Consider the following 115343-nt stretch of genomic DNA (forward strand, 5'->3'; position numbering starts at 1 on the left):
ATGACCTCAATTACAAGTTTTATTGAGAAGAAACTAAAACTTAAAGTTAATAGAGAGAAGTCAGCGGTAGACCGCCCTTGGAAACGGAAGTTTCTTGGTTTCAGTTTTACAAACCATAAGAAACCCAAGGTCAGAATAGCGAATGAAAGTATCAAAAGACTAAAGTCTAGGATAAGACAGATCACATCTCGTTCAAAACCTAGTCCTATGGAAGTTAGAATTGAAAAACTAAACCAATATCTAACAGGGTGGTGCGGATACTTCGCTTTAGCTGATACACCAAGTAAGTTCAAAGAATTTGAAGAGTGGATAAGAAGAAGACTTCGTATGGTTGAATGGAAACAATGGAAAACACCTAAAACAAGAGTTAGAAAACTAAAAGGTTTAGGTGTTCCTGATAACAAGGTATACGAATGGGGAAACTCAAGAAAGAAATATTGGAGAATCGCCTGTAGTCCAATTCTACACAAAACCCTTGATAACTCCTATTGGAGTTCCCGTGGGCTTAAAAGTTTATATCAAAGATATGAATTTCTACGTCAAACTTAATTGAACCGCCGTATACCGAACGGTACGTACGGTGGTGTGAGAGGTCGGGGGTTAGTCACCCCCTCCTACTCGATTCAGCTTTCCTATGTAAAAATATTGATTTTATATACCCAGTACATCTCTTATGATATAACTTCAGATAATCGAAGAAGTAGATTTTTCCATTAACCTCTTGTTCAAAAGCGAGATCAAAGGCTGATGGAAAAATCCATTCTCCTATTGCATGTAACTGATGTTTTAGCGTATCAAAGCTGAAAAATAAATAATCAAAATAATCTAGATATACCTTTGTATTTCGAAAGCTTGTGTTTCTAATTGCCTCGTATTGCCACCATATACCTTTGTTAGCTTGAATGGGAAGGGGGCATATTGTTTGAAATAAAGGGAAGGTTCTATAGACAATGGCTAATGTTCGTACCATCCTTTTTAATGTCTTATGCCTAACTGCATCTTTCATTAATTTGTCATAGTCTATCTGATCACCAAAAAACGATATACACTGGAGGATATCTAGGAAATGCTTCATTGAATCTAAATTATGTCTCCATGCATGAAGACAGATCATATAAAACGTGTGATGCTCTGATAGCTGCTTAATAAAAGTATATGGTTTTAACGGTACAGCTTCAGCCCAAAATTCTGTAATGTCAAATCGACTTGTCTTTTGCTTCAATATATCCCAATGAATTTCTACAGTAAGGGGAATGGGTGAGCCCGGAATTTCCTTGCTTAGACTGCAATGAAAGTGGCCAGGAGCGCATTCCTCCTCCATCGTGAACCCCAGCTTTTTTATACAATCAATAACAATATTAAGATGGTCTGGCATTATCAAAAGATCAATATCAGAAGTTGATCTCGCAGCAAAATGACCAAAAACCTTTTCCGCAAACAAAATCCCCTTAAGAGGGATCGTTGGAATTTTTAATTCATCTAAAGACGTTAGAATCTTTTCCATTTGATTTTTTATAAATAAATTTTGGATAAGTCCTTGATTGTACATATTCTTTAAACGATTTTGGAAGAATGGGGGAGTCCGGTCTAGTCGATTTTGTTGTTTAAGAAAAAAATAGACTTGAGGAGCAATAGAAAAGTATTCAATGTCCTCAATTAATAGACGGTAAACTTCAGAGTCAATTTGCAATTCTGAGTTACGATCATAGAGAGATTGCAGAAAGTTTATTAGCATCATTTCTTCCCCTTTTAGCTAGATATGACAGACAGCTGACTTTCATGATTGTTATCTATTAAAAACTGAGTTTTCGTAAGTTGACGATAAAGACCTTCTTGCCCCATAAGCTCATGATGGGTGCCTTGTTGAACAATTTCTCCTTGATCCATCACGACGATTAAATCCGCATGCTGGATTGTTGATAACCGATGGGCGATAACTAAGGTTGTTTTATTTTTCATTAATCGATCCAAAGCTTCTTTCACCTGAAATTCTGATTCACTATCCAAAGCAGAAGTGGCTTCGTCAAGCAACAGGATCGGTGCATTCTTTAATATTGCCCTGGCAATAGCCAGCCGTTGTTTTTGTCCTCCAGAAAGTCTCACTCCGCGTTCACCAATTTCTGTTTCATATTGATTGGGAAGAGACATGATGAAATCATGGATATTAGCATGAATGGCAGCATTAATCATTTCGATTTCGGTTATGACAGGCCGTGCGATTAGGAGATTGTCTTTAATTGTCCCGCCAAAAAGAAAGGTTTCTTGTGCTACATAGGCAAATGTACTCCTTAAAATTGATGGGGGAAGGTCATGAATTGAGACATCATCCATCATAATTTGACCTGATTGGGGCTTATAAAAGCCCTGTAATAGGTTAAATAAAGTTGTTTTTCCAGCGCCGCTAGTCCCGACAAATGCGACTACTTTACCTGTAGGAATCTCTAAATTTAGATTATGAAATAGGATTGTTTCCGGCTCATGGGTAAAATGAACATCTTGAAATTTCAACGAGATAGGAATCTTGTGGATTTGTTCATAAGATGGTAACTCCAAAGAATCTAGTTTTTCATCTAAAACTGAAGAAATTCTTTCAACCGCTGAAGCAGAGCTTTGAAAGCTTCCCCATAAGCCGGCAATGCCTGTTAAAGGACTTATCAAACGTTGAATAAGGGTGACAAATGTTAGCAAAGAGCCAACAGAGATTGTTCCTTTTGAAACAAAAAATGCCCCAAGACAGAGACTAACAATATAGGAAATGGATGAGATGAAGCCCCCTGCTACATAAAAAGCGCCACGAAGCTTGGCATTTTTCATCTCTAATTCGAAGAAATCCTCGTTCTTTTGTTTAAAGAGATTAACAAATAATTTTTCAAGCAGAAATGAACGGATAACAGAGATTCCTTGGAACATTTCCGTCAAGTGGCTATTGATATCACCAATCTGGTTATAAATCGTTCTGCTATTGTTCCGGATTAAAATCCCAAAAATCCCACCAATAACAATGGCAATCGGTATAATAAGTAGACTAAGAACGGATAATTGCCAATGAATTTGCAGCATATAGAAAAAAACAGCCATTGATACTAATGGCAGCTGGATAAGATAAATTAAATTGCTTCCGATCACACCATTAATACAATTAATATCATTTGTAAAATGTGTTAATAGCTCTCCTGAACGGATTTTAGCTAATTGCTGGGATGGTAACAGCATGATCTGTTTTAAGACATCTTCTTTTAAGTCCTTCTTTATTTTGCTTGTGACATAGGACTCTAAATAAATATTATAATAACTAACAATTAAACTAATACAAATTAAAAGGATAGCTATTGGGATTAGTGATTGCAGCGTTTTAAATTGACTTTGGACAGCGGCGTCTGTGATCGCACCATAAAACCAAGCAAAGCCTAACGTAAGGAAAATTTCAATCAGTAATATAAGGAGAAGGCCTAAATAAGACTTCCAGCTTTTTAATAGATAGGGTCCGAGTAATTTAAACGTCTTTTGTATACCTGTAAAGTTAAATTCTTTCATCAGTATTATTAGTTTATCTTTAATCATAACGGAACACCTGACCGTGTACGATTTGTAGCTTTTATAGATAGATGAGAACTTAATACTTTAGACATAAATGGAAAAGAAATGATCAAGTTACTCCATAAAATCGCTGTATAGTCATCGATGTGAATTTTCTTATTTAATCGATTGATGGTTACTAGTTTTCCAATGATTTGCTCCTGCTTTACTGGTTCATCTGAGCAAAGGTTTGTATCCCCTTTAAGAACATAATGCGATTGATTATTTATTTGTTTTATTCTTAAAAAGCGATGGGCAATAAGTTGGCCTGATGCAGAATGATAAAGCAGGACATCGCCTTTTTTGACTGTATTTTCATTAAATGCTTCAAAACGGCATATGTTTCCCTTTTGAATAAATGGATACATACTCATTCCGGAGGAAGGAAGATCCATCCAACCATATTTTCGTATCGTATTAATTAGTAGATCGACAGTGTCTTTACTAAACTGCATGCTGCACCAATCCATATTCAATAAGTTCTGATAAAAAAGCCTCTATATCTTTTGGTAATGATTCATTCTGGATATCGTAAACATTTTTCAGAGATTGGCATAGAGATTGAAGCGTTTGTGGCTGGTCTAGCAAAGTCCAACATAAACCGCCAAGATTGTTTAGCTTTGTTACCGTAAAATTGTCAGTGTTCATAATGATCCAATCGTCATCAAGTTGAACTGTTTCATAATCACTTATTTTTATATACTGTTTCATTACGAGATCATCTCCCAAAAGGTGTTGTTTTTTTGAAAGTGGAGGTCATAGACTGGAACCTGATTCACTAACAATTTAAGTAAATTTAATATTCTTATAGTATCTTGCGGATCATCAGTCCAATAGAAAACTTTATCTATTATGGTTATGAGTCCGGATGATTTTGATAATCTTATCCGGTTATTATGTAATGACTGATGAAGAAGCTGGATGCTTTCTAAGATATGGGGCTGTGAATGACCATTTCCTTTAAGCTCACTTCTAAATGGTGAGTCATAGACCATTATTTCATTAGATGTAATTTTTATGATTGTTGCTTCATCTGATAAAAGTTCTCTAGGAAAAGACAATTTTGCAGCTGTCGATTTTCCAGCTCCTGACTGGCCTGAAAAAATATGGGCCGATCCCTTATCAAGTACACATGAAGAATGAAGTAAAATTCCCCAATTATGATGAACAATAAATGAACTGTAAAGATTCATTAATGCGTGTTTTAATGCGAGTTCGTTATGCACGAAAATAGTTGCTGATTTGTAATTTAGGTCCACTTTTATATTGTAATCGGCCCTTTTAAAGGAAATGTGATTTTCTGTATTTATTATAGATACTTGATAATTAACGAATGGAACTCCGTACCCATCTTCAATATGTAGGAATAAATCCGGAATTAGATTATTATCTTCTTCTATATAAAAATTGCGATCAAACATTGATATGACATTAATAGAATCACTTGTAACTAGAATAAGGTGTTCCCCAATCCTAATCCTTTTTTTATGCATCCTTTATTTGCTCCTTATTTTATAAAGAGGCCAATGACTATTGACCTCTAAGTGTTGATTATTATTTCCCTTTACCGTTCCCGTTACCAGGAGTTCCTGCACCACCTGGGGTAGGATTGGGATTATTTGGAGGCCAATTGATCCCATCATTTCCTGTACCAGGATGATCTAAGTTACCTTTCCCTGGATTCCAGCTCTGAGCAGTCTCAAACCGGATCGCCTGATGTTCTAAAACCACAGGCCGATTTTCATTAATTTTTCCTGTCATTTTATCACCTCCTCTGATATTTTCTTTATAAAGAACGATCGGGGTAAAAAAAGCGATTGTTAATTCTCTATTCGTTCGATCCTTTGTTCTCTATAACATTATAAAGTGTAATAAATCGAATGAAAAGGGGAATTTTTCGACATAACGAACAAAAAACAAGAATCTATAGGTTAGATGAAATGCTCGATAGAATTGTATTCAATAAAACGAACAGTCCCAAACAAAAAGAGCACATCGGCGACTTAGATCACCTACCGTGCTCATCCTTATTTATCATTATCATTTTGTAGCTTCCATTTGGTGAATTCCAAAAACTCGCGAAATTGTTCCTTGGAGACACCTGATTGCATGGCGTCCTGAACGAGTTTTTTCCATTCGTAGTCAAGTTCCTGTGGGTCTGTTTCACTTTGTTCATCGAGGAGGGTGTTAACGGACACGCCTAGAACGGATGAAACCTTTTCTAAAAACTGAACAGAAGGATTTGACTGGAGATTGCGTTCAATCGAACTTAAATAAGATTTTGCAACTCCTGCTCTTTCAGCTAGTTCGGATAAAGATAAATTTTTTTGAGTTCGGTATTTTTTAATTCGTGGACCAATCACGTCAAGTCACCTTCCTTTGTTAGCACTAGTATAACATATAAAGAAGGTATTGTTTTATATGAAGAACATTTTAGCAAAAAATTTACATAGTCTTACCTAACCTCACTTAGGGCAGGATTGCCTTTTTTAGCTAAAAAGGCTTTTATCTCTTCTACACTAATGCCGACTTCAAGTGCTTCTAAAATCAGCTCCACCCATTCACGGTCAAGATGGCCATCTTTGGTTATTTGATCAACAATTTCAATTTTCAACTTTTTACCCTCCTAAAATACTAGCCTGTATTTCAGGCAGCCCAGCCATCATAGTGGTAACGTTAGATCTGTGACTTTGCGTCCCTATTTTTCAACAGGTTTGCCTTTTACTGATATTGCCATTTTTTCATTCTAAAGTCCTTTTTATATATCTGACTTTCTAACTATACCTTATTATAAAAAGGTAGTTTCAGGAAGTGTGCTGAACGGTGTCGATTGAATAAAAATATTTAAAAGGGGAGTATTTTCTTATAAATGCAATAAAATGAGGGTAAAAATACCTATTTTTAACGGTGTTTTGTAAATTTCTTTATCTTACTTTTAAGGAGAATTTAAGAAAAACTAAATTTTTTGTTAAATATTTCTGAAAATTTTGTCGAATGATTTAAAGAAAAATGAAAAATGCTCCCTCGAAATGGTCAAGCCATTTTGTTTGAGAGAGCTGCACGAATGAATATTTAGTTGAAAATAGCTTGTTGGGTTAAATAAAAAACACCGCCATTTTGAATCGAAATCGAAATTTTTGGTTCATAGAGATCACGTAAAGCTTCCTTTTCTATATGATAACAGTCTGGTTTTTCGTCTAACTCTTCGTAAAAGTGGTCTAAAAGCTTAAGATCTTCGTCCCATCTTTGTCTAGCTGAATCTGCCCAATTATGGTCCTGCTCGCTTATGCTTTGTTCAATAAATTGCTGAATTCTCCTTAATCCGCTCTGTGGTCTGATTAAAGGTGTCATATTAAAGCAGAGGTCCGGAATTTTTGGTGTTAGCTGAAGCTTTTCTAGTTTATCTTGAAAGTTTTCTACTAATGTACCGCTAATTAGATGCAAGCCAATGGAATAGATCTGATCTTTTTTCATATCACATTGGCAGGAAACCATGATATTTACCCCAAGCCATGGATGTAAAGGTGTGTTTCCGTATGTCGTATTGACTTTTTCGAATAAACGGATATAACTTCCTAATTTCGTGGTGGATTGAAAGATTTGATGAAGGCGAGGTGCGCCAAAATGCATGACCTCACCCTTTAGATCTGCAGGTGCTTTTTGTTGATCTGTAATCAATGTTAACTTCATAGGGTTTGGAATCCCATTTGTTTTTTCAAGGTAATGCCAATAAAAGGGGCGATTCATTAATTCCTTGTCCATGTCGATTGTTAATTGTACGGTTAAATGACCTGGTTCGTTTTCGATGATCTCACAGGAATTGGCTGTAAAAAAGCTTTCTAGAAAGCTGTGGATTTTTTCCTGTTGCATAACATTACCACCTTTCAACCATAACGGTTATTGATTTCCGCAAGCAGCATTTCTTTGCTCTTGGGAGGCACTAGCATAATCAAGGATTGAGGTTAAGTTTTCCATTTTAATCTTCATCTCGCCATCACTTTTTGAATTGAGCATAATATCCTGGATATGCTCTTCGAAATTTTTAATTTCTAATTTTGTCAAAATTTCATCCAAATCACCAATTACTTTTTCAAATAAATTTATTTTTTCATAGAGCAGCTTTAGGATATGTTCTTCCACTGTGTTTCTTGTAGCCATATTGTAAATATGAACATCCTGCTCTTGTCCTAAGCGGTGAATCCGGCCAATTCTTTGCTCTAGCCTCATCGGGTTCCATGGCAGATCATAGTTAATGATATTGTGACAGAATTGCAGATTGATCCCTTCACCGCCTGCTTCTGTCGCAATGAGCACCTGTACCCGGTTTTTAAAGAGCTCTTTCATCCAATCTTTTTTTCCGCGTTTGAAGCCGCCGCGAAAAGGAACAGAGGTAATGCCATTTTGCTGTAAGAACCATTGCAGGTAAAATTGTGTAGCCCGATATTCCGTAAAGATGATCACTTTGTCATTTAGCTCTTTGATCAATTCAACGACCTTTTGGGCTTTTGTATTTTGTGTGACACCGTCAATCGCTCTCATCATGTCTTTAATAACTTCATTGGGTAAAACGGCTTTCTCTTCCTCTGGACGGTCGAGCATTTTCTTTAACGTCATATATACGGCTTCACGGCTGCTGCATGCTTCACGTTGAAGGGTCATGATAGAAAATGCATTTGCAGCATATTTTGATGAAGCTTTTAATGCAGTGATCGTGTCATAAAGATGTTGTTCTGTTTCGGAAAATTCAATCGGTACTGTTTCTACATGTCGTTTTGGCCACTCGATACCAGTGTCGCCGCGGCGATTTCGTATCATGACCTTATTAATCAGCTCGCGCAAATGCTCATGATCTTCTAATGAACGTTCCTTTGCAGAAAATGCTTCTGAAAAATACGATTCATTTCCTAAGTGGCCGGGCTTTAAGAGAGAAACAAGGTTGAAAATTTCTTCAACTCTGTTTTGTACAGGTGTTGCTGTTAGTAAAAGGCAATATTTTTTCTTAAGGTTTTGAACAAATTCATAGTTTTTGGTTTTATTATTTTTTAGCTTATGAGCTTCATCAATTATCACTAAATCATAGTTTTGCTCATAAACGATTTCCCGATGCGGGCTTCGTTTGGCTGTATCGATGGAAGATACAACAACATCATAAGCTTCCCAAACATAGCTTTTCTTTTGTTCAACCGCAGGGATGTAAAATTTTTCATTTAACTCACGTGCCCATTGAGAGACGAGTGAAGCGGGAACCAAAATTAACACCTTTTTGACTAAGCCGCGAATCATATATTCTTTTAGAATTAGTCCTGCCTCAATTGTCTTTCCTAAACCAACCTCATCAGCTAAAATAGCTTTTCCATTCATTTTTTCTACAACTCTTTGAGCTACCTCTAATTGATGGGGAAGCGGCGTAAAATGCGGAAGATGCATAGGCGCTTGTAAACCTTCAAATGTTGGTACGGCTGTATGCTGTTGAACTTCATAGCTAAGCTTAAAGAGCTCCCAGTTTGACCAAGCCCCATCATTTTCTAGTCTTTCAAAAAAACCTTCCTCCCAAGAGGAATCAAAGTATGTCTTTACATTCATAAGAATGACAGTCCTTTCTTAATCAATGCTGCTAGGGAATGTTCACTATTTCGTTAGAAAAAAAGGCTTTAAAGCTAATAATTTAAATGAATCATTAAAAACACGAACATTATTAAATGAAAAAACTTTAATGTTAAGGAAAAAATAGATTGCCGAAACCCTGCCCTCATGGTAGGATGTAAGTGAAGAAAGAAAGTTCTTAATTGTTTCATTCTTCTTAACTAGAAATGTTTGAATGTCATCGTCATTTATTGAAGTAGTATAACCATTTTAAAAACGAAATATGTGCGGATGAGAATAAGGGGAGAGACTATAGCTAAGGTATATAGCGCCGAAGGAGCAAACATCTGTGAATCTCTCAGGCAAAAAGACTCTTATTTGACGCGGCTCTGGAGAGTGTTTGCGTAAAAAGCAAACGACCAAAGGGGAAAGCCTTATGTGGCAGGTGTAAGTAGCGCTTTGCCGCTTTATACATAAGGTAAACTTTCAGGTAAAAGGACAGAGACTTCTACTATAAGATAGTGGGAGTTCTATGTCCTTTTTTTGATGCTTTTCATTTAGCCCAGCTTAAACTCCAAGTGAATCTATGAAGATAAGCAAGAGATCACGAGAACCACGTAGGATTCTTGACTAAGTCAGGCGAGACTTCAGGACGCGGCGGTTTAAGAGTGATAAGTCTCACTTTAAGTTTACCAAAAATAGAAGGGAGTCTATCCAACATGACAGAGTTAAAAAGAACACCATTATATAACGTATATAAAAACTACGGTGCTAAAACAATTGATTTTGGCGGCTGGGATTTGCCGGTTCAGTTTTCTTCTATTAAAGAAGAGCATGAAGCAGTTCGTACAAAAGCAGGTCTTTTTGATGTATCACATATGGGAGAAGTTGAGGTTCGGGGTAAAGACAGCCTGGCTTTTTTACAAAAGCTTGTGACTAACGATGTCGCTTTAATAAAGGATGGCGGCGCTCAATATACAGCTATGTGTTATGAAAATGGTGGAACTGTTGACGATTTGCTTATTTATCGAAAAGCAGAGGATGACTTCCTGCTTGTTATTAATGCGTCAAACATTGAGAAAGATGTTGAATGGCTAACATCTCACTTATTTGGGGACGTAACAATTAATAACATATCAGATGAAGTGGCTCTCTTAGCCCTTCAGGGTCCAGTTGCAGAAAAAGTGCTGCAATCACTTACCGATACGGATTTAGCGGCAATTAAGTTCTTTAAGTTTAAAAATGAAGTTAACATTGCTGGAGCCAAGGCGCTTGTTTCAAGAACAGGTTATACAGGTGAAGACGGCTTTGAAATATATTGTTCTGCAGATGATGCCGTTGGTCTTTGGGAACGTATTTTAGAAGCAGGGAAGGAAGACGGCGTAATCCCTTGCGGATTAGGTGCTCGTGACACACTTCGTTTTGAAGCAAATCTGCCGCTTTATGGTCAGGAGCTAGCTAAGGATATTACCCCGATCGAGGCAGGCATTGGATTTGCAGTAAAACCGAATAAAGATGTTGATTTTATTGGGAAAGCTGTTTTAAAGGAACAAAAAGAGAACGGCCCGGCACGAAAATTAGTCGGTATTGAATTGATAGACAAAGGCATTCCACGCCATGGATATGAAGTATTTGCTGATAATGAAGAAATTGGAGTTGTTACGACTGGTACTCAATCACCAACTTTAAAGAAAAACATTGGCGTGGCCTTATTAAAAGCAGAATTTACAGAGTTAGGAACAGAGGTAGAGGTTCAAATTCGTAAAAAAAGATTAAAAGCTGTTGTTGTAGCTACACCTTTTTACAAACGTGCAAAGAAATAATCGCAAAAGAAAAAAACATCCAACAATGAGAGGGGTTCACAAGCAATGAATCATCGCTATTTACCAATGACCGAGCAGGATAAGCAGGAAATGCTGCAAGCCATCGGTGTACAATCTGTTGATGAGCTGTTTCAAGATATTCCAGAAAGTGTTCGCTTTAAAGGGGAGTACAATATTAAAAAAGCGAAATCGGAAACAGAGCTTTTAAAAGAGCTTTCCCAATTAGCAGCTAAAAACAAAGATTTACGAAGTCATGCGTCATTTTTAGGTGCAGGGGTATATGATCATTACATGCCGGTCATCGTTGATCATGTTATTTCTCGTTCAGAATTCTATACTGCCTACACACCATATCAGCCAGAGATTTCTCAAGGTGAACTGCAAGCCATCTTTGAATTTCAAACAATGATTTGTGAATTAACCGGTATGGATGTTGCGAACTCTTCGATGTATGATGGCGGAACGTCACTAGCTGAAGCGGCAATGCTTGCTGCTGGACAAACAAAAAAGAAAAAGATACTTGTTTCAAAGGCAGTGCATCCTGAATCACGTGACGTTATTAAAACCTATGCGAAGGGTCAATACATTGAGGTTGTTGAAGTGCCTGTAAAAGATGGTGTAACCGATTTGGATGCACTAAAGCAAGAAATGTCAGATGATGTTGCAGCCGTTTTGGTTCAGTATCCAAATTTCTTTGGCCATATTGAACCTTTAAAAGAAATTGAACCGATCGCACACACTGGAAAAAGCATGTTTATCGTTTCATCTAATCCATTAGCTTTAGGCGCATTAACACCTCCTGGAACATTTGGTGCAGATATTGTTGCAGGAGATGCGCAGCCATTTGGCATTCCAACTGCTTTTGGCGGTCCGCACTGCGGATATTTTGCGGTTACAAACAAGCTTGTCAGAAAGGTTCCTGGGCGTCTAGTTGGCCAAACAACTGACGAAAATGGTAAACGAGGCTTTGTTTTGACGCTCCAAGCACGTGAACAGCATATTCGTCGTGATAAAGCGACCTCCAATATTTGTTCCAACCAAGCATTAAATGCTCTTGCAGCCTCAGTTGCGATGACTGCACTTGGCAAGCAGGGAGTAAAAGAGATGGCTATTCAAAATATTCAAAAGGCCAATTATGCGAAAAATGCATGTGTAAAAGCAGGATTGGATGTACCTTTTACACAGCCTATTTTTAATGAATTTGTTGTAAAGCTTACAAAACCAGTTCGTGAAGTAAATAAACAGTTATTAGAAAAAGGAATCATCTGCGGCTTTGATTTGGGTACAATCTATCCTGAGCTTGAAAACCATATGCTCATCGCTGTAACAGAGCTGCGCACAAAAGAAGAAATTGACACTCTTGTAGAGGAATTGGGGGATGGCAATGAATAATCAAGATCAAGCATTAATTTTTGAACTGAGCAAAAAAGGCCGTGTAGGGTATAGTCTGCCTGAGCTTGAAGTTGAAGAATTGTCATTAGATGAACTAATTCCTTCTGACTATCTACGCAGTGAAGAGGCAGAGCTGCCTGAAGTATCTGAGCTGGATATCATGAGACATTATACGGCACTTTCTAAACGCAATCATGGCGTTGATTCTGGTTTTTATCCATTAGGATCTTGTACAATGAAGTACAATCCAAAAATCAATGAAAATGTTGCTCGTATAGCTGGTCTGGCACATATTCATCCATTACAAGATGAGTCTACGGTTCAAGGGGCTATGGAGCTTTTATTTGACCTGCAGGAGCATTTGAAAGAAATCACTGGTATGGATGAAGTAACGCTGCAGCCAGCAGCAGGGGCTCATGGTGAATGGACTGGACTTATGATGATTCGTGCCTATCATGAAGCCAACAATGATTTGAAACGTACAAAAGTGATTGTTCCAGACTCGGCACATGGTACGAATCCAGCATCAGCAACTGTAGCAGGATTTGAAACTGTGACGGTTAAATCAGATGAAAATGGATTAGTGGATTTAGAGGATTTAAGACGTGTTGTTGACGAGCATACAGCAGCATTAATGCTAACTAACCCTAACACGCTGGGATTATTTGAAGCACATATTTTAGAAATGGCGAAAATTGTCCACGATGCGGGCGGAAAGCTTTATTATGATGGGGCTAATCTAAATGCTGTATTGAGTAAAGCACGTCCAGGAGATATGGGCTTTGATGTGGTTCACCTTAACCTGCATAAAACATTTACAGGACCGCATGGCGGCGGCGGCCCAGGTTCAGGTCCGGTCGGAGTAAAAGCAGATCTTATTCCATTTTTACCAAAGCCTGTCCTTGTTAAAACAGAAGAAGGCTATCATTTTGATTATAATCGTCCGCAATCGATTGGCCGCGTGAAGCCATTCTACGGGAATTTTGGAATCAATGTTCGCGCTTATACGTATATTCGCACAATGGGACCAGATGGGTTAAAGGCTGTAACAGAATTCGCTGTGTTAAATGCAAATTATATGATGCGCCGTCTTGCGCCATTTTATGATTTACCATTTAACCAGCATTGCAAGCATGAATTCGTATTATCAGGAAAGCGTCAAAAGAAGCTTGGCGTACGTACACTTGATATTGCAAAACGTTTGCTGGATTTTGGCTATCATCCGCCAACAATCTATTTCCCATTGAATGTAGAAGAGTGTATCATGATTGAACCAACTGAAACAGAATCGAAAGAAACACTTGATTCCTTTATTGATGCGATGATTCAGATCGCGAAGGAAGCGGAAGAAACACCTGAAATTGTTCAAGAAGCACCTCATACAACTGTTGTTAAACGTCTGGATGAAACAACAGCTGCCAGAAAGCCGATTTTAAAATATCAACGCTAAGTCGAAAAAACTGATTTGCTGTAGGAATGCTCTTACTAGCAAATCGGTTTTTTTGTGCTTCCTTGCCGAAAAGCAGGAGATTCACAAAGGTTGTGACTAGTTTTTAGAACCTTTGTCGACATGGAGGAAAAGGATACAGCCCTTGAAGAATTAATAGGTTAGCAAAAAATAAAAAGAGGGTTGGTGGATAGATTGGCAACTAAATATGTAACGATTTCAAAAGCTGCTTCCTTAATCGGGGAAAAGGCATACTTATTGAAAAACTGGGAAGAAGAATTTCCAGAGTTTTTGTCATTTAAACGAGATGACAAAAACACAAGGCTGCTTACGGCTGATAACATTGAAATGCTAAGGAAAATTAAATCGTTTAAAGAAAGCAATTTGGATACCCAAACAATTAAACAATTATTGCAAAACCAAAATGGTTCACCTGTTCAAACAACAGCTCAATTAGAAGAGCAGGATGTTTCTGATCTAAAGGAGTCGCTTACGAAAATTACATCCTTTATCGAATCGTCTGAATTGCAGGAAATATTTAAGCTTGATGAGCGTTTAAAGCAGTTGGAACAAAATGTTGTGCAGTCGGTAAACAACCAAATTGCAAAAACGGCTAAACTGCAGACTGAGATTGCTCGTATTGAGTTTTCAGATGTACAGGAAATGATTAGCTCATTGTCAGATGTATCTGAATCAGAGCGGGAATTATATAAAGAAGAAATTCGCCGTGAACGAGAGTTAGTTCAAAAGCAAACGGATGAACGTGAAGAGCGCTTCTTAGCCTTTCTCAAGCAGCATCAGGATAGGCAAGAAAGAATTAAACATGAGCAAAGATCTGGCTTGGCCGTTATTAAACAAATTATGGGCTTTGCAAAATAAAGAAAAAAGCAGACACAGTTACAGTCTTATCGAATTGATAAAGAACTGTGAACTGAGTCTGCTTTTTTTTATCCATTTTTTTTCTTTATTTTCCCTGTCCAGCCTTTAAATCCGCCTTTTAAACAGTTTATATCACTGTAGCCTTTGCGTTTAAGCATTTGTGCTGCACGGCCGCTTCTTACAGTGTTTTGGCAGTATAGATAGACTGGCTGATCCTGACGGATTTCTTTGTAACGTTGACGCAATTGGGATAACGGAATGTTTCTGGCGCCTAAAATATGACCGCCTTCAAATTCATTTGGCTCACGGACATCAATTAGTTGTGCTTTGCGATAGCCTGCTCGGAAATCTTCTTCTGTTAGATGTTTCATAATTTTCCGTTGATAGAAAAAAGTAAAAGCAGAGTAACCGATTAGTGCTGCTGCTAAAATAATGAGTAACCATGTTGTTGTCAAAATGCTCGACCCCTTTTATGTATGTTTTTCTAATTGTAAGCTCTTTAGAACTCTAAAGTAAACCTCTCTTATTATATAAAAGCTCGTCTTAATTGTCATTAGCTAACATGCAATATTATTTCCTTCTTTCGAAAGTTTTGCTAGACTTAAGTAGTAAAATTTTTAAAAAAGAAGGGTTACATTATGACGAAGGAAGTTTGGCGATATATTGATTCGGGTAATTGTTCACCAGCATTTAATATGGCTTTGGATGAAGCTTTATTAGATTGGCATAGTACAGGAAAAATACCGCCTACCATTCGATTTTATGGCTGGAATCCAGCTACACTTTCGATCGGTTATTTTCAAAAGGTAGAAAAAGAGATAAATTTAGATGCTGTTAAAAAATATGGATTAGGTTTTGTTAGAAGGCCGACAGGCGGACGCGGGGTTCTGCATGACAAGGAACTTACCTATAGCGTCATTGTTTCTGAGGAGCATCCAGATATGCCTAAAACGGTAACAGAAGCGTATCGCGTCATTTCAGAAGGGATTTTAGAAGGATTTAAAAATCTGGGCCTTGATGCGTATTTTGCTATCCCGCGTACGGAAGAGGAAAGGCAAGGGCTGAAGTCACCTCGTTCTGCTGTGTGCTTTGATGCGCCTTCCTGGTATGAGCTTGTTGTTGAAGGACGGAAAGTAGCAGGGAGCGCTCAAACTCGGCAAAAGGGTGTCATCCTTCAGCATGGCTCGATCTTGCTTGATTTAGATGAGGATTTATTATTTGACTTATTTACCTATCCAAATGACAGAGTAAGGGAAAGGATGCAACGTGCCTTTAAGAACAAAGCTGTTGCCACAAATACCCTGCGCGATGAGCCAGTAACATTAGAAGAAGCGAAGAAAGCTTTTAAAGAAGGCTTTGAAAAAGGTTTAAATATTGAATTAAAGCCATATACTCTTACTCCTGAAGAACTTGAAGTTGTTGAAACTTTGGCAAAAGAGAAATATGAGAGTGATGAGTGGAACTTTAAAAGATAAATCAGAAATCGAGTAAAGACGTGATCGCAGAGGTTGCGTCTTTTTTCTTTAGAAGAATAGCTAGTAAAACAAATGCAAATTTTATAAAAATCAATTATAATAGAATCTTGTTGTCAATTGAGCAAAGGTAAACCCTGTTGAATTAAAAATGTATTTTTTTCGACATAAATTATGATAAACCCTTATAAATCAATTTTTTTTGACAAGTTTCACCTTGCAAGTGACAAAATCCTTCAAAAACCATCCTTTTTGGAAGGATATCTTATAAAAACGTACTTTTTCTTTGCTTTTTAATGAGTTTTCGATTTGACAAATTGATAAGAAGTTGACCAAAAAACTATATATAGTATTGTTTGTAATTTTTGAGACACTATATATTGAATAATGTGGTCAGATATGGTAAGTTTAATCAGAACATAATAGAGAGATAGATAGAGGAGTTGTTACAATGACTGTTGGTACTGAGCAAAAGATGACCATAAATGTGGAAAAGCTTAACAAGGATATCGCAGCATTTCCGCAGGTTCATCCAATTACAGAGGATATGAAGTTAACTCATAAGGGTGTATCAAGACTTGTTATGCTTGACCGTTATACGTTTAAGGATACGGAGAAGATTACCCTTTCTGAAGGTGACTTTGTTGTTCTCACGATTAAAGAGGATCCTAAATTCCCGGCACGAGGACTTGGATTCATCAAAGAAATTGATTGGCAAGCAAAAACGGCAAGCGTACTTGTTGATGAGGAATACCGTCATTCTTTAGACAAACCTGAGGAAGTAGAAACAGGTATTGTAAAACGCTCGTTAGACGTCATTGAGAAACCGCTTGAAATCTTTTACGAACAAATTGCGAAACGAAATGCAACGGGATTAGCATCGGTAGAAGCAACGGAAGAAAAACGTAAGGAATGGTTCGAAAAGTTTTATCAAGAGCTTGTGAATTTAAACTTTATTCCTGCAGGTCGTGTCCTTTATGGAGCAGGCGCAGGAACGGATGTAACATACTTTAACTGCTATGTCATGCCATTTGTTAAAGATTCACGTGAAGGCATTTCTGAACACCGAAAGCAGGTAATGGAAATCATGAGCCGCGGCGGCGGTGTTGGTACGAACGGCTCCACTTTACGTCCTCGCAATACTCTTGCACGCGGTGTAAATGGTAAATCATCAGGATCTGTATCATGGCTGGATGATATTGCGAAATTAACGCACCTGGTTGAACAAGGCGGATCACGCAGAGGTGCTCAAATGATCATGCTTGCCGACTGGCATCCTGATATCATTGAATTCATCATCTCAAAAATGCAGAATCCGCGAATTCTAAGATACTTAATTGAAAATACAAATGATGAAGCGATCAAAAAATACGCACAAGATAAATTAAAGTTCACGCCGCTTACTCAACAAGAAATTGATATGTATCAAGGGATTATTAATTACAAGAATATCCCTGGAACAGGCGGTTTTAGTGAAAAAATAATTAAAGATGCAGAAATCAAACTTCGCACAGGCGGTAATTACAGCGTTCATAATTCTGAATTCCTTACTGGTGCAAATATTTCTGTAACGTTAACAAAAGATTTTATGGATGCAGTTGAAAAAGATGCTGACTATGAACTGCGTTTCCCAGATGTGGAAAGCTACAATGAAGAAAACATGAAGGCGTACAACGAGAATTGGCATAAAGTTGGTGATGTACGCGAGTGGGAGAAACTTGGTTACAAGGTTCGCACATATCGTAAAATTAAAGCAAAAGAGCTCTGGAACTTGATTAATATTTGTGCAACCTATTCAGCAGAGCCGGGCATTTTCTTTATCGATAACGCAAACGACATGACAAATGCGAAAGCATACGGCCAGCAGGTTGTTGCGACAAATCCATGTGGTGAACAACCCCTTGCTCCTTACAGTGTCTGTAACTTAGCTGCGGTTAACCTAGCTGAAATGGCGAATAAAGAAACAAAAACGGTCGACTTTGATAAATTAAGAAAAACCGTAGAAGTCGGTGTGAGAATGCAGGATAACGTCATCGATGCTACTCCATACTTCTTACCGGAAAACAAACATCAAGCACTAGGTGAGCGCCGTGTTGGTCTTGGTGTAATGGGCTTGCATGATCTTCTTATTTACTGTGAGACTGAATATGGTTCAGAAGAGGGAAATCTCTTAATTGACAAAGTATTTGAAACGATTGCGACAACAGCTTATCGTGCTTCCATCGAATTAGCGAAAGAAAAAGGCAGCTTTCCTTTCTTGGTTGGCGAAACTGAAGCAGAGACACACCGTCTTCGTGAAGCATTTACCCAAACGGGCTTCATGAGTAAAATGCCTGCTGATCTTTTAGACGCTGTGAAAGAGTTCGGTATCCGTAATTCACACCTATTAACTGTCGCACCTACTGGATCAACAGGTACGATGGTTGGAGTATCGACAGGTCTTGAGCCTTACTTCTCATTTTCTTACTTCCGCAGCGGAAGACTGGGAAAATTCATTGAAGTAAAAGCTGATATTGTACAAGAGTATTTAGATCAACATCCAGAAGCAGATCCTAACAATCTGCCATCATGGTTTGTTTCCGCAATGGAATTGGCTCCTGAAGCACATGCAGATGTACAGTGTGTCATCCAGCGCTGGATTGATAGCTCAATTAGTAAGACGGTTAATGCTCCTAAAGGCTATACAGTAGAGCAGGTAGAAAAGGTATACGAGCGTTTATATAAAGGCGGTGCCAAGGGTGGTACTGTTTATGTAGACGGCAGCCGTGACACGCAAGTATTAACACTTAAAGCGGAAGAGAATACTTTTGATGAGACTGAGGATGTAGCAACAAAAGAAAAAGGTAAAGTGGTTCTTGTTGATACCATTAACGATCTCCGCTCAACAGATGTCACAATAGGGAATGAAGTAGGAAATACTTGTCCTGTATGTCGTGAAGGTACGGTAGAGGATCTTGGCGGATGTAATACATGTACGAGCTGTGGTGCACAGCTTAAATGCGGATTGTAAAAATAGTGTAGCTGAAAGGATCTGGCTAATGTCAGATCCTTTTTCATGTCTAGCTTTCGGATAAAAAGAAAAAATAGTGATAACAGAAGCGAAATTTCCATATTTCTTGTAAAGAGGAATATTCTCATGTAAAATTGATATGATTTCGTTTAAAAAAGATCGGCAATTTGGAGGGGAACGAATGCCAACACCTAGCATGGAAGATTATATTGAACAAATATATATACTAATAGAAGATAAAGGATATGCCCGTGTTTCTGACATAGCAGAAGCATTAGCTGTACATCCCTCCTCTGTCACAAAGATGGTTCAAAAGCTTGATAAAGATGAATACTTAATTTATGAAAAATACCGTGGACTTGTCTTAACGAATAAAGGGAAGAAAATTGGAAAACGACTTGTCTATCGCCACGAACTGTTAGAACAGTTTTTAAAAATAATCGGTGTCGATGACGATAAGATTTATAATGATGTGGAAGGTATTGAACATCATTTAAGCTGGAATGCCATCGATCGGATTGGTGATCTTGTCCAATACTTTGAAGAAAATGAGCAGCGAATCGATACGTTAAGAAGCATTCAAAAAAATAATGAAGAACAATAATACATAAAAGCCCTATGAAGCAGGAGTGATCATGATCATCCTGCCTCATAGGGCTTTTTATGTAAGGAAAAATCTAAATATCTCCACTGCTAGCTAAAAAGTCATCGGTGAAAAAAGTGTTCGTAATTTTTTAGGTGGAAATAACTGTATATGAACTAAAACTATCCTACTATACAAAGTGTTATTTTAATAAAATTTTGAAGTTGGAATATTAACAGGGAATTTTGTTTAGATATAACAAAAAGAATTAACAGAGTTTCGATGTAACGCTTTAAAAGTAAGCTGCTTTAAAGGGATAAATAGAAATGAAAACTGTCGAAAAGTTATTTGGCGTGTCCGACAAATTTTAGCAAGAGGCAAAATGGTTTTGTGTCATAATTGTCCATACTTGCATTTGTTATATTTTAATAGTTTTAAATTTTCGAAAAATAGAGATGGCAGGTGATGAAATGACTGAAAAAAGGATTCTTCATATTAGGGACTTAAAGGTATCTTTTCATTCAGGCCAAAGTGCCATTACTGCAGTAGACGGTATTAGCTTTGATTTAATGGAAGGAGAGATTTTGGGGATCGTTGGAGAATCAGGCAGCGGCAAAAGCGTGACTTCCTTAGCAACAATGGGCTTGATTCCAAGGCCACCCGGACAAATTGATCATGGCTTAATTGAATTTGAAAACAAGGACCTGACAAAGCTTCATGAACATGAACTGCGGAAAATCAGAGGAAATCAAATTGCCATGATCTTTCAAGAGCCAATGACATCTTTAAACCCGTTATTTACAATCGGAGATCAATTAGGTGAAGCACTTCAAATACATACAAGGCTTTCAAAAAAAGAACGAAAAGAAAAAACGATCGAGTTGCTGAATCTAGTCGGGATCCCAAGGGCCAGTGAGGTGATAAAGGAATATCCTCACCAGCTTTCTGGAGGGATGAGACAACGGGTCATGATTGCGATTGCAATGGCGTGCAACCCTCGTGTGCTGATTGCGGACGAGCCGACAACTGCGCTTGATGTTACCATTCAAGCCCAGATTCTTTCACTCATGAAGAATTTAAACAGTGATATGAATACATCGATCATTCTTATTACACATGATTTAGGTGTCGTAGCTGAAATATGTGATCGGGTTATTGTGATGTACGCAGGGGAAATCGTTGAACAGGGTGATGTTAGGACAATCTTAAAAGAACCGCAGCATCCTTATACAATCGGATTATTAAAGTCAGTGCCAGACCTAAGAGGCAATCAGGGCCGATTATATAGTATCCCAGGAAATATTCCTCGTCCTGGAAGTACGCGGAAAGGATGTCAGTTCGTCGAAAGATGTGAGACTTCAAAGAGTATTTGCTTTGAAGAGTCTCCACAATTATATAGGCAGAATCTTCCGGATCATAGGGTTCGCTGCTTCTTGCATAAAAGGGAAGAGGAGGCCGAAAAAGATGTCAGAGTTACTTCTTGAAGTTAAAGGCCTGAAAAAATATTATCCAATTACAGGCGGGGCATTAGGAAAGAAAAAAGGGGAAGTAAGAGCTGTGGATGATGTTTCTTTTTCTTTAAACAAGGGCGAGACATTAGGAATTGTTGGTGAAAGTGGCTGCGGTAAGTCCACTACAGCCAGATTGCTCATGAGATTAATCGAGGCTAGTGATGGACGGATTTTCTTTGAAGATAAAGAAATGACTAAAATGTCAAAAACAGAATTACGTAAAACCCGCAGGAATATCCAAATGGTTTTTCAAGATCCATATGCCTCATTAAATCCAAGGCATTCGATTGAAAAAATTTTGGAGGAACCGCTTATTGTTCACGGGATTGGATCGAAAGCCGAAAGGAAAAAGCGGCTGCAAGAAATGCTCGAAATTGTCGGGTTAAGCAGTTACCACGCAAAGAGGTATCCACATCAATTTAGCGGCGGCCAGCGTCAACGGATTGGGATTGCGAGAGCCTTAATGACAAAGCCTAAGTTAATAATAGCGGATGAACCAGTATCTGCGCTAGATGTTTCCATTCAAGCACAAATTTTAAATTTACTGCAAGATTTACAGAAAGAATTCCAACTAACTTATCTTTTTATTGCCCATGACCTCGGGGTGGTCAGACATATTAGTGATCGAATAGGGGTGATGTATTTAGGGAGATTAATAGAATTAGCGAAAAGTAACGAGCTTTATGAACATCCAATGCATCCTTATACCAAAACACTCCTATCAGCTGTTCCAATTCCCGATCCTGATTATAAAAGAGAAACGATCACCATTTCCGGTGAACTTCCCAGTCCTTCAAACCCGCCGTCCGGATGTGCGTTTCATACTAGATGTCCAGCTTGTATGGAGCGTTGTAAAACAGTTAGACCCGAATATCGAAGCGTGAATGGTCATTATGTTGCATGTCATTTAGTTAATTAATGGCTTACATCTTGATGATAAAAATAAAAACGGGGGTAAGTAAATGAGCAGAATGAAGGTAAAGCTGTTTTTAGGTTTGGTTTTAGTTCTATGTTTAGTTGTGGCAGGTTGCAATAGCTCAAATCAAGAGGCTGGTACTGAAGGAAACCCATCACCTGATGGAAAGAAGAAGGACACACTTGTATTTGGCCGTGGCGGAGATTCTACATCTTTGGATCCAATCACCACTACAGAAGGTGAGACGTTTAAGGTTACGGAAAATATTTTTGAAACATTGGTTTCGTACGGGGAGCAGGATACAACCTTGCATCCAGGTCTTGCAGAATCATGGACAGTATCTGAAGATGCGCTTACCTACACATTCAAGCTGCGTCAAAATGTTAAATTCCATGATGGGACAGACTTTAATGCTGAGGCTGTCATCTTTAATTTTAATCGATGGATGAATGGGAATGAGGACCAGTTTCCTTATTACAGCATGTTTGGCGGCTATAAAGGAGAGGAGGGCCATGTGATAAAAGAATTGAAAGCAATCGATGACAATACGGTTCAGTTTATGCTAAATCGACCACAGGCACCTTTCTTAAAAAATTTAGCGATGTCTCCTTTTGGAATGGCGAGCCCGGCAGCTGTTGAAAAATATGGAGAAGATTTCAGAAAAAATCCAGTTGGTACAGGTCCGTTTAAATTTGTAGAGTGGAAGCAAAATGATCGAATCGTGCTTGAAAAGAATGAGAACTATTGGTTAAAAGGCTATCCAAAATTAAATCAGGTCATTTTCCGTGTGATTCCAGAAAATACGGCGCGGCTAAACGCATTGGTCAATGGCGAAATCGATTTAATGGACGGTGTGAATAATTCAGATGAGGAAACCATAACAGGAAATGAAAAACTTCAGTTAATCGAACGACCTTCAATGAATGTTGGGTATGTAGGTTTTACTACGAACCGCCCGCCATTTGATAACAAGCTTGTCCGTCAAGCATTAAGTCATGCGATTGATAAACAAGCAATTATTGATGCATTTTATGGCGGTAAGGCAGAACCGGCTAAAAATCCGATGCCACCATCAATAGAAGGCTATAATGATGGAATTGAAGATTATGAATACGACTTGGAAAAGGCAAAACAATTGTTAGCAGAGGCTGGGTACCCTGATGGATTTGAAATGGATTTGTGGGCGATGCCTGTTGCACGTCCTTATATGCCTGAAGGAATGAAGGTTGCAGAAGTGATCCAAGCATCTTTTGCTGAAATTGGTGTCAAAGCAAACATCCAATCTGTTGATTGGGCGACTTATTTGGATAAAGCGGTTAAGGGTGAATTTGATGCCTACATGCTTGGCTGGACTGGTGATAATGGAGATCCAGATAACTTCTTATACACGCTATTAGATAAGGATAGTATTGGAAGCAACAACTATTCTTACTATAGTAATGATAAGCTGCATGAAGTTCTGATTAAGGCACAAACGGAAACAAACCAAGAAACACGCAATGAGTTATATAAACAGGCACAAGAAATCATCCATGAGGATGCACCATGGGCTCCTTTAGTTCACTCTACACCATTATTAGCAGGTTCTAGTGATCTTGCAAACTATTTGCCGCATCCAACAGGCTCTGAATCTTTAACAAAGGTAGAATTTAAATAGGTACGGGAGGGGGAGAGGACCTCTCCCTTTTACTGACAGGATCGTTTAGCCTAATGAAAAGGGGTGAACCAAGTTGTTTGTTTATACAGTTCGGCGTGTACTTTCTTTATTTCCTGTTTTATTTGGTATGACACTCATTGTCTTTGCCATTATACATGCGATACCAGGTGACCCGGCGCAAGTGATTCTCGGACAAAAAGCAACCAAGGAGGCTATTGCCACTTTAACAAGGGAGTTAGGTCTGGATCGGCCATGGTATATCCAATATGTTGATTATCTAAAAGGGCTCATTTCTGGTGATTTAGGAACCTCTTTACGTACGAGAGGACCTATTAATGAAGAAATCTGGCCATATTTGGCCGCAACTATTGAATTAACCGTGGTTGCGATGATCATTGCTGTTTTTGTAGGAGTGAATGCTGGAATCATAAGCGCCTGGTTTTCACATTCATGGTTTGATTACCTTGCCATGATTTTTGCTTTGATAGGGGTCTCAATGCCAATATTTTGGCTGGGTTTGATGGAGCAATGGGCGTTTTCGATTGAATTAGGATGGCTGCCTTCAACTGGAAGAGAAGATGTTAGAAATCCGGTAACAGCGATCACGAATCTTTATTTAATCGATACCTTGGTTCAAGGCAGAATGGATCAATTTGGACAGGTGATTCAGCATCTTATCCTGCCAAGTATTGCATTAGCAACCATTCCGATGGCCATTATTGCTAGAATGACCCGTTCGACAATGCTAGAGGTGATGAAATCCGATTATATTCGTACGGCTAGAGCAAAAGGTGTAAGCATGTTTTGGGTCGTTTATAAGCATTCTTTAAAAAATGCCATCATTCCAGTCCTAACTGTAATCGGACTTCAGACAGGTCTATTATTAGGAGGTGCGATTTTAACCGAAACCATTTTTGGTTGGCCGGGAATCGGCAGGTATCTTTATGATGCTATTGGATACCGAGATTATCCTGTGATTCAATCAGGCATTTTATTGATAGCTGCCATCTTTGTCGTTATAAACCTCATCATTGATTTGTTATATGCATTTATTGATCCGCGGATTAACTACCATTCATAACAAAGGTGGGATAAACAAGTGGCAGAGCTTGCGAAGAAACCGTCAATCACAACCTCCGAAGTTAAAATAGAGGGATCATCTCCTTGGAAAGAGGCAGGGAAAGCTTTTTGCCGAAACAAATTAGCGTTAATTGGATTGGGGATTGTTCTCTTTTTTATCATTTTAGCCCTGCTTGCACCAGTCATTGCCCCTTATGGATTTAAAGATCAAGAGTTATCTAAAAGGCTGCTAGCCCCTTCTAGTGAACATTGGTTTGGAACGGATGATTTCGGCAGAGATATTTTTTCAAGAATTGTCTATGGTGCGAGAATCTCTTTATGGGTCGGCTTTTTTTCAGTTTTAGGCTCGGCTGTTGTTGGGACAATCTTAGGGATTGTTGCTGGTTACTATGGTAAGTGGGCAGATACGATCATTTCAAGGTGCTTTGATATTTTGCTTGCCTTTCCAAGTATTTTGTTAGCGATTGCTGTTGTTGCCATTCTTGGACCATCATTGCAAAATGCGTTAATTGCGATTGCGATTATTAATATCCCCAATTTTGGCAGACTTGTCAGGTCAAAGGTATTAAGTGTCAAACAAGAAGAATATATAATGGCTGCCAGAGCAATTGGAATGAAGGACAAGCGGATTTTGTTCCTGCACATCCTTCCCAATTGTATGACCCCCATTATTGTTCAAGCGTCACTGGCGATTGCTACAGCAATTATTGAAGCGGCAGCACTGGGTTTCCTCGGCTTAGGGGCTCAAGCACCTGCCCCTGAATGGGGAAAAATGCTGGCTGATTCAAAGCAGTATTTAGTCCAGGCACCATGGACACTGTTCTTTCCTGGGGTTGCCATCATGCTTACTGTATTGGGGTTTAATTTAATGGGTGACGGCTTGCGTGATGTATTAGATCCTAAAATGAAGCAATGAGACAATAATTGATTTGGAACAAGCCTTGGGATTTGCAGCACATCTTTTGGGCTTGTTGTTCTTTTTTGTAAGAAAAAATAATTATGGTTTAGACAGTGGATAAAAACTTTGGCTTCCAGTTCCGAACCTCAGAAGGCCGTTCTTTTGACTGCTAGCGCCTAGCCGCCTGTTTGTCTAGATAATTTAAATTTGAAGGCAAAGGTCGACAGCTATTCTAAATCGTCTTATTTGCCTGAGGCTGAATCAGGCACTTGCGCCATATTTATACAAAATGGCAGTAATTCACTCAATTGGTCTATTTTCACTTTTAGTTTCTTACACTATAAAGTAGGAGGCTAAAGGGAGGGAAGGACATGTATATTGATGGTGTTTTATCAGGTGGCGGGATTAAAGGCTTTGCCCTTATTGGTGCATATCAAGCGCTTGAAGAAAATGGCTATAAATTTAAGCGCTTAGCAGGGACGAGTGCTGGCTCTATTATCGCTGCCTTTATTATTGCAGGCTATACTGCTGAGGAAATAGCAGAGATGATGGAAGAAGTTGACCTGACAATGTTTCTTGATGAACGAAAATCCTTTTTGCCGTTTGCTTTCATGAAATGGATATCTTTGTATTGGAATCTAGGATTATATAAAGGAGCTAAACTAGAAGAATGGATTATATCAAAGTTAAAAAAGAAAGGAATTACGACATTTGCTGATATTCCAAGCGGGTCGCTGCGAATTGTTGCCTCTGATTTAACAAATGGCAGACTGATCGTGCTGCCTGATGATCTTCATAAATATGGAATAAATCCTGAATCATTTTCTGTAGGAAGGGCAGTGAGGATGAGCTGCAGCTTGCCTTATTTTTTTGAACCTGTAAGACTTGCAAGTTCAACAGGGAGTAATATCATTGTCGATGGGGGAGTGCTCAGCAATTTTCCAATTTGGCTATTTTACCAATCGAAAAAGTCGGTTAAAGCAAGGCCGGTCCTAGGGATAAAATTAAGCTCAAATGAGAAGGAACGGCCTAAAAAAATCATCCGTAATGCGTTCGACATGTTCGGTGCATTATTTGAAACAATGAAAGATGCCCACGACAGTCGGCATATTTCAAGTAAACATGAGAAAAATATTATTTTTTTACCAGTCGATCATCTTGTTTCAACGGAATGGAACTTAAATGAAGAAAAAAAACTAGCTCTCATTGAGCTAGGTAGAAGTCGAACAATCGAATTTCTTAAGACCTGGACCTATTAGAAAAATGCACGGTTTTTCTTTTTGCCTTTTTTCCCTTCAATCACCGTTAAATGTGATGGTTGTCTTTTCTTTTTAATGGCAGAGGTTTTTGCTGATTTTTTAGCATGGGCTATGTTTCTGACATTTGAACCACGGGTACTGCGGTCGTCGAAACGTCTTTTTGAACGCTTTGCTGCTCTGGCATAGGAGGAATACTCCTTCCCTAATTTCCGTTTCATCACCATACGATAGATGAGATAAATAATTCCAGCAATAGCAGCATAGATCGCAATTTGTTTTAATAGCCACAACGGATCAGATAGTAAAGTTGATATAAATCCAATTGCACCTAATAAAATAATTGCCAAAACGATTCCATTCACCACACGACGATTCATATAACCACCTCCGATAAAAGATACCAATCAAAATGAATAAAACCAATTTCATGCTATACCTCACAGGGTAAATGAAGGAAATTGTTTTATATTTAAGAAGTGCAAACGGAACAACAAAAAACGAAATGTCTATATTTCTATTTATTCATTTTAAATTCGTGTCGTTCCGTCTTTTTTCCTTCAAAAAAGATGAAGATTAAACGATTTGTTCTGCTAATGCTGTTTCTGTTTCTTTTTCTTTACGTAAAAGCTCATTAAAACTTGCAATCGCGACTTCAACCTGGTCATCTGTTGGCTCTTTCGTAGTTAACAACTGGAGCCAAAGTCCTGGATATCCTAAATATCTTAGGACCGGTACATCACGAAGCTTATTTGTAATCTGCAATACCTCAAACGAAATCCCTAGTACGACTGGAATAAGTGCTAATCGGTTAACGATTCGAAGCCACAACGGATCTGTTGGTACAAGAGTATAAACAAAAATACCTACGATCACAGTAAACAAGATGAAACTGCTGCCACATCGGTAATGGAGCCTTGACTGACTTTGGACGTTTTCCACTGTAATTGGCAAGTTGTTTTCATATGCATTGATAACTTTATGTTCAGCCCCATGATATTGAAATACTCGTTTAATCAATGGGGTAAAGGATATAGCATATATATATGCTAAAAGCAGCACTAGTTTGAATGCACCTTCCACTAGAATTTGCCCGAAATCTGATGGCACTAGAGGACGCATAAAATGTGCAAGGAAGACAGGTAGAAGGGTAAAAATTACTTTTCCGAAGAAAAATGAGATAACCCCTACAGCGGCAATACCTAGCCACATCGCCAGCTTGGATTCGTTTTGTTTCTTTTCTTCTGCCATTTTTTCATCATCTTTAGGGTCAACTTCAAAACGCTCTGTTGAGAAATTTAAATGCTTAGAGCCGTTGGCACTAGCCTCAATAATCGCAACTATTCCCCGTAAGAAAGGAATTTTTTTTAGCTTTGATAAAACGGGTTGATTCTTTCTTTTTAGATGAAAGAAATCAATGGATTGATCCGTTCTGCGGATTGCAGTTACATAATGATGTTTACCGCCGAACATAACACCCTCAATAACAGCTTGCCCGCCATATGCAGGTTTTTTTTGATTTGACATGAGACACCAACCTATCTATTCTGTTTATCCATAATCTGTCTCAAAGGAGTTAACACCTTTGGTTATAAGACAGACTTTGTTTAGTTATTATCTATATAATACAGAATTTAGAAGGAAACCTCTAGCGTGATATTCGCCAATAATCTCATTATGTCTTCATTTGTGTTCTTTTTTTTGACTGTACTATGGACAATCACTTTGATATCCAGTTCCAGCATCTATCCTCTCTTAGGTCCAGCCAATTTGGGATAGAAGGAAACGTTCGCAGATTGTCTTATTAGCCCTAAGATGTTCAATGGGCTTTCGCTTTTCTTTCTGGAAATAATTCCTTTATTTACATTATACCCATGCATTCATTTACTAGACATGTAATTTTCATTTAAGTAAAAAATGGGGTAAAAACATGACTTTTAAAAAAATGGACATAGTAGTAAATGGAGGTGCAGGTAAATGGCAGATGATAAAAAAAAGACAGATGATGTAATGAAAGAAGACGATCCTCGCTTAGAGCAAAACAAAAGGGAAAAGCCTGTATCACAAATGGGGAAAGTGATTTCAACAGGTTTTATAGGCGGGGTATTTTGGAGTTTCCTGGCATACGTAGCTTCTATTTTGAACTACACCGAAATAAAACCAAGTCTTATCCTCCAGCCAATTGCTTTAGGAGATTGGAAAAATGGAACACTTGGCGAATTTATTAGCATTGTCTTAATTGGAGTCATATCGATTGGGGTTGCTTTGGTTTATTTTGCTGTATTAAAGCGTTTTACTTCAATGTGGATTGGAATTGCATATGGAGCAGCTTTATGGGGACTTGTTTTCTTTATCCTCAACCCGATGTTCCCGGATCTTAAGATGATTTTTGAATTACCAAGAGGGACAATTGTGACAACAGTTTGCATTTATATTTTATATGGTCTTTTTGTCGGCTATTCGATTTCATTCGATTATAATGAGTTAAATACAAATAATGAGAATTAGATCATAGTGTGAAAGAGATGAGTTGTGATAGAATGTTCATTAGCTGAACATTCTTTTTTTCGTATAAAGGATTGAATGAATAATGAAAGATTATTTCCTTATGGAAAGAGGTGCAAAACTGTTATGAATATTTTAGTGATAAATGGTCCAAATCTGAATAGACTTGGATTGCGTGAGCCTGCAATTTATGGGTCTGAAACATTAACAGATTTAGAAAAGAAATTATTAGCATTTGGTGAAAAAGAACAAATAGAAGTAACTTGTTTTCAATCAAATCATGAAGGTGATATCATCGATGCCATTCATGAAGCAGAAGGTCAATTCGATGGGATTATTTTGAACCCTGGCGCATTTACACATTATAGTTATGCAATCCGCGATGCGATTGCAGGAGTTACACTCCCGGTTATTGAAGTACATATATCAAATGTTCATGCTAGAGAAGAATTTCGTCACACATCAGTAACCGCTCCAGTTACAATAGGCCAAATCATCGGTCTGGGTTTTAAAGGGTATGAACTGGGAATGCTGGCATTAAAGGAGAGAGTAGGAGGAGGTAACCAATGATTAAATTAGAAAAAATCCGCAATCGATTCAAAGAATTATCAATTGATGGACTATTAATTACAAGTAAATTTAATCGCAGATACATGACAGGATTTACTGGTACTGCGGGTGTTGCCGTCATTTCTTTAGATAAAGCTGTATTTATAACTGATTTCCGTTATACTGAGCAAGCGGCAAAGGAAGTAGAGGGCTTCGAAATTGTCAAGCATACCGGACCTATCATAGAAGAGGTTGCAGCTGTTGTTAAACAATTAGGGATTAAGAGACTTGGTTTTGAGCAGGATCATTTAACCTATCAAGCTTATACATCCTATAAAAATGCAATAACAGATACAGAATTTGTACCAGTGTCAGATGCAGTTGAAAAGTTACGCTTGATTAAGTCTTCCTCAGAGATTAAGATATTAAAGGAAGCAGCCGAGATTGCTGACGCTGCATATAAGCATATCTTAACATTTGTCAAACCTGGTTTAAAAGAAATTGAAGTCGCAAATGAACTTGAATTTTTTATGAGAAAAAATGGTGCTGAATCCTCATCCTTTGATATGATTGTTGCTTCAGGCTATCGTTCTGCTTTACCGCATGGTGTAGCAAGTAACAAAGAAATTGAAAAAGGTGATTTTGTTACGCTAGATTTTGGTGCATACTACAAAGGATACTGTTCAGATATCACGAGAACTTTCGCTGTCGGTCAGCCAAGTGATGAGCTGAAGAATATCTATGCAATTGTCCTTGAAGCACAAATGCGGGGCATGAATGGAATAAAACCAGGTATGTCAGGAAAAGAAGCAGATGCTCTTACCCGGGACTATATTACCCAACAAGGATATGGGGAGTATTTCGGACATTCGACTGGCCACGGGTTAGGTATGGAAGTCCATGAAGGGCCTGCTTTATCCTTTAGATCTGATGCAATTCTTGAACCAGGCATGGTGGTAACTGTTGAACCTGGAATTTATATCGCTGGTCTTGGCGGCGTAAGAATTGAAGATGATACAGTCATCACAGAAAGCGGGAATGAGTCGCTTACTCATTCACCAAAAGATCTTATTATTTTGTAATAGGGAATATTTACATATAACAATTGAGACTATCTTAAATAATTTTAAGGCAGAATCTTTACAATCCCTTATTTAAGCTATTAGGAGGACTTTTTTCATGATTTCAGTTAACGATTTTCGTACAGGATTAACGATTGAGGTGGATAACGGCATTTGGCGCGTCATGGATTTCCAGCATGTTAAGCCAGGTAAAGGTGCTGCATTTGTTCGTTCAAAACTACGTAATTTACGCACAGGAGCTGTTCAAGAGAAAACATTCCGTGCAGGTGAAAAAGTAGCAAGAGCTCAAATTGAAACACGTAGAATGCAATATCTTTATGCAAATGCCGATCAACATGCCTTCATGGATACAGAAACATATGACCAAATTGAATTATCTTCAGCTCAAATTGAATATGAATTAAAATTCTTAAAAGAAAACATGGAAGTGCAAATCATGATGTTTGGTACAGAGACATTAGGTGTTGAATTGCCAAACACAGTCGAGCTGGAGGTTGTAGAAACTGAGCCTGGCATTAAAGGTGATACGGCATCGGGCGGCTCTAAGCCAGCTAAGTTGGAAACTGGTTTAACTGTTCAAGTCCCATTCTTTATCAATGAAGGGGATCGTTTAATTATTAATACAGCTGAAGCTTCTTACGTTTCACGTGCATAATCAATCGATTTAAAGAAGAGGTGTCCACTTTTTGGATGCCTCTTTTTCCTTGCTTTTTAAAAGATGTATTAAACAGAACCTGTTTCTATAGCCTTTATTAAAATTCTTGCTGCTTTTTTTACGCTGCTTCGATCATCCTCTTTATATTCTTCTGCTATTCCTCGTATTTCAAGGATGCAATCTGGAGCATGTTTACATACGTTTAATAATCCAGTTAAAATACGGGCCCGATGCTTTCCCTCCCATAGGGTCAGCGATTCTTTTAATATTGGATAAGCGGCAAGTGCCTGAGGTCTGCCGATATCAGCATAGTTACAAATGGTTTGAATGGAGTAATCTCTGACAATTGTACTTTTATCCGTTCGTATAAGTTTATGTATGAAAGGTAAATATGCTGAGATTTGCTCTGGTACATGTTTTGTTAGTAAGGAGATAGCATGAATTGCCTCCCAACGGATACGTGTTGTTTGTGAGGAAAGCAATGGGAGCAACTGTTCGAAATATGGTGCGACATATTCAGGTTTTTCTTCAGCAACTTTTGTGAATACTTCAGTACAGTCACCGATAAGCGCTTTGTTATCAGTGTTTAATCCCTCGTTAATTTCCTTGAGGAGAGAAGGGTGCTGAAGGCATTCTTTTGCTGCTGTTCGATTTCCTTCTTCCGTTTTTTCTCCAACTTGTGATGATAACTTTGATAAGATCGACAATGCTTTCACTCCCTGTATAATGACAATTTTACTTTTATTATAAACCTTCCTTGTCTAAATCTCCTTCCTCTAGCATATGGTGTACAAACTATATTTTAGGAGGACCACATGAAACGATTCTTTTCTCATTTTGATTCAACTGTTTTGACAATGGCTGGTTTACGCTTTATGTCCGCGTCAATTGAGTTAACCGCAGCCATCTTAATGTTAGTATTTAATGATGTAAAAAAGGCAGTCACAATCAATTCATTATTAGCCATAGTAGGTCCGGTTATATTTATTGTCACGATGACGATCGGTATCTTTCATATTGCCGACCAATTGTCATATGCAAAATTGATTTTTATTGGCTTGGGTGTATTTTTTATTTTATTCGGTATTTATAAATAGCGGAAAAATCATCAGGACAATTAAGTCATGAATGTGGTCAAGCATGCATACATTGAAAGTAACGAATAGCCTTATAGGAGGAAGCGGTGTGAAAGAAATTATTGAGATGCTTCCGGATTCAATTAGTCATCAGATAAAGAAACTGCATCCAGCTAGTATTGCTCGAATTGAGGAAATTCGTATCCGCGTGATGAAAAGAGTGGAGGTTGTTATTATGGGCAAACCTGTTTTTCTATCATCCATCACGACGTATGAAGACTCTGTCAATCTTTTAAACGAGCTTAGCCACTATTCAATTTATACATTGGAAGAAGAGTTAAAAAAGGGATATATAACGGTTTGCGGAGGGCATCGTGTCGGCCTTTCTGGACGTGTGATTACAGAAGGTGGACGAGTTAAAGCGATTCGGGATGTCACATCATTTAATATCCGGATTGCAAAGGAAAAGCTTGGAGTTGCTGAAGGGTACATCCCTTATTTATATGATGGGAAATGGTTGAATACGCTAATTATCGGACCTCCGCAAACAGGGAAAACGACCTTGCTTAGGGATTTTGCAAGAATCATAAGCAGTGGTTTTCATCAGATCGAATCAAACAAGGTAGGAATTGTTGATGAACGATCGGAAATCGCAGGGTGTGTAAATGGAGTTCCCCAGCATCAGCTAGGTGAACGGGTTGATGTCCTGGATGCGTGCCCAAAAGCTGAAGGTATGATGATGATGATTCGATCAATGAGTCCTGATGTATTGATTGTAGATGAGATTGGAACAAGGCAAGATGCTGAGGCAGTTATGGAAGCCGTTCATGCAGGTGTCCAATTATTCGTGACAGTTCATGGATACTGTGCCCGCGACCTGATGAATCGCCCAACTCTTAGATTACTATTTGAGGCGCAAGTGTTTGATCGATACTTAGAGTTGTCTAGAAAAAACGGTCCCGGAACCGTTCAGCACATTCTTAATCAGCATGGCGAGCAGTTAAATGCAGAAAGAAGTGTGACCAAATGATTAAGTGGATGGGAGCAATCCTCATTATTCTTGCAACAACATGGGCAGGCTTCGAAATGGCAAAGCATTTTAGTGAGAGAACGAGACAGTTAAGACAGTTAAAGGTAGCCCTTCTATCATTGGAAGCAGAGATTATGTATGGCCATACATCGTTAATCATTGCGGCACAGAATATCTCAAAGCAGTTGCCAAAACCATTATCAATGTTTTTTGAGGATTTTTCCAAAAAGCTTGTTAAAGGCCATACGAGTGTAAAAGAGGCCTGGGAGGAAAGTCTTCAAAGCATATGGAGGATGACCGCATTAAAACAGGGTGAATTTGAAGTATTAAAACAATTTGGCGAAACACTTGGTCAGCATGACCGAATCTCACAGCAGAAACATATCAAGTTAGCGCTTTCGCATTTGCAGAGAGAAGAAGCTGATGCAATTGATCGGCAAAATCGCTATGAACGTATGATGAAAAGCTTAGGTGTTTTAGCAGGCTTGCTCGTTGTTATTTTATTGATGTAGAAGTGGAAGGGAGTCGTCGAAGGTGGGCGTAGATATTAACACGATCTTTCAAATTGCCGGGATAGGAATCGTCGTAGCATTCCTTCACACCATTTTAGATCAAATGGGGAAAAAAGAATATGCACAATGGGTGACACTAATAGGCTTTATTTATATCTTGTTCATGGTTGCATCGATTGTAGATGATTTATTTAAAAAGATAAAATCGGTCTTTCTTTTCCAAGGGTAAGGAGGGGGCAGCTATCGAAATCATTCAAATCGTCGGATTAGGGCTAATCGCCACCTTTTTAGCCCTAATCGTAAAAGAGCAAAAGCCCTCCTTCGCCTTTATGCTTGTTGTTTTTGTTGGCTGTGTGATTTTTTTATTTTTAATTGATCAAGTGTATGAAATTATTCGAATGGTTGAACGAATTGCCATAAATGCAAATGTAAATCTCATTTATGTTGAAACCATCTTAAAAATTATCGGCATTGCTTATATTGCTGAATTTGGTGCTCAAATTACAAAAGATGCTGGACAAGGTGCGATTGCCTCAAAGATTGAGCTTGGTGGAAAAATCCTTATCCTGACAATGGCCATTCCGATTTTAACTGTCATTATCGAAACAGTCCTTGGAATGATCCCAGGTTCATCATAATGGTTTAGGATTAGTTGGAGGTGGATACATGAAAACGGCGCTTTCCCTTATTTTTATTTCTCTTATTCTAATCATCCCAATAAATGTACAAGCCTCTGAGACTCTCCAACAAACTGAACAGACGGAACAAACTGAACAGGCTGAACTGCCGAATGCCAGTATGCTGGTTGAGGAACAGGCAGAAAAGCTTGATGTAGAGGAAATAAGAACCTATTGGGATGAAGTGATGACAGAATATGGCGGCTTTTTACCTGAAAGCCAAAAAGGAAGCCTGCTGCAATTTTTAAGCGGAGAAAAAGAACTGTCCTTTCAGGAATGGATGAAAGCCTTTCTGAAATTTTTATTTCACGAGCTAATCGCAAATGGAAAATTATTAGGTACATTGATTCTCTTAACGGTATTCAGCATGCTGCTGCAACTGCTGCAGAATGCATTTAATCAAAGCACGGTTAGCAAGGTTGCATATGCGCTTGTTTATATGGTCCTGATCATTATTGCTCTGAATAGCTTCCATGTTGCGATTCAATATACAAATGATGCCATTGAGTCCATGTCGAATTTTATTCTAGCATTGATTCCGCTTTTGTTGGCTTTAATGGCTTCTTCAGGCGGACTAGCCTCTGCGGCTTTTTTTCATCCGGTTATTATCTTTTTAATGAATACGAGCGGGCTGCTGATCCAGAATATTGTGCTGCCGCTACTATTTCTTTCAGCGTTATTAAATATTGTTAGTACATTAACAGACCAATACAAGGTTACACAGCTGGCAGGTCTGCTAAGAAATATCAGCATTGGACTGATTGCATCGTTTTTAACTATTTTTCTTGGCGTTATTTCGGTTCAAGGGGCCTCTGCGGCCGTTACAGACGGCATAACGATTCGAACAGCAAAATTCATTACGGGAAATTTCATCCCTGTGCTTGGCAGGATGTTTACTGATGCAACAGATACGGTTATAAGTGCATCTATTCTATTGAAGAATACGGTCGGGGTGATAGGGGTTGCAATCCTGTTATTTATCGCGGCATTCCCAGCGATTAAAGTATTATCACTTGCGTTTATATATAAACTAGCAGCTTCAATTCTCCAGCCCCTTGGCGGCGGTCCAGTTATCACCTGCTTAGACATCATTAGTAAAAGTGTCATCTATATCTTTGCAGCTTTGGCTATTGTCTCACTCATGTTTTTTTTAAGCTTAACCGTCATCATCGCTGCAGGAAATTTAACGATTATGATGAGGTGAGGGGGAATTCGCTATGGAATTTTTAACAGATTGGATTACCAATATCATTGTCTTTATTCTATTAGCCGTAGTCATTGATTTATTATTGCCGAATTCTTCTATGCAAAAATATGCAAAAATGGTGATTAGCTTATTATTGATTATCGTGATCATTAATCCAATCTTCACCTTATTTTCAGCAGATATGACAGAAATCCTCTCAGAATTTCAATCAGCAGGATCCTCAAACGAAAATGAAGTAAAAAATTCAATAGAATTTCAGAAAAAAGAAATACAAGCTTCACAACGTGCATATATTTTAGAACAAATGGCTGTCCAAATGAAAACGATGGCAAAAGAGGAGCTGGTGAAAAACTATGATGTAACGATTGATAAAATCCTTCTTTCCGAATCCGCACAAGCAGATACCATAGATTCGCATAAGGATTTGCAGCATATTAAGGTCATCTTGCAAACGAATGTACCAACGGAGGAAGCAAGCCAAGATGCAGTAGAGGCGGTAGAAGAAGTTGAACCCGTTTCAATTGACCTATCAAAGGACGTTGAAACAGCTACAGAAACAGAGCTCAATTCTGATGACATTACAGCATTTCTAGCAAAAATATGGGAAGTACAAGAAGAAAAAATCTCACTCGAATTGGAAGGGGGGGAGGAGTCATTAAATGAGCAGTAAAGATAGCCTCATCCAAAAGCTAAAGTCCTTACTTGGCCAGTCGAATTCTAAGAAACCATCAAAATATCAATATTTTGTCCTTGTTTTTGTGCTGGGGATTGCGTTTATGCTTATTAGCAATCTATTTACTGGCAATGACCAAGAAAATAATGCACTTCCGGTTGCTTCTACTACGACGGAAGAAAGTACTGAAGTGTTTAAACAAACAAAGGGTGAAAATACTCGCACTATATCTGATTATGAAGCTGAATATGAAAATCAATTAAAAGAGGTATTAGAAACCATTTCTGGTGTAGGCAATGTATCGGTTGTCGTAAATGTCGATTCAACAGGTCAAAAGGTGGTTGAAAAAGACAGTGTGAGTCAATCACAAGTCACTGAAGAAACCGATCCAGAAGGTGGTAAAAGAGTCGTAGAAGATAGTTCTTCAGATAATAAGGTTGTCATTATTCAAGATGGTGAAAAAGAGACTCCGATCATCGTAGAAATGAAAAAACCCGAGATTCGCGGTGTTTTAATTGTCGCCCAGGGTGCTGACAACATTCATATAAAGCAAACCATTATTGAGTCGGTTACACGTGTTTTAGATGTACCTAGCCATCGCGTAGCCGTTGCTTCGAAAAAAATAAAGGAGGATGAATAGATGATGTTGAAAAAACAAACGGTATGGTTGCTGACTATGTTGAGTTTAGTGGTGGTGTTATCTGTTTATTATGTTACTTCTCCTGAAGGGGATACTAGTAATATCGTCATGACTGAAAACGAAAAAGAGGTAACTGAAAATACTGCAGCTGAAGAAGAAATAGCCAAAGAGCAGCCTGTAGAGGAAAAGCAACCAGCAGAAGAAAAGCAACCAGCTGAAGAAAAACAGCCTGCAGAAGAAAAACAGCCAGCTGAAGAAAAACAACCAGCAGATGAAGGTAAGGAAAAAGGTACATCTGAAGGAGAATCTGAAGAAGGGGAAGTACAAACAGAAGAACTTGAAGACGGTACAGTCATTTCCAGCGTATCTGATGATGAATTATTCGCAGCATTACGAATGGAGTTAGATGACAAGCGCAGCAAATTAATAGAAGATTTAGAAGCAATCGTTGCAAGCAGTGAAGCAACTCCTGAAGAAAAAAGCAATGCTAAAGATGAAATGGAAGCATTAGCTGAAGCTGCAAAAAAAGAAGCAACACTTGAAACGCTAATTAAATCTCAGGGCTATGACGATGCTTTAGTACGGGCAGAAGGTGATGATGTGAAAATCACAGTAAAAGCAAAAGAACATGATAAATCTTCTGCAAACAAAATTTTAATGCTGGTTAGAGATGAAATGGAAAATACGGATGAAGTGATTGTAACGTTTGAACAATAAATAAGACTTCCGTCATTGGAGGATTTACAAAGAGAAAAGAAAATCTGTTGATAATAGGATAGCCTATAGGGCAGACATATCAAATATGTCTGCCCTATAGGTTTTTTTACGATCAGAATTTATATCTTAAATAATGATAGAATAAGAAATACAAAAGTTTCGTCTCTGTAACTTGGTGATAAGGCAAGCTTTACTATAAAGTGAATAAAGGGTAAAATGAATTCTTTGTTTTCAATAGTTAGCTCCAAGCGCTATCGGAGAAGAAAAGGACGTGTTAGTCCCAGTTAATGCAACAGGATGTCACGTTTTTAACTGTTCTAGCGACCAGGCAAATCGAATTAAAGCAAAAAGGAATCTTCTATTGCTATTTGCCTTTTGCTTGTCGCCAAATGCTTAACGCCTTACGCATTTCATATGATTATCACTAGAAACCTGAGGAAATGGTACAATTGTTGTTGAATTTCTCCCGTAAAGTATCGTAAGATGTTAGTATGGGACTAAGTTTTAGTACTAGCCTATAAATTAGGAGATCATGTTTTTTGTACATGATTATAGAATTAAAGGGGTGCATTAGCATGCTAAAAATACAAGAAATTAGAGAAATCATAAAATTAATTGACGACTCTTCTATTAATGAATTTTCATTTGAACATGATGGTTCAAAAATAAAAATGAAGAAACAATCACAAGAGGTGGAAACTGTTGTACGCAATGTTGTTGCTTCACCTGCTGTTGAAACTGTACAAGCTCCGCCTGTACAAACTCAAGCTGCTGCAGTGGAGGCACCAAAGCAAGAACAGGCAGAAGCACCAAAAGCAGATACAGCAAATTTACATAAGATTACCTCTCCAATGGTAGGAACGTTTTATTCTGCTTCTTCACCTGAAGCTGGCGATTATGTTGAAGCAGGTTCAAAAGTGAATAAGGATACAGTTGTTTGTATCGTTGAGGCTATGAAGCTCTTCAATGAAATTGAAGCAGAAGTAAAGGGTGAGATCGTTGAAATACTCGTTCAAAATGGACAGCTTGTCGAGTATGGTCAGCCTTTATTCCTTGTAAAGCCTGAGTAAGGAGTTATGATGATGATAAAGAAGGTACTTATTGCTAATCGAGGAGAAATTGCTGTTCGGATCATCCGAGCATGTAAAGAATTAGAAATCGAAACAGTTGCTGTCTTTTCTGAAGCTGATCGTGATGCATTGCATGTACAGCTTGCTGATGAAGCATACTGCATTGGCCCAACTGCCTCAAAGGATAGTTATTTAAATTTTACAAATATCATAAGTGTTGCAAAGTTGACAGGCAGTGATGCCATTCATCCAGGCTACGGCTTTCTAGCAGAAAATGCTGATTTCGCAGAGTTGTGCAAAGAATGCAATATTATTTTTATCGGTCCAAGTGCAGAAGCCATTTCAAAAATGGGAACGAAAGATGTGGCAAGAGAAACAATGCGTGAAGCAGGTGTTCCAATTGTTCCAGGTTCAAGAGGAATCATCGAAAACATAGATGAAGCAAAAATGCTGGCAAATGATATGGGATATCCTGTTATAATAAAAGCAACGGCAGGCGGCGGAGGAAAAGGGATTCGCGTTGCCCAAGATGAGCAGGCGCTTGTGAAAGGGATCGAAATTACCCAGCAGGAAGCAGCTACTGCATTTGGCAATCCCGGTGTTTACATCGAGAAATACATCGAGGATTTCCGCCATGTAGAAATTCAAGTTTTAGCAGATTCACATGGCAATGTAATTCATCTGGGTGAACGTGACTGCTCGATCCAACGCAGACTGCAAAAGCTGCTTGAAGAAACACCATCACCAGCCCTCGATGAAACCATTCGTTCACAAATGGGAGAGGCTGCTGTTAAGGCTGCAGCTGCTGTTGCCTACACTGGCGCAGGAACAGTTGAATTTATTTTTGATCACATTAACAAGAAGTTTTATTTTATGGAAATGAACACACGTATTCAGGTAGAACATCCTGTAACGGAAATGGTAACCGGAATTGACTTAATTAAAGAACAAATTAAGGTTGCTTCAGGTGAAAAACTATCTGTCGCACAAGAGGACGTTACCTTTAATGGCTGGGCGATTGAATGTCGTATCAATGCAGAAAATCCGGAAAAGAACTTTATGCCTTCTCCAGGGAAAATTGAGATGTACTTGCCCCCTGGTGGTCTAGGTGTTAGAGTAGATTCAGCGGTATATCCAGGATACTCCATTCCGCCGTTTTATGATTCGATGATCGCAAAGCTAATTACATATGGAGCGACCAGAGATGAGGCAATAGCTAGAATGAAGCGTGCTTTAAGTGAGTTCGTCATTGAAGGGATTTCGACAACCATTCCATTCCATCTTCGGCTTCTTGAACATGAAAAATTTGTTTCAGGTGATTTTAACACCAAGTTTTTAGAAATGTATAAGGTCATGGATTCGTAAAATCATTTGGAGGTGCTGACACTTGAAAGAAACTAATAACGTTTTAGAAATGAATCAGGAGTATAACGGCTTAGGCAAGGTAGAGATTGCTCCGGAGGTTATTGAAGTAATCGCCGGTATAGCAGCATCAGAAATAGAAGGTGTAGCTTCAATGAGAGGAAACTTTGCTGCAGGAGTTGTGGAGCGATTAGGAAAGAAAAACCACGGCAAGGGTGTAAAGGTTGAGCTTGCTGAAGAAGGCATCATTATTGACGTATACTGTGTGATGATTTTCGGTGTATCCATTCCAACCGTTGCTCAGAAAATTCAAGACAACATCCGCCAGGCTTTACTTAACATGACAGCATTAGAGGTTAATGAAGTAAACATCCATGTTGTTGGCGTTCAATTTGAAGCAAAAACACAGGAAATAGAGGTAGAACAAGAGATGTAAAAAGTAAAACCAGAGGGAATGCCCCTTTGGTTTTCTTTTGTTTTTAATAAGCGATTCATCAGTTGGGGCCTTATCCCCAGCTTATGGATACCGAGATTTATCGATTATTACGGGCAGTTATATCATAACTTGGATCATGTAGGTAAAATTTTTTATTGCCTTTTAAGTTGTGAGTGAAATGACAGTAAAGAGTAGGATAAAATATCGCACTATTTATAGAATGTATAGAGCATGGTTATATTGTAAATAGAAGAAAAAATAAATAACGAATATTTTTTAAGATTAAACACTTTTCATTCGGAAATTACATAAAAACCTTCATTTTCGGCATGAATCTGATTGTTATATGTGGTATGATCACATTATGACATTTCGACATTTCTAATTAATAAAAGGAGCAAGAAGAATGAAACGAAGAACAGCAAGAGAAAAGGCACTACAGGCGCTATTTCAAGTGAATGTTAGCAAGATAGATCCAAACGAAGCCATTGAGCATGTATTGGAAGATGCAGATCAAGACCAATTTATGAATAAGCTGGTTTTCGGAACAATTGAGCATCAAAAGGAACTCGATGAGCTAATTGCTCCACACCTTGTGAACTGGACAATTGATCGCTTAGCAAATATTGATAAAACCATTCTTCGTATGGCTGCTTATGAGCTGAAGTATGAGGAGGATATACCGGCTAATGTAACCTTAGATGAAGCTGTAGAATTAGCTAAAGCGTTTGGTGATGATCATTCAAGTAAATTCGTCAACGGTGTTCTTTCTAAAATTAAACAAAATCTTTAAAGGTTTAAGGCAGAATGAGGAGGAAATAGAAATGGCAGCAACTATTATTGATGGAAAACAATTATCACAAACAAAAAGAAGTGAGCTTGCAAAAGAGGTAGAGCAAATTAAAGCGAAAGGATTATTGCCTAAACTTGTTGTTATTTTAGTTGGTGACAATCCTGCTTCACTCTCCTATATTAGAGGAAAACAAAAGGCTGCTGAAGAGATTGGTGTAGGCTTTAAATTGGAGCACTTCCCTGAATCATTAACTGAAAAAGAATTACTTGATGTAATTGACCATTATAATACTAATAATGAATATCATGGGATACTAGTCCAATTGCCGCTTCCTTCACATATTAATGAAACAGCTGTTGTTGAAAAAATTTCGCCTGAAAAGGATGTAGATGGTTTTCATCCAATCAATATTGGCCGCATGATGACAGGTCAAGAAACATTTTTACCTTGTACACCAGCAGGAATTGTTGAGATGATTAAATCAGTTGGAATTGAAATTACAGGCAAGAATGTTGTTGTTGTTGGAAGAAGTAATATTGTTGGGAAACCTGTTGGACAGCTCCTTCTGAATGAACATGCAACGGTTACTTACTGCCATTCAAAAACGAAAAACTTATCATCTTATACAAAAGAAGCAGATATTTTAGTGGCAGCTGTTGGCCGAGCTAATTTCATTAAAGGATCAGACATTAAACCAGGTGCAGTTGTTATTGATGTAGGTGTAAACAGACTGGAAACCGGCAAATTATGCGGTGATGTTGTTTTTGACGAAGCAAAAGAGGTGGCAAGCTACCTTACGCCGGTTCCTGGCGGAGTTGGTCCAATGACGATTACAATGCTTGCGCACAATACAGTCCAATCTGCAAAACAATTTCTTGAAAAAAAATAAGATTATATAGAGGACGGAGGTTCGTATTTTTGCTCCGTCCTCATCCCTGCACTAGAGGTTTTTGTGCAGGTTAAGGGGAGTGTCCTATGAGTGAAATAAAATATGTAACGGTTACAGCCTTAACTAAGTATATTAAACGAAAATTTGATGTAGATCCTCATTTAGCAGACATATGGATAAAGGGTGAGATCTCCAACTTCAATTTACATAGCCGGGGACATATGTATTTTACACTAAAAGATGAAAAGGCGAGAATTCAAGCGGTCATGTTTGCCGGTTCAAATAAAACGCTTAAATTTAAGCCTGAAAACGGAATGAAGGTGCTGCTTCGCGGAGAAATCTCAGTTTATGAGCAAAGTGGCGGGTACCAGGTCTATGTGAAGGAAATGCAGCCGGATGGCATTGGCAGCCTTTATTTAGCCTATGAAGAATTAAAAAGGACATTACAGCTGGAAGGTCTATTCGATCAAGTTCATAAGAAGCCGATCCCAAAATACCCGAACCATATTGGGGTTATTACCTCACCTACTGGTGCTGCAATCCGTGATATTTTAACGACGATCAACCGTCGTTATCCCCTAGCTAAGGTCATCCTTATCCCAGCTCTTGTACAAGGCGTTCAAGCAGGTGCTTCTGTAGCAAAAGCAATACAAGTTGCTAACCGACTGGGTAAACTTGACGTATTAATTGTTGGTCGCGGTGGAGGATCTATCGAAGAGTTATGGGCGTTTAACGAAGAAATCGTAGCTCGGGAAATATTTGCTTCACAAGTACCAATTATCTCTGCGGTCGGACATGAAACAGATTATACGATTGCCGATTTTGTTGCAGATTTACGTGCTCCTACGCCGACGGGTGCTGCCGAACTAGCTGTACCTCATTTTTCCGAGTTATTGGATCGGATAACAGATCGTCAAAATCGATTGAAGAGATCCATGCGAGAAAAAATAACCTCAAAAAAAGACCGGTTAAACCATTTACAAACTTCTTATGCCTTCAGGTATCCAAAACAGCTCTATTTACAAAAGGAGCAGCAGCTGGATATGCTGGTGGAACGTCTTCAAAAGGAAGGGAAAAGGGCTGTCAATCATAAGATAGATGCCTATGCTTATTTGAAAAACAGGCTTGCAAATGTACATCCAAAAGAGCAGATTAAGCGTTCAAAAGAAGCTTATGAATCATACATCAAGAAGCTTAATCGTGAAATGAATTCGATATTATCTGTAAAACATTCGCAATTTAATGAGGCAATTGCTAAACTGAATGCACTAAGTCCGTTAAAGGTAATGGACAGGGGCTACAGCCTTGTATATCATGAAAATAAGCTGATCAAAAGCATTGAACACATTGAACAAGGTCAGATCATAAAAGTACAATTAAAAGATGGACAATTGGATTGTCAAGTACAGGGAATAGAGGAGCGATCCATAAATGAGTAAAGATGAACAAAAAAAAGACGAAATGTCTTTTGAAGCTGCAATGCAAAGATTAGAAGAAATTGTTGGAAAACTTGAAGAGGGAGATGTCCCTCTGGAAATGGCAATCGATTATTTTCAAAAAGGAATGGAGCTTTCAAAGCTTTGCCATGATAAACTTCAGCACGTTGAAAAGCAAATGGACTTTATTTTACGTGAAGATGGGGAATTAAAGCCATTTGAGCTGCAGGAGGAAGAAAAAGCGTGACCATACAGCTTAATGAATTTTTAGTCTCACGTAAACAGCTAATTGAAAAGGCATTGCCTTCTTATATTGAAAAACTTCAGGCACCTGGATCGTTAAAGGAGGCAATGCTATATTCGTTAGAAGCAGGCGGGAAACGGCTACGTCCAATTTTGGTTTTAGCCTTGCTTCATACATACAGACAATCAGAGGAATTAGGGATCACTACGGCTTGTGCTGTTGAAATGATTCATACCTATTCACTTATTCATGATGATCTTCCTTGTATGGATGATGATGACTTAAGACGTGGAAAGCCAACAAACCATAAGGTTTTTGGGGAAGCAATGGCGGTATTAGCCGGAGACGGATTGTTGACCCAAAGCTTTTCGTTAATTTTAAATGACACGAGGCTGCCAGCTGCCAAAAAGCTTCGGATTGTCTCAGAACTTGTCAATGCAGCCGGTGCAGAGGGGATGGTTGGCGGACAAGTTTCAGATATGGAGGGGGAAGCTAAACAGCTGACTCTTGCTGAGCTTCAGTCCATTCATGAAAACAAGACCGCTAAGCTTTTGGGCTTTAGCATTATTTCAGGTGCGATTTTAGCTGGTGCTCCTGAAGAGGATATCAATAATCTGCGAAAATTTGCTTATCATCTTGGTATTGCTTTTCAAATTCGTGACGATATTTTAGATATTGAAGGAAATCAAATGATTCTAGGTAAACCAGTTGGTTCTGATACATTAAATGAAAAGACTACCTATCCTTCTATTTTAACCATGCAAGGGGCAAAGGAAAAACTTAATGATCATATCGACTTTGCAAAAGAGGTTCTCAACAACTTATCCGTTCGATCTGAATTGCTTTATCAAATGTGTGACTTAATGGCAAAAAGGGATCATTAATTAAGTATCGATTTTAAAACCGTTCCCACTTGGAAGCGGTTTTTATACTATTTGCTTTGTGAAAACAGGCAGCTAATAACTTTAATCATTGTAATTACCGTTATTTTATGGTAAGTTTTTGCTTGCACATAGTTATTCGATGTATAGATAAATAAATCTAATGTCAGACATTTTTAATTATAAGAACTTTACGTTAAAATATAAAGAAGCGAATATAATGTTAAAAAGTAAACAGGCATATAGAATCAAACTGAATCCGAAAGTGAGTGATCCATTTGGATCTTCTATCCATTAAAGACCCGCGCTTTTTAAAAAAGCTTTCGATTAATGAACTTGAAAAGCTCAGTGCGGAAATCAGGCAATTTTTAATTGAAAAGCTATCAGAAACAGGAGGACATATCGGGCCGAATTTAGGTGTGGTTGAACTTACCATCGCCCTCCATAAAGTTTTTGACAGTCCAAAGGATAAATTTATTTGGGATGTTGGCCATCAATCCTATGTTCATAAAATATTGACAGGAAGAGCGAATGAATTTGATACCCTTCGTCAATATAAAGGCTTATGCGGCTTCCCGAAACGGAATGAAAGTGAACATGATGTTTGGGAAACCGGTCATAGTTCAACATCATTATCGGCTGCAATGGGAATGGTGATTGCAAGAGATTTAAAGAAAACGAAAGAGCATATTGTTCCGATCATAGGTGATGGGGCCCTTACCGGCGGGATGGCTCTTGAGGCTTTAAATCATATTGGCCATGAGAAAAAAGATATAATCGTCGTTCTTAATGATAATGAAATGTCGATTGCTCCAAACGTTGGTGCACTTCATAATGTCCTTGGACGCCTAAGAACAGCAGGCAAGTATCATTGGGTAAAGGATGAACTCGAATATTTATTGAAGAAGATACCTGCAGTAGGCGGTAAGCTTGCTTCAACAGCTGAACGAGTAAAAGACAGCCTCAAATACTTGCTTGTATCAGGTGTATTTTTTGAAGAATTAGGATTTACTTATTTAGGACCGATAGATGGACATAATTATGAGGATTTATTTGAAAATCTTCAATACGCTAAAAAGACATCAGGACCGGTTCTTCTTCATGTCATTACGAAAAAAGGAAAAGGCTATCAACCTGCTGAAACAGATACGATTGGTACTTGGCATGGGACAGGACCTTATAAAATTGAAACAGGTGACTTCGTCAAGCCAAAAGTTGTCGGTCCGGCGTGGAGCAAGCTTGTAAGTGAAACTGTTCGTAAGTTAGCTCGTGAGGATAAGCGGATAGTCGCCATTACTCCGGCTATGCCAGTTGGTTCAAAGCTAGAAGCATTTGCTGAAGAGTTTCCAGATCGGATGTTTGATGTGGGAATTGCTGAGCAGCATGCGGCAACGATGGCAGCAGGATTGGCAACTCAAAATATGAAGCCGTTTTTGGCCATTTATTCAACCTTTTTACAACGTGCGTATGACCAAGTTGTTCATGATATTTGCCGCCAAAATTTAAATGTCTTCATCGGTATTGATCGTGCAGGTCTTGTAGGGGCCGATGGAGAAACACATCAAGGTGTGTTTGATATAGCCTTTTTAAGACATTTGCCAAATATGGTGCTTATGATGGCAAAGGATGAAAATGAAGGCCAGCACTTAGTTAATACGGCTTTAAAATACAATGATGGACCAATTGCTCTTCGCTATGCTCGCGGTAACGGCATTGGTGTAAAAATGGATGAAGAGCTGAAGGAAATTCCAATTGGAACTTGGGAGGTTCTTAGAGAAGGAAGCGATGCGGTGATCCTTACCTTTGGCACAACGATTGAGATGGCAATGGAAGCAGCAGAGATTTTGGCTAAACAAGGAAAATCGATACGTGTTGTTAACGCACGATTTATTAAGCCTTTAGATGAGCAAATGCTTCATGAAATCTTTACGGAGCAAATTCCTGTGCTAACGATCGAGGAAGCTGTTTTGCAAGGAGGATTTGGCAGCTCTGTTTTAGAATTTGCCCAAGAACAAAATTATCATCAATCACTGATTTCAAGAATTGGTATTCCTGATCGCTTTATTGAGCATGGCAGTGTGACAAAACTTCTTGAAGAAATCGGCATGACGACTGAAAATGTTGTAGCACAATTAAGAGCGATAATGCCTGAAAAAGAGAAAAGGGTATTAAGATCATGAGTACAAAAAAAGAACGAGTAGATATTCTTCTTGTTGAAAACGGCTTATTTGAGACAAGAGAAAAAGCGAAGCGTGCAATCATGGCAGGCCTCGTTTATGGTAATGAAGAACGCTTAGACAAGCCTGGTGAAAAAGTCTCCCGTGATATTGTTATAACAATAAAAGGGAATACACTTCCCTATGTTAGTCGCGGAGGGCTAAAGCTTGAGAAAGCACTTAAAGAATTTGATCTGGATGTTAAGAATAAAATTATGATTGATATTGGCTCCTCAACGGGCGGCTTTACCGATTGCGCCCTGCAAAATGGGGCAAAGCTATCATACGCTTTGGATGTCGGCTACAATCAATTAGCATGGAAGCTTAGACAGGATGAGCGGGTTGTCGTAATGGAAAGAACAAATTTCCGGTATTCGACACCTGCTGATTTTCACGAGGGGCTGCCGGAATTCGCTTCGATTGATGTATCCTTTATCTCTCTAAAGCTGATTTTACCCGTGCTAAAAACCATTTTGGTGGAACATAGTGATATTGTGGCTTTAGTGAAACCTCAATTTGAGGCTGGAAGAGAGTTAGTAGGCAAAAAAGGGATCGTACGTGATCCTAAAGTTCATGAACTCGTTTTGGAGGAAATGATTGGGTTCTCATTAAAAGAGGGGTTTGATGTAATCAACTTGTCTTATTCACCAATAACCGGCGGAGATGGAAATATTGAATTTTTATTGCATCTTCGCTTTGAGGGTATAAAAGAACAAGGAGAGAACCAATTGGACAAATCTGCTCAGGCTATTGTCGAAGCAGCTCATTTAACATTAAAAGAAAATAAACAAAAAGATAAGCAGGAAGAATAGCATTCGCTATCATCCTGTTTTTTTCATGAATCATCATGCTTTATCTTTCTTTAGAATCCGAATGTTCTGGATATTCATGCAATAAATGAATGTTCGATTTTCTTTTCGAAACTTCAAATAATCCCCCTTTACTCAGCTTTTTATGCAGTTTTTCAGGACTTAATCTTTTTAAATCTGTACATTTTAAGGTTTTTAATATAAGATGAAAGGTATAAACATGCATAAATAAAAAGAGATGCATCATTGCAAAAGGGGTGCTTTTATGAATAAAGGGCAAAGACATATTAAAATTCGAGAAATTATTTCAAATAATGATATTGAAACTCAAGATGAATTAGTTGATTTATTAAAAGGATTGGGCTTTAATGTAACTCAGGCAACGGTGTCACGTGATATTAAAGAATTACATTTAGTAAAGGTCCCTATGCTTGATGGACGATATAAATACAGCTTGCCAGCGGATCAGCGTTTTAACCCATTACAAAAACTAAAACGTGCGCTTATGGATGCCTTTGTTAAAATAGACTCTGCCGGCCATATGCTAGTAATGAAAACTCTGCCAGGAAATGCAAATGCCATTGGTGCTCTAATCGATAATCTTGATTGGGATGAGGTACTAGGCACCATTTGCGGGGATGATACAATCTTAATCATCTGCAGAACCGCAAAGGATACCGAAACGATATCAGAACGTTTCTTGGATATGCTGTAAATGTAAAAAATTTTCATCTATTTATAAGGCTAGATTTAATAGCAATGGTATTCAAATATGATGAAGAATGATGAAAACATTTATCTAAAAGAGGTGTGATTCTGTTTGTTAGCGGAATTATCAATAAAAAATTTTGCCATTATTGAGTCATTAACGATTTCCTTTGAAAAAGGATTAACGGTTTTAACGGGAGAAACAGGAGCAGGAAAATCGATTATTATTGATGCCATCCATTTAATTGCCGGTGCTAGAGGATCCTCGGAATTTGTTCGATTTGGAGAAAAACGAGCTGAGCTAGAGGGGTTATTTCTCATTGATGATGAACAACATCCTGTGTATACAAAATGTGAAGATATCGGAATCGATATCAGTGATGGAATGATTGTTCTACGCAGAGATGTTGCTGCTTCAGGCAAAAGTATTTGCCGGATAAATGGGAAACTTGTTACAATCGCCATTCTTAGAGAAATCGGCCAGTGTTTAGTTGATATTCATGGGCAGCATGATAATCAGGAGTTAATGAATGAAGAGAATCATTTAACACTGCTTGATCAATATGGCGGTAATAAAGTGAGACAGGCAATTGATGCTTATTTTCAAATATATAAAAGCTTTGATAACTTACAGAAAAAAATAAAGCAGCTTTCCGAAAATGAGCAGGAAATGGCTCATCGTCTTGACTTGCTTCAGTTTCAATTAGATGAAATTGAAAAAGCAGAATTACAGCCAAATGAGGATGAGGTTCTTCAGGAAGAAAAAAATCAAATTTCCAATTTTGAAAAGATCTATGAGGCCTTGCAAAACAGCTACAATTCACTTCATGGTGAGCATAAGGGATTAGACTGGGTTGGACATGCAATGAGCAATTTAGAAGATGTCTCCTCAATAAATGCTACCTTAAAAGAGTTATCAGAAACCATTTCAAATGCGTATTATTTGCTTGAAGACCTGTCTTATCAAGTTCGTAATGAATTGGAATCGTTGGAGTTTGACCCGGAGCGTTTAAATTTTGTTGAGAGTCGTTTAAATGAAATTACCCATTTAAAACGTAAATATGGGCAAACTGTTGAAGAGATTTTAACATACTCTGCCAAAATTGAAGAGGAAATCGATCAGATTCAAAACCGTGACAGTCATCTGCATAAACTTAAAAAAGAGCTTGATTCAATTCTTAAGGATTTAGCGGTTGAAGCAAAAAATCTTACAAGTATACGAAGAAACTTTGCAGATGTGCTAACAGATGAAATTCATCGTGAATTAAAAGAACTTTATATGGAAAAAACAACTTTTGAAGTACACTTTGCCGAAAAAATGACATCATTAAATGAAGTAAAATATACTCCAACTGGTGTTGATGATGTGGAATTCTATCTATCGACTAATCCAGGTGAGCCATTAAAGCCATTAAGTAAAACGGCTTCCGGCGGGGAGCTTTCCCGAATTATGTTAGCAATGAAAAGCATTTTTTCTCAACACCAAGGGATAACATCGATCATTTTTGACGAAGTGGATACAGGTGTCAGCGGGCGAGTTGCACAAGCGATTGCAGAAAAAATTTACCGTGTTTCAAATGGTTCACAGGTCTTATGTATTACCCACTTGCCTCAGGTTGCTGCAATGGCAGATACCCACCTATATATTGCGAAAGAAACAAAATCAGGTCGAACGAAAACCAGTGTTAAGCCGCTTAACGAAGAAGAAAAAATTAAGGAAATTGGCCGTATGATCGCTGGAGTGGAAGTGACAGAGCTTTCGAAAGAACATGCAAAAGAGCTGCTTGCTTTAGCACATACGTCTAAGAAATAACACTAAATAGCTGCCTTTAGGCGGCTTTTTAGTCGTTTAAGAATAAAAAATTTTCATTATGCTTAAAACTTACAACAAAACCTTCTTTTTTCTAGTGATTGAAGTTATAAATAAGCGCTGAGAAGGCTAAATTAAAACTGTAGCCATATATAGTTGTGGTGTGGGTTAGGAGCGAGGAGAGTGAAAGTGATTGCAAACAGATAAAATTAGAAAAATAGTTGGTGTAATTCTCCTTGTTTCATTCATGAGTTTAGGATTTGTAAAAGAAGTAAAGGAATACGTTAAAATACCAATAAATTTGTCGGTATTTGAGTCACAGCAAGTGAGCGTGGAAAGTTCAATTCCTGTAACGGCTTCGCAGTTAGATGTACAAGAGGCGTTTACAGTTCAAAAGAATAGTGATGGTAAAACACTTGATGTTCATGGTAAAAAGGCTGGAGAAGGGGCGGTTGTTTTTGACCTTGCCGGCTTTCCTGTCAAAAAGGTTGGCGTAAATGTCCTGCCCGATTTTAAAGTGATTCCTGGCGGACAATCTATTGGTGTAAAACTAAATACCCTTGGCGTATTGGTGGTTGGACATCACCAAATCAATACAACCGAAGGAAAGAAATCACCTGGTGAACTAGCTGGAGTACAAGTCGGAGACATCATTACAAGCATTAATGGTACAAAAATTGAACAAATGAGTGATGTAACTCCATTTATTCAAGAAGCTGGGAAAACAGGAAAACCTCTTGATTTAATTCTATCCAGAGAAGAAAAAGAAATTAAAACCAAGCTATATCCATTGAAGGACCAAAATGATCAATCCTTTCGAATAGGCTTATACATTCGTGATTCAGCGGCAGGAATCGGAACGATGACTTTTTATGATCCTAAATCAAAAAAGTACGGTGCATTAGGACATGTTATCTCTGATATGGATACGAAAAAACCAATTGTTGTCGAGGATGGGCAAATCGTTCGATCGACAGTAACATCGATTGAAAAAGGAAGCAACGGAAATCCTGGAGAAAAGCTTGCTCGCTTTTCAGGTGATCGTGAAGTCATAGGCAGCATTACACGTAACAGCCCGTTTGGAATTTTTGGGGAGCTAAATCAAGATATTCGCAATGGAATAATGGATAAAGCCATGCCTATTGCGCTTTCTAATGAAGTGAAAGAAGGTCCTGCAAAGATTTTGACGGTTGTTGAAGATGACAAGGTTGAACAGTTTGATGTAGAAGTGGTCAGTTCTGTTCCGCAAAAATTTCCTGCAACAAAAGGAATGGTTATAAAAATCACCGACGAAAAATTATTAGATAAAACAGGCGGGATTGTTCAGGGAATGAGCGGTAGTCCAATTATCCAAAATGGAAAGGTGATCGGTGCGGTCACTCATGTTTTCGTAAATGATCCAACAAGCGGCTACGGTGTTCACATTGAATGGATGCTAAATGAAGCAGGAATTGATATTTATTCAAAACAAAAGCAAAAAGTAAGCTAAGGAAATAAGTGGATAAACCGCCAAGAAATTTCAATTTCTTGGCGGTTTTTTCATTTTCTGCTTTTATTTTAATCGGGATTTATGTAAAATAAGGTTGAAAAGATTTTTCGACAAAACAACCTTGGTCTCAAAAAGTCAAATGGCGTTTTTAGTCGAAAAAAGGAGCAAATTGAAGGTAATTAAAGATAAACTCCGCTTTTTAAAGTTTTTTTATAAAAATAAAGGATTTTTACTCACATTGTCGAATTTGTTCAGGTATAATCATGTATAGATATAAGACATAATGGCAAAACGAGACTGAGGAGGAAGATTTGTGAAAAAAATAAAGGTTTGTATTGTTGATGATAACCGTGAACTTGTAGGATTATTAGAGGAATATCTCTCAAGTCAAGATGATATTGAAGTTCTAGGCGTTGCGTATAATGGCCAAGAATGTTTAAATATGTTAAAAGAAAAAGATCCCGATGTATTGGTATTAGATATTATTATGCCGCATTTAGATGGCCTTGGTGTTTTAGAGAGATTAAGACAAATGGATCGTCCGCAGCCTAATGTCATTATGCTTACAGCTTTTGGACAAGAGGATGTTACGAAAAAAGCAGTAGACCTTGGTGCGGCTTACTTTATTTTAAAACCATTTGATATGGAAGGCTTAGCGAGTCATATTCGCCAAGTAAGCGGAAATGCTGCCCCGCTCATTAAGCGTGCCAGCTCCTCGGTCAGATCATCGAATGAATCACAAAACAAAGGGAAAAACCTTGATGCCAGCATCACCAGCATTATTCATGAAATCGGCGTGCCAGCACATATTAAAGGATATTTATATTTACGGGAAGCAATTTCTATGGTCTATAATGATATAGAATTACTTGGATCGATCACAAAGGTGTTATATCCGGATATCGCAAAGAAATACAACACGACGGCTTCACGTGTTGAAAGGGCTATTCGGCATGCAATTGAAGTTGCTTGGAGCAGAGGGAATATTGAATCAATTTCTTCTTTGTTCGGATATACTGTAAGTATGACAAAAGCAAAACCAACAAATTCGGAGTTCATCGCAATGGTTGCAGATAAGCTTCGTTTGGAGCATAAGGCAAGCTAATCATAAAAGAAATAATAATAAAAGCCTCCATTTTTATTAGAAAGATGCTGATAAATATGGAGGCTTTTATTATCGTTTTAGGAATAAATACAATTCCGATTTTGTGAAAAAGCGCATCGGCATTTAGCACCGTGGCACAGGATGTGCAAGTGCAGTCAGGATGATCAACTCCGCGTTTTTAGCTGCCATCGCCTAGCCAATTTAAAACCGAAGGCAAAGAAGGCCTTCTATTCTAAATTTGCGCTGAAAAAAGGTAATATCGCCGAAAACGGTGGTCCGTCGAAAAAAAGAAGAGTGCTGACAAGGTGCTATTCCGCTGAAAAAAGAAAGGATCGCTGAAAAAATGGCTAAACTCGCTGAAAAAATGGGTTAATCCGCTGAAGTTGGGGCAATCCGCTGAAAAAAAGAAGTGGTCGCTGAAACAGTGGCCAACTCCTTTGAACAGTGCCTTAATTGCTCAGGCTGGTCGTGGCCCTTACCCTTTTGTTCTTATCGTAAATAAACATGGAAAGACTTGAACGTATTAAGAAGTCCAACGCAAAGCCCGACACATGAAATGGTGATAAAAGAGTAGATTAACTTCATATCTTTTAACACAAGAATACCGGCTAGAATGATGAGAGAATCAATCATGAAAATCACGATTCCAGGATTCATTCCTTTCCATTTAGAAATTAACAGTGCCAATAAGTCTACCCCGCCTGGACTGATATGAAAGCGGAGCATAGTCCCAACCCCAATTCCTTTGATAACGCCACCAAAGATCGCACTTATTAAAATCGGTAGATGCACTAACCCGTTTAGTGGAATAAGCAAATCAATAATGGTTGAAGTAAAAGCCAGGCCTAAAAGAGCGTTGATGAAATATGATTTATCATATTTGAGTGAAATAAGATAGATTGGGGTATTAATCATGATCATGACATGTCCTATTTTAATGCCCCAAATATATTTGATAAGAAGACTAATGCCAAAAATCCCGCCATTTATTAGGTGAATCGGGATAATGAACATATTTAAACCGATCCCGACACAAATACTTGCAAAAAGTAAAACAGCAAACTTTTTAATATAAAGCATTCCCCTTGTCCACTTCGTTACCTTAAATATATGAATGGACATTAAGATTATGACGATTTGTAAATGTGCTTACCGTTCATACTCCTTTGATTGATGGGCAGTCCTTAATGTTTCTAAATGGTTTCGCGAGGCTTTTTCAAGGCGGTTAAATATTGAGTATTTCCTCTGGAAATTCATCAATTGCTGCTAGCTTAACATACATAGCAATCGTATCTTTTTCGGCAATTTGTTTCATTTCAAAAGCATGATTTATTGTCTTTGGAACAATAACATATTCCTTGCCGCGATTTGGAGGCACTTTAATGTTATATTTTTTAAAATAAGGCAGAAGGAGCTGGATATGTTCCAGTTCGTCTGATTTTAGTTGAGAAAATGGATGAATTGGGCCAAATTTGTTAATGGAGGTACCGTAGTTTGCTTGTACTAAGTATTCGTTTTCTAAAGCATAGGTAAGCGCCTTTGCTAATGATATTTTTGGATCCTTGATGGCAGCTTTTGCCCCGTAAAGAGGTGCAGCAGCAGATGGATGAATTGATATGTTTTGGAATAAAGAAATGAAGAGCAGCAGAAGAATGATTTGTTTTTTCATTAGGGTAACACCTCGTAAAAAAGGAGTTTAGGATATTATTCGTTTCCATTATTGAATTATGTATTTTTTTAGTATTGTTTTTATTAAATCAAGAAATGATTTAAGATTCAGTACTATGGGATAACTGGGATTTTACTTGAAAAATACTACTTTATTTAAAGTCGCTCATAATGTTTTGGCAGTATGTTGATTGAGACACCTTGGGGAGTAACAGGACAGGGTAGACCTAAGATCTGGACAAACCTGGACAACTCGCTGAAGTTAAGATGCCTGCAGTGTGCAACGGAAGAACAAATTTTACATGCCTTATTTTACAAACTAAAAAAGATAGGACAAAAAGTCCTATCCCCATTTGATAAGCTGGCCTGAACGGCTGAGTCCGCCTCCAAATCCATAAAGCAAAAGATGATCTCCATTCTTTACTTTTCCTTCTTTAATCCCTAGGTCAAGAGCTAACGGTATGGAAGCAGCAGAGGTATTTCCGTAATAAACCAAACTTGACAGTGTTTTTTCTATTGGATAGTTACTTTTTTCACAAATGGATTCAATCATTCGTAGGTTTGCGCTATGAGGGATAAACCAATCAACATCCTGTATGGATAAATCTGCTTTTTCAATTACCGATGTCATTCCAATTGGAACTGCCTTTACAGCCCATTTATATACCTCACGACCATTTTGGACAAGCTGCCTTTTATGTTGTAGTTCATTGCCAAACATTTTGTCAGATAGATATGTTCCATATAAATTTAGAGCCTTTTCACCCTCTGAGACAACATGAGAGGATAGGAAGCTCCCGCTTTCCTCATATTCAACAAGCACAGCGCCCGCACCATCTCCAAATAGGATACATGTTGTGCGGTCGGTAAAATCCGTTATCTTAGATAGTGTTTCAGCGCCAATAACAAGGATTTTCCTATGAAGCCCAGCTGTAATTAAACCATTCGCAAGATGCAGACCGTAGGTGAATCCGGCACAAGCCGCATTGATATCAATCGCACCAGCTTGTTTTAATCCTAACCTTCCCTGGATATATGAGGCAGTACTAGGTGTTTGATAGTCAGGAGATAATGTGCACACGATGATCAGATCAACATCATGAATGTCTTTATGATAACGTTCCATTAAGTTTTCAATTGCTTTAATACTTAAGTCACTTGTGAACTCATTTTCTGATGCAAATCTTCGTTCTTTAATACCTGTGCGTCTGATGATCCATTCATCATTCGTATCAACCAATTTTTCAAGATCAAAATTTGTTACAACATTATCTGGGACATAAGAACCGATGGCAGTTATGCTGGCTTTTGAAATCATGTTTGATCACCTCGTTTTTATAATCTAATCATAACACTAATTTCTATTACCTGGTACTAAAATGTTTGATTTCTTCAATTTTTGTTTAAACGAAGGAAATAACCTTATCATTATTGAATATAAACATGAACAACAAAAAAGAAAGACCTGTAACAGGTCTTCCTTTGAACTTTGTTTATGTAGGTAAAAGTATACTTTGTCATTTAATGATCTTTATTAGAATCTTCCTTGCTGTTTAATTCTGCCAGCTTTGCCAACAGGATATGCTGCGGCATATGCATAATTTGTTCAAGCGGAACATTAAGTGATTTTGCGAGTTTTTGGGCTGTTTCAGCTGAAATTTGTAATGGTCTCATAAAAGTTTCCCTCCTCCCATATATTTTACACGAATTGAAGGTGATAACAAGATGACATTAATCTTTGGCCATAGAGGTGCGGCAGGAAGCTATCCTGAAAATACAATGTGTTCTTTCGTAGCAGCTAATGCTGCTGGTGCAGATGGGATTGAATTGGATGTTCAAATGACAAGGGATGGGGAGCTAATCGTCATTCATGACGAAACAGTTGATCGAACAACAAATGGCACTGGCTATGTAAAGGATTTTACATGTGAAGAGATTATTCGTTTAGACGCAAGCTTCAAATTTTCACAATTTAAAGGCTCCGCTTTTATTCCGACGCTAAACGAGGTACTGGAATGGGGAAAACAGCATGAACAATTACTAATTAATATTGAATTAAAAAACGGAATCATTGAATATCCGGAAATTGAAAGAAAAACAATCGAACTTATTCGAAAGCATCATCTTGAAAAACAAGTGATTATTTCTTCTTTTAATCATGATAGTTTGGTTACTTGTAAGGAAATTGCTCCGGAAATCGAAACAGCTGCTCTTTATATGGAAAGATTATTTAAGCCGTGGGCATATGCTGCAAATATAGGGGCGAAAGGCTTGCATCCGCATCACAATGCTGTAGAAAAGGAAATTATTTTACAATCTCAAAATTATGGAGTAGCTGTCAGGCCCTTTACAGTAAATGAACCGACACTTATGGAAAAATTAATAAATGATCATTGTACGGGATTTTTTACTGATTTTCCTGAACTAGCTGTTAAGTTAAAAAATAAGGATTCTTTCTAATAGATTGTTGTTTTTAATAGGTTCTTTTACGAAAACTGTTTAAGAATGATTGGAGTTGGTTGAGTGACTCCTTCTCCAGCTGCGGGACATGTGGGACTTATACAGGGGGTTCCGCCGCGTGATAAGTAAGCACCTTTCACTGCAAAAAATCACTCCGCAGAACTTGTTAATTAACAACAAAGTTTGCGTAGATAGCTAAAAATAAAACATTTCAACGTGAAAAAAGGGGTCTGACTTAAAATAAAAATGGTCAGGCCCCTTAAAATAATGTAGAATCCATTAAAGGTTTCATGTTATCAAGGGCTGATCCATTTGAAGCAGATTATTAATATTCACAAGACCACAGTTCCAATTTATCTTTTAGAAAATCGTTTTTGCACTTTATTCCGTTTTCGATCTCGGTAAAAGATAAACCCCGCTACAAAGCTAAGTCCACCAAGGAAAAGGAAAAGACCTAATATAAACTGCAAAAATAAATTTGGGATAGGCGGCTGTAAAATGCCAAACGTCATATCGCGCATAAGCTTTATGCCATATGCAGCTAGTACTCCAGGAATCACCATAATAATAAGTGCAATTATTCTAGACATAAAGATTTAAGTCCTTTCTTGTTCTCACTTCATTTTCATTCTCACATGATTGTTTGTCAAGTCCTAATCTATAGGCTATGATATAAGTGTGCAATTTTTTGCATATAATTTCATTAAAGCGTTTTTAGGAAATAAAGTTTGTTGACGATTTTTAGTGCTTTTGCATTTTTTAAGAGATAAGAATATAAATTTTTTATATTTAGTTTGGGTGTCTAACTCCAGGCGCCATCGGCCTCGCACAGGATGTGCAAGAGCAGTTAGAGATAGGTACGCCTTCGTTTTAACTGCTTCTAGCTTCTAGTCAAATAGGAATTGGTGGTATTGACATCATCTATTCCTATTTACCTTATGCTTGTCGCCGAATGGTTATCGCCTTGCGCTTTTCTTAATCGTGACTAAAAGGGGATAGGTTTATGCAACGTGTAATGATCGTCGGAGCTGGTAAAGGTGGAACAGCTTTGTTAAAAAGAATTGTCGAAACAAATTTAATGAAAGTAGCGGCTATAGTGGATAAAAATGAGCAGGCACCAGGAATAGCGCTAGCTAAAACATTTAACATTGAAACAAGCAAACATTGGATGCCTGTGATGAGGAAGAATATAAACATTATCATTGAGGCAACCGGAAATAAAGAGGTTATGAAGAGCCTGCAAATGGACAAGGAACCGGGTATGGTGATTATTCCAGGTGCTGTAGCCCATCTTATTTCTGAATTAGTTGAAGAAAAGGAAGTATTAATAGCAAAATTAAAAGAGGAAACATATAAGCAGCAAACAATCTTTAATTCTACAAATGATGGCATGATTGTCATTGATATAAATGAGAAAATTATTTTGTTTAATAAAACTGCTGAGAAAATTACCGGTTTTCCTCGTAAAAAAGCTCTTGGATTGAATATCATTGATGTTATTCCTTCTAGTAAATTACCAAGAACGCTTACGACACGTGAGGTTGAGACAAATCAAGAACAAGTCCTTGAAAATGGCCTGAAGATTATTACGACGCGCATTCCAATGATTGATGAATCAGGTAATCTATTAGGAGCATTAGCCCTTTTTAAAGATATTACCGAGGTTGTAAATTTAGCAGAGGAAGTGACAAATTTAAAGGAAATTCAAGTGCTGCTGGAATCAATTATTCAATCTTCTGAAGAGGCTATTTCTGTAGTAGATGAAGAAGGTCGCGGGATTCTGATCAATCGTGCCTATACAAAATTGACCGGTTTATCAGAAGAACAGGTATTAGGAAAGCCAGCAACCGCTGATATCTCTGAGGGTGAAAGTATGCATATGAAAGTGTTGCAAACGAGACGTGCAGTGCGTGGGGTAAGGATGAAAGTTGGACCTGCCAAACGAGATGTAATTGTTAATGTTGCACCGGTTATCGTTGACGGAAAGCTAAAGGGTAGTGTCGGGGTAATTCAGGATGTCTCGGAAATTCAAAAGCTGACAACTGAATTAAATCGGGCAAGACAAATTATTCGAACCCTGGAGGCTAAGTATTCCTTTGAAGATATTATAGGGGTAAGCGAAGAGATGAAAATGGCGATTGAGCAGGCAAAGCTTGGTGCAAAAACTCCTGCAACCGTGCTCCTAAGAGGAGAATCCGGAACAGGGAAAGAACTTTTTGCCCACGCTATACATAATGCAAGTGACCGAAAGTATAACAAATTTATACGGGTGAATTGTGCAGCCATATCAGAGAATCTTTTGGAAAGTGAACTTTTTGGTTATGTAGAGGGAGCATTTTCAGGAGCGAAACGCGGCGGGAAGAGAGGATTTTTTGAAGAAGCAAATAATGGAAGCATTTTCTTGGACGAAATTGGTGAATTATCAGCGAATATGCAAGCAAAACTCCTAAGGGTGCTGCAGGAAAATGAGATCGTAAAGGTTGGCGGAACAAAACCACTTTCCGTAAATGTACGAGTAATTGCTGCAACCAATGTAAATATTGAAAAGGCTATGGCAGAAGGAAGCTTCCGTGAGGATCTTTATTATCGTTTAAATCGATATCCAATCTCCATACCGCCATTGAGAGACAGAAAAGAGGATATTCCTTCATTATGTGTACGCTTGATTAGCAAATTGAATCAGGATTACGGAAGGAATATTGAAACAATTACGCAACATGCGGTTGAGCTTCTGCATCAATATGATTGGCCAGGAAATGTACGAGAATTAGAAAATGTGTTAGGCAGGGCTATCATTTTTATGGATTATCATGAAACGAAGATTGAAGCAAAGCATATTCCTCAACTTCAAGTTCCATTAAAAGAAAGAAAAGTACAAGAAAATGGCCCATTTGTTCATAATAATGATGAGACGCTAGCCGATGCTGTCGAGCGGGTTGAAGCAGAAGTAATCAAGCAATCACTAGAAAAGCATGAGTATAACCGTACTCAAACGGCAAGGGCTCTAGGGATTTCATTAAGAAGCCTGTATTATAAAATGGAAAAGTATAACCTTGCAAATAATAGCATGCAATAATGTACATAGTTTGCAAAATAGTGCATGTTCGTTATATGATAAAAGGGAATGATGATACATTCATTACATTGAGTGTACACAAATACATACCCGCTAATAAACATAACGTTGATTTTTGCACAGGTGGTTTACATATACATTCATTTTTAAACACGACTTAAGATGTTGGCACACTTCTTGCTAATTAAGATGATAAAGGCAGATGAATACATCTTGGAAGGAACTGAGTACAAATGAAGTTAGAGAATCTGCTGAAAAAAGCAGCTGAAATAAAAGGGAAGGTAGTAGCGGTTGCTTCTGCAGAGGATAAAGAGGTTATTGAAGCTGTTTCTGAAGCAATTACACGTGACCTTGCTCGTTTTATGCTTTTTGGCAAGAAAGAAGCCATTGAGGATCTTCTTATTTCAAAAGGCATTGGCAAAAATTCTGTTGAAATTATTCAAGCAAGAAACAAGGAACAAGCAGCTGAATTGGCTGTAAGGGCCGTACATCAAAACGAAGCTTCTGTGCTAATGAAGGGAAATGTTCCAACGGCAACATTGCTAAAAGCTGTGTTAAATAAGGAATATGGTCTTCGCACAGGCAGAATCTTATCTCATGTGGCCATTTTCGAAGTTCCGGAATTTACAAAATTCGTTTTCGTAACAGATGCTGCTATGAATATTGCTCCTGATTTACAGCAAAAGGTGCAAATTGTTGTAAATTCCGTTGAAATTGCTAAAGCAATTGGCATTGAAATCCCAAAGGTTGCTGCCCTTGCTGCAGTAGAGGTCGTAAATCCTGCGATGCAGGCATCAATTGACGCTGCTTCCTTAACAATGATGAATATGAGAGGGCAAATAAAGGGTTGCATGATTGACGGACCTTTAGCGCTTGATAATGCAATTTCACTGGACGCAGCAAGACATAAAGGGATTAAAAGCGAGGTAGCAGGACAAGCTGATATACTACTCGTACCTACGATTGAGGTTGGAAATGCCTTGTATAAATCGTTGATTTATTTTGCAAAAGCTAGAGTTGGAGCGGTCATTGCTGGAGCGAAAGCACCAATTGTGTTAACAAGTCGCACGGACTCATCCGAAAGTAAGCTCTATTCCTTAGCATTAGCGATTTGTTCATCTGAAAAGTAAACCATTAGGAGGAAATCAACATCATGGAAATATTCAATTATATGGAGAGTTACGATTATGAGCAATTGGTATTTTGCCAAGATAAACAATCAGGACTGAAGGCAATCATCGCTATCCATGATACTACCCTAGGGCCGGCCTTAGGAGGCACCCGTATGTGGACATATGCCACAGAAGAAGAGGCGATTGAGGATGCTTTGCGGTTGGCTCGCGGAATGACTTATAAGAATGCTGCAGCAGGTTTAAATCTTGGAGGCGGAAAAACCGTTATTATCGGTGATCCTAGAAAAGATAAGAATGAAGAGATGTTCCGGGCGTTTGGCCGCTATATTCAAGGGTTGAATGGTCGGTATATAACGGCAGAAGATGTCGGAACAACTGTTGCGGATATGGATTTAATTCATGAGGAGACCAATTATGTAACAGGAATTTCCCCTGCTTTTGGATCCTCAGGAAATCCTTCTCCTGTTACGGCATTTGGCGTATATCGCGGAATGAAGGCGGCAGCAAAAGAGGCGTTCGGAACAGATTCACTTGAGGGGAAGGTCGTTGCAGTACAAGGGGTTGGAAATGTAGCTTACAATTTGTGTAAACATTTGCATGAAGAGGGTGCACAGTTAATTGTTACTGACATCAACAAAGAAGCAGTGCGCCGTGCAGTAGAGGATTTTGGTGCGAAAGCGGTTGAACCAAATGATATCTATAGCGTCGAATGCGATATTTATGCACCGTGTGCACTTGGTGCGACGATAAATGATGTAACGATCCCGCAATTAAAAGCCAAGGTTATTGCTGGTGCAGCGAATAACCAATTAAAAGATGCTAAACATGGTGATATCATTCATGAAATGGGCATTGTATATGCACCGGATTACGTGATTAATGCCGGCGGTGTAATTAATGTAGCTGATGAACTTTATGGGTACAACAGTGAACGTGCACTCAAAAAGGTAGAAGGCATTTATACGAATATTTCTCGAGTGATTGAACTTGCAAAGCGTGACGGTATCCCTACTTATAAAGCTGCTGACCGTCTTGCAGAAGAAAGAATTGCACGTATGAGAAATTCACGAAGTCAATTTTTACAAAACGGACATCATATTTTAAGTCGTCGCTAATAAATGATTGACCGTTGGGGTTAGGAGTCATGCTTCTCTTAACTCCAATTTCACTTTACATACAGATCTAACTCAACTTCCCTTTCACATCGTAAAGAACAAACAGTGAATAATTTTTTAGATGACGGAGGTTAATACGTTGCAGGTGAATGAATATCGAATTCTAGTTCTTAACCCAGGGTCAACATCGACGAAAATAGGTGTTTTTGATAATGAGCGTTCTATTTTTGAAAAAACACTGCGACATGATGTTCAAAAGCTTCATACTTTTCCAACGATCATTGATCAGTATGACTTCCGTAAACAGTCTATATTGGAAACACTTCATGAAGAAGGAATCAACATTTCAAAAATCAATGCTGTTTGTGGTCGTGGAGGCTTGCTCCGCCCAATTGAGGGGGGGACATATACGGTTAATGAGCAAATGCTGGAAGATTTAAGAATAGGCTATGCTGGACAACATGCATCAAATCTTGGAGGAATTATTGCTTATGAAATAGCCAGTGGGCTCAACATACCTGCATTTATTGTTGATCCGGTTGTTGTGGATGAAATGGAGGATATTGCAAAAATTTCAGGTATGCCTGCTATTGAGCGAAGAAGTATTTTTCATGCGTTAAATCAAAAAGCAGTTGCCCGCCGTGTTGCATCTGATTTCAATAAGAAATATGAAGACATGAACCTGATCATTACACATATGGGCGGAGGGATTACTGTAGGCGTCCATAAACGAGGCAGAGTTGTGGATGTAAATAATGGCTTGCATGGTGACGGTCCATTTAGTCCGGAACGTGCTGGAACAGTGCCGGCAGGTGATCTTATTTCAATGTGTTACTCTGGGGAGTACTACCTTGAGGAAATGATGAAGAAAATTGTCGGGCAAGGCGGTCTTGTCGGATATCTAGGAACAAATGATGCAGTCAAGGTTGAAAAAATGGTTGAAGCAGGTGATAGGAAGGCATCCCTCATCTACTCAGCTATGGCATATCAAATTGCAAAAGAAATTGGCTCTGCCAGTGCTGTTTTAAAAGGCAAAGTTGATGCTATTGTACTAACAGGCGGATTAGCCTATGGCAAAAAATTTGTAAAAGAAATATCCTCCTATATTGATTGGATTGCAGACGTTTTAGTGTTTCCTGGGGAAAACGAATTGCAGGCACTCGCTGAAGGAGCATTGCGTGTGTTAACAAAGGAAGAAAAAGCGAAGCATTATCCGAATTCAAAACAATTAATTTCGGGCAGAAACAAATAGTAATGATCGATTAACGTTAAAAAAAATTTTTGGATATAAGAAGAATTAGTTAAAAGGAGGGATATGATGGCAACCGAATATGATTTAGTCATCCTTGGAGGAGGAACGGGCGGTTATGTTGCTGCAATCCGAGCCTCCCAGCTTGGCCTTAAAACAGCTGTGGTTGAAAAAGGGAAGCTAGGTGGTACCTGTTTACATAAAGGCTGCATCCCCAGTAAAGCACTCCTTAGAAGTGCTGAAGTATTTGCAACAGCGAAAAAAAGCTCTGAATTCGGTGTTGAAATCCCTGAAGTGAAAGTGAACTTTCTAAAAGTTCAAGAAAGAAAAGAACGGATTATCGGACAGCTTCACAATGGAGTGCAACAGCTCATGAAAAAAGGAAAAATTGATGTATACGAAGGAATAGGGCGCATTTTAGGACCATCAATTTTTTCGCCAATGCCTGGAACTATTTCTGTTGAAATGAACAATGGGGAAGAAAACGAAATGCTTATTCCGAAAAATGTAATTGTTGCGACAGGTTCAAGACCAAGAAGTCTGCCAGGTCTCGAACTCGATGGAGAGGCTGTGTTAACTTCAGATGAAGCTTTGGAATTAACGACTCTGCCAAAATCAATGATCATTGTAGGCGGTGGTGTCATCGGCATTGAATGGGCTTCAATGCTTTCAGATTTCGGTGTAGAAATTACGGTTCTAGAATACTCAGAAAGAATTTTGCCAACAGAAGATAAAGAGATTTCTAAAGAGATGGAACGGTTAATGAAGAAAAAGGGCATTACCATTGTAACTGGCTGTAAGGTGTTACCAGAAACGTTTAAAAAAGAAAGTCAGGCATCAATAAAAGCGGAGCATAAAGGTGAAGAAAAATCATTTGTGGCTGATAAAATCCTCTTATCGGTTGGAAGGCAAGCTAATGTGGAAGGGATTGGACTGGAAAATACCGATATAAAAACAGAAAATGGGTTTATTGCAACCAATCAATTTTATCAAACGAAAGAATCACATATATACGCGATTGGCGATGTTATTGGCGGCTTGCAATTAGCACATGTTGCTTCACATGAAGGTATTATAGCCGTTGAACATATCGCAAATGAAAAGCCGATTCTATTAAACGAAACATTTGTACCAAAATGTATATACAGTTCACCCGAGATTGCGAGTGTCGGATTAACTGAAGACGAAGCAAATGCTCAAGGCTTTAAAACGAAAGTAGGCAAGTTTCCATTTAAAGCGATTGGAAAGGCTTTGATCTTCGGTGAAGCAGATGGGTTTGTTAAGCTTGTTGTCGATGAAGAAACTGATGATCTCCTAGGTGTCCATATGATTGGACCACATGTCACCGACATGATTTCGGAAGCAGGGCTTGCTAGGGTATTGGATGCTACTCCATGGGAAGTCTCACACACAATACATCCTCATCCGACATTATCTGAAGCAATTGGTGAAGCGGCACTTGCTGTTTATGGAAAGGCGATTCATTTTTAATGGGAGGTAATAGAATGACAGAAAACCGACATCAAGTTTTAGGTCTTACAGATCACGATGTTTTAAAAATGTATGAAACAATGGTTTTGGCTAGAAAAATAGATGAACGCATGTGGTTATTAAATCGCGCCGGCAAAATACCATTTGTTATTTCGTGCCAAGGTCAAGAGGGTGCTCAGGTTGGGGCAGCTTTTGCCTTAGATTTCGATGAGGATTATGTCCTTCCATATTACCGGGATATGGGTGTCGTTTTAACGTTTGGCATGACAGCTAAGGAGTTAATGTTATCTGGTTTTGCGAAAGCTGAGGATCCAAACTCAGGAGGCAGACAAATGCCGGGTCACTTCGGTCAAAAGAAAAACCGTATTGTAACAGGTTCTTCCCCTGTTACAACACAAGTACCCCACGCTGTTGGTATCGCATTGGCAGGAAAAATGCAAAAAAAGAATTTGGTTACATTTGTTACTTTTGGAGAAGGCTCTTCCAACCAAGGGGATTTTCATGAAGGAGCGAATTTCGCAGCTGTTCATAAGCTTCCTGTTATTTTAATGTGTGAAAATAACAAGTATGCGATCTCTGTGCCGTATAACAAACAGGTTGCCTGCGAAAAAATTTCTGACAGGGCAATTGGCTACGGAATGCCTGGAGTGACAGTTGATGGCAATGATCCTCTAGAAGTTTATGCTGCAGTAAAACAGGCTGCAGACCGCGGCCGTAGAGGTGAAGGTCCGACATTGATCGAAACAGTCTCATATCGTTTAACACCACATTCTAGTGATGATGATGATCGAAGCTATCGGGAGCAAGATGAAGTAGCGGAAGCAAAGAAAAATGATCCGATCAAGACGTTTGCCACCTATTTGAAAGAGGTTGGTGTGTTAACGGATAAAATAGAAAACGAAATGTTCGATAACATTATGAAAATCGTAGATGAAGCAACAGATTATGCAGAAGCTGCTCCATATGCGGATCCAGAACATGCGTTAAAGTACGTATATGCAGAGTAAGGGGGATAAAACATGGCTGTTATTTCATATATAGATGCCATTACAATGGCAATGCGGGAAGAGATGGAGCGCGACGAAAAGGTTTTTGTGCTCGGAGAGGATGTTGGAAAAAAAGGCGGAGTCTTTAAAGCAACTGCAGGTTTGTATGATAAATTTGGCGAAGAACGGGTTATTGATACACCGCTGGCAGAATCTGCTATAGCAGGAGTTGGAATTGGTGCAGCTATGTATGGTATGAGGCCGATAGCTGAAATGCAATTTGCCGATTTTATCATGCCTGCAGTGAACCAAATTATTTCTGAGGCTGCAAAAATTCGCTATCGCTCGAATAACGATTGGAGTTGTCCTATTACGATTCGCGCGCCATTCGGTGGTGGGGTTCATGGAGCACTTTATCACTCACAATCTGTAGAGGCAGTTTTTGCCAATCAACCTGGGTTAAAAATCGTTATCCCATCCACACCTTATGATGCAAAAGGGCTGTTAAAAGCAGCGATACGTGATGAAGATCCTGTTTTATTTTTTGAACATAAACGGGCCTATCGTTTAATAAAAGGAGAAGTTCCTGAAGAAGACTATGTTCTCCCGATTGGAAAAGCAGATGTAAAACGTGAAGGTGAAGATCTGACTGTCATCACTTATGGTTTGTGTGTGCATTTCGCCTTGCAAGCAGCTGAACGACTTGCTGCCGACGGAATCTCTACCCATGTTTTAGATTTACGAACTGTTTATCCTTTAGATAAAGAGGCAATCATTGAGGCTGCCTCTAAAACAGGCAAAGTATTGCTCATTACTGAGGACAACAAAGAAGGCAGTATTATTAGTGAAGTATCCGCAATTATTGCTGAGAATTGTTTGTTTGATTTAGATGCTCCAATTATGCGGTTGGCCGGTCCGGATGTACCAGCTATGCCTTACGCACCAACGATGGAAAAATACTTTATGGTTAATCCGGATAAAGTAGAAGAAGCGATGCGCAAGCTTGCAGAATTCTAATTGATTAACATTCTTATAGAGAATCAGGAATGATTAGCCTTTAACCAAGGAGGTTTCAGTAGTGGCAATAGAACAAATTAAAATGCCTCAGTTAGGTGAAAGTGTAACAGAAGGTACGATTAGTAATTGGCTTGTTTCTGCAGGGGATAAAGTAAATAAATATGACCCGCTTGCAGAAGTAATGACGGATAAAGTAAATGCAGAGGTTCCCTCCTCCTTTAGCGGTGTCATCAAAGAAATCATTGCTGATGAAGGAACAACATTGGCAGTAGGTGAAGTCATTTGTACGATAGAAGTGGAAGGAACAACAGAAGCAGTTACAGACACGAAAGATAAAGCAGAAAGTGATCAAAATGCCATAGCCGAGGCTAAAGAGGAAAAACTAGAGGAGCAACCAAACAAAAAGCGTTATTCCCCAGCGGTGCTCAGAATGGCACAGGAGCATGAGATCGATTTAGAAAAAGTAAATGGTACAGGTGCTGGCGGCCGCATTACAAGAAAAGATATCATAAAGCTTGTAGAAAGCGGGACGATACCAAAAGCAGACGCTGATAAACAAGAGGTTCTACTAAAACCTCAACCTGAAAAATTTGCACAGACAGCTCCAGATCAAGTGCAAAGATCTGTTCCTGTTGCACCTGGGGATATTGAAATCCCGGTTTCAGGAGTTCGTAAAGCAATTGCTGCGAATATGGTTCGCTCAAAACATGAGGCGCCACATGCATGGATGATGATCGAGGTAGATGTAACGAATCTTGTTGAATACCGAAATGCCATAAAAGAAAAATTTAAACAAAAAGAGGGCTTTAACTTAACTTTCTTTGCCTTTTTTGTTAAGGCAGCAGCACAAGCGTTAAAAGAATACCCGCAATTAAATTCTACGTGGGCGGGAGATAAAATCATTCAAAAGAAAGAGATCAATATCTCGATAGCAGTAGCTAAAGAGGATTCCTTATTTGTCCCAGTGATAAAAGCAGCTGATGAAAAAACGATAAAAGGAATCGCTCGGGAAATCACAGATTTAGCCGGAAAAGCCCGCAATGGAAAACTCACATCTGCTGATATGCAAGGTGGAACATTTACCGTAAACAATACAGGTTCGTTTGGATCTGTTCAATCAATGGGGATTATTAATCATCCTCAAGCTGCAATCTTACAGGTAGAATCGATTGTAAAACGCCCAGTCGTAATCAATGGAATGATTGCTGTTAGAGATATGGTGAATTTATGCCTGTCACTTGACCACAGAGTGTTAGACGGGTTAATTTGCGGCCGTTTTTTAGCGCGTTTAAAGGAAATCTTAGAAAATACGTCGAAAGAAACAACTTCAATATATTAAAAAATGAAGGGTTGTCTATTCAGGGACTGCTCCCCAATGTGCAGCGGGGGCTGGTTCTTTGAATGTTTAGACAGCCCATTTTGATTTTATCTCTTAAAAAATATTTACCGTACCAGCTACTCATTGCTGATAGGAAAAAATTATAATAAAATAAAGTTATAGTTTTCTTTTTTAGTCCGCATAAAAGCCAGATTGGTTGCGGAAAAAAACAAGTAAGATCAGTAAAGCCATTTTCAATAATGTAAACGCATTCTTTGGGGTTAAACATGAAAGATACGATTGCAACTGTTAGGTTCATGACAATCGACTAGGGGGTGAGCTTCCGAAAAGGAAGCATTTCATGGGAGATGGGCAAGGTATGACACAGACAAAGGGAAAATGGATTGATTGGAAAGCGGAAGCAGAAAAAGCATTAAAAGGAAAGGGAATCGAATGCCTCAATTCACTTACGTATGAAGGGATCACACTAAAGCCTTTATATGTGAAGGAAGATACCGATTTTGTTATACAAACATCTAAGAGAGAAGACCGTAAACATAACAATTGGCGTGTTAGCCAGGTTCTTTTTGCGGATGATCCTTCGACATTATGTAAGAGGATAAAACATGCAAAAGCACGAGGACAGGATTCTTTTTATCTGAAAAATTTTAGTTTTTTAGAAAATAAGCAGGAAATAGCCGCTGCTTTTCAATCTATTGATTGGGAGCAGGATTCGATCTTTTTTGATGTGGGTGAAAAGTTTGAGTTTATCCCAAGGTTTCTTCAATATCTTAAAGAGTCTCAAAACGTCAAGGCTGCTAAAGGTACACTAGGCTTTGATCCGTATGAAAGCCTGCTGATAAAAGGGGAAGCTCCCATTGCTTTAGGCACGCAATATGATTTTCTGGCAGATAGTATAAAGTGGTGCCAGAAGAATCAATCAAGCGTTCGAACCATCCTGATCAAGGGAAATCTATACCATGAAGCGGGCGGCCATTCCGTTCAAGAGCTGGTATACACCTTCTCACACGCATTAGATGTAATAAATGAGCTGATCAATCGGGGGCTATCTATCACAACAATTGCCAAAAGGCTTGCCTTTACTTTTGCTATAGGCTCGAATTTCTATATGGAAATTGCTAAACTCCGAGCTGCAAAGCAAATATGGGCTTCGCTTCTTCACGCATTGGGAGGTGATGAAGTCTCTCCTAGCATGTTTCTGCATGCGGTCACATCATCATTTAATAAATCTGCTTTTGATATTCATGTAAATCTTTTAAGGACAACAACTGAAGGATTTGCGGCTGCTGTTGCAGGAGTAGACGAATTAACAATCCTACCATTTGATTTGTTTTTTGCTGAAGAGGGGAGTTTAGGAGAAAGAATCGCTAGGAATACACAATTTATTTTAAAGGAAGAAAGTTTGATTTCAAGAGTAGTAGATCCAGCTGCAGGAGCTTATTATATTGAGGTGTTAACAAATGAGCTTGCTGAAAAAGCTTGGAGAGAAATAGTCAAAATAGATGAAAACGGAGGATTTCTTCGTTTATTAACAAAAGGAACCCCGCAAAAAGAGCTAAAGAAAACGGCTGACACAAGGCTGCAGGACGTAAATTGGCAAAAAACAAAGATAATTGGGATTAATGCCTTCGCAAATCTTGAAGATAGAGTCTTAGCTAAACGTAAGGAAAAGAAGGTGGAGGCAGAAAATCCGTCAGCTGGAAGTAACCCTTCATTTGCGGAAGCTTGGAAAATCCTAAATGAATCAGTATCGACTCATTCAATAGATAAGCAAGAATTGCATCCCGTTCAACCGCTAACCATCGTACGTCTTGCTGAGCATTATGAGCAGCTTAGATTTCACTCAGAAGCCTATGAGCAGTATCACGGGTACAAACCAACTGTGACTGTTATGGTTTTTGGAAGATTAAAAGATTATAAGCCACGACTTGATTTTCTAACAGGTCTCCTTGCTTCTGGCGGTTTACAAGTAGATGTTGTTTCTAGTGAAAGCGAAATCACCGCTATTAAGGGAAATATTATGATTTGTTGCGGAAAAGATGAAGATTATGAGTGTGTTGATTTCTCCTTTATCAACGAGATAAAAGCTGTTAATAAGCAAGCAACATTTTTTATCGTTGGAAATGGTCATGATAAAAAAATGGAAGAAAGCGGAATATCTGGTTCAGTCACAGCGAATATGAATGCTTATGAGTATTTAGTCACATTGCATCAATTAATAGGGGTGAGAGAGAGATGAAACGCCGAACGATTTCAGGTGCACAGTTGCTTAAGGGAACCAATATGGCAGAGGCTTCTCCATCATTTTTTACGACACATGAGCAAATAAAGGTAAAAAACGTTTATTCCTTGCAAGATCTAGAAAATGTTGAGCATCTCGATACCTTTCCAGGTATTCAACCCTATTTGCGTGGACCATATGCCACCATGTATGTAAATCGACCTTGGACGATAAGACAGTATGCTGGTTTTTCAACAGCGGAGGAAAGCAATGCCTTTTTTCGCCGGAATTTAGAAATGGGACAAAAAGGTTTATCTGTTGCGTTTGATTTGGCAACACACCGCGGATATGATTCAGACCATCCTCGCGTAGTAGGCGATGTAGGCAAAGCAGGAGTTGCGATTGATTCCCTTTTAGATATGAAGATGTTATTCGATGGGATTCCATTAGATGAGATGTCTGTATCGATGACAATGAATGGTGCTGTCTTGCCGATTATGGCTTTTTATATCGTTACAGCAGAGGAGCAAGGAGTACCGAAGGAAAAGCTTACGGGGACAATTCAAAATGATATTTTAAAGGAATATATGGTTCGTAATACGTATATTTATCCACCTGAAACATCAATGAGAATTATTGGGGATATTTTCGAATATACAGCAAAGCATATGCCGAAATTTAACAGCATCAGCATTTCCGGTTATCATATGCAGGAGGCGGGAGCGCCAGCAGATCTTGAATTGGCCTATACTTTGGCAGATGGACTTGAGTATATTCGCACAGGATTGAAAGCAGGTCTTGATATTGATCAATTTGCGCCGCGTCTATCGTTTTTTTGGGCTATAGGAATGAATTATTTTATGGAAGTCGCTAAAATGAGGGCGGCAAGATTTTTATGGTCAGCCATTGTAAAACAATTTGAACCTAAAAACCCAAAATCCCTTGCATTGAGAACCCACTCCCAAACATCTGGCTGGAGCCTAACGGAACAGGATCCTTATAATAATGTGGTTCGAACCTGTATCGAGGCACACGCAGCCGCAATGGGACATACGCAATCACTACATACCAATGCATTGGATGAAGCAATTGCTTTACCAACGGACTTTTCAGCAAGAATCGCCCGTAATACACAGCTCTATTTACAGTATGAAACAGGGATTTGTCAAGTAATTGATCCGTGGGGCGGTTCCTATTACGTTGAGTCTCTAACGAATTCTCTAATTGAACGAGCCAAAGAACATCTTAAAGAGATTGAAGAACTTGGGGGAATGACGAAGGCGATTGAAACAGGACTGCCGAAAATGAAAATTGAAGAAGCGGCAGCAAGAAGACAGGCTAAAATTGATTCAGGAAAAGAACCGATTATTGGAGTAAATAAATTCAAGCTTGATGAAGAGGAGCCCCTCGATATTTTGACGATTGACAATTCAGCGGTAAGGAAAAAGCAAATCGAAAGACTTAAAGATGTAAAAGCGAACCGCAACGAAGATCTTGTGAATAAAGCGTTACAGGCCATAACAAAGGCTGCGGCAGATGGGGAAGGAAATCTTTTGGCATTAGCAGTGGAGGCAGCACGTGCCCGCGCGACCTTAGGAGAAATCTCCTTCGCTATAGAAAAGGTTAGCAGACGACATCAAGCAATGATTCGGTCGATTAGCGGTGTCTATAGCTCAGAATTCTCAAATGAAGAACAGATAAATGAAGTTAGAACAAAGACAGATCAGTTTTATGAGCTTGAAGGCAGACGCCCAAGAATCTTAATTGCCAAAATGGGACAGGACGGACATGATCGCGGTGCCAAGGTCATTGCAACTGCCTTTGCAGATTTAGGCTTTGATGTTGATATTGGACCGCTTTTTCAAACACCGGCAGAAACTGCGTTACAGGCGGTTGAAAATGATGTCCATGTAGTCGGTATGAGCTCGCTGGCTGCAGGACATAAAACACTGCTTCCCCATCTCATAAGTGAATTAAAAAAGCTGGGAAGAGAAGACATCCTTGTGATTGTTGGCGGAGTCATTCCATATCAGGATTATGATGAGCTTAAAGCAAGCGGTGCTTCAGAAATATTCGGTCCCGGGACAGTCATACCTGTTGCAGCAATGAAGGTTATTAACAGGATCCTTGAACAATTGGGATATGAGGAAATCGCCGAATGACAGAGTACTATCGTAAGAAGGCTGAAAAGGATGTTAACCATTATATTGACGGAATCTTAAATGGGGACCGTGTCATATTGGCCCAAGCCATTACAATGGTTGAAAGCAATGCAAAACGCCATTTTGAAAAAGCCCAGCAAATCATTGAGGCACTCTTAAAAAAACAGAGCTCTTCTATTAGAATCGGAATAACAGGAGTGCCTGGAGCAGGAAAAAGTACATTTATTGACTCCTTTGGAACCTACTTATGCAATCAGGGTTATCGTGTCGCTGTGCTTGCAGTTGACCCAAGCAGCAAGGTATCTAAAGGAAGCATTATGGGAGATAAAACAAGGATGGAACGCTTGGCAAGAAATCCTATGGCGTTTATTAGACCGTCACCTTCCGGGGGAAACCTTGGCGGGGTAAATCGTATGACACGAGAAACAATTATTTTATGTGAAGCAGCGGGTTATGATGTAATTTTGGTGGAGACAATGGGTGTAGGACAAGGGGAATTTGTTGTCCGCGATATGGTGGATTTTTTTATGCTGCTGGTTTTAACAGGTGCTGGTGATGAGCTGCAAACGATGAAAAAAGGAATCATGGAATTGCCTGACTTAGTTGTTGTGAATAAAGCTGATGGAGATAATTTGGAAAAAGCAAAGAAAGCGAAACAGGAATACAACACGATTCTTCATTTTTTAAAGCCATATACCGATGGCTGGTCAACAAGAGCTGTTACAGCTTCTGCATTAAAGGAAACAGGGATTGAGGAAATTGTCCAGATCATACATGAGTTTGCAGGAAACACAAAAGCAAGTGGTTTATTCTATAGAAGAAGGAATGAACAACAGCGAAATTGGCTGCATGAGCTCGTAAAGCACGAGCTCTATCAGCATTTTTATCATCATCCAATGGTCAATCAGCAGCTTACTCATTTTGAAAAAGCTGTCATGAATGGAGAAAAGACCGTAGCAGCGAGTGCATTGGATTTATTAGCGTTGTTTATAAAAGAATAAGACCGAGCGATCCATTTGCCCATTTAATAGATAACTTGGTAAAATAGCAGTATTGATTGATAAAGGAGAGGTTTTCATTGAGTATGGATTTTAATTTATTTATGAATGATATCGTGAAGCAGGCTCGCAAGGAAATTGTTGCTGCTGGATATACCGAGCTAAAGTCGCCGGAAGAGGTTGACGAAGTTCTAGAAAGTAAAGGAACAACGCTTGTTATGGTAAACAGTGTTTGCGGTTGTGCTGGTGGAATTGCCAGACCTGCTGCTGCACATGCTATTCATTTTGATAAACGCCCAGATAATCTTGTGACGGTCTTTGCGGGACAGGATAAGGAGGCCACAGCACGTGCGAGAGAGAAGTTCACAGGATATCCGCCATCATCACCATCTTTTGCTTTACTAAAAGATGGCAAGATCATGACAATGGTTGAACGTCATGAAATTGAAGGACATGATCCAATGTCTGTTGTAGCAAAGCTTCAATCAGCATTTGATGAATATTGTGATGAAGTTTAAGAACCAATTAAGAGGCAGGCTCATTTAATGAGCTTGCCTTTTTTTATAAATGAAAATATTCTGAAAAAATGAATTTACATAATATTTTTATAATTACATCTTTATGAATATTGATTGCATATTTATAAACCTGTGTTAAAATACAAATTATTGATTAAATATTAGTGAGTGAACACTAAAAACAGACATATATATTTAGAAGATATTATAGGAGGAAATTATTATGAAAAAATTATCATTGCTTATGATAAGTTTATTCATCATTGGTTTATTAGCAGCTTGTGGAACAAGCACAAATGAAGCGGATGATTCAACTTCAGGCGGGGACAAAAAGGTATTAAAAATGGCTACATCAGCTGATTATCCGCCATTTGAATATATTGATACGACAAAAGGCAGCGACATTGTTGGTTTTGACATTGATCTTGCGAAGGCATTAGCAGAAAAAACAGGATATGAACTTGAAATTCAGGATATTGATTTTAATAGCTTAATTCCTGCCCTTCAAGCTAAACAAATTGATTTGGTTTTATCAGGGATGACACCAACACCCGAACGTGCGGAGAATGTTGATTTTTCAGATGTATATTATACAGCTAATCATATGATTGTTTCCTTAAAAGATAAGGAAGTAAAATCAATAGAAGAGCTTAAAGGAAAAACAATCGGTGTTCAATTAGGTTCTATTCAGGAAGATAAAGCAAAGGAAATTTCCGAACAAGTAAATGTGAAAATTGAGAACCGAAATAAAATCTCTGATTTAATTCAAGAATTAAAATCTGGTCGTATCGATGCTGCGATCATCGAAGACTTAGTTGCCAATGGGTATATTGAAAAAGATAAAGACTTATCAGGCTTTACAATGGCATCAGAGGAAGAGGCAGGTTCAGCGATTGCTTTTCAAAAGAATAGTCCATATACAAAAGAATTTAATGATGCTCTAAATGAAATGAAAGAAAATGGCGAGCTTGATAAATTAGTTGCTAAATGGTTTGGCGGCGAATAATAAGAACGCTCATTTTATGAAAATATGACTTTCACCAGTGGAAGTTCTAATGCTTGTTAAGATAGGGATAAAATTATATGGGTCTGACAACTACTAATAGTGTCAGCCCTTTTTTATGAAGACTGGTTAAGAATCAGATTGAAAGGATTTAGAGATATGGATATAAACTTTTCTTCGATTGTCCCATCCTTGCCATTTATTTTGGAAGGAATTTGGGTTACGTTACAAATTGTTTTACTTTCCTTATTACTTGGTTTTGTATGGGGAATTATTTTGGCTTTATTCAAAATCAGCAGAGTCAAGCCATTAATGTGGTTTGCAGACGCTTATACGTCCATTTTTAGAGGAACACCATTGGTATTGCAATTGCTTATTATTTACTTTGGGCTTCCACAAATTTTAGGGTTCCCAATCGATCCATACCCTGCTGCTGTTGCTGCGTTTACATTGAATTCGGGAGCTTATATTTCTGAAATTATACGCGCAGGTATTAATGCGATTGATAAAGGACAGCAAGAGGCTTCAATGGCTTTAGGAGTCCCTTATTCAAAGATGATGAAGGATATTATTCTTCCACAGGCATTTAAAAATATTTTGCCTGCCCTAATGAATGAATTCATTACGTTAACAAAAGAATCAGCCATTGTAACCGTAATTGGTGTTCAAGACATAATGAGACGTGCCTATCAAGTTGGGGCAGATTCCTATAACTACTTCGCCCCTTTAATATTTGCCGGTCTTATTTACTATCTTTTGGTGATGGTATTGACACTCCTTGGTAAAGGCATTGAAGGGAGAATGAGACGCAGTGATTAAGGTTGAAAATTTGCATAAATCATATGGTAAACTTGAAGTTTTAAAAGGAATTACAACAACGATTGCTTCAGGGGAAGTAATTGCTATTATCGGCCCTTCGGGGTCTGGTAAATCCACTTTTTTACGATGCTTAAATTTACTTGAAACACCTACACAGGGGAAGGTGTGGATCAAAGACCAGGAAGTTACGAATCCAAAGGTTGATATTGCAAAGGTGCGTCAAAATGTGGGAATGGTTTTCCAGCACTTTCATTTATTTCCCCATAAAACTGTTCTAGATAACTTAACGTATGCGCCTATGACGGTGAAAGGACAGACAAAGCAAGAAGCGGAGGAAAACGGAAAAACGCTTTTAAAAAAAGTAGGTCTGCTTGAAAAGGCTTCGGAATATCCAAATCGTTTATCAGGCGGACAAAAACAACGTGTGGCGATTGCACGCGCTCTTGCCATGACCCCTGAAGTCATCTTATTTGATGAGCCCACCTCAGCACTTGATCCTGAAATGGTAAAAGAAGTGCTTGAGGTAATGAAAGATTTAGCTCAAACGGGAATGACGATGGCTATCGTAACACATGAAATGGGCTTTGCTAAAGAGGTAGCAGATCGCGTGCTTTTCCTTGACGGAGGCAAACTTGTTGAAGATGCTGCACCTGATGAATTCTTTACAAATCCGAAAACAGAACGTGCAAAAGTATTCTTAGAGAAAATGTTATAAGTACATGAAGAAAGGTGGTCAAATCGATCATCTTTTTTCGTTTTTTACTGGCTTATAGTGTAAACTATTTTTATTATAAGGCTAATTTTTTTACTTCGGTTATGTTGTTAACCAAGTGGAATTGGCGGAAATTTTGAAGGTTAACGGGGAGAAAGCATATGTTTAAAATAGGTTATCGGACAGCGAAAACAGCACTTGGTACAACCATTGCTGTTATGCTCGCACAATTTATGGAGCTTGATAATTATATTTCAGCAGGAATCATTACCATTCTATGCATACAGGTTACAAAGAAGAAATCACTAAAAAGCTCTTGGGCGAGACTGCTAGCTTGCACGATTGCAATGTTGTATTCTTTTCTCTTTTTTGAAGGGATCATGTATCATCCAATTATTATTGGCCTTGTGCTATTAGTGTTTATACCTACAACTGTGTTTGCAAACGTAACAGAGGGAATTGTAACAAGTGCAGTTATTATTTTTCATTTATATAATGAAGCCTCCATAACATGGTCATTAATATGGAATGAATTTTTATTAATTATCATCGGAATTGGCGTTGCCTTAATCATGAACATTTATATGCCAAGTATGGAAGTGAAACTGAAAAATTATCAAAAGCAGATTGAAGAAAATCTCTCGAGCATTTTTCGTGAAATCGAATTATATTTGGTTGAAAGTAATCGAAAATGGGACGGAAGTGAAATCATCAAAACAGCGGAATTAATTAATGAAGCAAAGACAATGGCATTCCGTGAGGTTGAAAATCATTTCTTACGACATGAAAATAACTATTACCATTATTTTAAAATGAGGGAAAAACAATTTGAAATTATTGAACGAATCATTCCACTGATCACATCCATTCATACCTCTGTAGATCAAAGCAAAATGATTGCAGACTTTATTCATGATTTGCGTATACATATCCATCCAGGTAATACGGCGCATAAATTTTTAGTCCAATTGCTTGAAATGAAACAGGTATTTGAAAATATGAAATTGCCGCAAACAAGGGAAGAGTTTGAAGTAAGGGCAGCACTTTTGCATTTTATAAGGGAAATGGAAAGCTATTTAATAATAAAGAGTCAATTTAAAGGATTGGATCGATAAAAGAAATCAATAATACAATGACAAGAGGCAGTCTCAAACTGTGTCGGACCCATATAATAAACACGATTTAATACTTTAGTAATGAGGGAAGTGTTTAAAGGGAGCCATTTTGGTTTGAGCCAGCCTCTTTTCATTATGTTCTCTAAATACAGCCTGTTGATTTGTTCTTAGAGACGAGCTTATGCGGATAGGAGTCTCTTTTTAGCACTAGTTTCTGAATGCATTGTGTATCCCTTAATTACCTTTTTGGCAAAATCAGCAACCTAACTTTTCATAGCCTTTTTATTTAAAACCAAGTTGCGATACCAGTTAGTATGGTTGTAACAAGCATAATCCCTATCATTAAATAGACGACGAATTTTTGTGTTTTACGAGACATTTCTTCTCACTCCTTGTCCCTTTATTTTATCGTGAAAGGGTCATTTGGACAACACTTCTTCAGAAAAGGAAGGGGAATGAAAGAAATTTGTCAAAACAGCAGGAGTTTCAAGTGAAAAGAGAGAAAAGTTTATTATATCGTGATAACGTTTGCAAAAGGTGGGGGGATTCGGCATATGGTGAAAAAAGTTGATCATATCGGTATAGCAGTACGTTCAATAGAAACTGTCATGCCTTTTTATAAAGATGTTTTACAGTTGGAATTACTGGGTTATGAAGAAGTGCCGTCACAGCAGGTTAGAGTAGCTTTTTTATCTGCAGGCAGTACAAAAATCGAACTATTAGAACCAATGTCCGAAGAAAGCACGATCGCCAAATTTCTTTCTAAGAGGGGTGAAGGGATCCATCACATTGCTTTTGGTGTATCTGACTTAGAAGCTCGTTTGCAGGAGTTTAAGAGAAAAGGGATCCCATTAATTGATGAAAAACCAAGGATTGGTGCGGCGCAAGCAAATATCGCTTTTTTACATCCAAAAGCAGCAAATAATGTGCTGGTTGAACTATGTGAAAAACAACGGGGTGAACATGATGAGCAATGATATTTATAAAAAAATAAATGAATTATATGAAAAAAGGCGTGAAGTTGAGTTAGGCGGCGGGGATGATAAAATTAAAAAGCAGCATGAAAAAGGAAAGCTAACGGCCAGAGAGCGTATAAACTTACTTGTTGATGAAGGGACATTTGTTGAATTAAACCCATTTATTCAGCATCGATGCAGTGATTTTGGCTTACATGACAAAAAAGGCCCTGGAGATGGGGTAGTTACAGGGTATGCAAAAGTGAATGGGAGGCCAATTTATTTATTTTCACAGGACTTTACAGTATTTGGCGGTGCTCTTGGTGAAATGCATGCGAAAAAAATTGCAGCGGTTATGGATTTAGCTGCAAAAAATGGAACCCCATTTATTGGGTTGAATGACTCTGGCGGTGCGAGAATTCAAGAAGGTGTGGTATCATTAGATGGGTACGGGCAAATCTTTTACCGTAATACGATTTATTCTGGTGTTATTCCGCAGCTATCAGTCATTCTTGGGCCATGTGCTGGGGGGGCGGTGTATTCACCAGCTATCACTGATTTTGTGTTTATGGTTGAACAAACAAGTCAAATGTTTATTACAGGGCCAAAAGTAATTGAAACCGTAACAGGTGAAAAAATAAGTTCTGAGGATTTAGGAGGAGCTTATGTACATAATACGATTAGCGGAAATGCACATTTCTCAGGTTCAACAGAAGAAGAGGTTTTACTGCAGGTTCGAATGCTGTTAAGCTATTTGCCGCAAAATAACCATGAAAAACCTCCTATCCTGCCGTATGAGGAAAAGGATGAATATCGGCCGGACTTAACAGATTTAATTCCCTTCGATGCAATTCGGCCATATGATGTTCGAATCGTTATTAATCAGGTAGTTGATGACGGATCATTTTTAGAAATTCAAAAAGATTTTGCGAAAAACATTGTCATCGGTTTAGCAAGAATAAAGGGAGAAGTGGTTGGCCTAGTTTGTAATCAACCCAAATATATGGCTGGCGGATTGGATATTGATTCATCGGATAAAGCAGCTAGATTCATCCGCTTTTGTGATTCTTTTCAAATTCCGCTGATTACATTTGAGGATGTAACAGGCTTTTTTCCTGGAGTTAAACAAGAGCACGGAGGGATTATTCGCCACGGTGCTAAAATTTTATATGCTTACTCTGAGGCAACCGTTCCGAAGCTGACCGTCATCTTAAGAAAAGCATATGGAGGAGCTTATGTGGCCTTGAACAGTAAGTCAATTGGCGCAGATTTAGTCTATGCATGGCCAAACGCTGAAATTGCTGTTATGGGACCTCAAGGGGCAGCATCCATTATTTTCTCGAAGGAAATTGAAAATAGCGGCACCCCTGAACAAACAAGACTAGAAAAAATTGAAGAATATCGTGAAAAGTTTGCAAACCCTTATGTTGCAGCAAGTCAGGGCATGGTTGACGATGTTATTGATCCAAGAGAAACAAGAATAAAGTTGATCCAGGCTCTGGACATGCTTAGAACAAAACAGGAGACTAGACCCAAGAAAAAACATGGGAACATTCCCCTTTAGGAGGTAAAGTTGAAATGATTAATAAACAACGCTTGCTTGATGAATTTTTAGAGCTTGTGCAAATTGATTCAGAAACGAAGTTTGAAGCAGAGATTGCAAAAGTACTGAAGGAAAAGTTTACTGCATTAGGCTTAGATGTAGTTGAAGATGATACGACTGGAGTAACAGGCCATGGGGCAGGCAACTTAGTATGTACTTTAGCAGCAACAAAAGACAATGTAGATACCATCTACTTTACCTCACATATGGATACAGTTGTACCGGGAAAAGGAATCAAGCCTAGTATTAAAGATGGTTATGTAATAACTGATGGTACAACTATTTTAGGTGCCGATGATAAAGCAGGGTTAGCCGCAATGCTCGAAGCGATAAAGGCATTAAAGGAACAAAACATTCCGCACGGTAAAATTGAATTTGTCATAACGGCTGGTGAAGAATCAGGCTTGGTTGGAGCAAAGGCTCTTGACCCTGCGTTAATGACAGCGAAATATGGCTATGCCCTAGATAGTGATGGAAAAGTCGGTACAATTATTGTTGCTGCACCTACTCAGGCAAAGGTGAAAGCAACGATTTACGGTAAAACAGCACATGCAGGAGTTGCCCCGGAAAAAGGAGTGTCCGCTATTACAATTGCAGCAAAAGCTATTGCCAAAATGCCATTAGGCAGAATTGACCATGAAACAACAGCGAATATTGGCCGGTTTGAAGGTGGAACTCAAACAAATATCGTGTGTGACCTGGTACATATTCTTGCGGAAGCCCGTTCATTAGTTCCTGACAAAATGGAAGCACAAGTAAAAATAATGAAGGATTCCTTTGAAGAAGTAGCTAACGAAATGGGTGGACGTGCAGAAGTCGAAATTGAAGTCATGTATCCTGGTTTTAAATTTGGTGATGGGGATCATGTGGTTGAGGTAGCCAAACGTGCAGCAGCTCGTATTGGACGTGAAAGCGAACTTCAAACAAGCGGTGGCGGAAGTGATGCCAATGTCATCGCAGGAAATGGCGTTCCTACAGTAAACCTTGCGGTGGGTTATGAAGAAATCCATACGACAAATGAAAAAATGCCGATTGGAGAGTTGGAAAAAACAGCTGAACTTGTTTTAGCTATCATTCAAGAGGTAGCAGAATAAATGAAAAAAGAACGCTTTTTGCGTTCTTTTTTTTTTGCTCTTAAAGCCTGACAAGATTATCTAAATATGAATTGTTCCTCCATTTTTCAAGATTATTACCACCTATATTTTTTTGATTACATAGGAAAATAAAAAGGTACCTAATCTATGTCAAGGAGGGGTTTCAATTGATAAAAAAGAAACTAAGTATGTTTGTAACAGGTGCACTTGTTGCAGGGCTTGTAGCATGTAATAATAACGAGGCAATGGATCCGAATGATGATAATAAACAAATAGATGTTGCTGAAAACGTCAATTATAATGGAAGAGATAATGTCCCTTTCATACGTGATGTTAATGACGATAATGAGTTTAGAGGCCCATGGGATCGCAATAATGGGGATCAAAATCGTACTCGAAATCGCAATGATAAGCAAGACGGCATGGAAATTTCCAGTACGAAAACAGATATCGATAGTAACAAATACCCGCATACAAAAGCGATAACGGTTCAAGATGCAAAGTTTAAGTTTGTCCAAGCAAACAATCAAGAAGACGCACAACGACAAGTTCAAGATTATATTCAACAGTTTAGACAGCAAGCAGAGCAAAGAGCTCGTCAATTCGCCCAACAAGGACAACAACAGCGTCCACAACAACAAAACCAAGCACAAGCACCGCAGCAACAACAAAGAGAACAACAGCAGGCACCGGCACCACAACAGCAGGCACCGGCACCACAACAGCAGCAAGCAAATCAAGAGCAAAAGCCTGAAACACAACAGCCTGCTCAAGGGATAAGCCAAGCTGCTCAACAAGTTATCGATCTTACAAATGCAGAAAGACAAAAAAATGGTTTACCACCACTAAAAGGTGATACACAGTTAAGCGGCGTAGCCCAAAAGAAATCAGAGGATATGAGACAAAACAATTATTTCTCACATACAAGCCCAACTTATGGTTCACCTTTCGATATGATGAGGGATTTTGGTGTAACCTATAAAACGGCTGGTGAAAATATTGCACAAGGACAGCAAACACCACAACAAGTTGTCCAAGCATGGATGAATAGCGAAGGTCACCGTAAAAATATTTTAAGCAGAGATTTTACTCATATCGGCGTTGGCTATGATGCCAATGGACATCACTGGACACAAATGTTTATAGGAAAATAATGATGATTTACTTGTAAGATTTCATCAGAGGGGGTTCCCATCCTCTCTGATGGTTGAACTAAATAGGCAGCTTCTGCCTTATGTCCAACCATACTCCGTGAGATCTTTACGGCATTTTTCCCCTCTTAACTTCTTTGAATAGATTCTTGAAGAAGGGGATTACTCCCCATTAAGCTGATAAAAATGGACCCCTTGTATATATGTGGATTGTTCCTTATTTTTTGTTCTTTTTTGGTTAAAGTGAAACATTTATAAGGATGGCCTCGTCAAATAAACAGAACGCTTTTTTCTTAGGTGGAATATGCTGAATTCTGTATATTTTTTCTAATTGAAATGTTATTCTTATATCGATACATAGCATGATGGCTCTCGATAAAAATTTATGATTACGGTGATTGATTTGTCCACACAAAAAAAATATAGGTATTTTGATGCTTCATTAGTGTTTTTCTTATTTTTATTAATGATTTCTAGCTGTGTCACCATTTTTAGTGCCCAAAAGTATGCACAGTATGATGAAAATTTTATGGCCAAGCAAATTATTTGGTTTATCCTAGGAATACTAGTGGCTTTGGTGATTTTTTTATTTGATTTTGAACAAATTAGTAAGGTAACTCCTTTTTTTTACGGGGCAGGAATTGCGTTATTAATCGGAATTTTAGTAGCACCTGAATCAATTGCACCTTATCGGAACGGAGCAAAATCATGGTTTATTGTCCCTGGATTAGGATCCATTCAGCCCTCTGAATATATGAAAATCTTTTTAATTATGATGTTGGCCAATATAACAAAAAACCACTATGAAAAATCATCGATCCGTTCGTTTAAACAAGATTTATGGCTGCTAGCAAAAATAGCTGCTGTTTCACTAACACCCATTATGTTAGTTCTTTTGCAAAATGACTTTGGCTCCTCGCTAGTTATGCTGGTCATCACGATCGCTATTACTTTTTTGTCAGGTGTCAATTGGCGAATAATGGCCGTCCTACTTGTACTGGTGCTTACTGCAGTAAGTACACTTGTGTTCGTATTTATCTACGATCCTGATCTTTTATTAACGATCTTTGGTACATATCAATTAAACAGAATCTATTCTTGGTTAGATCCTTTCCAACATGCAGAGGGAATCGGGTATCAGCTTAAGCAATCCCTTTTAGCGATTGGATCTGGGATGGTTGATGGAAAAGGTTTTCATAACAGCAATGTTTATACACCCGAAGCCCACTCTGATTTTATTTTTACCATTGTGGCCGAAGAGTTCGGATTTATAGGAGCTTCATTTGTTGTAATTCTATATTTTTTAATAATCTATCGCATGCTGGGAGTCGGCATGTATGTTAGAAATAGTTTGTTTGAATTTTATATTTGTATTGGGATGGTTGCACTCTTTACATTTCACTCCTTTCAGAATATTGGAATGGTGTCCGGTTTACTGCCAATAACAGGAATCCCCCTCCTTTTAATGAGTTACGGAGGAAGCTCTGTTTTGGCAAGTATGATTGGTATAGGCCTGGTCTTAAATATTTCTTTAAAGAAAAGGGATTATCTGTTTTCAAACGATGATTAACGGCATATAAAAAACACGAGAGCGCTCTTACAGAGAGCACCTTCGTGTTTTTTCTTTACTTAAGGCCTTCTATGACTATTTCCTTAACAGGTAAGAAATCTTCACCAGTTTCTAAATAGTTTACGTTTACTTTATCCCCTTCTCTAAGGTAAATAGCCAAGGGCTCGTTTTCGGAAGATATAATATAGCTTTGCCGGTTATCTAATAGGAAAGAGATGATCGTGTAATCACCGGATTTTTCCTTATATACTCTTGCAACGATTCCAGTTACTTGCTTTTCCTCTGCATTAGAGGTTCCATCAACCGTACTTCCTCCTCTTTGCAGAGCGGTTTTATAATGCCTTAGTGCATCATTTGGAGTATTCCCGTACACTGAGATTTCCGGATTTGCTGCAGATACTATAAAGTAATTCTGCAGAAAACCATTTGAATCTAGAACTGGTGAGAGCCAGCTTGCCTCTCCATAAAAATTATAAAGAATTGGCATTTCTCCATGCCATTTCTTTTCAATGAATTTCTTTTCAATGATTTGCAATGCTCCCTGTGAGTCCATATACGATTCTTCAAGATTACCCGTATAATACGTTGCTTTACCCGTTCTTGAATTTGTTATAGAGTATCCCAACATTGAGTCTACGCCTTCTTTAGGACTTGTGAAATCTGTGAAATAATACATTTCCCCGCCTTCATCAAAGATCGGACTGACATTTGCTTCAATGCCTTCATCAGAAGGTAGTTTTACATCTGTTTTACCGAATATACTATTCCAAAACCCATGTACATAGTTTCCAAAATAACTGTTTTGTAAACTAACAGCTTCTGGTGAAACAGCACCATCAATAAATTCTGGAATGTCTGATAATGAGTAGTCCTTTGTTACACCATTATTTGGATCAACCATGACAATCCCTTTCACTTCAAAACCATTTCGTGCGGTAATAAATTCGCCATACGAACGGATGTAATATGGTTTTCCTTCATCATCAACTTCCAACTGGACATCTCCATCAAAAATATGTTTTGGATACTGCATCCGAATATGCCGTTCAATTTTTTTATTAAAATACGAGGAGGGGGTGTAAACCATTTCTGACTTAATAAATTTCGGATTTGCTGAAGAGTCAGTTGCACTTAACGTAAAATAACCTGGTGTGTGATCACCGTTCCACCATTTAAAAAAACCAGAAAATTCAACTGGTGCTATATATACATATTCCCCATTTATTTTTTGAATTTGCAAATTTCCAAGTTCATAATAGCTTGTATTTGGTACTTGGCCAAAGGCTTTTTTCATTTTATTACGGGCAAAATGAGGGGGACACTTGCCGGTGTTTCCTTCTCATCAAATGCTTCAATTTCCACTTTTTCTTCCATTTTTGCAAGTTGATATTTTTCATTTGCATTAAATATTCCCGCTGTAAGGAAATAAATTCCGATGAATAGGCTTCCTGCAAAGAGGATTCCCTTTATTACCCTTTCTTTTCCTGTGGCAAATAGTGAACCTGCTGCAGTACTAATGATGGCAAGCAGCCATAATGATGAGGGATTTCGGTCAAGATTTGTAAAATAATAAAAGATAAAAACAGCAGGTATGGTTATGATCAATAGGACAGCCAATGCCCCTGTTGTCAATTTCTTATCCTCTTTCTTACTATGCGTTTTAAAAAATGGAATAAGAACAATTGTGGCCGCTAAGCCTACGATGAGTGAAAATAAAAAGATGTTTCCCATGGACGACTCCTTTCAAAATGGCCTAAGATAAAATAGGTTCTGATTATTCATACGTTTATCAAGGAGAAAAAGTTTCAAGTGAAGAAAAGCAGATTTACGGTCAGGGCAATGAGAGATATTTTCTTTCCCTCTTTTTTAGAACATAGTATGATAGTCATAGAAAACAGAGGATACGCGGAACAAGTGGGAGGAGCTTGTGATGGATATTTTGAAAGTAGTAGTTTTTCGTGCTGGTTATGAAGAATATGGGTTGCCGATCGAACATGTTATTTCAATTGAAAAGCCGGAACATATTCATTTTATTCCTAATATGCCATCTTATATGACAGGAGTCGTAAAGTTTAGAGGAGAATTTATTCCTGTTCTGGACATCACTCGCATTTTTTATCAAGAAGATACGGCTATAGATGAGCAAGTTAAACTTCTTGTTGTACAGGCTAAAGAGATGTCTGCGGCATTCATTGTAAAAGAAGCAAGGGAAATAATAAATATCCTGGAAAATGCATTAAAACAAATTTCTAAAGGAGCGTTTGTGTTAACAAAATACTTTACAAGTGTTGCTAGTTTTGATGATCGCTTGATCTTAATGATCGATTCGGATCTATTCCTTTCTAGTCTTGAAGGAATTGCCCCTGTAAAAGAGGGATTATTAACCGGGCTGTCTCAAAAGGTCTGACTCCTTACTGACACATGAATAAGCTGGGCCACAGCCTCTTTTGTTTTATGGTAAGAAAGGGTAAAAATTTTACATCATCATTATCAGTCTGGATTCAGCTTCTTGCCATATGCTGTTGAAGGAGCTTGCGCTTTACTTATCAGACATTCTTTTTTACATATAACGTTATAGCAGCAACATTTTTTCGCGAATCATGGTAAAATGATGCTAACAATTTTAGTGAAGTGGTGAAGGAAGATGGAGCGTTCTGGAAGCGGACGAATTATTCTTCATGTAGATATGAATAGCTTTTATGCATCGGTTGAAATATCATATGATCCAACCCTTAAAGGGAAGCCGCTTGCGATTGCGGGTAATGTTGAGGAGAGAAAAGGGATTATTGTTACATGTAGCTATGAAGCTCGTGCAAAAGGGATTAAAACAACGATGCCGCTTTGGCAAGCCCGAAAATTATGTCCGGAATTAATTGTGAAAAAACCTAATTTTGAGCGATATCGGAAGGCATCACGTGCCATGTTTAATGTGCTTCGGGAATATACTGACCTTGTTGAACCGGTATCCATTGATGAAGGGTATATGGATATTACACGCTATATGAATACTAATCCGCTAGAAATACCGAAAATCATTCAGGAACGTCTATTGGAAGAGCTGTTACTCCCTTGCAGTATAGGGGTGGCTCCAAATAAATTTTTAGCTAAGATGGCTTCTAATATGAAAAAACCTCTAGGGATTACTATTTTGCGAAAACGTGAACTTCCAGAAAAACTTTGGCCATTGCCGGTTGCCCAAATGCATGGCGTGGGAGAAAAGACGGCAGAAAAGCTGAACACGATCGGTATTAAAACGATACATGATTTAGCAAATGGGGACAACGTTCAGCTAAAAACATTACTTGGAATAAATGGTGAACGATTAAAGAAACGTGCAAATGGAATTGACAATCGTCCCGTTGACCCTGAATCCATTTATGAATTTAAAAGTATTGGCAATTCAACCACCCTTGCCAAAGATACAACAAATGAAAATGAAATTAGTGATGTATTAAAAAAACTTTCTCATTCTGTTATGGTAAGAATGAAGCGGAAGGAAGTACTCGCAACAAAAATTTTAATCACAATCCGTTATGGAAATTTAAAAACAATTACTAGAAGCAGAAAATTAGCGAATCCTATAGGTGATGAAGAAGAGATCTACGAGTTAGCGAAACAGCTATTCTTTGCTCACTGGAATGAGGAACCAATTCGTTTATTAGGGATCACAGGACAAGAATTGGTTGAAAAAGACGATGCTGTTAAACAGTTAGATTTATTCTCATTTGAAAACGATGCAAAGGAGGAGCCATTGCTTTCTGTGATTGACAAAATAAATAAAAAATATGGAAATCAATTCATTAAACGTGGGATAAAAGGGACGCAGGAAGAGGATTTATCACCCGGTACAAGCTTCAATAAAGATTTTTTGAGAGATTAAGCGATTACATGAATGTTGTTACTTGAAATATAGTCAATACTTATGGTATTTTCAATTGTAGTCATAATAAATAATTCGAATTGTGTGTCAATTTCAAAAGGGGACAGGCATATTTTGTCAGTACCTTTACATACTCTAAGGACAAGAAGGGACGTAAGCAAATGTCGAAACAACAAATTGGTGTCATTGGTTTGGCTGTAATGGGAAAAAACTTAGCGTTAAATATTGAAAGCCGAGGTTTTTCAGTAGCTGTTTTCAACCGTTCAGCAACAAAAACAGAAGAATTTCTAACTGAAGCAAAAGGTAAAAATGTTGTTGGAACATACAGCATTGAAGAATTTGTTCAATCATTAGAAACTCCTCGTAAAATCCTCTTAATGGTTAAAGCTGGGACTGCAACAGATGCAACAATTGAACAGCTTTTACCGCATCTTGATAAAGGTGACATTTTAATTGACGGCGGTAACACGTTATATACAGATACTCAACGTCGAAATAAGGAACTTGCAGAGAGTGGAATCCATTTCATAGGAACTGGGGTTTCAGGCGGTGAAGAAGGAGCATTAAAAGGACCTTCCATTATGCCTGGCGGTCAAAAAGAAGCATTTGATCTTGTTCAGCCTATTCTAGAAGCTATTTCTGCAAAAGTTGATGGAGATCCATGCTGTACTTACATTGGTCCAGATGGAGCAGGACACTATGTAAAAATGGTTCATAACGGAATTGAATACGGCGATATGCAATTAATCTCAGAAGCCTATTTCTTATTGAAAAATGTATTAGGTCTATCAGCTGATGAATTACATGAAGTATTTGCTGAATGGAATAAAGGTGAGTTAGACAGCTATCTTATTGAAATCACTGCTGATATTTTCACTAAAAAAGACGATGAAACAGGTAAACCGCTTGTTGACGTTATTTTGGATACAGCTGGCCAAAAAGGTACAGGTAAATGGACAAGTAAGAGTGCGCTTGATTTAGGTGTGCCGCTTCCAATCATTACTGAATCTGTATTCGCACGCTTTATTTCTGCAATGAAAGATGAGCGTCAAAAAGCGAGCAAAATTCTTTCAGGACCTTCTGCAAAACAATATGAAGGAAACAAGGAAGAGCTTATTGAAGCAGTTCGTAAGGCATTATACATGAGCAAAATCTGCTCTTATGCTCAAGGTTTTGCTCAAATGAGAGCAGCTTCTGATGAATATAACTGGGATTTAAAATATGGTGATATCGCAATGATCTTCCGCGGCGGTTGTATTATTCGTGCGGCATTCCTGCAAAAAATCAAGGATGCATATGACCGTGATTCAGCGTTAGCTAACTTGTTATTAGATCCATATTTCAAAGAAATTGTTGAAGGTTACCAAGGAGCATTAAGACAAATTCTTGCTGTGGCAATCGAAAACGGAGTTCCAGTTCCATGCTTCTCTTCAGCACTTGCTTATTATGACAGCTACCGTTCTGAAACTTTACCAGCTAACTTGCTTCAAGCACAACGTGATTACTTCGGAGCTCACACATATCAACGTGTTGATAAAGAAGGTATTTTCCATACTGAATGGATTGAAAAATAATCTTTATCTCTATAAAAAGGACAAGCCCTTATTTAAAGGAGCTTGTCCTTTTATTTTAGTTGAGAGTAGTCATATTAAATGTTTAAATTTAAATTTGTTGAATTTTGATTGTGATGATTGAAACCAAGGGGGATGAGTCTTCTAGGGAAACTATTGAGAGAAGGGTCCAAACAAATGTTTTTAGATCGACTGAGAGGTCATTTTAGGAGCAGATGGAAAAAAGCGAGGGTAGTTGGGAGCAGGGAAGGCCAAAGAGCCAAAATAAAAAAAGCTGTTACGAATGTAACAGCTCAAACCAATATAAGGAGATTGCAAGGGTTGCGTCTTGCATACATTATCCTATGCAGCTTTCAAAATGTTTGTATGAGGCAAATAGACGAGCCAATTCGCACATTTTTAAAAGGATTGGCTTTTTTTTGTGTACAAATTGTAAACAACAGGAAGGATACTTGAATTTATAATCTTAATTATTTTTATGGGAAGGGAGTGAGTTTCAGGGAAGCGTCCAGAAAACAGCCGGTTAAAGCTCAGGGCCTCAACCGGCTAATAAGATAGTAGGAGTTATTACATTAAAAATATGACGCGCTATGATTTCAAGACATTAGTAATAAAAAGGCAGGTTTAGCTGACAGGCCACCATTGATTTCCATCTGCCTCAAGCATGTCGTCTGCTTCTTTTGGTCCCATGGATCCAGAAGGATACGTAGTGAGCGGTGCTTTGCCCTTTTTCCATGCTTCTGAAATTGGATCAACGAATGACCATGATAAGGCTACTTCATCCCAATGAGTGAAATTTGTTGCATCTCCACGCATACAATCGTAAAGCAGCTTTTCATAAGCCTCTGGTGTGTTAATGCCGTCAAGGAAATTATTTGATAAATCCAATTTAACCGGCTTAGAATCGCCAGCATCACCATCTTTTTTCACATTTAGTTGAAGGGTAATTCCTTCATCAGGCTGTATGTTAATGACCAGTAAGTTAGGAGGAACATTTTCTCCCTTTTTATAATAAAGGTTCATTGGTATATCTTTAAATTGAACAACAATTTTTGTTGATTTTGCTGCCATGCGTTTTCCAGTTCGGATATAGAACGGTACCCCAGCCCATCTGAAGTTATCAATTAAGAGCTTTCCGGCAACATAGGTTTCAGTTTGAGAATCATCATCTACATTATTTTCCTCACGATAGCCAACTAATTGCTTATCATTTAATTGACCACTTGTATATTGACCGCGAACAAAGTATTTGGCTACTTCATCTTCACTAACAGAGCGAAGTGCTCGTAAAACCTTTACCTTTTCACTTCTGATTTCATCTGTTGTTAGTTTAATTGGCGGTTCCATTGCTAGTAATGCCACCATTTGCATCATATGGTTTTGTAACATATCTCGCAATGCACCAGAGTTTTCATAATAACGTCCCCGATCTTCAACACCTAATACTTCACTCGATGTGACTTGGATATTCGATATGTATCGATTGTTCCATAAAGGTTCAAACAGAGCGTTAGCGAAACGGATCACTTCAATGTTTTGAACCATTTCTTTTCCTAAATAATGGTCAATACGATAAATTTGGTTTTCATTAAAAGCTTCACGAATTTCCTGATTCAGTTTTTGAGCTGATGGCAAGTCATGACCAAAAGGTTTTTCGATGACTAATCGACTCCAGCCTTTTGTTGCTGTTAACCCTTCTTTTTTCAGGTTCTGAGCGATTGTACCGAAAAATTCCGGGGCCATTGCTAAATAGAAGATCCGATTACCTTCTGTTTGGTAGGAATCATCCAGCTTGTTTAACAAATTATTTAGTTCCAAATAAGAAGATGGATTCGTTACATCAAATGGATGATAATAAAAATGTGATGTGAAATCATCTAATTGTACTGATTCCTTCATCGCTGTCTGGATCGAGTCGGAAACATTGCTGCGGAACTCATCATTTGTCCAAGGTCTTCTTCCTACACCCACAACGGCAAATTCTTTACCAATTTTGTTGTTTTGTACTAGGTGGTAAATGGAGGGAAACAACTTTCGTTTTGCTAAATCACCAGTTGCTCCAAAAATAACGATAACAGATTTAGGATGTTCTTGTGTATTCACGTTCGTACCTCACTTTGTCAAATGCATTTATTTCTTATCAGTGAAAAATTCGTATATGAAAACGATACCTTAACCGACAAATGTCTTTGTTTTTAAGAACAGTTCGAATTTTAGGGCACTGATTGTAAAATACTCTCTACAAATACTTAATAATAAAGGTAAATGCAGGGTAAATCAAACATAATTATCTTATCAAATACTAGTATAAACGATTAGAGAAAAAATATCGTCTTAAAAGCATCTGATTTTATTAAAATCTTTTTATTATTCAGTCTATTTTATTCAATCAACCTATAAATGGTCAAGTCTTATCTACTTATTTTTTTGCTTTTTCCGACAAATCCTGCATTTAACGGGATGTTGATAGTTTCACTTTACCATTGAATCATGTATTCTAAAGGAAAGAGGTTTTTAGGAGGAAATTGCTTTGAATGTTATGTTTCTTGGGACTGGGGCAGGAATACCAGCAAAGGCTCGCAATGTAACGAGCATCGCTCTGCAGTTGCTTGAGGAAAGAAAAGCTGTATGGCTTTTTGATTGCGGGGAAGCAACACAACATCAAATTTTACATACGTCGATCAAACCGAGAAAAATTGAAAAGATATTTATTACCCATCTCCACGGTGATCACATTTATGGGCTGCCAGGACTGATCAGCAGCCGCTCATTTCAAGGGGGAGAAGAACTATTAACAATTTATGGACCTAAGGGCCTTGAAGAGTTTATTCGTACCTCTCTTGCTATTAGTCAATCACGCCTTACCTATCCAATCGAATTTGCAGTTATAGAAGAAGGGATCGTATTTGAAGATAATCAGTTTCAGGTTATTGCGAAAAAATTAGAACATGGGATTGATTCTTACGGATATCGAGTTATTGAAAAGGATTTACCAGGTGTATTGCTTGTCGATAAACTAAAAGCGTTAGCGATAAAGCCTGGACCTATTTTTCAAAAAATAAAAGCTGGACAGAAGGTAAAACTAGAGGATGGAACGATTATAGATGGAAATGACTTTTTAGGGCCGAAGCAAAAAGGGAGAGTTGTGGCGGTATTGGGAGATACTAGATATACAGATAGTAGTATTGAACTTGCTGAGGAAGCGGACCTGCTCATACACGAAGCAACCCTTTCAGCAGAAGATGAACAGCTTGCGTTTGATTATTTTCATTCTACAACTAAACAAGCTGCACTGATTGCGAAAAGGTCCAATGCAAAGAAGCTTATCCTAACACATATAAGTTCTCGCTACCAAACAGAAGAAGATGTTGTTATGTTAAAAAAAGAAGCGCAAGCCATCTTTCCTCATTCATACATCGCTTCAGATTTCATGCAAATTGAAATCCCAAAGCGTCGAGATTGATTATGAGAGGCATTCAATAAAAGATAGGAAAAGCAAATAATTGCTATTTCCTATCTTTTTTCTCGAGTTCATTATTACCAGCCGCGTTCATATTGTTGAGGTGCAGTGATTTTTTCATTTAATTGAGCGGCAGCTGTTCTTGGCCAAAATGGATCACGTAAAAGCTCTCTCGCGATAAAAATTAGATCCGCACGCTTGTTTTGCAAAATCTCTTCCGCTTGTATGCCATGAGTGATAAGCCCAACAGCACCAGTTGCAATGCCGCTATGTGTTTTAATTGTTTCTGCAAACCTTACTTGATAGCCTGGATAAGTTTGAATTCTGGCTGGAACAACTGCACCGGAGCTTACATCAATAAGGTCAACTCCCTGTTTTTTCATTTCTTTTGCATATTGGATATAATCCTCTGCATCTAAGCCTTCTGGATGATAATCAGAAGCTGAAATCCTAACGAATAATGGACCGTCCCATACTTGTTTTATTGCATCAATTATGTCCCCCAAAAAGCGGTAGCGATTTTCCGAAGAGCCACCATATTCATCCTCTCGTTTATTGGAAAGCGGAGATAGAAACTCGTTAATTAAATATCCATGGGCCCCATGGATTTCAATAATATCAAAGCCTGCCTCTTTTGCCCGTTTTGCCCCCGCTTGAAAGGATTGAATGGTTTCAGTGATTTGCTCCTTTGTCAACGCCGCAGGAGTTTTCGACTTTTCATCAAAGGCGATGGCCGATGGGGCATAAATGTCTCCATCAACAAGAGCTTTACGTCCCGCGTGTGCCAGCTGAATGCCAGTGGCAGCCCCGTACTGCTTCATTCCAGAAACAAGCTTTTTTAGCTGCGGTAAATGATCATCACTCCATATACCAAGATCTTGTGCTGATATTCTCCCTTGCGGTGTGACCGCTGTTGCTTCAACGATGATTAATCCAACCTGACCAATTGCTCTGCTTACATAGTGTGTCATATGAAAATCCTCTACAAATCCTTGTTGATTAGTTGAGGAATACATACACATTGGTGACATGACAATTCGATTTTTTAATGTGACATTCTTTATTTCAAATGGTTTAAAAAGCATGCTGCTCATTGTTTTTTCCTCCATAATCTTTTTTTGTTCAGGAAAATAATAACAAAAGTATTTCCAGATCGTCATGTTATCTGCCTGTATTCTAATTCACTAATAAATATGAAACTGGTAGAATCATCCTTTATCAAAAGCTGAATTTTTAATACAATGAAAAAAAATAGTTGGCAGGTGGTTCGCTTTGCAAGGGAGTTGGCAAACAAAGGAGCAATTGGTTAAACTATTAACCAAATTGGTTGAGCACGCAAGTATTACAGGATCGCAAGGTGAGATTGCTTTAGGTAAATATCTTTATTATTTGTTAAAAGAACAAAAATATTTTAAAAAGAATCCTGATTTTCTACAGCTTCATCCTGTAAACAATGGAAGGTCCTTTGTAACCGCATTGGTAAAACAAGGAGATACAAACGAAACCGTGGTTTTATTAAATCATTTTGATGTAGTGGATGTAACGGATTATGGTGATTTAACCTCATTATCTTTTCAACCTTTAAAGCTAACAAATGTGCTAAAGGCAAGAAGCTCTCAATTACCTGAGCAAGTAAGGGAAGATCTTGAAAGCGGCGAGTGGTTATTTGGCAGAGGCACTATGGATATGAAAGCTGGTCTTGCTGTCCAGTTAACGATGGTAGAAAGGGCAATAAATGGAGATTTTAAGGGAAACCTCTTACTAGTTTCAGTTCCAGATGAAGAGGTTAATTCAGCAGGGATGATAAGTGCTGTCCCTGTTTTAGATGAACTAAAGCAACGTTTTGGTTTAACTTATAAAGCATGCATTAATTCTGAACCTATGTTTGCAAAATACCCGGAAGATCAAAACTATTATATTTACACAGGTTCAATCGGAAAAGTTCTTGCCAGCTTTTATTGCAGCGGTATCGAAACACATGCAGGGGAGCCATTTTCAGGACTTAATGCTAATCTGTTACTTTCTGAGTTAAACCGCTTGTTGGAATTGAATCCTGACTTTTGTGAGCAGGAGGGAGTGGAAATCTCACCACCGCCTACTAGTTTAAAGATGAAGGATTTAAAAGAGGAGTATTCCGTTCAAATTCCCCATACGTCCATATCCATGTATAATATGTTCATCATGAATGGCTCAATCAGCGATCTACATTGTAAGCTCTTGCAAGTTGTAAAAGAAGCTGCTTTAAACGTGGAGGAGTTTTATAAGAAGCGAAGTCAACATTATCATAAGCTTATTTCATTTTCTCCACTAGATTTAAAGGTAAAGGTTTTAACCTTCATGGAACTTTTACAAATAGCAAAGAAAAAATATGGTGAAAAAGCGATTGAAAGAAGAATAAGGGAATTATTGTTAAAGAGTGGAGCTGAAGATGAACGGGATCTTTCCACTAGAATTGTAGCGGAATTAGCTGGCTTATGTAAGGAATATGGAGCGATGATTGTGCTCTTTTATAGTCCTCCTTATTATCCTTCTGTATCCTCTAAAGGAAATGCAATGATCCAAAAAACAGTTGAATATATGACTGCCTATGCTGAGGCGAACTATCAGATTGAGCTTAAGCAGCAAAATTACTTTCCTGGATTATGTGATTTAAGCTTTGTCCAGCTGAACGACAATGGGAAAGCTGTGTCTCAATTAACAGCCAATATGCCTCTTTACGGAAACGGATATTCTTTGCCGTTAAGCGAGATGCAACGTTTAAATATTCCTATCTTAAATATTGGACCAGTTGGTAGAGATCCTCATAAATGGACGGAACGATTACACATACCCTATGCATTTGAAATCTTGCCAGAGCTTTTATCTATTGCAATCAAAACAATTTTTGAAGGGGAAAAATAGGTAAGATTGGATGACTTTAAAAACATAAGATCCTTAAAAGTCATCCGATCTTACCTAGTTTTTTTAGCTGCCTAAGAAGATAGGGTGCTTTTTGTAAAATGAAAAAGCTAAAGCCTTCACCTTCGTAGATTTCATTAATTGCGATAAATTCCTGCTTTATCAAAGGGATCATTTCTTTTTCGATCATAGGATAAAGAGCAATTCCCTCAATGTTAGTCTTTTTTATGAGGTACCAAAGCATTTGTTTTTCACGTATTTTTAACTTTGTTATTTGATCAAAGATTCTTTTTTCACGATCTGGAAGCTCTAAAAGGTTTACCTTCATGATCAATCACCATATAGTAGCAATAGATTTATTCATTTGAAGAGCTGGTCTGGTAAATGACAATCTCATCTACTTTTACGATTGGCTGCCCATTTACTTCAGCATAGCCTTTACCAAGAACAAAGCCCTTCTTCAATCGTTTCACCTCATAAAATAGCTGGACTTGATCACCTACTGAAGCTTCATGTATAAATTCCGCTCCTTTAATAGATGTTAAGAATCCCAGTTGGTTTTTTTGATCCTTTGCGACAAAAGCACCAAGTTGCGCAAGCGCTTCAATGACAAGGAAATTTGGCATAACGCCGTGATCATTGGTTATGTACCAGTCATTTTCCGAAATCGTTTTTACTGCCTTTACGGCTTTTCCTTCATCAATCTCGAGGACTTTGTCAACCATTAAGAATGGGTAGCGATGTGGAAGAGCTGTTTGAATAATAGAATGATGTGAATTCATCAATTATCCCCTTTTTACATTTACCACCATTATATACCAGGCCCTTGGAAAGAAGCTATTAATTCCTTCTTAATGGGCAGTAAAGCCCCCTTCCAAGGTTACGTGTAACTAAGAGATTAATGGGGAATTTGCTGATTAAACTCGCCACTTCATATCATAAAGTCAACACTTGTACATCCTGTCCTTCGTGAAAACTCCCACTAATGGAAGTTTCATTTTAATTAGATACCGAAATTGAGTTTATATATGGTATTATATGCTTAGAAAATCGTTGTGAGGTTAGGGAAATGCATATTCAAGATATTGACCCATATGAAATATTAGATCGAATTACAGATGCTTTTTTTGCATTAAATGAAGAATGGAAATTTACTTATGTTAATAAAGAGGCAACTAGGCTGCTGCGTCATAAGAAGGAACAATTATTAGGAAACTGCATATGGGAAGTGTTCCCTAAGACTGTTGATCTTCAAACATATCAATATTATCATATGGCCGTGCGGGAACAAATATCTATTGTTTTCGAAGAATACTCACCCCATATTAATACGTGGTTTGAAGTAAGGATTTATCCCTCTCCAAATGGCCTTTCTGTTTATTTTCAAGATATAACCGATAGTAAACACTCATCCTCACAAAGAGAGCAGCACTATAAGTCTCTTTTTGAAAATAATCCGGCTGCTGTATACTCCTTTGATTTAGAAGGGAATTTTCTCAGTGTTAACCATGCTATGGAAGAATTACTAGGTTACAAAGAAGAAGAGCTTTTACAAATGTCCTATATGCCATTAATTACACCTGATGAAATTGAAAAGACGGAGACTTATTATACTAATGCTGCTAAGGGAGCCATTCAGCATTATGAAACAAAGACTATTCATAAAAACGGGCAAATCATTGAAGTGAAGGTCACGAATATGCCAATTATAGTTAATGGGGAAATTGTCGGGGTTTATGGAATTGCTCGAGACATCTCAAGAGAAAAAAGAACGGAAAAAATGCTGCTTGAATCTGAAAAGTTAACAGCTGTTGGACAACTTGCTGCTTCAATTGCACACGAGATTAGAAACCCTCTTACATCGATAAAGGGATTTTTACAACTATATAAAAATACCCTGAAGGAAATCAATAGTGAGTATTTAGATATCATGTCTGATGAAATATCAAGAATTGAAATGATTACAAGTGAGCTGCTTATTTTAGCTAAGCCCCAAGCACATCATTATCGCGATGAAAGAGTGGAGAAAATGATCGAGGATGTCGTTACACTCTTTGGATCGCAAGCCTTAATGAATAAGGTGGATGTTAACGTTCAACTTGATAACTTGCCTAAGATTCATTGTATTGCCAGCCAATTAAAACAAGTGTTTATTAACTTAATTAAAAACTCAATAGAAGCAATGCCTGATGGCGGTAAAATAACGATTACTGGCAAGAAACATGGTTCAGCTGGAATTTTTATTCAAATTGCTGATCAAGGTGTAGGGATCTCAAAGGAACTAATAACCAAAATCGGCACACCATTTTATACAACAAAAGAAAAAGGAACAGGTCTTGGGATGATGACGACTTTTAAAATTATTCATTCCCATGGAGGAACAGTGAACATTTCAAGTACGGTTGGCAAAGGAACCATTGTTGAACTGTACCTTCCGATAAGTGAGGATAAAAAATTGGGAAAAGAAGCGGCTATCTTTGGTTGAGACAACCGCTTCTTTTTATTTTTTTAACGTGATCAGTGCTTCTGAAAACATTGTTTTTAATTCATGTGATCTCTCTGTTGCGCGTTTTATACATGAGATAATAGCTTCTTCAAACCCTCTCTCTTGCAGGATCGTTATTCCGGCTTCGGTTGTTCCGTTAGGGCTTGTGACTTCTTTTCGTAATTGCGAGGGGTGTTTATCAGAGCTTGCAATCATCTCTGAGGCACCGAGTAGAGTTTGGACAATCAGCTCTCTGGCTACATTCGGCTCTAAGCCCACTTCGATGGCAGCCTTTTCCATGGCCTCAACTAGGAAATAGACATATGCCGGACCGCTGCCTGATAAACCTGTTACAGCATCTAGTTGATCTTCTTCAACAAGCTTGCAGATACCAATTGCTTCTAATAACGATTGGCATTTTTTTATTTGTGCCATTGTTACCTCTTCACTAGCCGCGATGGCAGTAGCTGATTTGGCAATGGCGGCCGAAGTATTTGGCATTGCACGAATAATGGCTGTTTTTTTGCCTATAATGGATGTGATTGTGTCAATGGAAATACCTGCTAACACGGAAACGACCAGCTGGTTATGAATAAATTCTTGAATGCCTTCAATGCCTTCCTTAACATCCTTTGGCTTCATCGCTAACACGATAATGTCTGCCTCTTGTGTTAATTTTACTTTATTATGCGTGGTTTCGATTCCATACTTTTTCGATAATTCCTCCAGCCGCTCAGCATTCGAACGATTTGCAATAATCACCTGTTCCGGCCTAAACACTCCACCTTTTATTAAACCAGCGATCATGGCTTCTGCCATTGAACCTGCGCCGATAAATCCAATCTTCTCCATAAAAATCCTCCTTTAAAAGCACAATATAAAAAGCCACTCAATCCTTAAAAAGGACGGAATGGCTCCGCGGTACCACCTTAGTTGGAATAGATATTCCCTGCTTCGTTTCTTTATCGCAGAAATACGGTTAGGTTTTCCTAACAGCTCATAGGTAGGTTCAAAAGGAAGCGGTGCTATGGGACCTCCCAGCCTTGAGCCCCACTCTCTTTTGCTGCTTCCAATTTACTGGTCCTAGTCAATGCTTTTACTTTTTTTGTCTTTTAAGAAATTATAAATTTGCTTTTTTACTGTATTCTCTTGAATTTTTATTCATTATGCATTTGAGGACAGGTACTTGTCAAGTATTTTCAGAAAGAATGTTAATTGAATTATTTGAATATAATGACAAATAGGTGGTTTGAAGGTAAAATAGTAGTAAGTTTGTGTGATGTACCATGAGGAGTTTTATTTGAAAATAATAATTGGGGCTGAGAGAATGAAACCATTTGAACGGGGAAACCAAATCTTTAAACTGGAACTCCCTACACCTTTTCCAGTAGGAGATGTGAATGTGTATTTAATTAAGGGGGATCATTTAACACTAGTGGATGCTGGTCCGAAGACTGAGGAGGCTTGGCAAGCGTTTCACTCCCAGCTAAAAGAACTTGGGTACAGCCCTCAGGACATTGACCAAGTCGTGATTACCCATCACCATCCTGATCATGTCGGTATGTTGGACTATTTTAGCGAGGAAATTCCAGTGTGGGGACATCCTTATAATACACCATGGTTAAAAAAAGATCCGCAATTTTTGGCAGAACAAACCATGTTCTTTGAAAAACTGTTTATTGAATTTGGAGTGGATAAAAAATTTTTCCCTTATTTAAAAAGGCTGAATCAAACACTTGAATTCTCCTGCAATCGAAATTTACAGCATTTTATACATGATGGAGAGGAAATTAGCAGTCTAGCTGGATGGAGAATCCTAGAAACACCTGGGCATGCTCAAAGTCATATCGTTTTATATGAGGAAAGGTCAGGGGTAGTAATAGGAGGAGATTTATTGTTAAAACATATTTCTCCCAACCCATTATTAGAGCCGCCGATGGCAAATTCAATAGAACGCCCGCGGCCGCAGCTCCAGTTAAACGAGTCCATTTCAAGGTTGTTAGAGATACCGGTCTCGCTGGTGTACACAGGGCATGGAGAATTGATTGAAGAAGCGCATGAGCTAATATCCCTTCGCTTAAAAAAGCAAGCGGAACGGGCAGATCTCGTTCTTCGTTTTCTTGAGGATAGGCCCTTAACTGCTTTTCAAGTATGTCAGGCATTGTTTCCAACGATTTATCATAAACAGCCGCTCTTAACAATGTCGGAAACAATCGGACAGCTTGACTATTTGGAAAATATCGGTCAAATTAAAGTAGATACGTCCAGGGAGTCATCCCTTTATATTGCCAATGAACGGTAGAGGTGAAATAGTTGAATATACGAATACAAGGATGCCATATTGCGATTACAGGGGCATCAAGCGGCATTGGTGAAAAAATTGCCATTGAATGTGCCAAGCGTGGTGCACATCTTATTTTATTAGCCAGAAGAGAAGAACGGTTAACAGAGCTTGCAGAACAAATTAAACGTGATTATGGGGTCTCATGCACATACTACATACTCGATGTTCAGGATCTTGATTCTGTTCAGCGCGTTTTTTCGAACATTGCACAGGAAGTCGGGCCTATTGATGTTCTTGTCAATAATGCCGGGTTTGGAATCTTTAATGATGTGCTGGATGCTTCCCTTGATGAAATGAAAAGCATGTTTGAAGTAAACGTATATGGCTTAGTTGCCTGTACAAAAATGGTGCTGCCTGCCATGATAGAAAGGAAAAAGGGTCATATTATAAACATTGGCTCACAGGCCGGCAAGATCGCAACTCCCAAATCCAGTCTTTATTCTGCAACCAAACATGCTGTAATAGGCTTTACAAACAGTTTGCGGATGGAGGTTAAATCAAGCAATATTTTTGTAACATCGGTAAACCCCGGTCCTATCAAAACAGATTTTTTCACGATTGCCGACAAGCAGGGGGATTATGTAAAAAATGTGGAACGCTGGATGCTCGACCCAAATAGGGTTGCGCGGATAATCGTAGATGCTATGCTTACACCAAAACGTGAAATCAATCTACCAGGCTGGATGAATACGGGAAGTACTCTTTATCAAGTCATGCCGAGGCTGTTTGAACGAATTGCCGGGAAGGCGTTTTTTAAGAAGTGAAAAGTGATTTCTTTTTATCAAAGGCATAGTCCACTAGGTACTAAGCCTTTTTAGTTGGAATCAAACCTAATTTAATTTGTGGAACAAGGTTATAGACGAATTTTTGTACTTCATGGTAAAAAAAGAGTGTTAATAACGATATAATTTATACTATATAACACTGAAACGTTCGGGAGGGTTTATGTCGAAAAAAACAATTGTATTTACTGGCGGAGGCTCTGCAGGTCATGTTACACCAAATATTGCAATAATTGAAGAAATAAAACGTAATAATATCTTGGATATTTATTATATAGGTTCTAAAAAAGGGATAGAAAAAGAGTTAATAAAAAAAATCAATATTCCTTATTTTAGTATAAGCAGTGGAAAGCTTAGAAGATATTTAGATTTTGAAAACATTGTAGATATATTCAGAGTGTTAAAAGGCTGTTCTGAAGCAAGGAAGATTCTAAAAAAATTGAAACCTGATTTAATTTTCTCAAAAGGCGGATTTGTGTCTGTTCCAGTTATTGTTGCAGCTAAGTCATTAAGCATTCCTATTTTTATTCATGAAAGTGATATGACACCGGGATTAGCTAATAAAATTTCTCAAAGGTTTGCTGCAAAAATATTTACCTCTTTTGAAGAAACAAAAAAGTTTTTCCCAGAAAATAAAACAAAAGCGATTGGTTCACCGATTAGAAAAGAGATATTTTATGGTTCAGCAGATAAAGGCAGAAGTTTTCTGGGGTTTGATGATCGGCGTCCAATCTTAACAATTATGGGGGGCAGTTTAGGGGCAAAGAAAATTAATAAAGCAGTCAGAGCATCCTTAAATCAGCTAACAGACAGATATCAAATTGTTCATTTATGTGGAAAGAATAATATTGATGACAGCCTTTTTGCCGTTTCCGGATATAAACAGTTTGAATACGTTCATGGAGAATTAGCTGACATATTGGCTGCTACACATCTTGTTATCACAAGAGGCGGCTCAAACTCTATTTTTGAATTTCTAGCATTAAAAATCCCCATGCTTATTATTCCTCTAAGCTTGCAGCAAAGCAGGGGAGATCAAATCCTTAATGCAAAGTCCTTCGAAGAAAAGGGATACTCTCTTACATTAAAAGAAGAAAATCTTACAAGTGAATCATTGCTAAACAGCTTGGATTTAATTGAGAAAAAAAGGAAAGAAGTAAGAATGAACATGGAACATTCTTCAATTGGAGATGCACTTTCTATCTTGGTAAATGAAATCTTGCTTACTAATCAGGGGAAGAATGTCTAAAAAGAAAGACCTAGTCGAAAGGGATATAATCGGGAAGCCCGACTGCAGAATTCAATAAAGTGGATTGAACAATATGAAGGAAAAATTATTGCCAAAGGTTATAGCACCTTTTTCGGAGTTAATCGATTATGTGCTGTCACAGAATTAGAAATATTGGGGATTAAAATGAGTAAAAACAACAAAGTGAAGGCACAAAATCTGTAAAAGCTGACAAAGTTTCCCCATAGTGTAAGTGTGGGGGAGAAAATGCTTAATCTGATACAGACTTAATTGAAAAAATTGACTCTATAGATTTCTATCATGTTTTAGAAACAGAAGAATAAATTTAGCGGCATTATTAAAAAATGATGCTGCTTTTTAATTTTCCTTATTTTGAAAAAAATAGATTGCAAATGAATTGAAAAAAAGTATATTTAGATTAATTGGCAAGTGTTTTTTTATTTTTATTAGTGAGGGAACATAATGAAAACAACGACAACCTTCGATCAATTACTAACAAGGTCTCAGTATAATGAAGCCATATCCATTTTTTTAGAAGAATTTCATCAAGTGAAGAGGGCTGGCTCATTATCTGCTTTTCGCCAGTGGCTGAATTCATTTGAAAATGAGGCTGCTATAAAAGATTATCTAAAGGTGATGGATATCGCATTAATGGAGAAATTATCTGCGATACTTGTAAAAGCTACCATAGACAGGATTAAAACCCCTATGATGACAATCTGGTATTGTGAGGAATTAGTAAATGATCATAAATTAATAGAAGCTGAGAAACGTTTAAAAGAGCTTTCTAACAAAGAGCTTACTCAGGAAGAAGAGGAGAGGCTTTCCTTTGTGCTTGCAGCTACGCTTATGACCATGCAGCGTTTTTCAGAAGCAATGACATATATGGAAAAATGTGCGGAACTTACAAAAGTGCCAATGAATACCCGTTGGGGCTACTATTATTTACAGAAGGGTGATTGGGAGCGGGCAATTGAACTTCTCGAGCAGGGGAAACTTGATAAAAAGGATGGTGTGACTGCTTATTCTCTTTTAATTCAACATTATGCCATTCATGGTGACTATGAAAGAGCTAATTTCATGTTGGAGGAAGGATTGGCTCATTACCCACATTACCCTAAGCTCTTAGTTGAAAAGGTTCGCCTGTTTTATCAAAATAAGAATTGGCCGGAAATGAGAACAGCCATTGCCGAAATAAATCAATTAACTCCCTTTCATGATTATAAAAGTTTATTTGAGGACTATTTGGCTGAGAGTTATTATTATGAGCAAGATTTACCTATGCTGACAACGTTTCTAAGTGAACGTCCTTATCTATCGAAGCAATCCCTGTTTAAAGAGTTTACTGGAACAGTCAATTTACCAACAAAATTAGTCACGTATAAACCAGCGATTCAAAAATACAATTATTGTGTTCCGGCAAGCTTAGAGATGGTGCTAAGTCAGTTTAATCAATATATTCATCAAGATGTCATTGCTGATTCGGTTTTCTCAGTGACGGGAACTAAGCTCTCCAAAGCAATAGAATACCTTGAAGAGCAGGGGTATGCTTGTCAATTTTTTTATGGTTCTGTTGAATTGTTTAAATCCTTATTAAATACGCAGGCTGGCGTCATGATAAATGTTGATTATCCTATGTCATCACATGTTCAGGTCCTTGTCGGCTATGACGATAATTTACAAGTTTTTCATGTGCAGGATCCGAATTTTCGAGAATATCACCAAATTCATTATACCGACCTCGAGAAGGAGTTCGGGAATAATAATGTCTTAGCTTTAGCAATCGTTCCAAATGATCAACCTGAAAAAATCCTGTCATTAAATAAATATCAGCATGAGGTTGTATGTAAAATGCTTAGCTTGGCTGAAGTTGAAGAAGATTCCTTAACAGCTGAAGAAGAAGAGTTTGTTCATGATCATCTTGGTGAATTACTTGTTGCTGCTTATACATTACGATATATCCCAAAACTTGTTAGTCAAGAAATGCTGGAAAAAGCTATAACAACGATTAATCTTAAGCTGGGAAACAATGAATATTGCAAGCTTATTACTGCACATGCTTATTGTCAAACAAAGCAGCTCGAAAAAGCGCTCATATGCCTTGATCATCCATTTACTAAACGGAATCAAGCTTCTTATTGGTTCTTAAAAGGAAGAATTTATTATGAGTTAAATGAATATTTGCCCGCTATTGCGGCATTTAATAAGGCTTTGCAATATGAACCTGAGGATCATATGATCTGGTCATATTTAGCCCTTTCTTCTTATTATGTAGGTGATAATAAAAAAGCTCTCTACTATTCAAACATTTCCCTGGATATTAATGATGAGGATCTGTTTGCTCTTATTAATTACGGTGTGATCTTATTCGATTTAGATAAATTTGAAGAAGCCCGTGAGATTTTTCATCAATTATTGAAATCAAATAAGCATGATGCTTATTTATGGTATGAACGGGCACGTTGTGATTATCAGCTTGGACGTTATCATGTTGCCAGAAAAGGCTTTAAGACAGCCATCTCTTTAGATCAGGACATCCCTTTTGCCTATCGCGAGCTTGCAAGCTTATATGAGTTACTTGATGGGAATGAGAAACGAGCCGAGCAAGTGCTGCTTGATGGTCTTTCACAAACAAATGAGTCGGATGTTTTGCTTAATGAACTTGGGGATTTATATGAACGTGCACAGCGCTATGAAGAAGCACGTACTTATCTTTTACGTGCTACTAACTTAAATCCAAATGATGTATTTCCCTGGATTTCATTAGCTTCCGTATTAAAAGCTGAAGAAAAGTATGACGAGTTATTTGCTTTTATGGCAAAACTTGCAGACGATTTTAAGAAAAATAGTGAATTTTTAATAAATGGAGGCAAGCTTCTTTGGGATGCCGCTGCTGAAGCAGAGGATAAACGTAGCTTTTATGAGCTTGCTTTAAACTTTATTGAAAAAGGTATCATTCATGCTACCCACCATGTTAATGACTGTTTAGAGATGTATGTTGAGGCAGTAGGTGATACAGCCTATACTCGGCGCGGAATTGCATTTTTAGAACAGCAGTTAAAGCACGGCACTAGTGAACATTCGTTTTATTACTTATGTTATATTGGCTGTTTATATGAGAAAGATGGTCTTTTCCAAAAAGCTAAGCATCAATTTGAGCAGGCTCTTGTACTTGAGGATAATGAAGTTCTGCCCTACTATCGTTTAGGAGAAATGGCGTTTAAGCTTGAGGACTATGAAGAGGCAGAGGCTTATTATCATAAGGTTCTTGCTCTTGATCCGTCACATGTACAGGCATATTTAGATCTTGCCTCGATTGCTTCTGTCAAAAAGGATAAAGTGAAGGAAAAGCATTTTTTGCTGAAGTCTTTTCTTATGAATCCTTTTAGTGTCAAGGCAGAGGATTTAGTTGAAGTGATGGATGATAACGCCGATCTTAAAGAGCTTCTCTTCTTCCTAAATGATCAAATGAAGAGGCAAGATAAAGCATTGATCCTTGATTCTATTGCTTATGTATATGGTAAGCTAGGCGATATTAAAAATGAGGAAGCTTATTTAAATAAAGCCTTGCATGATCGGCCAAATCATCCGCAGCTTCTATCTCATCAAGCAAAACTTTGGATGAAACAAGGTAAAAGCAAGCAGGCTAAAGCTGCGGTATTATCGCTTATTGAACAGAATGTAGAGGATCGAGAACTTTATAAGCTTCTAATTGAGCTTTCAGGCAAGCTGCGATCGGTTTTAAAGCTGGAAAATGATCTGAAAAAATTAAAGCTTGAGAAGGCTGAAAGAAGTCTTGCTTTTATGTTTACCGCAGCTGCTTATGAAAATGCCGTGTCTCCGATGGAGAATTCCTTTGAACAAGTAAGTGAAGCTAGAGGCTTTTTTAAAAAGTTAACAGGCTTTTCAAAGCTAACCTCTCATTTTAGTGTGATTATTGGTTTTTATGAAACAGCTATTAAATTAGATCGTGAAAATATTAACGCTGTGATGTGGCTTGCTGATTTTTACATCGGGGCCGAGCTTGCAAGCGATGCAATGAAAGTGCTTGAGCAGGCATTTACTCATAACGCAAATGTTGATATTGCTTATCGTCTTGCAGCTTTATATGTTGAAGAGTTAATGAATGTCAAACCTTCTAAGCAAATTCGGTATTTGACTAAGGCGAAAGAACTGCTTGAATTTTGCTTAGCTGAAAATGAAGATCCGGAATATATGAATTTATTGGCCTATGTCTTATTAGAACGAGAGGATTTGCTGGAGGCAGAGGGCATGTATCTTCGCTGTTTATCGATTGAGCCAACGATTGATAAGGGCTATTTCAATCTTTCAAGACTGTATCTCCAAATGGAGAAGTTTTCGGAGGCTGAACAAGCAAGCAAAGCAGCAATCGAATTAGAGCCGAACAATGCGGATTGTTTTAATCAGCTTGCTCTTATTTTCCACTGTCAAGGCCAGGATGAGGAAGCATTGGAAACGATTAATAAGGCTGTGAAATTAAATCCGGATGATTTGTTTTGCCTATACAACCGCGCTTGTTTTCTTATTGGGCTTGGCAGGATGAAAGAGGCTGCAAAGCAATTGGAGCAAGTTTTTGCATTAGATGAAGAAGGTTATTTTCTGGAATTGGCGGAAGAGGATGACGATCTAAAACCATTAATAGAAGCAGGTTATTTTCCTGTACCAGAATAGGACGAAAGGTAAGCACTTTTTGGTGCTTACCTTTCTTTTCTTTTGCAAATGTTGATGATTGATGACCTAAAACTTAAAGCTTAAGCTGAATTTTGCAACTTTAAGCTGTTTTTTTGCAACTTTTGATAGGATTCTAGCAACTTTCTGATTTATTCTAGCATTCGAGAATTCTCAAACTTATTTATTCTTGATTTGTTATATAGGCATATACAACATCCTCGATAACCTCATACCACTCTGTATTTGGATCTTTTTCTATTGCAGCTTTTTTAATTAGCTGTATATAGTCATCTTTCGAAAGCGGATCTTCATTAAGATCTCGGCCGTATTGTAAAAAGCTGTTCCTGAGCATTTTTAATAAGAATTTTTCGTCCATGATTACACCTCGCCTACCTGCTAGTATACATTTTTCCTCGCTTTTTTCGAAGGCATAAAAATTAATGTTTTTACTTAGTTTTCGTGTCTAGGAGCCAAAACTGGATTGGAGCGCGCCGATCTAGCAAGGTGCTTCCGCTTTTCGTACTATGGGTGAAACTTCCATTGAAATCGAACGTATATTCGCTTAAGATAATGAATATAATAAATGAGAACATACATTCTTATTTGGAGGAAGCGGCCATGATTGAAAACTACGATCAATTGCCAAAACGAAAAATTCTTTGCATTGATATGAAAAGCTTTTATGCTAGCTGTGCCGCGGTTTTACTGGGGCTGGATCCATTGACATGCTATTTAGTTGTTGTTGGTGATACTGAGCGGCAGGGAAGCATCGTACTGGCAGCTTCTCCGCGAATGAAAAAGGAATTTGGCATTAAAACGGGTGCAAGGCGTTTTGAAGTTCCGGATGACCCGCGGATTAAGATTGTTAACCCGAAGATGGGAACGTATATCCGGATGTCAACAGAAATAACGAAATTGTTTCATCGCTATGTACCAAAGGAGGCGATCCATACTTATAGTGTGGATGAGAGTTTTATCGAAGTGGATAGTGTCGAGCATATTTGGGGAGATGCCCGGACAATTGCCAATAAAATTCGTGATGAGATGAAGCGTGAGTTTGGTCTTCCGGGTGCAATTGGCATTGGGCCTAATATGTTGCTTGCAAAGATATGCTTGGATATTGATGCAAAAAAGACGGGGGTAGCAGAGTGGACGTATGACGATGTAAAAGAAAAGCTGTGGAAGCTTGAGCCGTTAAATAAAATGTGGGGCATCGGGTCGAGAGTGCAAAAGACGTTGAATCGAATGGGGATTTTTAATGTTGGGCAGCTGGCTCATTACCCGCTCGAGCTTCTGGAAAAAAAATTTGGCATCATGGGCAATCAGCTTTACTATCACTCATGGGGAGTAGACTTGTCGGAAGTTGGTGCACCGATTATGCAAGGACAAATCAGCTTCGGCAAAAGCCAAATTTTACTTCGTGACTATCTCGATCCTGAGGAAGTAAAGCATGTGATTTTAGAAATCAGTGAGGAGGTTGCCCGCAGAGCACGTCAGCACAAAAAGGTAGGACGAACGATCAGCCTTGGGATTGGCTATAGCCGTGATGAATTTGGCGGTGGTTTTTATCGCTCCAAAACAATTGATCAGCCAACAAATATTACGATGGATATTTATGAAACATGTTTACAGCTATTTGAGAAATTTTATGCTAATAAAACAGTTCGGCAAATATCGATTACACTGTCAAATATTGAGGATGATTGTGAGATGCAGCTTGATTTGTTTCGGCCAAACCGTACAAAGCAGCGAACGCTTGGTTACGTAATGGATTCCATTCGCCAAAAGTATGGTTCAGATGCGATTTTACGTGCTGTGTCGTACACTCCGGCCGGAACTGCCAAGCACCGTGCCAAGCTTGTCGGCGGCCATAAGGCATAACAAGTCTATACTGCCTAAAGAGAATGTTAACGAGTGTTAGGGTGGTGATGAATACATGATACGGGACAGAGGAAATATTAAATGGACATCAATGATGCTGCCTGAACATGTAAAGTTATTAAGAGATTGGTCAGAAGCCGATACCTATCAAGAAAAGACTGAGCTTGATGAGCAGCAGCTCGAACAGTTTAATGAAATCATTTGCTTAGCAATGGAAGAGCATAAGGAGCTTATTTTTACGTACTATAAAGACCATTTTCATCACATATGCTCTGGCCATGTCCACTATATAGACCCGATTTCACATACGCTTCGAATTGTTGATGAACAAAACGGCCAGCGCTTTAAGCTGTCATTTTCAGCAATTGTTGATGTGAAGCAAAAATAGGCCGGAGTTCTTTCTCTATTTAAAGGCTCATGAAAACGAATATCCCGTAGAAGGTGTAAGCCTACGGGATATATATGTTAACGCAAATTAAACTAATCCTAGCTCCCGTTTTCGATTTTGTTTGACTTGTTCTGATTTTGGGGCCTGTTGAGAAAGAACGGCACATTCGTCAAAGGCAAACTGTTTACAGCCTTTACAGCGCTGAACATCCAGAATTGAAAGAGCATGATCAATCGCATCACCGGTACGCGAAAAGGAGTTTTCCTCACCTACTAGTTGATAAAATCCAGTTTTTTCGAATAGTTCTTTCGGTTGAGGCTGAAGACCGGAAATCAGTACATGATGGTACGGAGGCTTTAATTGTTTGGCAATCTTAGTGAGAAGCGCCTCTCCGGATGTATCTATAAATGAAACTTTGCTCATTCTTAATAAAAGAATTTTTGGTTTAGCATGAAGGATCTCTTCCATTTCGGCTTCGAACCGTTCTGTTGAACCGAAGAATAAAGGTCCTTCAAGTGTATAAATATTAATTTGCGGGCAATTGGAATCTTGCCGAACCATCTCTGGTTTAACTAGTTTATCGGCAGGATCCGGTAATACCTTTGACACTTTCAAGGTACCGCTCATCAGCTTAACGAAAGCAAGAAGTGCTAGAAGCAAACCAACGCCTACGCCTGTTGTCAGGTCGATAAAAACAGTTAATAAGAAGGTTACGGTCAGGACGAGAGAATCCATGGTTTTGGTTTTTAATATATGGGCGAACTCTTTACGTTCACTCATATTCCAAGCGACCACCATAAGGATAGGGGCCATGCTCGCTAGGGGAATAGCTGAAGCATATGGAGCAAGCACCACTAACACAAGTAAAACCACAACCCCATGTGTCACACCAGATATTGGTGAGGCGGCACCATTTTTAATATTTGTGGCAGTTCGAGCAATAGCGCCTGTCGCTGGAATGCCGCCGAATAAAGGAGTAACCATATTGGCTAAGCCCTGTCCAATTAGCTCTTTATTGCTGTTGTGTTTACTATTGGTCATTCCGTCAGCCACTAAAGCTGATAATAGTGATTCAATGCCTCCAAGCATGGCAATGACGAAAGCCGCAGGAAGGAGTTCAATCACCAAGCTCATTGTTAGTTGCGGGAATTCAAAGCCTGGAAATTCATTGGGGATGGCTCCATAAGTCGAACCGATTGTTGAAACTTGGTTAGGAAAGAATACATAAGCTGCGAGAGTTGAGACAAGTAAGCCTAGCAGTGCTCCAGGAATTTTTGGCATAAACTTTGGTGCTAAAATGACAATAAATAAGCTTATAGCCGCCACTAAAACGCTATAAAGATTCACTGTGTGGATATTTATCAGGATTTCTTTCAAATTGAGAAGAAAGGCTTCCTCTTTTTCTAAGCCGCTTAAACCCAGGAAATTAGCAATCTGACCGGAAAAGATAATAACAGCAATGCCAGCAGTAAACCCGATCGTAACAGGACGAGGAATGAACTTAATAAACCTTCCTAATTTGAATACACCTAAAAGAAAAATCATGATGCCCGCAAGGAAACCTGCGATCAATAATTTTTCATAGCCGAACTGCATCACTACTCCTAATAAGACTGGGACAAATGCACCCGTAGGTCCCGCAATCTGAAATCTTGAACCTCCAAAAAGAGACACAATGATTCCGGCAATGGCAGATGTATATAACCCATACTCCGGCCTTACTCCTGAGGCGATAGCAAAAGCCATTGCCAGTGGAATAGCAACAATTCCAACTATCAACCCTGCAACAAGATCTTTTTGAAAATGTGTAAACGTGTAATTTGCAAACCTGCTAGAACCAGACATCCATAACATCCTCCCTTTACGTTTCTTTTTTAAACATAATTGCGCGGTATTTAATAATGTAATCAGTAAATTTGGAGAAATTATGGAGTTTTTCAATTTTGTTCCATATGTCCTATTTTTTCAAATAACAGTATATCAATAGTTTCAATTTTGAGATATTGTCTACAAATTCTTTTTTGTTATAGGTAAAGTTTAAAGAGATCGGAAAATTGAAGATAGTCATTCTTATAAAGATATCTAAGCCGGAGGAGATCGATGAAGAAGAAAATATTGCTGGTTGATGATGAATGGAATATGAGAAACTTATTAAAAATTTATCTAGAAAAAGAATATGAGGTAATAGAGGCGGAGGACGGTAAGCAGGCATTGGCCATCCTCACATCAGCAGATTTCCATTTAATCGTACTAGACATCATGCTCCCAACGATTAACGGGTGGCAGATTTGCAAAGCGATTAGAAAAGAAAAGCAAACACCTATCCTCATGTTAACAGCGAGAAACGAGTTAAAAGATAAAATTTACGGATTAGATATCGGGGCAGATGATTATTTAGGAAAACCATTTGAGCCTGATGAGTTGATTGCTCGAATCAAGGCTTTGTTAAGACGTTCTGATATGAATGATCCTCAAAAGCAAAAGGAGATAATGATCGGCAACCATTTAATGAGAATACAAACAGAGAGCAGAACGATCTTAGTTAAAGGAGAGAAGTTAAATTTAACCCCGAAGGAATATGATCTTCTCTATCTGTTGGCAAATCAGCCTCAACGGGTTTTTACTAGAGATTTATTGCTTGATGTCATCTGGGGGATGAAAGATACAAGAGATCATAGGGCTGTTGATTCTCATATTAAGAATATCCGAATAAAGGTGAAGGAAAAAATACCTACATATAATCCAATAGAAACAATTTGGGGTGTGGGCTATAAGTTAAATCAGTCGGATGAACCTGTATGAAATGGAACAGCATTGTTTTTAAACTCGGAGGCACTATATTTATTATCTTAATGTGCGTCATTCTCCCATTGACATATACGATCGATCAGCTTTTTGCTAGATTCTATTTTAGTGAAGCACGCCACCAAATCGACCAATTAGCCTACCAATATTCCCGCACCTTAACAGATTTAAAGGATATGGATTCATTGAAAACCGTAGCACGATTAACAAAAACAGAAATTTGCATTATTGACCGGGAAGGAAAGGTATTATATACGTCTAATGATCAGCATTTACCGCAGGAAACTAAAGTTTCTGGAAATTTGCTTTCATCGGTTTATTCAGGGAAAGCTGTAAAACAAGATTATTTTAACCCCTATAATCAAAAGAATTATCTTGCTTCTGGGAAGCCGCTGCAAATAGATGACAAAGTAAACGGGGCAATATTGGTATTTTCTAAGGCGGAACAAATAAAACAGACAATCCATCATATAGAGCTTTTGCTATTAGCCTCATTGCTAGGTGCTCTATGTATGGCGCTGGGCTTTACCTATATCGCCTCTAAAAAGCTTGCTTCGCCTTTATTGCAAATGGAAAAAGTAACGCGAGATGTAGCAAAAGGGAAGTTTTATAGAAAAGTTGCCATTACTTCAAATGATGAGGTAGGCTCTTTGGCAGCAGCGATTAATGATTTAGGTCACGAACTAGAAGGATACAGAAACAGGCAAACAGAATTTCTTGCGAATATATCCCATGATTTGCGAACACCTATTTCATATATAAAAGGTTATACACAGGTTATTCATGATAAATTGTATAAGAATGAAAAAGAGAAGGACCTTTATTTATCCATTATTCTTGATGAAGTGAACCAATTAAATGTTTTGGTTGCTGATTTGTTTGAGCTGTCAAAAATCGATGGGGGGCAGTTAGACCTTCACTTTAATTGGGTTAATCTTCATGATTTGATTGAAAATTGCCTGACGAAGGTTGGATTAAAAGCCAAAAAGAAGAAATTGCGCCTTCTGAAGGAAATAGATGACAGGATCCCTTTTATTTACACAGATGCAGTCCGCTTAGAGCAGATTTTAATGAATTTATTAGAAAATGCTATTCGCTATAACAGGTCCAATGGGGATGTGAAAATTGCTGGCTATGCGGACAAAAAGAAAGTAAATCTTGTAATAGAGGATACGGGAATTGGTATATCAGAACATGATCTTCCCTATATTTTTGAGAGATTCTATAAGGCTGACAAGTCTCGTTCAGACAGGCAGGGAAGTACAGGTTTAGGATTATCTATTGTCAAGCAGCTTGTTATATTATTAGAGGGTGACATAAAGGTGAAAAGTACGCTAAATAAAGGAACATCATTCTCGATCACTCTTCCATTCAGGGTAAGAGAGAATTCCTGAGAATGAATTATGTAAAATAAAAAGAGTTAAAGGATGAAAAACAAACCTCTCATCTTTTGACTCTTTTCTTTTTCCACCGATGCTTCTTCTGTAGAAGCATCTTAAAACGATATTTTTGAGGTCCACCCCTATAAAGATCCACAATATAGATATTAAAATGCCGAACGTTCAGGGATAATATAAAAATTTCCCTGTTGTAGCTATGAATAGAAATATTTTCCGAAGAAGATAATAAGGCTGAAAGTCGGTGATCTAGTGGGTCCAATTAAATTTTTATTATTGGTTTTTATGATTATGCTAGCTATTGGCCTATTTGCTCATGTACAAACGATCCCTGCATTGCTATCAGTCTCTGGACGTGATTCGTGGATAACAATTATTGTTACCGTATTGCCCATGATTCT

General features: G+C 38.2%; 105 protein-coding genes, 1 pseudogene, 2 riboswitches and 1 other annotated feature (1 of these 109 running past the window's edge). Of the genes and pseudogenes, 78 read left to right on the top strand and 28 right to left on the bottom strand.

Translation table 11 applies throughout. The annotated features are described in order from the left end of the window. A partial coding sequence (locus tag WQ54_RS05545) for a group II intron maturase-specific domain-containing protein (protein ID WP_046513289.1) occupies positions 1-549 on the top strand: 549 nt, incomplete at its 5' end. A 55-nt stretch (positions 550-604) separates the two neighbouring features. On the opposite strand, the gene WQ54_RS05550 is transcribed toward WQ54_RS05545, so the two are convergent. The 10 genes from WQ54_RS05550 to WQ54_RS05590 form a co-directional block, all read right to left on the bottom strand. Continuing rightward, complete coding sequence (locus WQ54_RS05550; RefSeq protein ID WP_231597458.1) at positions 605-1738, bottom strand: nucleotidyltransferase family protein; 1134 nt, start codon at positions 1736-1738, stop codon at positions 605-607. Between the two features lie 11 nt (positions 1739-1749). Next, positions 1750-3561 (bottom strand): ABC transporter ATP-binding protein, encoded by a 1812-nt coding sequence (locus tag WQ54_RS05555; RefSeq protein WP_046513292.1) that lies wholly within the window; start codon positions 3559-3561, stop codon positions 1750-1752. Next, positions 3558-4031, bottom strand: coding sequence for a signal peptidase I (locus tag WQ54_RS05560; protein ID WP_046513295.1), 474 nt, complete (start codon positions 4029-4031; stop codon positions 3558-3560). Before WQ54_RS05560 ends, WQ54_RS05555 begins: the two co-directional genes overlap by 4 nt. Beyond that, the gene (locus WQ54_RS05565; protein WP_046513297.1) at positions 4021-4287 is read right to left on the bottom strand and encodes a PqqD family protein; all 267 of its coding nucleotides are present in this window, start codon (positions 4285-4287) and stop codon (positions 4021-4023) included. The genes WQ54_RS05560 and WQ54_RS05565 overlap by 11 nt, the downstream gene beginning before the upstream one ends. Further along, a complete protein-coding gene (locus WQ54_RS05570; protein WP_046513300.1) occupies positions 4287-5069 on the bottom strand; it encodes a hypothetical protein in 783 nt (260 codons plus the stop codon). The genes WQ54_RS05565 and WQ54_RS05570 overlap by 1 nt, the downstream gene beginning before the upstream one ends. A 61-nt stretch (positions 5070-5130) precedes the next feature. Further along, the gene (locus WQ54_RS05575; RefSeq protein WP_046513303.1) at positions 5131-5337 is read right to left on the bottom strand and encodes a hypothetical protein; all 207 of its coding nucleotides are present in this window, start codon (positions 5335-5337) and stop codon (positions 5131-5133) included. A gap of 266 nt (positions 5338-5603) precedes the next feature. Beyond that, positions 5604-5939, bottom strand: coding sequence for a helix-turn-helix domain-containing protein (locus WQ54_RS05580; RefSeq protein WP_046513307.1), 336 nt, complete (start codon positions 5937-5939; stop codon positions 5604-5606). Positions 5940-6031: 92 nt separating this feature from the next. After that, positions 6032-6190: an anti-repressor SinI family protein gene (locus WQ54_RS32435; RefSeq protein WP_084821852.1), complete on the bottom strand. Its 159-nt coding sequence runs from the start codon at positions 6188-6190 to the stop codon at positions 6032-6034. Positions 6191-6222: 32 nt separating this feature from the next. After that, positions 6223-6305, bottom strand: a riboswitch (cyclic di-GMP riboswitch). Between the two features lie 343 nt (positions 6306-6648). After that, entirely contained in the window at positions 6649-7446 is a 798-nt protein-coding gene (locus WQ54_RS05585) for a YqhG family protein (RefSeq protein WP_046513310.1), read from the bottom strand. A gap of 27 nt (positions 7447-7473) precedes the next feature. Then, on the bottom strand, positions 7474-9159 hold the full coding sequence (locus WQ54_RS05590; protein ID WP_046513313.1) for a DEAD/DEAH box helicase: 1686 nt from the start codon (positions 9157-9159) through the stop codon (positions 7474-7476). 291 nt (positions 9160-9450) lie between these two features. Then, a riboswitch (glycine riboswitch) is annotated at positions 9451-9543 on the top strand. A 335-nt stretch (positions 9544-9878) separates the two neighbouring features. On the opposite strand from WQ54_RS05590, the gene gcvT reads away from it, so the two are divergent. The 4 genes from gcvT to WQ54_RS05610 all read left to right on the top strand — a co-directional run bounded on the left by gcvT (position 9879) and on the right by WQ54_RS05610 (position 14700). Then, complete coding sequence (gene gcvT, locus WQ54_RS05595; protein WP_046513316.1) at positions 9879-10982, top strand: glycine cleavage system aminomethyltransferase GcvT; 1104 nt, start codon at positions 9879-9881, stop codon at positions 10980-10982. Between the two features lie 45 nt (positions 10983-11027). Then, a complete protein-coding gene (gcvPA, locus tag WQ54_RS05600) occupies positions 11028-12374 on the top strand; it encodes an aminomethyl-transferring glycine dehydrogenase subunit GcvPA (RefSeq protein WP_046513319.1) in 1347 nt (448 codons plus the stop codon). Continuing rightward, positions 12367-13824, top strand: a complete 1458-nt coding sequence (gcvPB, locus tag WQ54_RS05605) for an aminomethyl-transferring glycine dehydrogenase subunit GcvPB (protein WP_046513322.1) — start codon at positions 12367-12369, stop codon at positions 13822-13824. The genes gcvPA and gcvPB overlap by 8 nt, the downstream gene beginning before the upstream one ends. Positions 13825-14016: 192 nt before the next feature. Beyond that, entirely contained in the window at positions 14017-14700 is a 684-nt protein-coding gene (locus tag WQ54_RS05610) for a helix-turn-helix domain-containing protein (protein WP_046513324.1), read from the top strand. A gap of 68 nt (positions 14701-14768) precedes the next feature. On the opposite strand, the gene WQ54_RS05615 is transcribed toward WQ54_RS05610, so the two are convergent. Next, positions 14769-15155, bottom strand: coding sequence for a rhodanese-like domain-containing protein (locus WQ54_RS05615; RefSeq protein WP_046513327.1), 387 nt, complete (start codon positions 15153-15155; stop codon positions 14769-14771). Between the two features lie 183 nt (positions 15156-15338). Here WQ54_RS05615 and WQ54_RS05620 point away from each other — a divergent pair, with 183 nt between their 5' ends. The 9 genes from WQ54_RS05620 to WQ54_RS05660 all read left to right on the top strand — a co-directional run bounded on the left by WQ54_RS05620 (position 15339) and on the right by WQ54_RS05660 (position 27086). Continuing rightward, on the top strand, positions 15339-16175 hold the full coding sequence (locus tag WQ54_RS05620; RefSeq protein WP_046513330.1) for a biotin/lipoate A/B protein ligase family protein: 837 nt from the start codon (positions 15339-15341) through the stop codon (positions 16173-16175). 448 nt (positions 16176-16623) lie between these two features. Beyond that, positions 16624-19182, top strand: a complete 2559-nt coding sequence (locus WQ54_RS05625) for a vitamin B12-dependent ribonucleotide reductase (RefSeq protein ID WP_046513331.1) — start codon at positions 16624-16626, stop codon at positions 19180-19182. 181 nt (positions 19183-19363) lie between these two features. After that, positions 19364-19786: a transcriptional regulator MntR gene (gene mntR, locus WQ54_RS05630; RefSeq protein ID WP_046513334.1), complete on the top strand. Its 423-nt coding sequence runs from the start codon at positions 19364-19366 to the stop codon at positions 19784-19786. Between the two features lie 449 nt (positions 19787-20235). Next, the gene (locus tag WQ54_RS05635; RefSeq protein ID WP_046513336.1) at positions 20236-21249 is read left to right on the top strand and encodes an ABC transporter ATP-binding protein; all 1014 of its coding nucleotides are present in this window, start codon (positions 20236-20238) and stop codon (positions 21247-21249) included. Continuing rightward, a complete protein-coding gene (locus WQ54_RS05640; protein WP_046513341.1) occupies positions 21230-22195 on the top strand; it encodes an ABC transporter ATP-binding protein in 966 nt (321 codons plus the stop codon). Before WQ54_RS05635 ends, WQ54_RS05640 begins: the two co-directional genes overlap by 20 nt. A gap of 43 nt (positions 22196-22238) precedes the next feature. After that, on the top strand, positions 22239-23849 hold the full coding sequence (locus tag WQ54_RS05645; RefSeq protein ID WP_046513344.1) for an ABC transporter substrate-binding protein: 1611 nt from the start codon (positions 22239-22241) through the stop codon (positions 23847-23849). A 73-nt stretch (positions 23850-23922) separates the two neighbouring features. After that, positions 23923-24930: an ABC transporter permease gene (locus WQ54_RS05650; RefSeq protein WP_156177754.1), complete on the top strand. Its 1008-nt coding sequence runs from the start codon at positions 23923-23925 to the stop codon at positions 24928-24930. Positions 24931-24948: 18 nt separating this feature from the next. Beyond that, positions 24949-25845 carry a nickel transporter permease gene (gene nikC, locus WQ54_RS05655; RefSeq protein WP_046513347.1) on the top strand — a complete coding sequence of 299 codons (897 nt, stop codon included), beginning with the start codon at positions 24949-24951 and terminating at the stop codon, positions 25843-25845. Positions 25846-26198: 353 nt separating this feature from the next. Further along, positions 26199-27086 carry a patatin-like phospholipase family protein gene (locus tag WQ54_RS05660; protein ID WP_046513350.1) on the top strand — a complete coding sequence of 296 codons (888 nt, stop codon included), beginning with the start codon at positions 26199-26201 and terminating at the stop codon, positions 27084-27086. Here WQ54_RS05660 and WQ54_RS05665 read toward each other — a convergent pair. Further along, the gene (locus WQ54_RS05665) at positions 27083-27463 is read right to left on the bottom strand and encodes an SA1362 family protein (RefSeq protein ID WP_046513353.1); all 381 of its coding nucleotides are present in this window, start codon (positions 27461-27463) and stop codon (positions 27083-27085) included. The two genes, WQ54_RS05660 and WQ54_RS05665, sit on opposite strands and share 4 nt — an antisense overlap. 196 nt (positions 27464-27659) lie before the next feature. After that, positions 27660-28610 (bottom strand): DUF1385 domain-containing protein, encoded by a 951-nt coding sequence (locus tag WQ54_RS05670; protein ID WP_046513356.1) that lies wholly within the window; start codon positions 28608-28610, stop codon positions 27660-27662. Positions 28611-29093: 483 nt separating this feature from the next. Here WQ54_RS05670 and WQ54_RS05675 point away from each other — a divergent pair, with 483 nt between their 5' ends. The 4 genes from WQ54_RS05675 to efp all read left to right on the top strand — a co-directional run bounded on the left by WQ54_RS05675 (position 29094) and on the right by efp (position 31874). Beyond that, entirely contained in the window at positions 29094-29591 is a 498-nt protein-coding gene (locus tag WQ54_RS05675) for a YqhR family membrane protein (RefSeq protein ID WP_046513708.1), read from the top strand. A 123-nt stretch (positions 29592-29714) separates the two neighbouring features. Then, positions 29715-30158, top strand: a complete 444-nt coding sequence (gene aroQ / locus WQ54_RS05680; protein ID WP_046513359.1) for a type II 3-dehydroquinate dehydratase — start codon at positions 29715-29717, stop codon at positions 30156-30158. Beyond that, positions 30155-31219 (top strand): Xaa-Pro peptidase family protein, encoded by a 1065-nt coding sequence (locus WQ54_RS05685; protein WP_046513362.1) that lies wholly within the window; start codon positions 30155-30157, stop codon positions 31217-31219. Before aroQ ends, WQ54_RS05685 begins: the two co-directional genes overlap by 4 nt. A 97-nt stretch (positions 31220-31316) precedes the next feature. Next, entirely contained in the window at positions 31317-31874 is a 558-nt protein-coding gene (efp, locus tag WQ54_RS05690) for an elongation factor P (RefSeq protein ID WP_046513365.1), read from the top strand. Positions 31875-31942: 68 nt separating this feature from the next. Here the strand turns inward: efp and WQ54_RS05695 are convergent, their stop codons facing one another. Continuing rightward, positions 31943-32581, bottom strand: a complete 639-nt coding sequence (locus WQ54_RS05695) for a hypothetical protein (protein ID WP_046513367.1) — start codon at positions 32579-32581, stop codon at positions 31943-31945. Between the two features lie 108 nt (positions 32582-32689). Here WQ54_RS05695 and WQ54_RS05700 point away from each other — a divergent pair, with 108 nt between their 5' ends. The 23 genes from WQ54_RS05700 (at position 32690) to spo0A (ending at position 53654) form a co-directional block, all read left to right on the top strand. Next, entirely contained in the window at positions 32690-32971 is a 282-nt protein-coding gene (locus tag WQ54_RS05700; RefSeq protein ID WP_046513370.1) for a YqhV family protein, read from the top strand. An 88-nt stretch (positions 32972-33059) separates the two neighbouring features. After that, positions 33060-33980: a stage III sporulation protein AA gene (spoIIIAA, locus tag WQ54_RS05705; protein ID WP_046513373.1), complete on the top strand. Its 921-nt coding sequence runs from the start codon at positions 33060-33062 to the stop codon at positions 33978-33980. Beyond that, positions 33977-34492: a stage III sporulation protein SpoIIIAB gene (spoIIIAB, locus tag WQ54_RS05710; RefSeq protein WP_046513375.1), complete on the top strand. Its 516-nt coding sequence runs from the start codon at positions 33977-33979 to the stop codon at positions 34490-34492. Before spoIIIAA ends, spoIIIAB begins: the two co-directional genes overlap by 4 nt. 22 nt (positions 34493-34514) lie before the next feature. Next, positions 34515-34721, top strand: coding sequence for a stage III sporulation protein AC (spoIIIAC, locus tag WQ54_RS05715; protein ID WP_026558844.1), 207 nt, complete (start codon positions 34515-34517; stop codon positions 34719-34721). A gap of 13 nt (positions 34722-34734) precedes the next feature. Further along, positions 34735-35130 carry a stage III sporulation protein AD gene (spoIIIAD, locus tag WQ54_RS05720; protein ID WP_197089554.1) on the top strand — a complete coding sequence of 132 codons (396 nt, stop codon included), beginning with the start codon at positions 34735-34737 and terminating at the stop codon, positions 35128-35130. A 28-nt stretch (positions 35131-35158) separates the two neighbouring features. After that, positions 35159-36373 carry a stage III sporulation protein AE gene (gene spoIIIAE, locus WQ54_RS05725; protein ID WP_046513386.1) on the top strand — a complete coding sequence of 405 codons (1215 nt, stop codon included), beginning with the start codon at positions 35159-35161 and terminating at the stop codon, positions 36371-36373. Between the two features lie 13 nt (positions 36374-36386). Next, positions 36387-37046 (top strand): stage III sporulation protein AF, encoded by a 660-nt coding sequence (gene spoIIIAF / locus WQ54_RS05730; RefSeq protein WP_046513389.1) that lies wholly within the window; start codon positions 36387-36389, stop codon positions 37044-37046. Continuing rightward, positions 37036-37689, top strand: a complete 654-nt coding sequence (gene spoIIIAG, locus WQ54_RS05735) for a stage III sporulation protein AG (RefSeq protein ID WP_046513392.1) — start codon at positions 37036-37038, stop codon at positions 37687-37689. The genes spoIIIAF and spoIIIAG overlap by 11 nt, the downstream gene beginning before the upstream one ends. A gap of 3 nt (positions 37690-37692) precedes the next feature. After that, positions 37693-38406, top strand: a complete 714-nt coding sequence (locus WQ54_RS05740; RefSeq protein ID WP_156177770.1) for a SpoIIIAH-like family protein — start codon at positions 37693-37695, stop codon at positions 38404-38406. 575 nt (positions 38407-38981) lie between these two features. Further along, positions 38982-39476: an acetyl-CoA carboxylase biotin carboxyl carrier protein gene (accB, locus tag WQ54_RS05745; protein WP_046513397.1), complete on the top strand. Its 495-nt coding sequence runs from the start codon at positions 38982-38984 to the stop codon at positions 39474-39476. Between the two features lie 12 nt (positions 39477-39488). Beyond that, complete coding sequence (gene accC / locus WQ54_RS05750; protein ID WP_046513400.1) at positions 39489-40841, top strand: acetyl-CoA carboxylase biotin carboxylase subunit; 1353 nt, start codon at positions 39489-39491, stop codon at positions 40839-40841. 49 nt (positions 40842-40890) lie between these two features. Continuing rightward, entirely contained in the window at positions 40891-41274 is a 384-nt protein-coding gene (locus tag WQ54_RS05755; RefSeq protein ID WP_084821862.1) for an Asp23/Gls24 family envelope stress response protein, read from the top strand. 406 nt (positions 41275-41680) lie between these two features. Then, entirely contained in the window at positions 41681-42067 is a 387-nt protein-coding gene (gene nusB / locus WQ54_RS05760) for a transcription antitermination factor NusB (protein WP_046513405.1), read from the top strand. Between the two features lie 31 nt (positions 42068-42098). Continuing rightward, a complete protein-coding gene (folD, locus tag WQ54_RS05765; RefSeq protein ID WP_046513406.1) occupies positions 42099-42956 on the top strand; it encodes a bifunctional methylenetetrahydrofolate dehydrogenase/methenyltetrahydrofolate cyclohydrolase FolD in 858 nt (285 codons plus the stop codon). Between the two features lie 86 nt (positions 42957-43042). Continuing rightward, positions 43043-44395, top strand: a complete 1353-nt coding sequence (xseA, locus tag WQ54_RS05770; RefSeq protein ID WP_046513409.1) for an exodeoxyribonuclease VII large subunit — start codon at positions 43043-43045, stop codon at positions 44393-44395. After that, positions 44388-44639 (top strand): exodeoxyribonuclease VII small subunit, encoded by a 252-nt coding sequence (locus tag WQ54_RS05775; RefSeq protein ID WP_046513412.1) that lies wholly within the window; start codon positions 44388-44390, stop codon positions 44637-44639. The genes xseA and WQ54_RS05775 overlap by 8 nt, the downstream gene beginning before the upstream one ends. Then, positions 44636-45520 carry a polyprenyl synthetase family protein gene (locus WQ54_RS05780; protein ID WP_046513415.1) on the top strand — a complete coding sequence of 295 codons (885 nt, stop codon included), beginning with the start codon at positions 44636-44638 and terminating at the stop codon, positions 45518-45520. Before WQ54_RS05775 ends, WQ54_RS05780 begins: the two co-directional genes overlap by 4 nt. Before the next feature lie 275 nt (positions 45521-45795). Next, a complete protein-coding gene (gene dxs, locus WQ54_RS05785) occupies positions 45796-47697 on the top strand; it encodes a 1-deoxy-D-xylulose-5-phosphate synthase (protein WP_046513417.1) in 1902 nt (633 codons plus the stop codon). Beyond that, the gene (locus WQ54_RS05790) at positions 47694-48545 is read left to right on the top strand and encodes a TlyA family RNA methyltransferase (protein ID WP_046513419.1); all 852 of its coding nucleotides are present in this window, start codon (positions 47694-47696) and stop codon (positions 48543-48545) included. The genes dxs and WQ54_RS05790 overlap by 4 nt, the downstream gene beginning before the upstream one ends. A gap of 262 nt (positions 48546-48807) precedes the next feature. Further along, positions 48808-49257, top strand: a complete 450-nt coding sequence (gene argR / locus WQ54_RS05800; protein WP_046513424.1) for a transcriptional regulator AhrC/ArgR — start codon at positions 48808-48810, stop codon at positions 49255-49257. Between the two features lie 105 nt (positions 49258-49362). After that, positions 49363-51063: a DNA repair protein RecN gene (gene recN, locus WQ54_RS05805; RefSeq protein ID WP_046513427.1), complete on the top strand. Its 1701-nt coding sequence runs from the start codon at positions 49363-49365 to the stop codon at positions 51061-51063. A 190-nt stretch (positions 51064-51253) separates the two neighbouring features. Continuing rightward, positions 51254-52549, top strand: coding sequence for a SpoIVB peptidase (gene spoIVB / locus WQ54_RS05810; protein WP_084821855.1), 1296 nt, complete (start codon positions 51254-51256; stop codon positions 52547-52549). Between the two features lie 313 nt (positions 52550-52862). Continuing rightward, positions 52863-53654 (top strand): sporulation transcription factor Spo0A, encoded by a 792-nt coding sequence (gene spo0A / locus WQ54_RS05815; protein WP_046513430.1) that lies wholly within the window; start codon positions 52863-52865, stop codon positions 53652-53654. A gap of 489 nt (positions 53655-54143) precedes the next feature. On the opposite strand, the gene WQ54_RS05820 is transcribed toward spo0A, so the two are convergent. The 4 genes from WQ54_RS05820 to WQ54_RS32440 form a co-directional block, all read right to left on the bottom strand. Continuing rightward, the gene (locus tag WQ54_RS05820; RefSeq protein WP_046513433.1) at positions 54144-54734 is read right to left on the bottom strand and encodes a YitT family protein; all 591 of its coding nucleotides are present in this window, start codon (positions 54732-54734) and stop codon (positions 54144-54146) included. A gap of 145 nt (positions 54735-54879) precedes the next feature. Continuing rightward, positions 54880-55323, bottom strand: coding sequence for a hypothetical protein (locus WQ54_RS05825; RefSeq protein ID WP_046513436.1), 444 nt, complete (start codon positions 55321-55323; stop codon positions 54880-54882). A 342-nt stretch (positions 55324-55665) separates the two neighbouring features. Beyond that, on the bottom strand, positions 55666-56640 hold the full coding sequence (locus WQ54_RS05830) for a ketoacyl-ACP synthase III (protein ID WP_046513437.1): 975 nt from the start codon (positions 56638-56640) through the stop codon (positions 55666-55668). 203 nt (positions 56641-56843) lie between these two features. Then, the gene (locus WQ54_RS32440) at positions 56844-56996 is read right to left on the bottom strand and encodes a YycC family protein (protein ID WP_084821856.1); all 153 of its coding nucleotides are present in this window, start codon (positions 56994-56996) and stop codon (positions 56844-56846) included. A gap of 51 nt (positions 56997-57047) precedes the next feature. Here WQ54_RS32440 and WQ54_RS05835 point away from each other — a divergent pair, with 51 nt between their 5' ends. Then, positions 57048-57782 carry a glycerophosphodiester phosphodiesterase gene (locus tag WQ54_RS05835; protein WP_046513440.1) on the top strand — a complete coding sequence of 245 codons (735 nt, stop codon included), beginning with the start codon at positions 57048-57050 and terminating at the stop codon, positions 57780-57782. A 353-nt stretch (positions 57783-58135) separates the two neighbouring features. Here WQ54_RS05835 and WQ54_RS05840 read toward each other — a convergent pair whose 3' ends face one another. After that, a complete protein-coding gene (locus WQ54_RS05840; protein WP_046513442.1) occupies positions 58136-58372 on the bottom strand; it encodes a DUF2627 domain-containing protein in 237 nt (78 codons plus the stop codon). 413 nt (positions 58373-58785) lie between these two features. Here WQ54_RS05840 and WQ54_RS05845 point away from each other — a divergent pair, with 413 nt between their 5' ends. From WQ54_RS05845 to WQ54_RS05920, 16 genes are all read left to right on the top strand, one after another. Further along, the gene (locus tag WQ54_RS05845) at positions 58786-60858 is read left to right on the top strand and encodes a sigma-54-dependent Fis family transcriptional regulator (protein WP_046513445.1); all 2073 of its coding nucleotides are present in this window, start codon (positions 58786-58788) and stop codon (positions 60856-60858) included. A 233-nt stretch (positions 60859-61091) separates the two neighbouring features. Beyond that, positions 61092-61988, top strand: a complete 897-nt coding sequence (yqiS, locus tag WQ54_RS05850; RefSeq protein ID WP_046513448.1) for a phosphate butyryltransferase — start codon at positions 61092-61094, stop codon at positions 61986-61988. A gap of 23 nt (positions 61989-62011) precedes the next feature. Beyond that, complete coding sequence (bcd, locus tag WQ54_RS05855) at positions 62012-63106, top strand: branched-chain amino acid dehydrogenase (protein WP_046513451.1); 1095 nt, start codon at positions 62012-62014, stop codon at positions 63104-63106. A gap of 139 nt (positions 63107-63245) precedes the next feature. Continuing rightward, entirely contained in the window at positions 63246-64358 is a 1113-nt protein-coding gene (gene buk / locus WQ54_RS05860) for a butyrate kinase (protein WP_046513453.1), read from the top strand. A gap of 66 nt (positions 64359-64424) precedes the next feature. After that, complete coding sequence (gene lpdA, locus WQ54_RS05865) at positions 64425-65846, top strand: dihydrolipoyl dehydrogenase (protein ID WP_046513456.1); 1422 nt, start codon at positions 64425-64427, stop codon at positions 65844-65846. 14 nt (positions 65847-65860) lie between these two features. Beyond that, the gene (locus WQ54_RS05870; RefSeq protein WP_046513457.1) at positions 65861-66853 is read left to right on the top strand and encodes a thiamine pyrophosphate-dependent dehydrogenase E1 component subunit alpha; all 993 of its coding nucleotides are present in this window, start codon (positions 65861-65863) and stop codon (positions 66851-66853) included. A gap of 12 nt (positions 66854-66865) precedes the next feature. Further along, positions 66866-67849 (top strand): alpha-ketoacid dehydrogenase subunit beta, encoded by a 984-nt coding sequence (locus tag WQ54_RS05875; RefSeq protein WP_046513460.1) that lies wholly within the window; start codon positions 66866-66868, stop codon positions 67847-67849. 61 nt (positions 67850-67910) lie between these two features. Further along, complete coding sequence (locus WQ54_RS05880; protein WP_046513463.1) at positions 67911-69188, top strand: dihydrolipoamide acetyltransferase family protein; 1278 nt, start codon at positions 67911-67913, stop codon at positions 69186-69188. A 340-nt stretch (positions 69189-69528) separates the two neighbouring features. Further along, entirely contained in the window at positions 69529-71427 is a 1899-nt protein-coding gene (locus WQ54_RS05885; protein ID WP_046513466.1) for a methylmalonyl-CoA mutase family protein, read from the top strand. Positions 71428-71471: 44 nt separating this feature from the next. Next, a complete protein-coding gene (gene scpA / locus WQ54_RS05890) occupies positions 71472-73571 on the top strand; it encodes a methylmalonyl-CoA mutase (RefSeq protein WP_231597460.1) in 2100 nt (699 codons plus the stop codon). After that, complete coding sequence (gene meaB / locus WQ54_RS05895) at positions 73568-74572, top strand: methylmalonyl Co-A mutase-associated GTPase MeaB (RefSeq protein ID WP_052737681.1); 1005 nt, start codon at positions 73568-73570, stop codon at positions 74570-74572. Before scpA ends, meaB begins: the two co-directional genes overlap by 4 nt. Positions 74573-74649: 77 nt before the next feature. Beyond that, positions 74650-75087 carry a BrxA/BrxB family bacilliredoxin gene (locus WQ54_RS05900; protein ID WP_046513469.1) on the top strand — a complete coding sequence of 146 codons (438 nt, stop codon included), beginning with the start codon at positions 74650-74652 and terminating at the stop codon, positions 75085-75087. Positions 75088-75310: 223 nt separating this feature from the next. Further along, positions 75311-76093: a transporter substrate-binding domain-containing protein gene (locus WQ54_RS05905; protein WP_046513472.1), complete on the top strand. Its 783-nt coding sequence runs from the start codon at positions 75311-75313 to the stop codon at positions 76091-76093. 156 nt (positions 76094-76249) lie between these two features. Then, complete coding sequence (locus tag WQ54_RS05910; protein ID WP_046513475.1) at positions 76250-76909, top strand: amino acid ABC transporter permease; 660 nt, start codon at positions 76250-76252, stop codon at positions 76907-76909. After that, positions 76902-77624 (top strand): amino acid ABC transporter ATP-binding protein, encoded by a 723-nt coding sequence (locus WQ54_RS05915; protein ID WP_046513478.1) that lies wholly within the window; start codon positions 76902-76904, stop codon positions 77622-77624. Before WQ54_RS05910 ends, WQ54_RS05915 begins: the two co-directional genes overlap by 8 nt. 158 nt (positions 77625-77782) lie before the next feature. Further along, positions 77783-78736: an aromatic acid exporter family protein gene (locus tag WQ54_RS05920; protein WP_046513481.1), complete on the top strand. Its 954-nt coding sequence runs from the start codon at positions 77783-77785 to the stop codon at positions 78734-78736. A gap of 286 nt (positions 78737-79022) precedes the next feature. Here WQ54_RS05920 and prli42 read toward each other — a convergent pair whose 3' ends face one another. Beyond that, on the bottom strand, positions 79023-79115 hold the full coding sequence (prli42, locus tag WQ54_RS33425) for a stressosome-associated protein Prli42 (RefSeq protein ID WP_156177757.1): 93 nt from the start codon (positions 79113-79115) through the stop codon (positions 79023-79025). 175 nt (positions 79116-79290) lie between these two features. On the opposite strand from prli42, the gene mce reads away from it, so the two are divergent. The 5 genes from mce to WQ54_RS05945 all read left to right on the top strand — a co-directional run bounded on the left by mce (position 79291) and on the right by WQ54_RS05945 (position 85110). Continuing rightward, positions 79291-79713: a methylmalonyl-CoA epimerase gene (gene mce, locus WQ54_RS05925; protein WP_046513482.1), complete on the top strand. Its 423-nt coding sequence runs from the start codon at positions 79291-79293 to the stop codon at positions 79711-79713. After that, entirely contained in the window at positions 79703-81256 is a 1554-nt protein-coding gene (locus WQ54_RS05930; RefSeq protein ID WP_046513485.1) for an acyl-CoA carboxylase subunit beta, read from the top strand. Before mce ends, WQ54_RS05930 begins: the two co-directional genes overlap by 11 nt. Positions 81257-81270: 14 nt before the next feature. Beyond that, on the top strand, positions 81271-82389 hold the full coding sequence (locus tag WQ54_RS05935) for a M20/M25/M40 family metallo-hydrolase (protein WP_046513487.1): 1119 nt from the start codon (positions 81271-81273) through the stop codon (positions 82387-82389). Between the two features lie 167 nt (positions 82390-82556). After that, positions 82557-83543 carry a CAP domain-containing protein gene (locus WQ54_RS05940; protein ID WP_331435073.1) on the top strand — a complete coding sequence of 329 codons (987 nt, stop codon included), beginning with the start codon at positions 82557-82559 and terminating at the stop codon, positions 83541-83543. Between the two features lie 400 nt (positions 83544-83943). Further along, a complete protein-coding gene (locus WQ54_RS05945) occupies positions 83944-85110 on the top strand; it encodes an FtsW/RodA/SpoVE family cell cycle protein (RefSeq protein WP_052737682.1) in 1167 nt (388 codons plus the stop codon). A gap of 55 nt (positions 85111-85165) precedes the next feature. Here WQ54_RS05945 and WQ54_RS05950 read toward each other — a convergent pair. Then, positions 85166-86841: pseudogene (locus tag WQ54_RS05950) on the bottom strand (hypothetical protein). Between the two features lie 199 nt (positions 86842-87040). Here WQ54_RS05950 and WQ54_RS05955 point away from each other — a divergent pair. From WQ54_RS05955 to gndA, 3 genes are all read left to right on the top strand, one after another. Beyond that, positions 87041-87517, top strand: coding sequence for a chemotaxis protein CheW (locus WQ54_RS05955; protein WP_052737683.1), 477 nt, complete (start codon positions 87041-87043; stop codon positions 87515-87517). Between the two features lie 237 nt (positions 87518-87754). Next, entirely contained in the window at positions 87755-88990 is a 1236-nt protein-coding gene (locus WQ54_RS05960; RefSeq protein ID WP_046513497.1) for a DNA polymerase IV, read from the top strand. Between the two features lie 161 nt (positions 88991-89151). Then, on the top strand, positions 89152-90564 hold the full coding sequence (gene gndA / locus WQ54_RS05965) for an NADP-dependent phosphogluconate dehydrogenase (RefSeq protein WP_046513499.1): 1413 nt from the start codon (positions 89152-89154) through the stop codon (positions 90562-90564). A gap of 621 nt (positions 90565-91185) precedes the next feature. Here the strand turns inward: gndA and zwf are convergent. Then, a complete protein-coding gene (gene zwf / locus WQ54_RS05975) occupies positions 91186-92664 on the bottom strand; it encodes a glucose-6-phosphate dehydrogenase (protein WP_046513504.1) in 1479 nt (492 codons plus the stop codon). 427 nt (positions 92665-93091) lie between these two features. On the opposite strand from zwf, the gene rnz reads away from it, so the two are divergent. After that, entirely contained in the window at positions 93092-94024 is a 933-nt protein-coding gene (rnz, locus tag WQ54_RS05980) for a ribonuclease Z (protein ID WP_046513507.1), read from the top strand. A gap of 74 nt (positions 94025-94098) precedes the next feature. On the opposite strand, the gene namA is transcribed toward rnz, so the two are convergent. Next, positions 94099-95115 carry an NADPH dehydrogenase NamA gene (gene namA, locus WQ54_RS05985; RefSeq protein ID WP_046513509.1) on the bottom strand — a complete coding sequence of 339 codons (1017 nt, stop codon included), beginning with the start codon at positions 95113-95115 and terminating at the stop codon, positions 94099-94101. A 178-nt stretch (positions 95116-95293) separates the two neighbouring features. Here namA and WQ54_RS05990 point away from each other — a divergent pair, with 178 nt between their 5' ends. Continuing rightward, on the top strand, positions 95294-96922 hold the full coding sequence (locus tag WQ54_RS05990) for a M20/M25/M40 family metallo-hydrolase (protein ID WP_046513512.1): 1629 nt from the start codon (positions 95294-95296) through the stop codon (positions 96920-96922). Positions 96923-96962: 40 nt separating this feature from the next. Here WQ54_RS05990 and WQ54_RS05995 read toward each other — a convergent pair whose 3' ends face one another. Continuing rightward, positions 96963-97247, bottom strand: a complete 285-nt coding sequence (locus WQ54_RS05995) for a hypothetical protein (RefSeq protein ID WP_046513514.1) — start codon at positions 97245-97247, stop codon at positions 96963-96965. 28 nt (positions 97248-97275) lie between these two features. Beyond that, entirely contained in the window at positions 97276-97701 is a 426-nt protein-coding gene (locus WQ54_RS06000) for a 3-hydroxyacyl-ACP dehydratase FabZ family protein (RefSeq protein WP_046513517.1), read from the bottom strand. Positions 97702-97988: 287 nt separating this feature from the next. Between WQ54_RS06000 and WQ54_RS06005 the strand changes: the two genes are divergently transcribed. Continuing rightward, complete coding sequence (locus WQ54_RS06005; protein ID WP_046513520.1) at positions 97989-99404, top strand: PAS domain S-box protein; 1416 nt, start codon at positions 97989-97991, stop codon at positions 99402-99404. A 15-nt stretch (positions 99405-99419) separates the two neighbouring features. On the opposite strand, the gene proC is transcribed toward WQ54_RS06005, so the two are convergent. Next, on the bottom strand, positions 99420-100262 hold the full coding sequence (proC, locus tag WQ54_RS06010) for a pyrroline-5-carboxylate reductase (RefSeq protein ID WP_046513523.1): 843 nt from the start codon (positions 100260-100262) through the stop codon (positions 99420-99422). A 40-nt stretch (positions 100263-100302) separates the two neighbouring features. Further along, positions 100303-100504, bottom strand: a binding site (T-box leader). Positions 100505-100704: 200 nt separating this feature from the next. On the opposite strand from proC, the gene WQ54_RS06015 reads away from it, so the two are divergent. From WQ54_RS06015 to WQ54_RS06030, 4 genes are all read left to right on the top strand, one after another. Continuing rightward, positions 100705-101706 carry an MBL fold metallo-hydrolase gene (locus tag WQ54_RS06015; protein ID WP_331435075.1) on the top strand — a complete coding sequence of 334 codons (1002 nt, stop codon included), beginning with the start codon at positions 100705-100707 and terminating at the stop codon, positions 101704-101706. A gap of 11 nt (positions 101707-101717) precedes the next feature. Further along, positions 101718-102512: an SDR family oxidoreductase gene (locus tag WQ54_RS06020; RefSeq protein ID WP_156177761.1), complete on the top strand. Its 795-nt coding sequence runs from the start codon at positions 101718-101720 to the stop codon at positions 102510-102512. Positions 102513-102693: 181 nt separating this feature from the next. After that, complete coding sequence (locus tag WQ54_RS06025) at positions 102694-103779, top strand: undecaprenyldiphospho-muramoylpentapeptide beta-N-acetylglucosaminyltransferase (RefSeq protein WP_046513525.1); 1086 nt, start codon at positions 102694-102696, stop codon at positions 103777-103779. A 462-nt stretch (positions 103780-104241) separates the two neighbouring features. Continuing rightward, positions 104242-108471 carry a tetratricopeptide repeat protein gene (locus tag WQ54_RS06030; protein ID WP_046513528.1) on the top strand — a complete coding sequence of 1410 codons (4230 nt, stop codon included), beginning with the start codon at positions 104242-104244 and terminating at the stop codon, positions 108469-108471. Positions 108472-108652: 181 nt separating this feature from the next. Here the strand turns inward: WQ54_RS06030 and WQ54_RS06035 are convergent, their stop codons facing one another. Further along, positions 108653-108847, bottom strand: a complete 195-nt coding sequence (locus WQ54_RS06035; RefSeq protein WP_046513531.1) for a YqzH family protein — start codon at positions 108845-108847, stop codon at positions 108653-108655. Positions 108848-109089: 242 nt separating this feature from the next. Here WQ54_RS06035 and WQ54_RS06040 point away from each other — a divergent pair, with 242 nt between their 5' ends. Further along, on the top strand, positions 109090-110352 hold the full coding sequence (locus WQ54_RS06040; protein ID WP_197089551.1) for a UV damage repair protein UvrX: 1263 nt from the start codon (positions 109090-109092) through the stop codon (positions 110350-110352). A gap of 55 nt (positions 110353-110407) precedes the next feature. Then, on the top strand, positions 110408-110740 hold the full coding sequence (locus WQ54_RS06045; RefSeq protein ID WP_046513533.1) for a YolD-like family protein: 333 nt from the start codon (positions 110408-110410) through the stop codon (positions 110738-110740). An 87-nt stretch (positions 110741-110827) separates the two neighbouring features. On the opposite strand, the gene WQ54_RS06050 is transcribed toward WQ54_RS06045, so the two are convergent. Continuing rightward, positions 110828-112585 (bottom strand): SulP family inorganic anion transporter, encoded by a 1758-nt coding sequence (locus tag WQ54_RS06050; RefSeq protein ID WP_046513536.1) that lies wholly within the window; start codon positions 112583-112585, stop codon positions 110828-110830. 255 nt (positions 112586-112840) lie between these two features. On the opposite strand from WQ54_RS06050, the gene WQ54_RS06055 reads away from it, so the two are divergent. From WQ54_RS06055 to WQ54_RS06065, 3 genes are all read left to right on the top strand, one after another. Continuing rightward, positions 112841-113542: a response regulator transcription factor gene (locus tag WQ54_RS06055; RefSeq protein WP_046513538.1), complete on the top strand. Its 702-nt coding sequence runs from the start codon at positions 112841-112843 to the stop codon at positions 113540-113542. Further along, entirely contained in the window at positions 113539-114939 is a 1401-nt protein-coding gene (locus WQ54_RS06060; protein ID WP_046513541.1) for an ATP-binding protein, read from the top strand. The genes WQ54_RS06055 and WQ54_RS06060 overlap by 4 nt, the downstream gene beginning before the upstream one ends. 255 nt (positions 114940-115194) lie before the next feature. Next, positions 115195-115343: the start of an endospore germination permease gene (locus tag WQ54_RS06065; RefSeq protein ID WP_046513543.1), read on the top strand. The gene runs 940 nt beyond the window's last position; the window shows 149 of its 1089 coding nt (coding positions 1-149); the start codon lies at positions 115195-115197; its stop codon lies off the right edge, out of view.

Source organism: Bacillus sp. SA1-12 (assembly GCF_000981385.1).
In the GTDB taxonomy this organism is placed as follows: domain Bacteria; phylum Bacillota; class Bacilli; order Bacillales; family Bacillaceae; genus Metabacillus.

Coding starts and splice junctions, on each gene's coding strand:
- WQ54_RS05550 (WP_231597458.1), bottom strand. CDS start 1,738: ATGATGCTAATAAACTTTCTGCAATCTCTCTATGATCGTAACTCAGAA.
- WQ54_RS05555 (WP_046513292.1), bottom strand. CDS start 3,561: ATGATTAAAGATAAACTAATAATACTGATGAAAGAATTTAACTTTACA.
- WQ54_RS05560 (WP_046513295.1), bottom strand. CDS start 4,031: ATGCAGTTTAGTAAAGACACTGTCGATCTACTAATTAATACGATACGA.
- WQ54_RS05565 (WP_046513297.1), bottom strand. CDS start 4,287: ATGAAACAGTATATAAAAATAAGTGATTATGAAACAGTTCAACTTGAT.
- WQ54_RS05570 (WP_046513300.1), bottom strand. CDS start 5,069: ATGCATAAAAAAAGGATTAGGATTGGGGAACACCTTATTCTAGTTACA.
- WQ54_RS05575 (WP_046513303.1), bottom strand. CDS start 5,337: ATGACAGGAAAAATTAATGAAAATCGGCCTGTGGTTTTAGAACATCAG.
- WQ54_RS05585 (WP_046513310.1), bottom strand. CDS start 7,446: ATGCAACAGGAAAAAATCCACAGCTTTCTAGAAAGCTTTTTTACAGCC.
- WQ54_RS05590 (WP_046513313.1), bottom strand. CDS start 9,159: ATGAATGTAAAGACATACTTTGATTCCTCTTGGGAGGAAGGTTTTTTT.
- gcvT (WP_046513316.1), top strand. CDS start 9,879: ATGACAGAGTTAAAAAGAACACCATTATATAACGTATATAAAAACTAC.
- gcvPA (WP_046513319.1), top strand. CDS start 11,028: ATGAATCATCGCTATTTACCAATGACCGAGCAGGATAAGCAGGAAATG.
- gcvPB (WP_046513322.1), top strand. CDS start 12,367: ATGAATAATCAAGATCAAGCATTAATTTTTGAACTGAGCAAAAAAGGC.
- WQ54_RS05620 (WP_046513330.1), top strand. CDS start 15,339: ATGACGAAGGAAGTTTGGCGATATATTGATTCGGGTAATTGTTCACCA.
- WQ54_RS05625 (WP_046513331.1), top strand. CDS start 16,624: ATGACTGTTGGTACTGAGCAAAAGATGACCATAAATGTGGAAAAGCTT.
- mntR (WP_046513334.1), top strand. CDS start 19,364: ATGCCAACACCTAGCATGGAAGATTATATTGAACAAATATATATACTA.
- WQ54_RS05635 (WP_046513336.1), top strand. CDS start 20,236: ATGACTGAAAAAAGGATTCTTCATATTAGGGACTTAAAGGTATCTTTT.
- WQ54_RS05640 (WP_046513341.1), top strand. CDS start 21,230: ATGTCAGAGTTACTTCTTGAAGTTAAAGGCCTGAAAAAATATTATCCA.
- WQ54_RS05645 (WP_046513344.1), top strand. CDS start 22,239: ATGAGCAGAATGAAGGTAAAGCTGTTTTTAGGTTTGGTTTTAGTTCTA.
- WQ54_RS05660 (WP_046513350.1), top strand. CDS start 26,199: ATGTATATTGATGGTGTTTTATCAGGTGGCGGGATTAAAGGCTTTGCC.
- WQ54_RS05665 (WP_046513353.1), bottom strand. CDS start 27,463: ATGAATCGTCGTGTGGTGAATGGAATCGTTTTGGCAATTATTTTATTA.
- WQ54_RS05670 (WP_046513356.1), bottom strand. CDS start 28,610: ATGTCAAATCAAAAAAAACCTGCATATGGCGGGCAAGCTGTTATTGAG.
- WQ54_RS05675 (WP_046513708.1), top strand. CDS start 29,094: ATGAAAGAAGACGATCCTCGCTTAGAGCAAAACAAAAGGGAAAAGCCT.
- aroQ (WP_046513359.1), top strand. CDS start 29,715: ATGAATATTTTAGTGATAAATGGTCCAAATCTGAATAGACTTGGATTG.
- WQ54_RS05685 (WP_046513362.1), top strand. CDS start 30,155: ATGATTAAATTAGAAAAAATCCGCAATCGATTCAAAGAATTATCAATT.
- efp (WP_046513365.1), top strand. CDS start 31,317: ATGATTTCAGTTAACGATTTTCGTACAGGATTAACGATTGAGGTGGAT.
- WQ54_RS05700 (WP_046513370.1), top strand. CDS start 32,690: ATGAAACGATTCTTTTCTCATTTTGATTCAACTGTTTTGACAATGGCT.
- spoIIIAB (WP_046513375.1), top strand. CDS start 33,977: ATGATTAAGTGGATGGGAGCAATCCTCATTATTCTTGCAACAACATGG.
- spoIIIAE (WP_046513386.1), top strand. CDS start 35,159: ATGAAAACGGCGCTTTCCCTTATTTTTATTTCTCTTATTCTAATCATC.
- spoIIIAF (WP_046513389.1), top strand. CDS start 36,387: ATGGAATTTTTAACAGATTGGATTACCAATATCATTGTCTTTATTCTA.
- spoIIIAG (WP_046513392.1), top strand. CDS start 37,036: ATGAGCAGTAAAGATAGCCTCATCCAAAAGCTAAAGTCCTTACTTGGC.
- WQ54_RS05740 (WP_156177770.1), top strand. CDS start 37,693: ATGTTGAAAAAACAAACGGTATGGTTGCTGACTATGTTGAGTTTAGTG.
- accB (WP_046513397.1), top strand. CDS start 38,982: ATGCTAAAAATACAAGAAATTAGAGAAATCATAAAATTAATTGACGAC.
- accC (WP_046513400.1), top strand. CDS start 39,489: ATGATAAAGAAGGTACTTATTGCTAATCGAGGAGAAATTGCTGTTCGG.
- WQ54_RS05755 (WP_084821862.1), top strand. CDS start 40,891: ATGAATCAGGAGTATAACGGCTTAGGCAAGGTAGAGATTGCTCCGGAG.
- nusB (WP_046513405.1), top strand. CDS start 41,681: ATGAAACGAAGAACAGCAAGAGAAAAGGCACTACAGGCGCTATTTCAA.
- folD (WP_046513406.1), top strand. CDS start 42,099: ATGGCAGCAACTATTATTGATGGAAAACAATTATCACAAACAAAAAGA.
- xseA (WP_046513409.1), top strand. CDS start 43,043: ATGAGTGAAATAAAATATGTAACGGTTACAGCCTTAACTAAGTATATT.
- WQ54_RS05775 (WP_046513412.1), top strand. CDS start 44,388: ATGAGTAAAGATGAACAAAAAAAAGACGAAATGTCTTTTGAAGCTGCA.
- WQ54_RS05790 (WP_046513419.1), top strand. CDS start 47,694: ATGAGTACAAAAAAAGAACGAGTAGATATTCTTCTTGTTGAAAACGGC.
- argR (WP_046513424.1), top strand. CDS start 48,808: ATGAATAAAGGGCAAAGACATATTAAAATTCGAGAAATTATTTCAAAT.
- WQ54_RS05820 (WP_046513433.1), bottom strand. CDS start 54,734: ATGCTTTATATTAAAAAGTTTGCTGTTTTACTTTTTGCAAGTATTTGT.
- WQ54_RS05825 (WP_046513436.1), bottom strand. CDS start 55,323: ATGAAAAAACAAATCATTCTTCTGCTGCTCTTCATTTCTTTATTCCAA.
- WQ54_RS05830 (WP_046513437.1), bottom strand. CDS start 56,640: ATGATTTCAAAAGCCAGCATAACTGCCATCGGTTCTTATGTCCCAGAT.
- WQ54_RS32440 (WP_084821856.1), bottom strand. CDS start 56,996: ATGAGACCATTACAAATTTCAGCTGAAACAGCCCAAAAACTCGCAAAA.
- WQ54_RS05835 (WP_046513440.1), top strand. CDS start 57,048: ATGACATTAATCTTTGGCCATAGAGGTGCGGCAGGAAGCTATCCTGAA.
- WQ54_RS05840 (WP_046513442.1), bottom strand. CDS start 58,372: ATGTCTAGAATAATTGCACTTATTATTATGGTGATTCCTGGAGTACTA.
- WQ54_RS05845 (WP_046513445.1), top strand. CDS start 58,786: ATGCAACGTGTAATGATCGTCGGAGCTGGTAAAGGTGGAACAGCTTTG.
- yqiS (WP_046513448.1), top strand. CDS start 61,092: ATGAAGTTAGAGAATCTGCTGAAAAAAGCAGCTGAAATAAAAGGGAAG.
- bcd (WP_046513451.1), top strand. CDS start 62,012: ATGGAAATATTCAATTATATGGAGAGTTACGATTATGAGCAATTGGTA.
- lpdA (WP_046513456.1), top strand. CDS start 64,425: ATGGCAACCGAATATGATTTAGTCATCCTTGGAGGAGGAACGGGCGGT.
- WQ54_RS05870 (WP_046513457.1), top strand. CDS start 65,861: ATGACAGAAAACCGACATCAAGTTTTAGGTCTTACAGATCACGATGTT.
- WQ54_RS05875 (WP_046513460.1), top strand. CDS start 66,866: ATGGCTGTTATTTCATATATAGATGCCATTACAATGGCAATGCGGGAA.
- WQ54_RS05885 (WP_046513466.1), top strand. CDS start 69,529: ATGGGAGATGGGCAAGGTATGACACAGACAAAGGGAAAATGGATTGAT.
- scpA (WP_231597460.1), top strand. CDS start 71,472: ATGGCAGAGGCTTCTCCATCATTTTTTACGACACATGAGCAAATAAAG.
- meaB (WP_052737681.1), top strand. CDS start 73,568: ATGACAGAGTACTATCGTAAGAAGGCTGAAAAGGATGTTAACCATTAT.
- WQ54_RS05905 (WP_046513472.1), top strand. CDS start 75,311: ATGAAAAAATTATCATTGCTTATGATAAGTTTATTCATCATTGGTTTA.
- WQ54_RS05910 (WP_046513475.1), top strand. CDS start 76,250: ATGGATATAAACTTTTCTTCGATTGTCCCATCCTTGCCATTTATTTTG.
- WQ54_RS05920 (WP_046513481.1), top strand. CDS start 77,783: ATGTTTAAAATAGGTTATCGGACAGCGAAAACAGCACTTGGTACAACC.
- prli42 (WP_156177757.1), bottom strand. CDS start 79,115: ATGTCTCGTAAAACACAAAAATTCGTCGTCTATTTAATGATAGGGATT.
- mce (WP_046513482.1), top strand. CDS start 79,291: ATGGTGAAAAAAGTTGATCATATCGGTATAGCAGTACGTTCAATAGAA.
- WQ54_RS05930 (WP_046513485.1), top strand. CDS start 79,703: ATGAGCAATGATATTTATAAAAAAATAAATGAATTATATGAAAAAAGG.
- WQ54_RS05935 (WP_046513487.1), top strand. CDS start 81,271: ATGATTAATAAACAACGCTTGCTTGATGAATTTTTAGAGCTTGTGCAA.
- WQ54_RS05955 (WP_052737683.1), top strand. CDS start 87,041: ATGGATATTTTGAAAGTAGTAGTTTTTCGTGCTGGTTATGAAGAATAT.
- WQ54_RS05960 (WP_046513497.1), top strand. CDS start 87,755: ATGGAGCGTTCTGGAAGCGGACGAATTATTCTTCATGTAGATATGAAT.
- gndA (WP_046513499.1), top strand. CDS start 89,152: ATGTCGAAACAACAAATTGGTGTCATTGGTTTGGCTGTAATGGGAAAA.
- namA (WP_046513509.1), bottom strand. CDS start 95,115: ATGAGCAGCATGCTTTTTAAACCATTTGAAATAAAGAATGTCACATTA.
- WQ54_RS05995 (WP_046513514.1), bottom strand. CDS start 97,247: ATGAAGGTAAACCTTTTAGAGCTTCCAGATCGTGAAAAAAGAATCTTT.
- WQ54_RS06000 (WP_046513517.1), bottom strand. CDS start 97,701: ATGAATTCACATCATTCTATTATTCAAACAGCTCTTCCACATCGCTAC.
- WQ54_RS06005 (WP_046513520.1), top strand. CDS start 97,989: ATGCATATTCAAGATATTGACCCATATGAAATATTAGATCGAATTACA.
- WQ54_RS06025 (WP_046513525.1), top strand. CDS start 102,694: ATGTCGAAAAAAACAATTGTATTTACTGGCGGAGGCTCTGCAGGTCAT.
- WQ54_RS06030 (WP_046513528.1), top strand. CDS start 104,242: ATGAAAACAACGACAACCTTCGATCAATTACTAACAAGGTCTCAGTAT.
- WQ54_RS06035 (WP_046513531.1), bottom strand. CDS start 108,847: ATGGACGAAAAATTCTTATTAAAAATGCTCAGGAACAGCTTTTTACAA.
- WQ54_RS06040 (WP_197089551.1), top strand. CDS start 109,090: ATGATTGAAAACTACGATCAATTGCCAAAACGAAAAATTCTTTGCATT.
- WQ54_RS06045 (WP_046513533.1), top strand. CDS start 110,408: ATGATACGGGACAGAGGAAATATTAAATGGACATCAATGATGCTGCCT.
- WQ54_RS06050 (WP_046513536.1), bottom strand. CDS start 112,585: ATGTCTGGTTCTAGCAGGTTTGCAAATTACACGTTTACACATTTTCAA.
- WQ54_RS06055 (WP_046513538.1), top strand. CDS start 112,841: ATGAAGAAGAAAATATTGCTGGTTGATGATGAATGGAATATGAGAAAC.
- WQ54_RS06060 (WP_046513541.1), top strand. CDS start 113,539: ATGAAATGGAACAGCATTGTTTTTAAACTCGGAGGCACTATATTTATT.